This is a genomic window from Methylobacterium sp. Leaf94, from assembly GCF_001426045.1.
GTDB lineage: Bacteria > Pseudomonadota > Alphaproteobacteria > Rhizobiales > Beijerinckiaceae > Methylobacterium.
In genome coordinates this window covers 1-86283 of record NZ_LMRM01000011.1, presented here as the reverse complement: position 1 = coordinate 86283, position 86283 = coordinate 1, and the positions used below count along the sequence as shown (strand labels likewise).

The 86283-nt window shown below is 71.6% G+C and carries 82 protein-coding genes; 43 read left to right on the top strand and 39 right to left on the bottom strand.

Annotation, left to right across the window (positions count from 1 at the left end; all coding sequences use genetic code 11):
- Nucleotides 1-327: 327 nt before the first annotated feature.
- A partial coding sequence (locus ASG63_RS08395) for a M10 family metallopeptidase C-terminal domain-containing protein (RefSeq protein WP_210171799.1) occupies nt 328-1776 on the top strand: 1449 nt, incomplete at its 5' end.
- Nucleotides 1777-3488: 1712 nt separating this feature from the next.
- Here ASG63_RS08395 and ASG63_RS08390 read toward each other — a convergent pair.
- A complete protein-coding gene (locus ASG63_RS08390) occupies nt 3489-5306 on the bottom strand; it encodes an ABC transporter ATP-binding protein (RefSeq protein WP_056214249.1) in 1818 nt (605 codons plus the stop codon).
- A 221-nt stretch (nt 5307-5527) separates the two neighbouring features.
- Between ASG63_RS08390 and ASG63_RS08385 the strand changes: the two genes are divergently transcribed.
- Entirely contained in the window at nt 5528-6280 is a 753-nt protein-coding gene (locus tag ASG63_RS08385) for a WecB/TagA/CpsF family glycosyltransferase (protein ID WP_056214245.1), read from the top strand.
- A 245-nt stretch (nt 6281-6525) separates the two neighbouring features.
- Here ASG63_RS08385 and ASG63_RS25135 read toward each other — a convergent pair whose 3' ends face one another.
- From ASG63_RS25135 to ASG63_RS08375, 3 genes are all read right to left on the bottom strand, one after another.
- Nucleotides 6526-6678 carry a hypothetical protein gene (locus ASG63_RS25135; protein ID WP_156389589.1) on the bottom strand — a complete coding sequence of 51 codons (153 nt, stop codon included), beginning with the start codon at nt 6676-6678 and terminating at the stop codon, nt 6526-6528.
- Nucleotides 6679-6843: 165 nt separating this feature from the next.
- The gene (locus tag ASG63_RS08380) at nt 6844-10005 is read right to left on the bottom strand and encodes an efflux RND transporter permease subunit (RefSeq protein ID WP_056214242.1); all 3162 of its coding nucleotides are present in this window, start codon (nt 10003-10005) and stop codon (nt 6844-6846) included.
- The gene (locus ASG63_RS08375; protein ID WP_056214238.1) at nt 9995-11086 is read right to left on the bottom strand and encodes a hypothetical protein; all 1092 of its coding nucleotides are present in this window, start codon (nt 11084-11086) and stop codon (nt 9995-9997) included. Before ASG63_RS08375 ends, ASG63_RS08380 begins: the two co-directional genes overlap by 11 nt.
- Before the next feature lie 276 nt (nt 11087-11362).
- Between ASG63_RS08375 and ASG63_RS08370 the strand changes: the two genes are divergently transcribed.
- Nucleotides 11363-12292 (top strand): DMT family transporter, encoded by a 930-nt coding sequence (locus ASG63_RS08370; protein WP_056214234.1) that lies wholly within the window; start codon nt 11363-11365, stop codon nt 12290-12292.
- 9 nt (nt 12293-12301) lie between these two features.
- Here the strand turns inward: ASG63_RS08370 and ASG63_RS08365 are convergent, their stop codons facing one another.
- The gene (locus tag ASG63_RS08365; RefSeq protein WP_056214229.1) at nt 12302-12913 is read right to left on the bottom strand and encodes a flavin reductase family protein; all 612 of its coding nucleotides are present in this window, start codon (nt 12911-12913) and stop codon (nt 12302-12304) included.
- A 10-nt stretch (nt 12914-12923) separates the two neighbouring features.
- Complete coding sequence (locus tag ASG63_RS08360) at nt 12924-13487, bottom strand: nitroreductase family protein (protein ID WP_056214224.1); 564 nt, start codon at nt 13485-13487, stop codon at nt 12924-12926.
- A 196-nt stretch (nt 13488-13683) separates the two neighbouring features.
- On the opposite strand from ASG63_RS08360, the gene ASG63_RS08355 reads away from it, so the two are divergent.
- Both ASG63_RS08355 and ASG63_RS08350 read left to right on the top strand, forming a co-directional pair.
- Complete coding sequence (locus ASG63_RS08355; RefSeq protein WP_056214221.1) at nt 13684-14640, top strand: hypothetical protein; 957 nt, start codon at nt 13684-13686, stop codon at nt 14638-14640.
- Nucleotides 14641-14677: 37 nt separating this feature from the next.
- Nucleotides 14678-15100 (top strand): hypothetical protein, encoded by a 423-nt coding sequence (locus tag ASG63_RS08350; protein WP_056214217.1) that lies wholly within the window; start codon nt 14678-14680, stop codon nt 15098-15100.
- A gap of 61 nt (nt 15101-15161) precedes the next feature.
- Here ASG63_RS08350 and thrS read toward each other — a convergent pair whose 3' ends face one another.
- The gene (thrS, locus tag ASG63_RS08345) at nt 15162-17189 is read right to left on the bottom strand and encodes a threonine--tRNA ligase (protein ID WP_056214212.1); all 2028 of its coding nucleotides are present in this window, start codon (nt 17187-17189) and stop codon (nt 15162-15164) included.
- A 373-nt stretch (nt 17190-17562) separates the two neighbouring features.
- Between thrS and ASG63_RS08340 the strand changes: the two genes are divergently transcribed.
- A complete protein-coding gene (locus tag ASG63_RS08340) occupies nt 17563-18954 on the top strand; it encodes a 2-hydroxycarboxylate transporter family protein (protein ID WP_082504147.1) in 1392 nt (463 codons plus the stop codon).
- Here ASG63_RS08340 and yidD read toward each other — a convergent pair.
- Nucleotides 18935-19294: a membrane protein insertion efficiency factor YidD gene (gene yidD / locus ASG63_RS08335; RefSeq protein WP_056214289.1), complete on the bottom strand. Its 360-nt coding sequence runs from the start codon at nt 19292-19294 to the stop codon at nt 18935-18937. The two genes, ASG63_RS08340 and yidD, sit on opposite strands and share 20 nt — an antisense overlap.
- A gap of 4 nt (nt 19295-19298) precedes the next feature.
- Nucleotides 19299-19742, bottom strand: a complete 444-nt coding sequence (locus tag ASG63_RS08330; RefSeq protein ID WP_056214209.1) for an iron-sulfur cluster assembly scaffold protein — start codon at nt 19740-19742, stop codon at nt 19299-19301.
- 288 nt (nt 19743-20030) lie between these two features.
- Between ASG63_RS08330 and folE the strand changes: the two genes are divergently transcribed.
- The 3 genes from folE to ASG63_RS08315 all read left to right on the top strand — a co-directional run bounded on the left by folE (nt 20031) and on the right by ASG63_RS08315 (nt 22440).
- On the top strand, nt 20031-20855 hold the full coding sequence (folE, locus tag ASG63_RS08325) for a GTP cyclohydrolase I FolE (protein WP_056214206.1): 825 nt from the start codon (nt 20031-20033) through the stop codon (nt 20853-20855).
- A 28-nt stretch (nt 20856-20883) separates the two neighbouring features.
- Nucleotides 20884-21300, top strand: a complete 417-nt coding sequence (hisI, locus tag ASG63_RS08320) for a phosphoribosyl-AMP cyclohydrolase (protein WP_056214203.1) — start codon at nt 20884-20886, stop codon at nt 21298-21300.
- A gap of 96 nt (nt 21301-21396) precedes the next feature.
- Nucleotides 21397-22440 (top strand): patatin-like phospholipase family protein, encoded by a 1044-nt coding sequence (locus ASG63_RS08315; protein WP_443189782.1) that lies wholly within the window; start codon nt 21397-21399, stop codon nt 22438-22440.
- Nucleotides 22441-22475: 35 nt separating this feature from the next.
- Here ASG63_RS08315 and ASG63_RS08310 read toward each other — a convergent pair whose 3' ends face one another.
- Together ASG63_RS08310 and ASG63_RS08305 are read right to left on the bottom strand one after the other, a co-directional pair.
- Complete coding sequence (locus ASG63_RS08310; protein ID WP_056214200.1) at nt 22476-22907, bottom strand: CBS domain-containing protein; 432 nt, start codon at nt 22905-22907, stop codon at nt 22476-22478.
- 185 nt (nt 22908-23092) lie between these two features.
- Nucleotides 23093-23908, bottom strand: a complete 816-nt coding sequence (locus ASG63_RS08305) for a rhomboid family intramembrane serine protease (RefSeq protein WP_056214197.1) — start codon at nt 23906-23908, stop codon at nt 23093-23095.
- A 324-nt stretch (nt 23909-24232) separates the two neighbouring features.
- On the opposite strand from ASG63_RS08305, the gene ASG63_RS08300 reads away from it, so the two are divergent.
- On the top strand, nt 24233-24841 hold the full coding sequence (locus ASG63_RS08300) for a PAS domain-containing protein (RefSeq protein WP_056214194.1): 609 nt from the start codon (nt 24233-24235) through the stop codon (nt 24839-24841).
- Between the two features lie 74 nt (nt 24842-24915).
- Nucleotides 24916-25542 carry a PilZ domain-containing protein gene (locus ASG63_RS08295; protein WP_056214190.1) on the top strand — a complete coding sequence of 209 codons (627 nt, stop codon included), beginning with the start codon at nt 24916-24918 and terminating at the stop codon, nt 25540-25542.
- 22 nt (nt 25543-25564) lie between these two features.
- Here the strand turns inward: ASG63_RS08295 and ASG63_RS08290 are convergent, their stop codons facing one another.
- Nucleotides 25565-26866, bottom strand: coding sequence for a deoxyguanosinetriphosphate triphosphohydrolase (locus tag ASG63_RS08290; protein WP_443189781.1), 1302 nt, complete (start codon nt 26864-26866; stop codon nt 25565-25567).
- Nucleotides 26867-27030: 164 nt separating this feature from the next.
- On the opposite strand from ASG63_RS08290, the gene erpA reads away from it, so the two are divergent.
- Both erpA and ASG63_RS08280 read left to right on the top strand, forming a co-directional pair.
- Nucleotides 27031-27357 (top strand): iron-sulfur cluster insertion protein ErpA, encoded by a 327-nt coding sequence (gene erpA, locus ASG63_RS08285; protein WP_056214183.1) that lies wholly within the window; start codon nt 27031-27033, stop codon nt 27355-27357.
- A 136-nt stretch (nt 27358-27493) separates the two neighbouring features.
- On the top strand, nt 27494-29341 hold the full coding sequence (locus tag ASG63_RS08280; protein ID WP_056214179.1) for a hypothetical protein: 1848 nt from the start codon (nt 27494-27496) through the stop codon (nt 29339-29341).
- A gap of 34 nt (nt 29342-29375) precedes the next feature.
- Here the strand turns inward: ASG63_RS08280 and ASG63_RS08275 are convergent, their stop codons facing one another.
- The 4 genes from ASG63_RS08275 to ASG63_RS08260 form a co-directional block, all read right to left on the bottom strand.
- On the bottom strand, nt 29376-30101 hold the full coding sequence (locus ASG63_RS08275; protein WP_338011813.1) for an aspartate/glutamate racemase family protein: 726 nt from the start codon (nt 30099-30101) through the stop codon (nt 29376-29378).
- 142 nt (nt 30102-30243) lie between these two features.
- Nucleotides 30244-31128: a LysR family transcriptional regulator gene (locus tag ASG63_RS08270; protein WP_056214173.1), complete on the bottom strand. Its 885-nt coding sequence runs from the start codon at nt 31126-31128 to the stop codon at nt 30244-30246.
- Between the two features lie 64 nt (nt 31129-31192).
- Complete coding sequence (gene rnd, locus ASG63_RS08265; RefSeq protein WP_056214169.1) at nt 31193-32344, bottom strand: ribonuclease D; 1152 nt, start codon at nt 32342-32344, stop codon at nt 31193-31195.
- A gap of 79 nt (nt 32345-32423) precedes the next feature.
- Nucleotides 32424-32867 carry a hypothetical protein gene (locus tag ASG63_RS08260; protein ID WP_056214165.1) on the bottom strand — a complete coding sequence of 148 codons (444 nt, stop codon included), beginning with the start codon at nt 32865-32867 and terminating at the stop codon, nt 32424-32426.
- 185 nt (nt 32868-33052) lie between these two features.
- Here ASG63_RS08260 and aspS point away from each other — a divergent pair, with 185 nt between their 5' ends.
- The 3 genes from aspS to ASG63_RS08245 all read left to right on the top strand — a co-directional run bounded on the left by aspS (nt 33053) and on the right by ASG63_RS08245 (nt 35769).
- A complete protein-coding gene (aspS, locus tag ASG63_RS08255) occupies nt 33053-34867 on the top strand; it encodes an aspartate--tRNA ligase (RefSeq protein WP_056214281.1) in 1815 nt (604 codons plus the stop codon).
- Nucleotides 34868-34937: 70 nt separating this feature from the next.
- Entirely contained in the window at nt 34938-35246 is a 309-nt protein-coding gene (locus ASG63_RS08250) for a hypothetical protein (RefSeq protein WP_056214162.1), read from the top strand.
- Nucleotides 35247-35415: 169 nt separating this feature from the next.
- Nucleotides 35416-35769: a hypothetical protein gene (locus tag ASG63_RS08245; protein ID WP_056214159.1), complete on the top strand. Its 354-nt coding sequence runs from the start codon at nt 35416-35418 to the stop codon at nt 35767-35769.
- 3 nt (nt 35770-35772) lie between these two features.
- Here the strand turns inward: ASG63_RS08245 and ASG63_RS08240 are convergent, their stop codons facing one another.
- Nucleotides 35773-36027, bottom strand: coding sequence for a DUF3297 family protein (locus ASG63_RS08240; RefSeq protein WP_056214155.1), 255 nt, complete (start codon nt 36025-36027; stop codon nt 35773-35775).
- 390 nt (nt 36028-36417) lie between these two features.
- On the opposite strand from ASG63_RS08240, the gene ASG63_RS08235 reads away from it, so the two are divergent.
- From ASG63_RS08235 to ASG63_RS08220, 4 genes are all read left to right on the top strand, one after another.
- Nucleotides 36418-38751 (top strand): NADP-dependent malic enzyme, encoded by a 2334-nt coding sequence (locus ASG63_RS08235; RefSeq protein WP_056214152.1) that lies wholly within the window; start codon nt 36418-36420, stop codon nt 38749-38751.
- Nucleotides 38752-38919: 168 nt separating this feature from the next.
- Complete coding sequence (gnd, locus tag ASG63_RS08230; protein ID WP_056214148.1) at nt 38920-39894, top strand: phosphogluconate dehydrogenase (NAD(+)-dependent, decarboxylating); 975 nt, start codon at nt 38920-38922, stop codon at nt 39892-39894.
- Between the two features lie 73 nt (nt 39895-39967).
- Complete coding sequence (pgl, locus tag ASG63_RS08225) at nt 39968-40696, top strand: 6-phosphogluconolactonase (RefSeq protein ID WP_056214145.1); 729 nt, start codon at nt 39968-39970, stop codon at nt 40694-40696.
- 146 nt (nt 40697-40842) lie between these two features.
- A complete protein-coding gene (locus ASG63_RS08220) occupies nt 40843-41403 on the top strand; it encodes a hypothetical protein (protein WP_156394122.1) in 561 nt (186 codons plus the stop codon).
- A gap of 81 nt (nt 41404-41484) precedes the next feature.
- Here the strand turns inward: ASG63_RS08220 and ASG63_RS25130 are convergent, their stop codons facing one another.
- The 9 genes from ASG63_RS25130 to ASG63_RS08180 form a co-directional block, all read right to left on the bottom strand.
- Nucleotides 41485-41652, bottom strand: a complete 168-nt coding sequence (locus tag ASG63_RS25130) for a hypothetical protein (protein ID WP_156394121.1) — start codon at nt 41650-41652, stop codon at nt 41485-41487.
- A 187-nt stretch (nt 41653-41839) separates the two neighbouring features.
- Nucleotides 41840-42037 carry a hypothetical protein gene (locus tag ASG63_RS08215; protein ID WP_056214138.1) on the bottom strand — a complete coding sequence of 66 codons (198 nt, stop codon included), beginning with the start codon at nt 42035-42037 and terminating at the stop codon, nt 41840-41842.
- A 206-nt stretch (nt 42038-42243) separates the two neighbouring features.
- Entirely contained in the window at nt 42244-43536 is a 1293-nt protein-coding gene (gene oxlT / locus ASG63_RS08210) for an oxalate/formate MFS antiporter (protein WP_056214277.1), read from the bottom strand.
- A 391-nt stretch (nt 43537-43927) separates the two neighbouring features.
- A complete protein-coding gene (locus ASG63_RS08205) occupies nt 43928-44395 on the bottom strand; it encodes a hypothetical protein (protein WP_056214274.1) in 468 nt (155 codons plus the stop codon).
- Between the two features lie 193 nt (nt 44396-44588).
- Nucleotides 44589-45362 carry a DeoR/GlpR family DNA-binding transcription regulator gene (locus ASG63_RS08200; RefSeq protein WP_056214136.1) on the bottom strand — a complete coding sequence of 258 codons (774 nt, stop codon included), beginning with the start codon at nt 45360-45362 and terminating at the stop codon, nt 44589-44591.
- A gap of 107 nt (nt 45363-45469) precedes the next feature.
- On the bottom strand, nt 45470-46471 hold the full coding sequence (gene pdxA / locus ASG63_RS08195; protein ID WP_056214133.1) for a 4-hydroxythreonine-4-phosphate dehydrogenase PdxA: 1002 nt from the start codon (nt 46469-46471) through the stop codon (nt 45470-45472).
- Nucleotides 46468-47769: a four-carbon acid sugar kinase family protein gene (locus tag ASG63_RS08190; RefSeq protein WP_056214130.1), complete on the bottom strand. Its 1302-nt coding sequence runs from the start codon at nt 47767-47769 to the stop codon at nt 46468-46470. The genes pdxA and ASG63_RS08190 overlap by 4 nt, the downstream gene beginning before the upstream one ends.
- A 1-nt stretch (nt 47770) precedes the next feature.
- A complete protein-coding gene (locus tag ASG63_RS08185; RefSeq protein WP_056214127.1) occupies nt 47771-48787 on the bottom strand; it encodes a 2-keto-3-deoxygluconate permease in 1017 nt (338 codons plus the stop codon).
- Between the two features lie 226 nt (nt 48788-49013).
- Nucleotides 49014-49757, bottom strand: coding sequence for a sulfite exporter TauE/SafE family protein (locus tag ASG63_RS08180; RefSeq protein ID WP_056214123.1), 744 nt, complete (start codon nt 49755-49757; stop codon nt 49014-49016).
- Between the two features lie 278 nt (nt 49758-50035).
- Between ASG63_RS08180 and ASG63_RS08175 the strand changes: the two genes are divergently transcribed.
- The 8 genes from ASG63_RS08175 (at nt 50036) to sorB (ending at nt 57704) form a co-directional block, all read left to right on the top strand.
- On the top strand, nt 50036-50353 hold the full coding sequence (locus ASG63_RS08175; RefSeq protein WP_056214120.1) for a UxaA family hydrolase: 318 nt from the start codon (nt 50036-50038) through the stop codon (nt 50351-50353).
- A gap of 7 nt (nt 50354-50360) precedes the next feature.
- Nucleotides 50361-51641 carry a UxaA family hydrolase gene (locus ASG63_RS08170; protein ID WP_082504143.1) on the top strand — a complete coding sequence of 427 codons (1281 nt, stop codon included), beginning with the start codon at nt 50361-50363 and terminating at the stop codon, nt 51639-51641.
- Between the two features lie 181 nt (nt 51642-51822).
- On the top strand, nt 51823-53190 hold the full coding sequence (locus ASG63_RS08165) for a cation:dicarboxylate symporter family transporter (protein ID WP_056214268.1): 1368 nt from the start codon (nt 51823-51825) through the stop codon (nt 53188-53190).
- Between the two features lie 89 nt (nt 53191-53279).
- A complete protein-coding gene (locus ASG63_RS08160; protein WP_200927255.1) occupies nt 53280-54221 on the top strand; it encodes an NAD(P)-dependent oxidoreductase in 942 nt (313 codons plus the stop codon).
- A gap of 6 nt (nt 54222-54227) precedes the next feature.
- Nucleotides 54228-55217, top strand: coding sequence for an Ldh family oxidoreductase (locus ASG63_RS08155; protein WP_056214116.1), 990 nt, complete (start codon nt 54228-54230; stop codon nt 55215-55217).
- A gap of 161 nt (nt 55218-55378) precedes the next feature.
- A complete protein-coding gene (locus tag ASG63_RS08150) occupies nt 55379-56107 on the top strand; it encodes a GntR family transcriptional regulator (RefSeq protein ID WP_056214262.1) in 729 nt (242 codons plus the stop codon).
- Nucleotides 56108-56145: 38 nt separating this feature from the next.
- The gene (sorA, locus tag ASG63_RS08145; RefSeq protein WP_056214113.1) at nt 56146-57360 is read left to right on the top strand and encodes a SorA family sulfite dehydrogenase catalytic subunit; all 1215 of its coding nucleotides are present in this window, start codon (nt 56146-56148) and stop codon (nt 57358-57360) included.
- Nucleotides 57361-57371: 11 nt separating this feature from the next.
- Nucleotides 57372-57704: a SorB family sulfite dehydrogenase c-type cytochrome subunit gene (sorB, locus tag ASG63_RS08140; RefSeq protein WP_056214110.1), complete on the top strand. Its 333-nt coding sequence runs from the start codon at nt 57372-57374 to the stop codon at nt 57702-57704.
- Nucleotides 57705-57749: 45 nt separating this feature from the next.
- Here sorB and ASG63_RS08135 read toward each other — a convergent pair whose 3' ends face one another.
- Complete coding sequence (locus ASG63_RS08135; RefSeq protein ID WP_056214107.1) at nt 57750-57992, bottom strand: hypothetical protein; 243 nt, start codon at nt 57990-57992, stop codon at nt 57750-57752.
- Nucleotides 57993-58126: 134 nt separating this feature from the next.
- On the opposite strand from ASG63_RS08135, the gene ASG63_RS08130 reads away from it, so the two are divergent.
- Nucleotides 58127-59212, top strand: a complete 1086-nt coding sequence (locus ASG63_RS08130; RefSeq protein WP_082559233.1) for a YeiH family protein — start codon at nt 58127-58129, stop codon at nt 59210-59212.
- Between the two features lie 79 nt (nt 59213-59291).
- On the opposite strand, the gene ASG63_RS08125 is transcribed toward ASG63_RS08130, so the two are convergent.
- Both ASG63_RS08125 and ASG63_RS08120 read right to left on the bottom strand, forming a co-directional pair.
- Nucleotides 59292-60410 carry a 2'-deoxycytidine 5'-triphosphate deaminase gene (locus ASG63_RS08125; RefSeq protein WP_056214103.1) on the bottom strand — a complete coding sequence of 373 codons (1119 nt, stop codon included), beginning with the start codon at nt 60408-60410 and terminating at the stop codon, nt 59292-59294.
- Nucleotides 60411-60509: 99 nt separating this feature from the next.
- Nucleotides 60510-60929, bottom strand: a complete 420-nt coding sequence (locus tag ASG63_RS08120; RefSeq protein WP_056214098.1) for a hypothetical protein — start codon at nt 60927-60929, stop codon at nt 60510-60512.
- 144 nt (nt 60930-61073) lie between these two features.
- Here ASG63_RS08120 and apaG point away from each other — a divergent pair, with 144 nt between their 5' ends.
- The 3 genes from apaG to speG are packed head-to-tail and all read left to right on the top strand — an operon-like array spanning nt 61074 to nt 63224.
- Nucleotides 61074-61466: a Co2+/Mg2+ efflux protein ApaG gene (apaG, locus tag ASG63_RS08115; protein WP_055950877.1), complete on the top strand. Its 393-nt coding sequence runs from the start codon at nt 61074-61076 to the stop codon at nt 61464-61466.
- Between the two features lie 4 nt (nt 61467-61470).
- Nucleotides 61471-62643, top strand: coding sequence for an acetylornithine deacetylase (gene argE / locus ASG63_RS08110; protein WP_056214095.1), 1173 nt, complete (start codon nt 61471-61473; stop codon nt 62641-62643).
- Nucleotides 62640-63224 carry a spermidine N1-acetyltransferase gene (speG, locus tag ASG63_RS08105; protein WP_056214091.1) on the top strand — a complete coding sequence of 195 codons (585 nt, stop codon included), beginning with the start codon at nt 62640-62642 and terminating at the stop codon, nt 63222-63224. Before argE ends, speG begins: the two co-directional genes overlap by 4 nt.
- Nucleotides 63225-63285: 61 nt before the next feature.
- Here the strand turns inward: speG and ASG63_RS08100 are convergent, their stop codons facing one another.
- The 4 genes from ASG63_RS08100 to ASG63_RS08085 form a co-directional block, all read right to left on the bottom strand.
- Nucleotides 63286-64482 (bottom strand): hypothetical protein, encoded by a 1197-nt coding sequence (locus ASG63_RS08100; RefSeq protein WP_056214088.1) that lies wholly within the window; start codon nt 64480-64482, stop codon nt 63286-63288.
- Between the two features lie 173 nt (nt 64483-64655).
- The gene (locus ASG63_RS08095; protein ID WP_056214084.1) at nt 64656-65675 is read right to left on the bottom strand and encodes an Hsp33 family molecular chaperone; all 1020 of its coding nucleotides are present in this window, start codon (nt 65673-65675) and stop codon (nt 64656-64658) included.
- A 272-nt stretch (nt 65676-65947) separates the two neighbouring features.
- The gene (gene argF, locus ASG63_RS08090; RefSeq protein ID WP_056214080.1) at nt 65948-66901 is read right to left on the bottom strand and encodes an ornithine carbamoyltransferase; all 954 of its coding nucleotides are present in this window, start codon (nt 66899-66901) and stop codon (nt 65948-65950) included.
- A gap of 96 nt (nt 66902-66997) precedes the next feature.
- Nucleotides 66998-68191, bottom strand: coding sequence for an aspartate aminotransferase family protein (locus tag ASG63_RS08085; RefSeq protein ID WP_056214077.1), 1194 nt, complete (start codon nt 68189-68191; stop codon nt 66998-67000).
- A 284-nt stretch (nt 68192-68475) separates the two neighbouring features.
- On the opposite strand from ASG63_RS08085, the gene ASG63_RS08080 reads away from it, so the two are divergent.
- The 6 genes from ASG63_RS08080 (at nt 68476) to ASG63_RS08055 (ending at nt 73978) form a co-directional block, all read left to right on the top strand.
- Nucleotides 68476-68949, top strand: a complete 474-nt coding sequence (locus ASG63_RS08080; RefSeq protein WP_056214073.1) for a RidA family protein — start codon at nt 68476-68478, stop codon at nt 68947-68949.
- Entirely contained in the window at nt 68946-69710 is a 765-nt protein-coding gene (locus tag ASG63_RS08075) for a glycerophosphodiester phosphodiesterase family protein (RefSeq protein WP_056214071.1), read from the top strand. Before ASG63_RS08080 ends, ASG63_RS08075 begins: the two co-directional genes overlap by 4 nt.
- Before the next feature lie 81 nt (nt 69711-69791).
- Entirely contained in the window at nt 69792-71096 is a 1305-nt protein-coding gene (locus tag ASG63_RS08070) for a GNAT family N-acetyltransferase (protein WP_156394120.1), read from the top strand.
- Between the two features lie 61 nt (nt 71097-71157).
- On the top strand, nt 71158-72318 hold the full coding sequence (locus tag ASG63_RS08065; protein ID WP_056214068.1) for a M20 aminoacylase family protein: 1161 nt from the start codon (nt 71158-71160) through the stop codon (nt 72316-72318).
- Nucleotides 72319-72404: 86 nt separating this feature from the next.
- Nucleotides 72405-72905, top strand: coding sequence for a glutathione peroxidase (locus tag ASG63_RS08060; RefSeq protein WP_056214253.1), 501 nt, complete (start codon nt 72405-72407; stop codon nt 72903-72905).
- Between the two features lie 380 nt (nt 72906-73285).
- Nucleotides 73286-73978 (top strand): sigma-70 family RNA polymerase sigma factor, encoded by a 693-nt coding sequence (locus ASG63_RS08055; RefSeq protein ID WP_056214064.1) that lies wholly within the window; start codon nt 73286-73288, stop codon nt 73976-73978.
- Between the two features lie 37 nt (nt 73979-74015).
- Here ASG63_RS08055 and ASG63_RS26400 read toward each other — a convergent pair whose 3' ends face one another.
- Nucleotides 74016-74516 carry a hypothetical protein gene (locus tag ASG63_RS26400; protein ID WP_244472578.1) on the bottom strand — a complete coding sequence of 167 codons (501 nt, stop codon included), beginning with the start codon at nt 74514-74516 and terminating at the stop codon, nt 74016-74018.
- A 348-nt stretch (nt 74517-74864) separates the two neighbouring features.
- On the opposite strand from ASG63_RS26400, the gene ASG63_RS08045 reads away from it, so the two are divergent.
- The 3 genes from ASG63_RS08045 (at nt 74865) to ASG63_RS08035 (ending at nt 77462) form a co-directional block, all read left to right on the top strand.
- Nucleotides 74865-75092, top strand: coding sequence for a hypothetical protein (locus ASG63_RS08045; protein ID WP_056214060.1), 228 nt, complete (start codon nt 74865-74867; stop codon nt 75090-75092).
- Nucleotides 75093-75410: 318 nt separating this feature from the next.
- The gene (locus ASG63_RS08040; RefSeq protein WP_056214055.1) at nt 75411-76454 is read left to right on the top strand and encodes a hypothetical protein; all 1044 of its coding nucleotides are present in this window, start codon (nt 75411-75413) and stop codon (nt 76452-76454) included.
- Between the two features lie 126 nt (nt 76455-76580).
- Nucleotides 76581-77462: an alginate O-acetyltransferase AlgX-related protein gene (locus ASG63_RS08035; RefSeq protein ID WP_082501493.1), complete on the top strand. Its 882-nt coding sequence runs from the start codon at nt 76581-76583 to the stop codon at nt 77460-77462.
- A 74-nt stretch (nt 77463-77536) separates the two neighbouring features.
- On the opposite strand, the gene ASG63_RS08030 is transcribed toward ASG63_RS08035, so the two are convergent.
- Both ASG63_RS08030 and ASG63_RS08025 read right to left on the bottom strand, forming a co-directional pair.
- Entirely contained in the window at nt 77537-78520 is a 984-nt protein-coding gene (locus ASG63_RS08030; RefSeq protein WP_056214052.1) for a cation diffusion facilitator family transporter, read from the bottom strand.
- A 250-nt stretch (nt 78521-78770) separates the two neighbouring features.
- The gene (locus tag ASG63_RS08025) at nt 78771-79517 is read right to left on the bottom strand and encodes a glutaredoxin family protein (RefSeq protein ID WP_056214049.1); all 747 of its coding nucleotides are present in this window, start codon (nt 79515-79517) and stop codon (nt 78771-78773) included.
- A gap of 380 nt (nt 79518-79897) precedes the next feature.
- On the opposite strand from ASG63_RS08025, the gene ASG63_RS08020 reads away from it, so the two are divergent.
- Complete coding sequence (locus ASG63_RS08020; protein ID WP_056214046.1) at nt 79898-80335, top strand: HIT family protein; 438 nt, start codon at nt 79898-79900, stop codon at nt 80333-80335.
- Nucleotide 80336: 1 nt separating this feature from the next.
- Here the strand turns inward: ASG63_RS08020 and ASG63_RS08015 are convergent, their stop codons facing one another.
- The 3 genes from ASG63_RS08015 to ASG63_RS08005 all read right to left on the bottom strand — a co-directional run bounded on the left by ASG63_RS08015 (nt 80337) and on the right by ASG63_RS08005 (nt 83261).
- Complete coding sequence (locus ASG63_RS08015; RefSeq protein ID WP_056214043.1) at nt 80337-80750, bottom strand: PilZ domain-containing protein; 414 nt, start codon at nt 80748-80750, stop codon at nt 80337-80339.
- Between the two features lie 135 nt (nt 80751-80885).
- Nucleotides 80886-81113 (bottom strand): hypothetical protein, encoded by a 228-nt coding sequence (locus tag ASG63_RS08010; protein ID WP_056214039.1) that lies wholly within the window; start codon nt 81111-81113, stop codon nt 80886-80888.
- A 66-nt stretch (nt 81114-81179) separates the two neighbouring features.
- The gene (locus ASG63_RS08005; protein WP_056214036.1) at nt 81180-83261 is read right to left on the bottom strand and encodes an NAD(+) synthase; all 2082 of its coding nucleotides are present in this window, start codon (nt 83259-83261) and stop codon (nt 81180-81182) included.
- Between the two features lie 282 nt (nt 83262-83543).
- Here ASG63_RS08005 and ASG63_RS08000 point away from each other — a divergent pair.
- The coding region (locus ASG63_RS08000; protein ID WP_056214032.1) for a DNA translocase FtsK at nt 83544-86283 on the top strand (2740 nt) is incomplete at its 3' end.

The window sequence follows — 86283 nt, the reverse complement described above, 5'->3', positions numbered from 1 at the left end:
AAGAACCTGACCGTCGATCACTCGACGTTCGACGGTCTGAAGCTCGACAAAATCGGCTACGTCGACTTCATCATCTCGCGCGGTGAGAACACGACCCTCACGCACAACGCCTTCCTGGATGCACCATCCGACGGCGTGTCGATCCAAAGCGGCACCATCAGCGCGAACTACTTTGCGGGAGGCGCTTACGCCACGGGTGCACACGCCGACGCAATCTGGATCGGAAAGACCACCGGGCCGGTCGTGATCTCCGAGAACACCATCGACTGGCGCGCACGCGCGGACGCACCCACCGAGACCAACGAAGCGGTGCGCATCACGGGTGANAAGACCACCGGGCCGGTCGTGATCTCCGAGAACACCATCGACTGGCGCGCACGCGCGGACGCACCCACCGAGACCAACGAAGCGGTGCGCATCACGGGTGAGAACGGCAGCGTCTCCGACGTGACCGTCAAGAACAACATCCTCCTCGGCGGCAGCATGACCGTCCTGGTCTCCGATGGGGCGACCCAGACCCATACCGGTAGTCAAGTCGGCACGGTGACAGGCGTGCAGGTCGTCGGGAACGTCATCGACTACGGCAAGTACGGCGACCTGGAGCAGACGACCCGTTACGCCGACAACATGCATGCCAGCGGGCGGCCCGTCGCTCCGGGTCAGGAAGCCATCGGCGCGCTGCCTAACCTATCGGCCCTCAACAAGATTGCCGCTCTCTCCGCGAATGCGGCGATCTACGGGACGTCCAAGGGTGACTACCTCCTTGGTGGCAGCGGCTCCAACTTCATCAAGGGGGGGAGTGGAGACGATGTGATCGTTGGCGGCGGCGGGCGCGACTACATCACTGGAGGTGCCGGCAAGGACATCTTCGTCTACGGGTCGCTGGCCGGTGATGGCATCGACCTGATTTCGGACTTCAAGCAAGGCGCAGATCGGATCGACCTGGCGGCCATCACGGGCGCACCACAAGATCTTTCTGGCTGGCAGTGGCTGGGCTCGGAGAGCTTCACGGGTCACGACTGGCAGTTGCGTTACGAGACCAGCAGAGGCCTGACCACGATCCAGATCGACGCCGATGGAGACCTCAAGGCCGATTTTCAGCTCGAGCTGACTGGAAAGCTGGCCATGAGCACAGGCGACTTCATCCTCGCGGAACACGGCCCCACTGTCCCGGCGCTGCCGGTGCCCGCGCCCGGCGCGCCGCCCCTGCCGCCCCTGACCTCGGCCCCGATCGAGGTGCCTCAGCCGATTCCGACCAAGCCGGCCGCACCCGCAGCGCCCGCGTACCCCGCCGATCCGAGCCTCGTGCTCCAGGCACCAGCCTCAGGTGGCAACATCACCGGCAAAGCCACCGCTGAGCTGATCTTGGGCAGCAGCAAGGGCGATGGACTCAGGGGGGGCGCCGGCGACGACGTGCTGGTGGGCCGGGAAGGCAAGGACATCCTCTACGGGGGGGGCGGTCACGATACGTTCCGCTTCGAGAAACTCAGCGACAGCACGGCCGCAACTGCAGGGCGAGACTACATTGGAGACTTCGTTCAGGGCGAGGACAAGATCGATCTGCACCTGATCGACGCCAACACGCTCACGAACGCGCACGAGGCTTTCACCTGGATCGGGGCAGGCGCTTTCACGAAGCATGCAGGGGAGTTGCGGTTCTCCGCGAACAGCACGGGTGGTCAGGTGCAGGCTGACGTCAACGGTGACGGAAAGGTCGACTTCGCCATCGACATGGTGACGAAAGCTGTCCTCCATGCCTCTGATTTTCTCTTGTGAGCCGTTCAGGGATTCGGGAGCGCGCCAGATGATCGGTGATCATCTGGCGCCGGGCGGCGGGGGCAAACGAATACGTCTTCCGTGATCCGACCTATTCGCGTGCGCGCAACTGCAAAGGCACTGCCTCAGCACCCGGAGCAGATCGGCTTGGCCGCGGCTTCACCGCCCTTCACGAGACGGTTCATGTTAGCTTCTCGGTCATAACGTTCGCCCGGAGACCGAACGTCGCCTGCCCCCAAGGCAGGGATGCTTGCGGTACGGATGGGCTCGGGTCCACCCGACAGGGACCGCTCGGTGCGCGTGCCCACGCGCAGGTTTTTCTGGTCGGCTTTCGTGCCCACGGAGTGCTGGAGCACCGTGATCGGATCCGTCCCGCGGCCTTGCTGGCGCGACCACCGCGCGGTCACGGTGCCGGGGATCACGACATCGGCAACCTCGCTTGCCCTCTCGCCACGGGGGAGAGAGGCATATCGCCCTGGTCCCTGCACCCCGTGGGCGCACCCACCCATCAGCAATGAAACCGAACAGAGTAGGATCATTGGTTTCAGAGCCATACCCGTCCTTTTGGTCCCGATGACAGCGCGCGGTTCCGATCCCTAGCTTGGCGTTAACGGTTCGAATGGTCTCCGGTTTCCTTGGCCGCGTTGGGCATCTGACATTCGTCTGCTTTCCGGCGTCCTGCGAGTATCCATGGCACGGCACTGTCGTCGCGCTCCCGATCCGGACCACCGGCGAGCCGGTCATGTCGAGGGCCTTTCTGCGCAGGGAACCGGCACTCCGAGGTTTACGAGGTGACCAGGCGTCGGCTTAAGTCGGTGTTCCGGGTGATCCACCGGGAGGCTGAGCCGTGCGGGCACCGGAAGCGATCGATGTCGTGGCGATTTGGGCGATCACCCGGGGCAGGAATGATTGCGCCATGATCCGCGATGGATCAGGCCGCGCGCTCTTCTTCAAGCGTAACACCGGCAGCGCTTACCGCGCGCTGGTCACGTCCGCCGAGCGGCGACGGCGGGAGGTGGCCCACATCGTGGCGTCGCACCTGATGGCCGAAACCTTTGGCCTGCCGATCGCACCGTTCCGGGACGTCGTTCTGAGGCTGGATCGGAACCGCCGTGTCGAGGGCATCGCCTGCGCGTACCTCACGGGCTTACGTCCCTTCCACGAAGCGATGCACCGACCGATCACGAATCGGGAGGATGCCCTTCTGCAGATCGTGGTCTTAGCCTGGTTGGGCGACACCGATCGGATCGAGACGCCTGACAACGAATGTGTCGATGAGCAGGGTCGCTACATCGCCCTCGACTTCGATTTCTGCTTCAACGATGGCGTCAGCATCCTGGGGCTGCCAAAAGCGAGTCGTCGTGGCCTGGAGGCGTTTGCGACACCCGCGGCGGTGGCCCGAATCGTTGACCGGATCGCCGCCTTGTCGGACGAGACGATCGCCAGGATGGTCGATGATGTCGGGCGGGCATGGGTTCACGATTGGACGCCGGCCCTGGCCCGCGACTTCACTGCCGTGTTGGTCCGCAACCGGGACGCCCTGCGACAGACGCAGGCATTCGAGATCTTCCAAGCCGCGCATGGATCCGTCCGGCAACGATGGAGTCTCTTCGCAACGCGCCACATCTTCAGGCTGAACATCCCCGTCAAGCTTTTGGCCCTGATTCAACGTCAGGGACCTGGGGCGACGATCTGGACGCTGCTCCGCTTCCTCACGGGACGCCAAGCGGTTGCTCGGCCGTATTTATCTCTACTCGCAGCAGAGATCGATAGAATTCCGACTCGTGCAGCAGGTCGTTGTGGCGTCCCGTCGCCACGATCCGACCGCCATTGAGAACGACGACCCGATCCGCCGCCAGAAGGGTGCTCAGACGGTGGGCGATCACCAGTGTCGTCGGTCTCTGGCGTGGTCCGAAGATCGTCCGATGGACGACGGCTTCTGTCCATGCGTCGAGCGCGCTGGTCGCTTCGTCGAGAATCAGGATCGGGGTCTCCCTGACGAGAGCACGCGCGATACCGACGCGTTGCCGCTGCCCGGCGGACAGTCGAACCCCTCGTTCGCCGAGATGCGTATCGGGCCCTTCGGCGAGATCGTTCGCGAAGAGGTGAACCCCAGCGGACGCAGCCGCCGTCGCAACCTGAGCGTCGCTCGCATCGGATCGACCATGCCGTATGTTTTCGGCCAGGGTTGTCGAGAAGATGAACGGATTTTGCGGAACCACGGCGAACCAGGATCGGACCGTGGCGGGATCGAGTTCGGCGATGTCTTGGCCGCCGACCAGGACGCGACCGCGATCCGGCGCGTCGAAGCGCAAGAGGAGGCGTATCAGCGTCGATTTCCCGGCTCCGGACCGCCCCGCGATCGCCACCGTCTCACCGGGCGCCACGTCGAAGGACACCGCGTCGAGGACCGATCGGTCCGGGCGGGCGGGGTAGCGGAACGTCACGGCCTCGAAGGCAATTCCCATGGGCGCGCGACTTGGCACAGGCGGGGCGAAGACACCGCGTGGTCCGCCTGGCGTGGAATCGGTTCTCAGGTGGGGCATGATGCGCTTGAGCGCCGCTGCGGCCTCGATCGTCCCACTCCACAAATTGCCGAGTGTCGCGCAGGAGGCCGCGGCCAGCAGAAGAAAGAACAGGAAGGACGAGAAGGTCCCGGTTGTCATCCGCCCCGCCGCGACCGCGTGGCCTCCCGCCATCAGGACGGCGCCGAGCGTCGCGGCGCCGAGCAGGACAGAGAGGGCCAGGAGCGCGCCGCGCGCCTGCGAAAGGCGAAGTGCCAGCGCCCGCGCTTCGCCGATCCGCTGGGAGAACCGGGCGACCTCCTCCTCCTCCCGGCCGAACATCTTGATCGTGCCGATGGCATCGAACACCTCGCTCGAGTATCCCGCTAGGATGCCGATGCGTCCGCTGACGCGCGATGACAGGTGTCTCTGCTTCGCCGACATCCCCAGGAAGGCCGCGACCGGCAGGGGAAGGATCAGGAGCGACAGGGCCGTCAGGCGCCAATCGGTCCACGCCATCAGGAGGCCCGCCCCCGTCACCACGATCCCGTTGCGGATCAGGGGTGAGAGGGATGAGCGGACCACGAGTTGCAACGTCGAGATGTCCGCGATCAACATCGCGTTGAGCGTGCCTGGCGCATTCGTCTCGAAGAAGCGCAGGTCCTGACCGAGAACGGCCCGGAACAGAGCGATACGCAGTCGCGCGCCGAATTCCTCGCCCAGGTTCGTGGCCGCGTAGATGCGCAGACCCGACGCCGAAGCCAGGACGGCGGAGACAGCCACATACGTGAACAGCGAGGTCCCGGACGCCTTTGAGGCCTCGTCGAGGAGCGCATCGGTCCAGATCCGTATGCCTCGCCCGATCGCGAAGAGGCACAGCGACGACAAGACGACCGACGCTGCCAGCAGCCAGATCTGCCCACGCGGCAGCGGTAAGACATGCAGGTCAGTCAGAAGACGAAGGTCGCTCCGGAGCGCGTCGAACGTGCCGGGCCGCGCTCGGACTTCACCCGCCCAGTCCCGCATTCACGATCCCGCTCAAGCCTGCTCGATCAGGCTGTTGAAAATTGTCGCCAGGATGCCGCTTGATCCACAATTTGTGAAGAGAGCGCCCGCAGTTTCAATCCAGGCTCGGCCCTGTTGACAATTGCTCCCTGTGAAGGATGTCTCCAGCAGATAGCAATGGGCCGCTCAAAACTTCCAAGCTATGTGTTCGGATTTGAGCTTGCTTCGAGTCGGAGGAAATAATGCTGCCCCCGAACCGATATCTCCGATTCGATTTTATCGAAGTCGGTCCGCTGACGATTCTGCGCTGCAGTGAGAAAATTTTCGTCGAGAAGCTAAAAGCGATCGTCGAGGGGGGTGAGGGGCGTGTCATTACCTACTCCCATCTTCATACCTTGGCCCTCGCTCTCAAGCACACGCGCATCGCTCTCTCTATCAGGGCCTGCGACCTGTGTTACTGCGACGGGATCGGCGTGTCGATCATATCGCTTCTCGTGAATGGCGTATGGATTCCCAAGGTCACGGCCAATAGTTTCATTCACGAGTTTGCACGAACGCTCGGGGTCCTGAGCAAGAAAATGGCGTTGATCGGCGGGGCGGGCGACACTCTACAAGCCGTCTCGAATTACTTCGCGACGGAAGGTGCCACCATCGTCTGCGCTCATCATGGATACCTCAATGACGCGTCACGGGAGACGCTCCGGACCTCGCTAATCGACACCAAGCCCGATGTGGTCATCATTGGGATGGAACAGGGGTCTCAAGAAGAGCTCGCGCTCTTGCTCAGGAAGGACCTTCCATCGGCCACCTTCCTGTGCGTGGGCGCCCTGTTCGAGTTTCTCTCGGGTCGGATCTGGCTGTGTCCGCCCCTCGTCAGGCAGGCAGGTCTCGAATGGGTCGTGCGGCTCGTCCGGGATCCCGGGCGCCTGTGGCGCCGGTATCTTCTGGAGGGCCCCGCGCTCCTGTTTCGCGCGACCATTCTGCGGCGGTTGTGACAGGAGTCACGTCTATCGCCAGACGTGGAGGGCGGGTGTGTTTGCGGGCGATGCCAAGCCATCGCAGGGCGTCGACGAGGACGGTCGGGCAGGAGCCGCGCGTCTCGTCCGGGTGGATGTCAGCACGGCGGTGACTGATGGCCCGTGGTCCTAAACCCGCGCCGCTCCCCTTGGGCGAGGACGATTGATCCCGCCTTCGACAAGGTCCGGGCAGACCGCAGGCGACGACGGGGACGGTCCCGGCCTCAGCGCCCCCAGATCTTCAGGACGTATTCAGCCGCGATACCGTCCGGGTTGATGGTGAGGATGCGGGCGGTGTCGACGCCCTCGAAACCGTCTTCCGTCTCGTAGGTCGTCTGGAGGCCCGGCACCTTCTTGGCGTTGCACGAGGCGGGCAAGCGGCGTCGGGCGCATGGCGGAGTCCTGCGGTCGAGACCCGAGGGCCTGTCCTGTCTCGGACGTTTGTCTTTTCGGGATCACCGGTTTCCGCTGATCCCTGACAAACTCTAGGCCGGAAGGCGGGCGCCGCACAGCTCAGGGATGCCGCGGCCGGCGCGGAGACGTCAGGCGACCGGTTCGAGCGCCCTGCCCTGCGGCGTGCCGAAGCGCGCGAAGCGCAGGGCCAGGGTCGGCAGGATCAGGAGGTTGAGCACCGTCGAGGTGGCGAGGCCGCCCAGGATCACGATGGCCATCGGGCCCTCGATCTCGCGGCCGGGCTCGCCGGCGCCCAGCGCCAGCGGCAGCAGGCCGAGGCCGGTGACCAGGGAGGTCATCAGGATCGGCACCATCCGGTCGGCGGCCCCGCGAACCGCCGTGTCCCGGTCCCAGGCCTGCCCCTCCTCCACCACGAGGTGCTCGTAATGGGCGATCATCATGATGGTGTTGCGCAAGCTGATCCCGAACAGGGTGACGAAGCCGACGATCGAGCCCAGCGACAGCACGGCCCCGGTGGCGAAGACCGCCAGCACGCCGCCCACGAAGGCGAAGGGCAGGTTGACCAGCACCAGCAGCAGGTTGCGCAGGCTTCCCGTCACGATGGCCAGCAGGAGGACGATGCCGAGGCCGGCCAGCCCCGAATAGACCAGGAGGTCGCGCCGGGCCCGCGCCTGCGCCTCGGCCGAGCCGGCGAAGCCCACATAGGTGCCGGGGGGCAGGGCGACCGCGCGGGCGATCTTGCGCTTGGCATCGGCCACGAAGCCGGCGACGTCGCGCCCCGTCACGTTGGCGGTGACCGCCTGGACCCGCTGCGCGCCCTCGTGCTGGACCTGGTAGCGGCCGGAGGTCTCGTAGATGTCCGCCACCTGGGCGAGGCGCACCACCCGGCCGCCGGAGCCGCGCAAGGGCAGGTCGCTCAGGGCCGAGAGCCGGCCCCGCGTGGCGGGATCGAGGATGACGAGGACGTTGAACACGGCGTTGCCCGCATAGGTCTGGCCGACGATGTCGCCCTGGTAGGCGGTGCGCACCACCTCCATCACCTCGATGGCCGAGAGGCCCCAGTGGCGCAGGTCGTTGGGCCGCAAGCCCACATTGACCTGGGGCAGGCCCGCCGGGGAACTCTGCTGGATGTCGACGGCGCCCCGCACCTCGGCGAGCTCGCGGGCGATGTCCCGGGCGGCCGTCTCGATGGCGCCGAGATCCGTGCCGAAGACGTTGATCACCACCGGGGCGGTGAAGCCCGACACGGTCTCCTCGATGCGCTCGGTGAGGAAGGTCTTGAGGGAGAAGGCGGCCCCGGGGAAGCCCGCCATCACGGCCCGGATCCGGGCCTCCGCCGCCCCCTGCCCCGCCCCGTCGAGGCCGGGTTCGAGGTCGATGTGGATCTCGCTGTAATGGGTGCCGGCGGTGTCCTGGCCGGCCTCGGCCCGGCCGATCTGCGACGCCACCGCCCGGATGCCGGGAATCGCCTTCAGCTCGGCGGTGATGCGGGTGCCGAGCCGCAGGGATTCCTGCAGGGCGGTGCCGGGCGCCGCCGCCATGTGCAGGATCAGGTGGCCCTCCTTGAGGTCGGGCAGGAAGGTCGAGCCGAAGAACGGCAGCATCGCGGCCCCCAGGAGGGTGACGAGGAGGCCGCAGGCCATGAGGACGCGCGGGGCGCGGTCGATCCGGGTGAGCAGGCGGGCGTAGGCGCCGCGCGCGACCCGCATCACCGGCGGGTCCAGGGTCGAGGCCTCGCGCCGGTTCGTCAGCAGCCCCATCGCCAGGGCCGGGGTCACCGTGAGGGCGACGGCGAGCGAGGCCACCACGGCGAGGATGTAGGCGAGGCTCAAGGGGCCGAACAGCCGGCCGGCGATGCCCGACAGGGCGAGGACGGGGAGGAAGACCAGCAGCACCGCGATGGTGGCGTAGGCGACCGCCGTGCGCACCTCCAGGATGGCGTCGAGGACCACCCGCCCCTCGGGGCGCGGGCCGCCGAGGCGGCGGTTCTCGCGCAGGCGCCGGACCACGTTCTCGACGCCGATCACCGCGTCGTCCACCACCTCGCCGATGGCGATGGCGAGCCCGCCCAGGGTCATGGTGTTGAGGCTCTCGCCCAGCGCCTGCAGCGCCACCACGGCGGCGATGAGCGAGAGCGGGATCGCCAGCGCCGAGATCACGGCGGTGCGCCAGTCGTACAGGAAGACGAACAGCACCACGACCACCAGGATGCCGCCGAGCCCGAGGGCCTGCAGCACGTTGCCGTTGGCGATGGCGATGAAGTTGGCCGGCCGGAACAGGTCGGCGTGCAGGGTCACGCCCTCGCGCGCCAGGGCCGGGCGCAGGTCCTCCAGGGCCGCCTCGACCCGCGCGGTGACCGCGCGCGTGTTGGCGCCGTACTGGGCGCCGACCATGAGGAGCACCCCGGGCCGGCCGTCCACCAGGGCGGCGCCGATCGCCGGCTCGCCGGTGGCGACCACGGTGGCGACGTCCGCCAGGGTCACGCTGGCCCCGCCCTCGTTGATCAGCACGGTCCGAGAGACCGCCTCGGGGCTCAGCGACTGTCCGTCGGTCTGGAGGGCGATGCGCTGGTTGGGCGTGTCCACGAAGCCGGCGCCGCGCACGCCGGTGGCTTTCCGCGCGGCGGCGAGCACCTCGTTGACGCCGATGTTGAAGCGCACGAGGTCGTTCGGGCGGATCTGCACCTGCAGCGAGCGCACCGCGCCGCCATAGACCGAGACCTGGGCGATCCCCGGCACGGCGAGGAGGCGCAGGCGCACGGTCCAGTTCGCCAGGGTGCGCAGGTCCATGTCCGAGCGGCTCTGCGTGGTCAGGCCGACGAGCAGCACCGTGCTGGTGGCGGAGGTGAGCGCCGTCATCGCCGGCGGCAGCACCCCTTGCGGCAGGCGGCCGGCCAGCGCCGTCAGCCGCTCGGTGACGAGCTGGCGCACCCGGTAGATGTCGCTGCCGGCCCCGAAGGTGACGGTGATCACCGACAGGCCCTGGATCGAACTCGAGCGCAGGGAGACCACCCCCGGCAGGCCGTTGACCGCGACCTCCACGGGTTGGGTCACCAGCACCTCGACCTGTTCCGGGTTGAGGCCGGGGGCCTCGGTCTGGATCACCACGGCGGGGGGCGCGAATTCCGGGAAGACGTCGTACTGGGCATCGGCCAGCACGACGAAGCCGTAGGCGGCGAGCGCCAGGCTGAGCGCCAGGACGACGCCGCGGAAGCGCACCGCGAAGGCGACCAGGGCCGCCTGGGGGCCGCGGGGGCCTCCCGGTCCGGAGCCCGGCGCCTCAATCGTCATCGACGCCGCCCGAGACTTGGAGCTGACTCTTCATCTCCTCGGAGAGGAGCGCCTGCGCCCCCGAGAGCACGATCTCGGTGCCGCCGGGCAGGTCCTCCACCACGTAGGCGTCGGCCGACATCGGCGGGTCGGCCTTCAGCCGGTGGCGGGCGAAGGCGTCGGGCCCCACCGCCCGGTAGATCCAGGCGGCCCCCTGCCAGTGCACCACCGCGTCCTCGGGCACGCTGAGGCCGGTGACGCTGCGGTCGGAGGCCAGGAAGGCCAGCATGCTCATGCCGGGCAGGAAGCCGCTGTCGCCCGGCACGGTGTAGAAGAAGCTCAGGCCCTGGATGCGCGGATCCGTGCGGGTGGCGGGCGAGACGTAGGCCAGGGCGACCCGCGCGCTCTGGGGCGGCACCTCGGCGAAGGCCGCCGCCGGCGGGCCCTTCAGGCCCTCCCCCGGCGGCAGGGTGACCTGCACCAGGAAGTCGGTGCGCTCGATCAGCCGGGTGACGGTGGCCGCGCGCGCGACGATGGCCCGGCCGATCACCGGCCCCCATTCCTGCTGGGCGGTGGCCGAGAGGGTGCGCACCTGGGATTCCGCCGCCGCCAGGGCGGCCTGGTCGGTCTGGGCGGTGCCCCCGGCGGTCTCGACCTGCACGGTGGTGGCGTAGGGGCCGAGGGTCCTGGCCCGCTGCAGGGCGCTGCGCGAGACCTCGGCGCGGGCCTGGGCCGTCTGGAGCGCGGCCTGGGCGCTGGCATAGGCGTTGGTCAGGTCGGTGACCCGGGCGAGGTCGAGGACGCTGCCATAGGCCTGCAACTCCTCCCGGTGCTCGGCCAGGGGCCGGGCCTCGGTCGTGATGCCGATGCGGGCGCGCTCGGCGGCCGAGAGGCGCACCACGGTGCGGCCCTCCTCCACGGCGGTGCGCTGGGCCGGCAGGTGCGCGGGCTTCGCCGGCCCGGGGCGGGCCTGGAGGGCCTCGACGTGCTCGCGCAGCTCGCCCAGGAGGAGGGCGCCCTGGGGCGAGACGGCGAGGCCGCCGAGGCCGGCCGCCAGCACGCCGACCAGCAGGAGGGCGAGGAGGAGCGATCGCCACGTCACCGACTGTCTCGCCCTCCCCCTGGTCCGCGGCCGTGTCGCCGCTGTGTTCCGCCCGGCATAACCGTGTTCACCCGCAGAGGGAATCGGTGCGCCGAGCGATACCGGGGGATGGGCATGCTGCCGGTTCTCCGCAGGGCCGCGGGGATTCGGGCCGAGGCGGCCGCGGACGGATTTCGATGGCGGTGTTGCGCCGGACGGCCTGTCCCCGCGGCCCCCGGCGGGCTATCCCCCGGTCGCCGGCCGCGAGCCCGGCCCGAGCCCAGGGAGATCCGCCCCATGCGCGTCCCGGAGACGCCCGCCGGACGCGCGGCCGAGCCGGCGACCACGGCCTACCCGCTCCTCGTGTTCACGATGCTGCTCTGGGGCGGCAACGTGGTGGCGAGCAAGTGGGCGGCGGGCGAGGTCTCGCCCCAGGTGCTCACCTGCCTGCGCTGGGCCTTCGCCTGCCTCGCCCTGGCGCTGCCGGCCCGGGCCGGCCTCAACGCGGAGTGGGACCGGCTCACGCGCCACTGGCGCTACGTGCTGCTGATGGGAGCGTGCGGCTACACCCTCTACGCCAGCCTGTTCTACGCCGCCGGCCTGTTCACCAGCGGCATCAACATCGCCCTGTTCCAGGGGTCGATCCCGGTCCTCGTCATCCTGATCAACTATCTCGTCCACCGGGTGGCGGTGACGGGGGCGCAGCTCCTCGGCGTCGCCGTGACGCTGGCGGGCGCCATGGTGGCGGCGACCCACGGCGACTGGCGGGTGCTGGCGACCTTCGCCTTCAACCGGGGCGACGTGCTGATGCTGGTCGCCTGCGGGCTCTATGCCGGCTACACCGTGGCGCTCTCCCGCAGGCCCCGGGTCTCGGGCCTGAGCTTCTTCACCGCCGTGGCGCTCTCCGCCTTCGTGACCTCGCTGCCGCCGCTCGCCGCCGAATGGGCCCTGGGCCACACGATCTGGCCGACCGGCAAGGGCTGGGCCATCGTGCTGTTCGTGGCGCTCGGGCCCTCGCTCATCGCGCAGCTCGCCTTCCTGCGCGGCGTCGAGCTGATCGGCCCGAACCGGGCCGGCCTCTTCGTCAACCTCGTGCCGATCTTCGGGGCCGGCCTCGCCATCCTGCTGGTGGGCGAGCCTGTCCGCTGGCACGACGCCCTGGCGCTGGCCCTCGTCATCGGCGGCATCGCCATCGCGGAGCGCCTGGGCCGGCGGCGGGTGGCCTAACCGAGTGGCCTACCCGCCCCCGCCGGCCGGCCGGCGCAGCTCGAACCGGGTCTCCGGTTCGGCGGTGAAGTAGTCGAAGTAGCCGCCGCGCAGGATCGGCCGCATGGCGCCGGTGTCGACGAGGCCGTCGCGGATGAAGCGGTCGTCGATGTAGATCGAGACCACCTGCCCGATCACCAGGAAATGCGAGGCGTCGCTGCCGTCGAGCGGCGTCAGCGGCACGGTCTGCAGCCACTTGCACTCCAGGGCGGCCGGCGATTCGGCGACCCGGGGCGGGCGCACCTTTCGCGAGGGCGCCGGGGTCAGGCCCGCGAAGGCGAACTCGCTCTCGCCGCGGGGCAGGGGCGCCGAGGTGGCGTTCACCGCTTCGCGCAGGTCGTAGGTGGCGAGGTTGCAGACGAACTCGCCGCCCTCCTCCGCGAAGGTCATCGCGTCCTTGCGCCCGGCCGAGGAGAACATGACCATGTCGGGGCCGGCCGCCACGGCGTTGAAGTAGGAATAGGGCGCGAGGTTCACCGCGCCGTCGCGGTTCATCGCGCTGATCCAGCCGATCGGGCGCGGGGCCACCAGGGCCTTCAGCGGGTTGTGCGGCAGGCCCTTGGTCTCGGCGTCGTAATGCATGGGGTGCCCCTCAGAGCCGGGTGACGATGTCGGCGAGCGCCGGGCGGGGCCGGTCGGGCGGCACCTCCTGGGCGTGCCCGATATGGATGAAGCCCGCGAGGCGCTCGCCGGGCACGAGGCCGAGGACGTCGAGGATGCGGGAATCGTAGGCGAACCACTCGGTGAGCCACGCCGTGGCGTAGCCCGCGGCGTTGGCCGCCACCACGAGGTTCATCGCCACCGCGCCGGCCGAGAGCACCTGCTCCCATTCGGGGATCTTGATGTGCGGGCCGGCCCGCGACACCACCGCCACCACCAGGGGGGCGAGGGCGAGGCGGTGGCGCTCGAGGTCGAGGCGCGCGGCATCGGCCTCCGGGTGGTCGGCGGCATAGGCCGCCGCGATGGCGTCGCCGATGCGGGTGCGGGCCTCGCCTGCGATCACCAGGAAGCGCCAGGGCGCCAGCTTGCCGTGGTCCGGCACGCGCGACGCGATGGTAAGGAGCGCGTCGAGCTCGGCCGCGTCCGGGCCCGGTCCCGCGAGGCGGAGGGGCGGGACCGAGCGGCGGGTGCGCAGGAGATCGAGGGTGGCGTTCATGGCATCCCTGGAGCAGGATCGGGCGAGAGGGGCGGGGCCGCAGACGACCGGCCCTCGGAGGCGGGATGGCCTTGCCGCCGCCATGGTCCGGTTCCAGAGGGCGGGCACCGGGCGCGGCGGCCGTCCGTGACATGGCGCGCCGGCGGCGGATTGGCAACGCCGGCGGGACGCCCCGGTCGGGATTGGGAGGTGCGGGATGGCGCGGGCAGGGTACGGATCGGTCTGGCTGGGCTGCGCCCTCCTCCTCGGCGGTCACCCCGGCACCGCCGCGGCGCAGGACGGCAACGCCTTCCACAACCGGATCGGGCCCAACCTCCCCTCCCCGTCCATGCCCTCCCCGTCCATGCCCTCCCCGTCGATGTCGGACCCCTCGGCGCCGCCGCTGCCCAGCGCGGCGAGCGCGGCCCTGACCCTCACGGCGGTGTTCGCGGGCGGCGACAAGCCCCTGCGCTCCGGCCTCGCCTGGCGCATCTACGAGGACCGCACCGACGGCACGAAGCCCGGCATCGTCGCCCGCTCCGAGGCGGCCGAGCCGAGCTTCACCCTGCCGCCGGGCGCTTACGTCGCCACCGTGACCTACGGCTTCGCCAGCGCCGCGCGCCGGGTCGTCATGGCGGGCCAGCCGGCCGCCGAGCAGCTCAAGGTCAGCGCCGGGGCGCTCAAGCTCTCGGGCGCCATCGGCGACGTGAAGCTCGGCGCCGACCAGCTCGCCTTCTCGGTCTTCGTGCCGATCGGGACGAACTCCGAGGGGCGCCTCGTGCGCAGCGGCGTCAAGGCGGGCGAGCTCCTGCGCCTGCCCGAGGGCACCTACCACGTGGTCTCGACCTATGGCGGCTCGAACGCGATCCAGCGCGCCGACCTCAAGGTGGAGAACGGCAAGGTCACGGACGCCACCCTCAACCACCGCGCCGCCACCCTGACCCTGAAGCTGGTGGCGGCCGAAGGCGCCGAGGCCTTCGCCGGCACCGCCTTCAGCGTGCTGACGCCGGGCGGCGATACCATCCGCGAGGCCATCGGCGCCTTCCCGCAGGTGACCCTGGCGGAGGGGGACTACGTCCTGATCGCCCGCCACGACGGGCAGGTCTACACCCGCGAATTCAAGGTCGAGAGCGGCCTGAACCGCGACGTCGAGGTGATCGCCAAGGCGGGCTGAGCCGAGGCGTCCCGACAGGCGGAGAGAGACGACACGCATGAGGCGACTTGCGATCGGTGCCCTCGTCCTGCTCCTGGCGCCGCTTCTCCTGGTGCCGCGTCCCGCGCGGGCGCAGGGGGCGGATCCCGCGCGGGCGCTCGTGGCGGACGGCTCCGACCGGGAGATCGGTCCGGAACGCGCGGACCGGGTGATCGCCCTCCTGGGACAGGGACTGAGAACGCCCGCCACCGCCCGTTACGGCCAGCTCCGTGCCGGGCGCGCGGGGGCTTTCTGCGGCGTCGTCGACACCACCAACCGCATGGGCAATCCCGTGGGGCCCCGCCGCTTCGTCGCCGACCTCGCGGCGGGCATCGCCGGCCTCGTCCCGGACGGGCCCGAACTGCGCAACCCGGCGACGCCGCAGGATTACGCCGCCCTGCAGCGCATCCTGGCCCTCTACGCCGCCAATTGCGCCCCCTGATCCGGGCATCCCCCGGGCACCGCCCGGAGGACGCAACCGCCCGGAGGCCGAACCCGCCGCCCTACGGCGTCGGGGCCTCGCCGTGCTGGCCGTCGAGAGCGACGTCGGCGCTCGGCACGGTCTCGGCCACCGCCTCCGCCCGGATGCGATCCGGCGCGGTCGCCTCCGCCACCAGGGCGGCCAGGGTCTCGTCGAGGCCGCCCGTGCGGGTGTGCTGGCTGCCCAGGCGCCGGACCGAGACGGTGCGCTCCTCGCCCTCCTTGCGGCCGACGACGAGCATCACCGGCACCTTCGCCAGCGAGTGCTCGCGGACCTTGTAGTTGATCTTCTCGTTGCGCAGGTCGGCCTCGACGCGCAGGCCGAGGCGGGTCGCGGCGGCGACCACCGCGCGGGCGTAGGGGTCGGCATCGCCCGTGATGGTGGCGACCACCACCTGCACCGGCGCGAGCCAGAGCGGGAAATGCCCGGCGAAGTGCTCGATCAGGATCCCGGTGAAGCGCTCCAGGGAGCCGCAGATGGCGCGGTGGACCATGACCGGGGGCTTCTTGCCGCTCTCGGCATCGACGTAGAAGGCGCCGAAGCGCTCCGGCAGGTTGAAGTCCACCTGGGTCGTGCCGCACTGCCAGTCGCGCCCGATGGCGTCGCGGAGCACGTACTCGAACTTCGGCCCGTAGAAGGCGCCCTCCCCCGGGTTGATCGCGGTCCTGATCCGGCCCCCCGACTGTTCCTCGATCTGGGTGAGCACCCGGGTCATGACGTCCTCGGCATGGTCCCAGAGGGCGTCCGAGCCCACCCGCTTCTCGGGGCGGGTCGAGAGCTTCACCACGATCTCGCCGAAGCCGAAATCGGCGTAGGTGGAGAGGATCAGGTCGTTGATCTTCAGGCACTCGTCGGCGAGCTGGTCCTCGGTGCAGAAGATGTGCGCGTCGTCCTGGGTGAAGCCCCGCACCCGCATCAGGCCGTGCATGGCGCCCGAGGGCTCGTAGCGGTGGACCACGCCGAACTCGGCCATGCGCAGGGGCAGGTCGCGGTAGGATTTCAGGCCGTGCTTGAAGATCATCACGTGGCCGGGGCAGTTCATGGGCTTCAACGCGAACCAGCGCTTGTCCTCGGCCTCGTCGCCGGCGGATTGGGCCGCGAACATGTTCTCGCGGTACCAGCCCCAGTGGCCGGAGGTCTCCCACAGGGCCTTGTCGAGGATCTGGGGGGCGTTGACCTCCTGGTAGTCGCCGCGCAGGCGCCGGCGCATGTAGGCGATCAGCTCCTGGAACACGGTCCAGCCCTTGGCGTGCCAGAACACGACGCCCGGCCCCTCCTCCTGGAAGTGGAACAGGTCCATCTCGCGCCCCAGGCGCCGGTGGTCGCGGCGCTCAGCCTCCTCCAGGCGGTGCAGGTAGGCGTCGAGGTCCTCCTTGGTCGCCCAGGCGGTGCCGTAGATGCGGGTCAGCATCGGGTTTTTGGAATCGCCCCGCCAGTAGGCGCCCGCCACCTTCATCAGCTTGAAGGCGGTGCCGACCTTGCCCGTCGAGGTCATGTGCGGGCCGCGGCAGAGGTCGAACCAGTCGCCCTGGCGGTAGACCTTGAGGTCCTCGCCGGGCGGGATCGCGTCCACGAGCTCGACCTTGTAGGCCTCGCCCTTCCCGGCGAAGAGCGCCCGGATGTCGTCGCGCTTCCAGACCTCCTTGGTGAAGGGGGCGTCGCGCGCGATGAGTTCGCGCATCTTCGCCTCGATCTTCGGGAAGTCCTCCGGGGTGAAGGGCTCGTCCCGGGCGAAGTCGTAGTAGAACCCGTTCTCGATCACCGGGCCGATGGTGACCTGCGTGCCCGGCCACAGGGCCTGCACCGCCTCCGCCAGCACGTGGGCGCAGTCGTGCCGGATCAGCTCCAGGCTGCGCGGGTCGGTGCGGTCGAGGAACTCGATGCGGGCATCCTGCGCGATCGTGTCGTCGAGGTCGCGCACGGTGCCGTCGAGGGCCATGGCGACGGTGCGCTTGGCCAGGGACTTGGCGATGCCCTCGACGACGGCACGGCCGGTGATCGCGGCGTCGTAGCTGCGGGTGTTGCCGTCGGGGAAGGTCAGGATCGGCATGGCCGGGGGCTCCTTGGAGGCTCACTCCTGCGTACGCGGCAGGTAAGCGGGGGGCGGGTCGGGGTCGGCGCGGCCCCAATGCGGCGCCGCGCCGGGCCGTTTAGACCCATTCGCATCGGGAAGGAACGCGGATTCCGCGCATCCGGTCCCGGGCCCCCGGCGGCCGCTCCCGCCCCGGGTTGCTGACAATCGCCAGGGATCCTCAATCACCATCGCGGCCCGTGCCGGCCGATCAATTGACAAAGCCGGTCCAACCCGACTGATGCTCGCCGATGGCCTTCCGTGCCGCACGGTCGAGACCAGAAAAAAATCCAAGAAAACACGGACGAGCCGGCCCCGCGGGGCAAACGGGCTTTCGCCGGGAGAGACGTTCATGCCGAGCCCCGTACCGACGGCGCACCCCGAAGGCGTCGCGATCACCACGACGGCCCACCTGCCCGGGGTCCAGACCGGGACACGCTTCTGGCCTCAGGGCTGGTGGCGCCTCGTCGACCTGCAGATCGGCATCATCCCGCTGCCGGTCTACCTGATCCTGGTGGCGCTGCTCTGGGTGCTGACCGCGGAGGGCGAGATCAAGGCCGACGCGCCGACGATGATCGCCGTCCTGGTGCTCGGCGGCTTCACCTGCGCGGAGATCGGCAAGCGCCTGCCGGTCCTGCGCCAGATCGGGGCGGGGGCGATCTTCGCCACCTTCATCCCCTCGGCGCTGGTCTACTACGCGCTGATCCCGGGCCCGATCATCAAGGCGATCACGGACTTCACCAAGTTCACCAACTTCCTCTACCTCTACATCGCGGCGATCATCGTCGGCAGCATCCTGGGCATGGACCGGGCTGTGCTGATCAAGGGCTTCCTCAAGATCTTCGTCCCCCTCGGCCTCGGCTCCCTGGCGGCGGGCTGCGTCGGCACCCTGGTGGGCACCCTGCTGGGGCTCGGGGCGCACCACACCTTCTTCTTCATCGTCGTGCCGATCATGGCCGGCGGCGTCGGCGAGGGCGCGATTCCGCTCTCCATCGGCTACGGCAACATCCTCGGGATCCCGCAGGGCGACGTCTTCGCCCAGGTGCTGCCGCCCGTGATGCTGGGCAGCCTCACGGCGATCATCCTGGCCGGCACCCTCAACTGGGTGGGCAGGCGCAAACCGCACCTCACCGGCGAGGGCCGCCTGCAGCCCCACACCGAGAACGACATGGAGGCGGGCACGCCCGTGGAGACCGGCCCGATCGACGCCGCCACGGTGGCGGCGGCCGGCCTCACGGCGGTGACGCTCTACCTCCTCGGCGTGATGTGCCACCACCTCACCGGCCTGCCCGCCCCCGTGGCGATGCTGTTCCTGGCGGTGCTGGCCAAGCTCGCCAGCGCGGTCTCGCCCCGGCTCCAGGCCGGCGGCTTCATCGTCTACAAGTTCGTGCAGGTCGGCATGACCTACCCGCTGCTCTTCGCCATCGGCGTCTCGCTCACCCCCTGGGACAAGCTGGTGGCGGCCTTCACGCTGCCGAACCTGATCACCATCGTGGCCACCGTCGTCACCCTGATGGCGACGGGCTACGGCGTCGGGCGCCGGCTCGGCATGTACCCGATCGAGACCGCCATCGTGAACGCCTGCCACAGCGGCCAGGGCGGCACCGGCGACGTGGCGATCCTCACCGCCGCCAACCGGATGGCGCTGATGCCCTTCGCCCAGATCGCCACCCGCATCGGCGGCGCCCTCACGGTGACGGGGACGCTGGTGTTCCTGAAGTGGATCACGGCGGCGCCGGTCTAGGGGCGGCCCCCTCCCCCACCGCCGCGCAGGTGCAGGGCTCGCAGGCGAAGGGCGAGGGAGGCGCGTTCACGCCGCGCCAGCGGCCGTAGCGCCAGGGGGTGAACCAGGCGGCGCGCGCCGGCAGGGCCTCCGGCACCAGGTCGATGCCGTGGGTGCCGAGGGGGCCGCAGCGGCAGATGCGGGCGAACCCGATCCAGCCGCCCGCCCAGAGCCCGTGCCGCTGGATCGCCCCGTCGGTGTAGTGGGAGCACGAGGGCCAGTGCCGGCACTGGCGGCCGACCAGGCTCGATAGGGTGAGCTGATAGGTGCGGATCGCCCCGTGGGCGATGCGGCGGAGCAGCATGCTAGGCGGCCGCCACCGCCCCGGCCTCGATCCGGTCGAGGGCGTCCACCACCGCGTCGAAGGTCAGGAGCGTCGAGGCGTGCCGGGCCTTGAAGTCGCGCACCGGCTCGAGGACGGCGAGATCCGCCCAGGCGCCCGTGGGCGCCGGGCCGCCCTCCTTGAGCATCCGCCGCATGGCGGCGCGGACCGCGCGCAGCTCCCCGGCGCTGGTGCCGACCACGTGGCGGGCCATCAGCGAGGACGAGGCCTGGCCGAGGGCGCAGGCCTTCACCTCGTGGGCGAAGTCGGTGACCGTGCCGTCCCGCACCGCGAGGTCCACCGTGACGGTGGAGCCGCAGAGCTTCGAATGCGCGGTGGCACTGGCGTCCGGGGCCGCCAGGCGTCCCAGGCGCGGGATGTCGGCGGCCAGTTCGAGGATGCGACGGTTGTAGATGTCGTCGAGCATGGAATTCCGATCCTCTGGCTGTTCCGCCGGGTTCACTTGCGGTCCCGCCGGGTCCATTTGCCGTTCCGCCGGGACGGCCGGGCGCACAGCCGGCTTCCGATCCCGGAGATCTGATCCGCGCAGCCTGCATTGCGCGACGGCGCGATAACGACGATATAGGCCCCCACGCACCGTTTCGCGAGGAGGCGGCTCGTCGACCCGGGTCGCGCCCACGGCCGGGGTTGCGCCACCGCAGACGGCACCGTCCGGGCATCGGCCGTCCTCACCCGACGGCCCCATGGTTCGACGATGTACGCAAAGCCTGACAGCCACCCGATGACGACCCGGATCGCCCGGGCGGAAGATGCCATGGATGCCGCGCTCAAGTCCCTCTCCTACCGCCTGACCGAGACGGAGGAATCCGGGATGGAACCGACCCGCCAGAACGGCGCCCTCAGCGCCATGCGCAACGACAACGCGCGGGGCGAAGCGCCCGCGCCCGCGCCCGAGATCGCTCCCCTGCCCGCCTCCGCCCAGCGGGTGCCCGAGGCCATCGCCACGGGCCGTCCGAGCCGCGAGGAGGCCGAGGCCGCCGTGCGTACCCTCCTGCGCTGGGCCGGCGACGACCCGAACCGCGAGGGCCTGCGCGACACCCCCGCCCGGGTGGTGAAGGCCTACGGCCAGATCTTCGGCGGCTACGGCCAGGACGCCGACGCGCTGCTCGAGCGGGTCTTCGAGGAGGTCGAGGGCTACTCGGACATCGTGCTGGTGCGCGACATCCCGTTCTACTCCCATTGCGAGCACCACATGGTGCCCTTCATGGGGCTGGCGCACATCGCCTACTACCCGACCAAGGGCGTGGTCGGCCTGTCGAAGCTCGCCCGCGTGGTCGACACCTTCGCCCGCCGCCTGCAGACCCAGGAGACCATGACGGCCCAGATCGCCGACGTGATCGAGAGCATCCTCAAGCCCCGCGGCATCGCCGTGATGGTGGAGGCCGAGCACCTCTGCATGGCGATGCGCGGCGTCCAGAAGGCCGGCGTCTCCACCATCACCACCCAGTTCCGGGGCGCCTTCCGCAACGACGCCAACGAGCAGGTCCGCTTCCTCACCCTCGTGCGCAACAAGTCCTGAGCCGGCCCGCGATGACGTCTGTCTCCCGATGACCCGCGCCTTCCCGGAACCGGGCAGCCGGGCCGAGGTCGAGGAGGGGGCCGCCTTCACCCCCCGCTTCGACGCACACGGCCTCGTCTCCTGCATCGCCGTCGACGCCGCCGACGGGCAGGTGCTCATGCTCGCCCACATGAACGCCGAATCCCTGGCCCTCACCCTGAAGACCGGCGAGGCCTGGTACTGGTCCCGCTCCCGCGGCGCGCTCTGGCATAAGGGCGCCACCAGCGGTCAGGTCCAGCGCGTGGTCGAGATGCGGGTCGATTGCGACCAGGACGCGGTGCTGATCCGCGTCGCGGTCGGTGGCGACGGCGGCTGCTGCCACACCGGCCGGCGCGCCTGCTTCTACCGCCGCGTCGATCACGATCCGGCGACCGGCCAGGCGATTCTGCGGCCCGCCGATGCCTGATCCCGGCGCGCGGCGTGCCCGTCCGGAGCGGCGCCCGCCCCGTCGCGGTCGCCGCGTCCCGCGTTTCTTCGCCCCCTCTCCCGCATCCCGGTGTCGCTGATGTGGGACGGCCTGTCCCCGGTGCGTCCCGCCGCGGAGGTCCGCCAGGGCGCCTCCCCGCACGCGCGCTTCCCCGCCGGGGCCGTCGAGCCCGTGGCGGCGCCCCCCGCCCCCGGCCCCCGCATCGGCCTCGCCCTCGGTGGCGGCTCGGCCCGGGGCTGGTCGCAGATCGGGGTGATCGAAGTGCTGGAGGAGGCCGGACTCCACCCGGCCGTGGTGGCGGGCTGCTCCATCGGCGCGGTGGTGGGCGGCTGCTACGCGGCGGGCCAGCTCGGGCTGCTCAAGGCCTTCGCCCTGTCGCTGACCCGGCGCAGCGTGATGGGGCTCCTCGACCTGCGGCTCCGCTCCGGCCTGATCGCGGGCGACCGCCTGAAGCGGCGCCTGGAGCACGACCTCGCCGACCGCCGGATCGAGGGCCTGCCGATCCGCTTCGCCAGCGTCGCCACCGACCTCGACAGCGGCGAGGAGGTCTGGCTCACCCGGGGCAGCCTCGTGGAGGCCCTGCGCGCCTCCTACGCCCTGCCGGGCATCTTCCCGCCGGTGCGCTGCGGCGGCCGGCTCCTCCTCGACGGGACCCTGGTGAACCCGGTGCCGGTGACGATCGCCCGGGCCCTGGGGGCCGACCTCGTGATCTGCGTCAACCTCAACGGCGACCCGCGCCCCGGCGTGCGGGAGGCGGCGCCCGCGCGGGTCACGGCCGAGGCGGTGGCGCCCGCCCCCCGCCGGCCCCGGCGCTGGAGCCTGCGCCGGCCGGGTCTGCGCCGTACCGCGTCCGATCGCGCGTCCGGGCCGGCCGACGGCCTCGCCACCCCCGGCATGGCGCGGGTGATGCTCGACGCCTTCAACATCACGCAGGACCGGATCTCGCGGGCGCGCCTGGCCGGCGACCCGCCCGACATCGCCATCGTGCCCCGCCTGGCCGGGATGGGCCTGTTCGAGTTCCACCGGGCGGCCGAGGGGATCGCCATCGGCCGCGAGGCGGCGCGCGCCGCCCTGCCGCAGATCCGCGGCCTCGTGGCGGCGGCCGCCGCCCGGACCTGACTCAGGCCCGATCCTGCCTCACGCCCGCACCTGACTCAGGCCATGGTGATGTAGTCGCGCATGGCCCGGTGCTCGGCCTCGACGGCCTCGATCCGGCGCTTGACCACGTCGCCGATGGAGATGAGGCCGGCCAGCCGGTCGTCCTCGATGACGGGCACGTGGCGGAAGCGGCCCTCGGTCATGAGGTGCATGACCTCCTCGATGCTGCTGGCGCGGGTGCAGGTGGTGACCTCGGCGGTCATGTGCTCGGAGACCCGGGCGTCGAGGGCGTTGGCGCCCTTGGCGGCGAGCGCCCGCATGATGTCGCGCTCGGAGAGGATGCCGCGCACCGCCCCGTCCGCATCGCTGACGACGACGGCGCCGATGCGCTTCTCGGCCAGGAGGTGGATGGCCTCGTCGAGGGTGCGCTGGGGCTCCACCGTGACGACGGAGCGGCCCTTCTCGGCGAGGATGCGAGCAACGGTCATGGACGTGTCCTTTCCCTCAAGTCACCCCTGGGACGGGGCGGCCGGGCTTGGCCAGAACGGCAGGGTGCCCGGCTCGGTCTGCGGCGATTGTGTGGCGCGCGACCGCATATAGCAAGATCCCGCAGGATCCCGTCGCCGAGGACGCAGGATAATTCACGGTCCGGGGCGGCGGCGCGGGCCCGTCGTCAGCGCCGGGCCCGGTCGAGGAGCGGCAGCAGGAAGAAGCCCGCGACGAAGCCGCCCAGATGGGCGTCCCAGGCCACCGAGGTCGCCTCGGCGCCCAGCGGCAGGGCGATGACGCCGAACAGGAAGTTCGTCACGAGCCAGATCACCAGGAACACCACCGCGGTGCGGTTACGCATCAGCTCCGGGATGGTCTGGAGCGGGGGCGCGGACGGGCGCTGCCAGGGGGGCGCGCCGGCATAGACGGGGGGCGGCTGGAACACGAAGCGGGCCGCGGCCGCCATCAGGGCCGAGACGCCGGCCGAGGCCCCGATCAGGGGGGCGGTGCTCAGGGGGTCGAGGAGGACGTGGAGGATGCCGCCCGCCACCGCGCCCACGAGGGCAATCAGGCCGTAGCGCCAGGCGCCGTAGCGGCGGGCCACCGGCGAGCCGAAGGCGGCGAGCCAGACGGTGTTGAAGATGACGTGCATCCACGAGCCGTGCAGCAGCGCGTAGGTCGCGAAGGTCCAGGGCATCGCGGCGGGGTCGGCCACCACGTAGCGGGCGAAGGCCTGCCGGGCTTCGACCACGTCGGGGTCGCCCGCCAGGGCCGTGGCGGCCCGCAGGAGCTCCTCCGCCCGGGCCGGATCGACGGCCACACTCCAGCGCCCCGGGATCAGCGCGAGGTCGATCAGGGCGGCGATGTCCCAGGTGTCCGGCAGCACGAATTCGCGCAGGGCGTGGATGCCCACGAGCACGCCGATCGACGCGGTGACCACGCCCGGCATGTTGAAGATCGGAACGCGGTTCTGCGGCGGCAGGTCGGGGCTGGCATCCATGCGGCCACCATGTCGGGGCGGCAGGCGGGGCCGCAAGCCCCGCCATGCGGGAAACAAGCCCCGCCATGCGGGAAACAAGCTCCGCGATGCGGGAACGGGCCCCGCCGCGCGGGAAAATCCGCCGGCACGGGGCGCGTGCAAACTTGGCGGTGGACAACTCCGTCAATCCGTTAACCTTGATGAAGGGTTAAGGGGGCGCCGCGAGGGTGGTCGGCATAAGCTCTGCGCCGAGCCTGGCACAGACCTCGGGAGCGGCCCAGAACCGTCCCGAAAGCGCCCGATCCGAGAAGGTCCGTCGCCGGACCGTGCCATTGTGGGACTCCCATGAAGCATCCGACCAGCCGCCTGCTCCACGCCTACTGGGACCGGTTGCGGAATGGCCGCGCCGCGCCGGAACGCAGCGAGATCGAGCCCGGCGAGATCCGGAACCTGCTCGCCGACAGCCTGATCCTCGAGGTCGACATGGCGCGCGGGGCGGCCTCGGTCCGCCTGGCCGGGACCCATGTCTGCGCCCTGTTCGGGCGTGAGCTGAAGGGACGGGACTTCGCCGGCCTCTGGGGACGGCCCGACGCCGATCCGTGGCTGCTGGTCGAGGCCGTGGCCGTCGACACCGTCGGGGCCGTGGCGGGCCTGCAGGGCCTGACGGAGCGCGACGAGACCATCGACCTCGAGCTCCTGCTGCTGCCCCTGCGCCACCACGGCGAGACGCAGACCCGCATCCTCGGGGCCCTCAGCCCGACCTGCGTGCCGCACTGGCTCGGCCTGCGTCCCCTGACGCGGATGCGCACGACCTCCCTGCGCATCCTCGGCCACGAGACCGCCCCGGCCTCCCGCGATGCCCGGGCCACCCTGCAGAACCTGCCCGAGCCCGCCAACGACAGCGCGCCGCTCCGCCGCGGCCACCTCCTGGTCCATCCCGGCGGCCGCGCCTGACGGGCAAACCTTTCGTAACCAGCGGGTGTTAGCCTGACGGGCAGTGAAGCCTCGAAACGAGTCGCCCTGTCCCCATGATCGAGGTCGCCACCCGTCCGCCCGCGAGGCTGCCCCGTGACGTCCGCATCTCGGACCTGCGCCGGCACCACCGCGTCAAGGTCTCGATGCTGGGGCGCTACATGCTGGCGGACCGGCGGGAATATCCGTGCCAGACCGTCGACATGTCGCCGGGGGGCGTGCGCCTGAACTGCGCCGTCCCGGGCGAGGTCGGCGAGCGGGTGGTACTCTATCTCGAGCATGTCGGCCGGATCGAGGGCACCATCGCGCGCCTGATTCCCGGCGGCTTCGCCGTCCGCCTCAGCGCGACCCCGCGCAAGCGCGACAAGATCGCCTCGCAGCTGACCTGGCTCGCCAACCGCGAGAGCTTGGGCCTGCCGGAGGGCCGCACGCACGAGCGCCTGACGCCCCTGGTCACGGGCGTCGTCTTGCGCCTGGAGAGCGGGCGCGAGGTGCCGGCCCGGATCATCGACATCTCCATGTCGGGCGTGGCGCTGAGCACCACCAGCACTCCGGCCATCGGCATGAGCCTGATGGTCGGGCGCACCCCCGGCCGGGTGGTGCGCCACTTCGAGGGCGGCATCGGCGTGCACTTCATGCTGCCGATCTCCCCCGACCTGTTCCACGAGGGGCTGACGCTCTAGGGGCGCCCGGCCGCCCGGCCGCCTACGGGTCGGTGAGGGGCAGGCTGCGGTCGCCCGGGCTCCAGTGCAGGTCCGGCGTCGTCGCGAACAGGCGTCGGTGGGCCAGCACCGCGTAGGTGTCGGTCATGCCCGCGATGTAGTCGGCGACCCGGCGGGCGACGCGTCCCGGCTCCGCCCCGTCCAGCCCCGCCGACCATTCCGCCGGCATCGCCCCGGGCTCCGCCGTGAACCGGTCGAACAGGTCGGACACGATGGTGTTGGCCTTGGCCCGCACCGCGAGCACGCCGGGATGGCGGTACATCCGGGCGAACAGGAAGGCCTTGATCGCCGCATCCGCCTCCGCGATCGCCGCCGAGAAGGCGACGACCGGGGCCTGCGCCGCCCGGATGTCGGCCACGGTGCGCGGGTTCAGGGCCGCGAGGCGCCGGGTGCTCTCGGTGATGACGTCCTCCACGAAGCGGGTGATGACGCGCCGCGCCAGCTCGTGGATCCTTCGCGAGGGCTCGAGGCTCGGGTACAGGCCCTCGATCTCGTCGAGCAGGCTCCGCAGGAACGGCACCGCGGCGAGGTCGGCGAGGTCGAACAGGCCGGCGCGCAGGCCGTCGTCGAGGTCGTGGCTGTCGTAGGCGATGTCGTCGGCCAGCGCCGCGGCCTGCGCCTCGGGCCCGGCGAAGCGGTTCAGTTCCAGGTCGTTGAGGGCGTTGTATTCGAGGATCGCGGCCGGGATGCCGCGGCCCGTCCAGCGCCGGGTGGGGCGCCCGTCCGGCTCCAGCAGCGGGCCGTTGTGCTTGACGAGGCCCTCCAGGGTCTCCCAGGCGAGGTTGAGGCCGTCGAAGCCGGCATAGCGCCGCTCCAGCCGGGTGACGATGCGCAGGGCCTGGGCGTTGTGGTCGAAACCGCCCTGGTCCGCCAGGCAGGCATCGAGGGTGTCCTCTCCCGTGTGCCCGAAGCAGGTGTGGCCGAGGTCGTGGCTCAGCGCCAGGGCCTCGGCGAGGTCCTCGTCGAGGCCCAGCGCCCGGGCGAGGGCCCGGGCGATCTGGCTCACCTCCAGGGTGTGGGTCAGCCGCGTCCGGTAATGGTCGCCCTCGTGATGGACGAAGACCTGGGTCTTGTGCTTGAGGCGCCGGAAGGCGGAGGAATGGATGATGCGGTCGCGGTCCCGCTGGAAGTCGCTGCGCGTGGGCGAGATCGCCTCCGGGATCAGGCGCCCGCGGGTGGCCGCCGGATCGGTGGCGTAGGGCGCCCGCCAGCGCTCGCCGCGCCGCCGCGCCGCGCCGGGGCCTGTCTCGTCCGCCTGCATCACGTGTCGCCGCCCCACATTCATCGACCGATCCTGGTCCGCCCGCCTCGGCCCGGTCCCCCGACGCGTTGCAGCATTAGGGTCCCAGGCATATCTTGTGTTCCCTAGCAGTTGTTCCAACGCCGCCACGGTCCACGATCGGCCGGGACGGCCGGCGGATCTCGAGAGCACCCCGCGAGAATACCCCGATGGCCGACATCACCCTGACGCCCCGCGCCGCCAAGCGCATCAACGAGATCATGGGCGCCGAGCCGCCCGGCGCCTCCCTGCGGATCAGCGTGAACGGCGGCGGCTGCTCGGGCTTCTCCTACGCCTTCGACATCGAGCAGGCGCGGGCCGCCGACGACGTCGCGATCGAGCGCGACGGCGCCACCGTCCTGGTCGACCCGATGTCGCTGGAATACATGAGCGGTTCGACCATCGATTTCGTGAACGACCTGATCGGGCAATCCTTCAAGATCGAGAACCCCCAGGCCACCGCCTCCTGTGGCTGCGGAACCTCGTTCTCGCTGTGAATGCGGCGCGGCCCCCGCGGGGGCCCGCCCCCGCGATTGCCTCCCGCGTGAAACTGCGGCACGGATGGGCCCTCTCCCCGACGCCTCCGGGCCTTTCCCCTGAAAGCGCCTCTTCGCCAGCGATCCGGATAAGCCCATGACCTGCTCGAAAGGCCGCCCCCTCCTCGCGTGGGCGACCGGTGCCTCGGCCTGCGTCCTCGTCCTCCTCGGCGCGGGGAGCGCCGTGCAGCCCGGCGCGGCGCGGGCCCAGGAGGCCGCCTCGGCGGTCCAGGACGTCACCCTGCAGGACGTCACCCTGACCTTCGGCGACACGGTGCTGAAGGCCCCGCGCCTCACCGCCAGCGGCACCCGCCTCTCGAAGGACGAACTCACCGCCCTGCTCAAGCCCGGCCCCGGCGAATCCTGGGCCGCCCGCCTCGTGCGCCTCGACGCCGCGAGCCTGGCGATGCCCGAATTGCGGGTGGAGCGTACCGGCACCGCCGGGGCGACGCCGGTGGTCACCTATCGCGACGTGGTGGCCCGCGACGTCCGCGCCGGGCGCGCCGCCGAGCTCACCGCCGCCGGGGCCTCGATCCTCCTGGAGGGCGGCCCCCAGAAGGGCACCGGCACCTACGGCCGGATGCGGGCGACCGATCTCGACCTGACCGTCCTCGCCCGCCTCTACGGCGAGCCGGGCGACGGCAAGAGCGCCCTGCAGCGGATCTACGCCACCTTCGCGGTCGACGACGTCGCCTACGTGGATGCCCGGGGCACCGCCGTGAAGATCGCCCGGATCGAGGGGCGCGACCTCAGCGGCCGCCAGATCCCGGCGACCTGGACGGGGGCGCTCCAGGCCTTCACGGCCGTCGACTACGAGCGGCTCGCGCCGCCCGAGCGCGCGCGGCTGATGAGCCTCGGGGCCGACCTCGCCGAAGCGGTCTCCGTCGGTTCCCTGGAGGCCACCGGCCTCAGCATCCAGGAGGCCAAGCCCCGGGACGCCTTCAGCCTCGGCATCGCCCGCCTCGGGCTGACCGGCGCCGGCCTCCTCCTGGAGGATATCCGCTTCGCGGGCATCGACGGGGCCAAGGCGCGCCTCGCCCGGCTCTCCCTCGACGGCTTCTCCCTCGGCCCGACGGTCGCGGCCCTGCGCAAGCTCGCCACCCTGACCACGCCGCCCTCGGACGGCGAGCTGCGCCTGCTGACGCCGGCCCTCGGCACCCTGGCCCTGAAGGATCTCAGCCTTGACCTGCCGCCCGAGGCGAAGGCGCCCCGCGACCCTGCCGACAGGGCCTTGGCCGATAAGGCCTTGGCCGACCGGGCGCCGCCCGCCCCGACCCATGTGGGCCTGCGCGACGGCTCGATGAACTTCGCGCCCCCGCGGGACGGGGTGCCGACGGCCGGGCGCCTGAGCCTGTCGGGCCTCACCCTGCCGGCCTCCGCGGTGGCGGGGGTGCCGGGCCTCGGCTCCCTCGGCCTCTACGGCTACAGCGACCTCGACCTCGCCCTGGTGGCCGACACCTCCTGGGACGAGGCCGCCCGCGAGCTCAAGCTCGGCGAGGTCTCGGTCTCCGGCAAGGACATGGGCAGCCTGCGCCTCAACGGCATGATCGGCGGCATCGGCCCGGAGGTCTTCAACCCGGACATGGCGGTGTCGAGCTTCGCCATGCTGTCGGCCACCGCCAAGGCCCTCGACCTGACCATCGAGAACACCGGCCTGTTCGACCGCTTCATCGCCGCGCAGTCGAAGGTGCTCAGCCTGAAGCCCGAGGAGCTGAAGCAGGAATACGTCACTGCGAGCGTGTTCGGCGTGCCCGCGATCCTCGGCAACTCGGCGGGCGCCAAGGCGATCGGCGCCGCGATGGGCCAGTTCGTGACCAAGCCCGGCACCCTCTCGGTCAGCTTGCGGCCGAAGAACGCCGCCGGCATCGGCATGCTGGAGTTCAGCGCCGCCTCGACCCCGGCCGCCCTGTTCGATCGCCTCGAGGTCAACGCCAAGGCAAACTGAGACAGACGACGGAGGGTCGAGCCGGCCTGACCGATCACGCCGCCCGGCGGGCCGGCGCGGCCGCCGCCACGCAGGCCCGCGCCAGGGCGTCGGTGGCGTCGAGCAGGACCGCGCTCGCCGGACCGGCCGGATCGGCCAGGGCGAGGGGGATCTCGGTGCAGGCCATCACCACCTGCCGGCACCCCTCCGCCACCAGCCCCGCGGCCGCGGCCTCCAGCAGGGGCCGGGCCTGCGCCCCCTGCCCCGCCTTGACGAGGCGGACCGCCCGCATCACCGCCGCCTGGTCCGCGGGCACGCGGCAGGTGAAGCCGTGGCGGCCGAGGTGCCGGGGATAGAGCCCGGACCGGAGGGTGCCGTCGGTGGCGAGCAGCCCCACCGGGCCGCCCGCGAGGCCCCGGCGGGCGAGCCCCGCCGCCACCGCATCGACGATGTGCAGGATCGGGACGGGGGTCAGCGCCTGGAGCGCGCCGTGCCAGTGATGGGCGGTGTTGCAGGGGATCGCGAGGCGGGTGGCGCCGGCGGCCTCGAGGCGGCGCAGGGCCAGGGTCATCGCCGGCAGCGGGTCGGGCCCCTCCCCCAGGATGGCCCGGGTCCGGTCGGGAATGTCGGCGGCCTGGGCCACCATCACGGCGAGATGGTCCTGGTCGCGGGCGGCCGGCGTCGCCTCCACGAGCTTCCGCAGGAAATCCACCGTCGCCATCGGCCCCATGCCGCCCAGGACGCCCAGCAATGGCACGCCCGGCCCTTCGCTCCCCGCCATCGTCCCGATCCCCGTCGCGCGTCCCGCGGACGGGATGCGCGAAGACCGGCGCGGGGGCCAATGCCGTGTCGGAACGGCCCATGCGGGTTCGGACTAACCCGCCCCGAACGTCACGCGGGTTCGGACGAACCTGTCCCGAGCGTCAGGCGGGTTCGGACGCCGCCGCCCAGATCGCCGCCACGGCGGCGCGTGCCCGGGGGCCGTGGGCCGGGGCGCCGTTGCGGTAGAGGCGGATCTCCAGGGGCACCGCCGGCCCGGCGGCGACGAGGCGGCCCTCGGCGAGTTCCCGGATGACGAGGCTGCGCGGCACGAAGGCGAGGCCGTGTCCCTCGAGGGCCATGCATTTCAGGGCCTCGGCCATGGGGTTGGCGTGGACCACCGGCCCCGGCGGCAGGCCGAGCTCGGCCTGCGCGAGCGCGCTGACGCGGCCGAGGAAGGAATCCCGTCCGTAGTCGAGGCGCGGCACCGGCCGGCCCTCCGCCCCGGCGGCGAGGTCCGGGCTCCGCACCGGAACAAGCGCGTCGGCGCCGACGACCCGGTGGGGGTAGAGCGCCGGGTCGAGGGGGATCGGCACGCCCGGATGGTGGAAGGTCAGGAGGAAGTCCGCGCCGCCCTCCACCAGGGCCTGGAGGCAGTCGTGGAAGTCGTCCGGCAGGAGCCGCGTCGCCACCGGTCCGGTGCGCGCGGCGAGGGTCCGGAACCAGGCGGGAAAGAACGTCAGGGCCAGGGTGTGCAGCCCGGCGATCCGCACCAGGGGCTCGGGGGAGTCGAGGCCGGCGCGCAGGTCCGCCCGGGCGCCGAGGAGCACCCGCACGCTCTCCTCGGCGGTGTCGCGGAAGCGGCGGCCCTCCGGGGTCAGGGTGGTGGGGTAGGTGCTGCGGTCGACCAGGGCCACCCCGAGCCAGAGTTCGAGGGCCCGGATGCGCCGGCTGAAGGCCGACTGGGTGACGTGGCGGGCTTCCGCCGAGCGGGAGAAGCTGCGGGTCTGGGCGAGGCTGAGGAAATCCTCCAGCCACTTCAGCTCCACGACGGCCGCCCGACCGGGCCTCCGCCGCGGCGCGTCGCGCCCGAAAGACTCGCGCCGGACGGACTCACGCCAGGTCGCGCACCACCACCCGGCCGCGCTCGGCCGAGAGGGCGAGGCGGCCGCTCTTCAGGGCCAGGGCCTTCTCGCCGAACAGCGCCCGGCGCCAGCCGTGCAGCACGGCCACGTCGGCCGCGTCGTCCTCCGCGATGGCCTCGAGGTCGTCCACCGTGGCGATGATCTTCGGGGCGACGCCCTCGGTCTCGCATACGGCCTTCAGCAGGACCTTGAGCAGCTCGACCAGCGCCCCGTTGCCGCCCCGGCTGCGGGTGCGCTCGGGCGGGGCGATGTCCGAGAGGTCGCGTGCGAAGCCCCGCTCCACCGCCGCCAGGATGTCGGTGCCGGTGCGCGAACGCTCGAAGCCGGCGGGAATGGATCGCAGGCGCCCCAGCGCCTCGACGCTGCGGGGCGCCGAGGTCGCCACGTCGATCACCGCCTCGTCCTTGAGGATGCGCCCGCGCGGCACGTTGCGGCTCTGGGCCTCGCGCTCGCGCCAGGCGGCGACCTCCATCAGCACGGCGATCTCGCGGGGCTTGCGCATCCGCCCCGACAGGCGGCGCCAGGCGGAGGCCGGATCGGCCCGGTAGGTCTCCGGCGAGGTAAGCACGCTCATCTCCTCGTCGAGCCACTCGCCGCGATCGGTGGACAGGAGCTGGCCCGCCAGCACCTCGTAGACCTTCACCAGGTGCGTCACGTCGGAGAGGGCGTAGCTGAGCTGGGCGTCCGAGAGCGGCCGGCGCGACCAGTCGGTGAAGCGCGAGGACTTGTCGATCTTGGCCTTGGCCACGTCGTTGACCAGCTGCTCGTAGGAGACCGAGTCGCCGTAGCCGCAGACCATGGCGGCGACCTGGGTGTCGAAGAACGGCTGCGGCAGCAGGCCCCCGAGGAGCCAGATGATCTCCAGGTCCTGGCGGGCGGAGTGGAACACCTTCACCACGCCCTCGTCGGCCATCAGGGCGAAGAACGGCGCCAGGTCGATGTCGGGGGAGAGGGGGTCGACGAGCACGCCCGTGCCGTCGGGCGCCGCCATCTGGATGAGGCAGAGCTTCGGATAGTAGGTCGTCTCGCGCATGAACTCCGTGTCGACGGTCACGAAGGGATGGGCGGACAGGCGGGTGCAGGCCTCGGCCAGGTCCGCAGTGGTGGCGATCAGATCCATGAATCGGCTATACCGAAGGTTCTCGCCCCAGGCGAGGGACGCCGGACCCGGTCACCAGAATTCGAAGCCGCGAATACCCCTAGGCGGCGACCTCGCGCGGCCCGGCGCGCGTCTTCACCGGGCGGCGCCGGGCCGCCAGCGCCCGGATCTGGGCCGCGCGCTCCCGGCGCTGTGCCTCGGCCCGGGCCAGGAGCCAGTCGAGAATGCCGGCCTCGAGCCGCGTGGTGCTCGCCGGATCGATGAGCCGGCGGATGCGGTCGGCGCGAAATCCCCGGTAGCCGCCCCGCCCCCGGTCGATGCCGCCCAAGAGCGTCCGGCCCGGCCCGAGCTTCAGCTCGCGCGCCTCGACCCGCCGGGTGCTCCAAGCCCCGCGCGAATCCTCGTAGACGATCTCGAAGGTGCCCTCGAGGGGCAGGACGCGCCACCGGCCCTCCTGCCGCTCGCCCGTCGCGGGTGCGGCGGTCGCGGCCTCGCGAGTCGCTCCCGCCTGACGCAGAATGTCGAAAAAAGCGTTTGAATTCATAGGCCTGATATGGGAATCGCCGGGCGATTCCGGAAGGGTTCCGGGCCTGGATCCGCCGGGTTTCGGCGGCCTTCGGGCCTCACCCGCGCATCGCCGTCGCCTTGACTTCACCTCCCCCGCGTGAATGGTGCGCCGCTCAATCCCCAAAGCCCGTGATCCGTCAGCCCGTTATGCAGCAGCCCGTCATGCACCGTTACCGGACCCATACCTGCGGGGCGCTCCGGCCGTCCGACGTCGGCGAGAGCGTCCGCCTCTCCGGCTGGTGCCACCGCATCCGCGACCATGGCGGCGTGCTGTTCATCGACCTGCGCGACCATTACGGCCTGACCCAGTGCGTGGTGGATTCGGATTCGAAGGCCTTCCAGGCCGCCAACGCGGCGCGCTCGGAATGGGTCATCCGCATCGACGGCCGGGTCCGCACCCGCCCCGCCGGCACCGAGAACCCGGACCTGCCCACCGGCACGCTGGAGGTCTACATCGACGACCTCGAGGTGCTCGGCCCCGCGGGCGAATTGCCGATGCCGGTCTTCGGCGACCTCGACTACCCGGAGGAGACGCGGCTCAAGTACCGCTTCCTCGACCTGCGGCGCGAGAAGCTGCACGCCAACATCATGAAGCGCGGGGCGATCATCGACAGCCTGCGCCGGCGCATGCGCGAGGGCGGCTTCTTCGAGTTCCAGACGCCGATCCTCACCGCCTCCTCGCCGGAGGGCGCGCGCGACTACCTCGTCCCGTCCCGCGTCCACCCGGGCAAGTTCTACGCGCTGCCGCAGGCCCCGCAGCAGTTCAAGCAGCTGACGATGATCGCGGGCTTCGACCGCTACTTCCAGATCGCGCCCTGCTTCCGCGACGAGGATGCCCGCGCCGACCGCTCGCCGGGCGAGTTCTACCAGCTCGACATCGAGATGAGCTTCGTCACGCAGGAGGACGTGTTCCAGGCGGTGGAGCCGGTGCTGCGCTCGGTCTTCGAGGAATTCGCCGAGGGCAAGCGCGTCACCGGTACCTTCCCGCGCATCCCCTATGCCGAGGCGATGCTGAAATACGGCGTCGACAAGCCGGACCTGCGCAACCCGCTGATCATCGCCGACGTGACGGCCGCGTTCGCCCGCGAGGACGTGGCGTTCAAGGCCTTCAAGGGCGTGATCGCCTCCGGCGGCGTGGTCCGGGCCATCCCGGCCACGGGGGCGGCGACCCAGCCGCGCTCGTTCTTCGACAAGCTCAACGACTTCGCCCGCGCCGAGGGCGCGCCGGGCCTCGGCTACATCATCTTCGAGGACGACAACGGCACGCTCACCGGCAAGGGCCCGATCGCCAAGTTCATCCCCGCCGAAGTCCAGGCCCTGATCGCGGAGAAGACCGGGACCAAGGCCGGGGACGCGGTGTTCTTCTCGGCCGGCACCGAGGCCAAGGCGGCGGCGCTCGCCGGCAAGGCCCGCATCCGCATCGGCGACGAGCTCGGCCTGTCCGACAAGGACCAGTACGCGTTCTGCTGGATCACCGACTTCCCGATGTACGAGTGGAACGAGGACGAGAAGCGGATCGACTTCTCGCACAACCCGTTCTCGATGCCGAACTTCGACCGGGAGGCGTTCCTGGCCCTCGACCCGGCGGATGCCGAGACGATCCTGAACATCAAGGCGTTCCAGTACGACATCGTCTGCAACGGCACCGAGCTGTCCTCGGGCGCGATCCGCAACCATCGCCCCGACGTGATGGAGAAGGCCTTCGGCATCGCCGGCTACGGCGTCGAGGTGCTGGAGGAGAAGTTCGGCGGCATGCTCAACGCCCTGAAGCTCGGCGCCCCCCCGCACGGCGGCATCGCGCCGGGCATCGACCGCATCGTCATGCTGCTCTGCGGCGAACAGAACCTGCGCGAGGTCGTGCTGTTCCCCATGAACCAGCGCGCCGAGGACCTGATGATGGGCGCCCCGGCCGAGGCCACGCCGAAGCAGCTGCGCGAGCTCCACATCCGCCTCAACCTGCCCGAGAAGGGCGCCTGAGGAGGCCGTCCTCGGGCCGTCCCCGCAGGGGGAGCGGCCCGAGACCGTGGGCTCACGGGACGTCGCGCGCATGACCGTCCTCCGGCCCGCCGAGGCCCTGGCCCGCGCCGTCGCGATTCTCGCGGCGCAGGGCTTCGCGGTGGTGGCGCGCAACACCCGGGGCGACAGCGTCTATCTCAAGCCCGCGGCCTGTGCCTTCGCCCTACGGGTCTCGAACCACGCCCGCACACCGAAGCAGCGCAAGAACCACCCCGACGCCATCACCAGCCTCGTCCTGCGCGACCCGACCTCCGAGGCGGCTCTGGCGGAGGCGGTCGCCGTGGCGGTGCGGAATTTCAACGGCGAGCGGGCGAAGCGGGAGCGGGCGGGTCCGGCCTGATCGGGACGCCCGAGGCGCGATTCCCGACTTCCCCAAGCGCGAAAGAGTGCAACTTGAGGATGTATAGTCCCTGCAGCGGCGAGATCGGACGAGCGGACCGCTGACGGTGCGATACGACGACCTGATTCAGATCGGATCTGACTGTCTCCGGCTTCGTCCGGTTCGCCACGTGGCCCTGCGCGTCCTGATCGACCGCGGTTCCCACGAGGACTTCCGTACCCCGCACGGGAGGATGGTGCGGACCTTCCTGCCGGGGGCCGATCTTCTGACGAGCCTCCTGGATGCGGCGGGGGCGCTCTGCGAAACCCTGGAGCCGGAGCTTCGCGAAGACCGGTCCCCCGACATTGACGGGTTCCGGCGCCGCCGCCGGATGGTCCTGAGCGTCGCCGAACCGCTGCGCGCCGGCGACCGGGCCGCGCTTGCGAAAATCCTGCACGGCTGGGAGGCGGACAACAGCCGCGGCACCAGGATCGCGCCCTACGGGGCGCCGACGCCGTTCCCCCTGGAGGCGGCGTCGGCCTGAGCCTCAGGCTTCGGCCGGCGCGTCATCGCGAAAGTAGGGCTCCACGGGGCCCTTGAGCTTCACCGTCATCGGGTTGCCGGCCCGGTCCAGGGTCTTGCCGGCCGAGAGGCGGACCCAGCCTTCGCTGACGCAGTATTCCTCGACATTGGTCTTCTCGACGCCCTTGAAGCGGATGCCGATGCCGCGCTCGAGCATCTTCTCGTCGTAGTACGGGCTGTTGGGATTCACAGCGAGGCGGTCGGGGGGCGTGTCGGACATCGTCGCGGGCCTTGGATCGTTTCACGTCGTGCGGTGGGGACGGCGAGCGCTAGCGGGTACGGGATTCGGCGCGAGGCCGCAACGCCGGGCCGTCCGGAGCGCGCGTCGCGGGGGCGGCCAGGAACGCAATCCCCGTCGCGATGGAACAAAATCCGCCGATCGTCAGCGTCGGGCCGCGGTCCGGACGCGACAGGAATGCCCCGCCGTAGGAGTTTGTGCCGAAGGGAAAACCGGCCCGAAGGGCGGGCGGGCACGGTCGATTCGGGGTCTCCGCGCGCGGGTTGCGCCCATCCGGCAGCCGGTGCAACAGGAGCCCCCAGCGAAGATCCCGCCGATGATGGGAGACGCGCTCCGACGCCGGGGCAGCGCGCAATCCTCAGGAGGACGACCATGGGCGACAATATGTCCGACGATCTCAAGTCGGGAGCGCTCGTCTATCACCGACTGCCGCGGCCCGGGAAACTGGAGATCCAGGCGACCAAGCCGCTGGGCAACCAGCGCGACCTGGCGCTGGCCTACTCGCCCGGCGTCGCCGCCGCCTGCATGGCGATCCACGAGGATCCGCAGGAGGCCGCCACCCTTACCATCCGGCAGAACCTCGTCGCGGTGCTCACCAACGGCACGGCCGTGCTCGGCCTCGGCGACATCGGGCCGCTCGCCTCGAAGCCCGTGATGGAGGGCAAGGCCGTCCTGTTCAAGAAGTTCGCCGGCATCGACGTGTTCGACATCGAGGTCGCCCAGCACGACGTGGCCAAGCTCGTCGACGTGGTCTGCGCCCTGGAGCCGACCTTCGGCGGCATCAACCTCGAGGACATCAAGGCGCCGGAGTGCTTCGAGGTCGAGGAGCAGTGCCGGGCCCGGATGAACATCCCGGTCTTCCACGACGACCAGCACGGCACCGCGATCATCGTGGCGGCCGCCGTCCTCAACGGCCTGGAGCTCGCCGGCAAGCAGCTCTCCGACGTCCGCATCGTCACCTCGGGCGCGGGTGCGGCGGCGCTCGCCTGCCTCAACCTGCTGGTGTCGCTGGGCGCCCGCGTCGAGAACATCACCGTCACCGACATCAAGGGCGTGGTCTACAAGGGCCGGCCCGAGCTGATGGACCGCTGGAAGGACGTCTACGCCCAGGAGACGCAGGCCCGGACCCTGGCCGAGGTGATCCCCGGCGCCGACGTGTTCATCGGCCTCTCGGCCGGCGGCGTCCTGAAGCCCGAATACCTGGAAACGATGGCCGACAAGCCGCTGATCATGGCGCTGGCCAACCCCTACCCCGAGATCATGCCGGACCTGGCGCAGGAGAAGCGCCCCGACGCGATGATCTGCACCGGGCGCTCGGACTTCCCCAACCAGGTCAACAACGTCCTGTGCTTCCCCTACATCTTCCGGGGCGCCCTCGACGTCGGCGCCACCTCGATCAACGAGGAGATGAAGCAGGCCGCCGTGAAGGCGATCGCCGCGCTCGCCCGCGAGACGCCCTCCGACGTGGTCGCCCGCGCCTATGGCGGCGAGGCCCGGCCCTTCGGCCCGCGCTCGCTGATCCCGAGCCCGTTCGACCCCCGCCTGATCCTGCGCATCGCCCCGGCCGTGGCCCAGGCCGCGATGGATTCGGGCGTCGCCGGGCGGCCGCTCGAGAACATCCAGGCCTATACCGACAGCCTCGACCGCTTCGTCCACCGCTCGGGCTTCATCATGAAGCCGATCTTCTCCAAGGCGAAGGAGAACCCCAAGCGGGTCATCTACACCGAGGGCGAGGACGAGCGCGTGCTGCGCGCCGCCCAGGCGATCTGCGAGGACAAGGTCGCGCGGCCGATCCTCGTCGGCCGGCCCCGGGTGATCGAGACCCGGATCAAGCGCTTCGGCCTCTCCCTGAAGCAGGGCGTCGATTTCGACCTGATCGATCCCGAGGACGATCCGCGCTACCGCGACTACGTCGCCACCTACCTGGAGGCCGCCGGCCGGCGCGGCATCACGCCCGACGCCGCCCGCACCCTGGTGCGCACCAACAACACGGTGATCGGCGCCATCGCGGTGCGCCGCGGCGAGGCGGACGCGCTGATCTGCGGCCTCGAGGGCCGCTTCGAGACCCGCCTGCGGGTGATCCGCGACGTGATCGGCCTCGCGCCCGGCGTGCTCGATTTCGCCGCCATGAGCCTGATCGTCACCAAGGAGGGCGCCTACTTCCTCGCCGACACCCATGTGCGGCCGGATCCCAGCGCGGAGGAGATCGCCGACGTCGCCGTGGCCTGCGCCGAGCATGTCAGCCGCTTCGGCCTGACCCCGAAGATCGCGCTCCTCAGCCACTCGGATTTCGGCCAGTCGGATTCGCGTTCGGCGGTGAAGATGCGCACCGCCCTGGGCCTGATCCGCGAGCGCCGCTCCGACCTCGAGGTCGACGGGGAGATGCAGGCCGATTCCGCCCTGTCGGAGCTGATTCGCGACCGGGTGATGCCGGCCTCGCGCCTGAAGGGCGCGGCCAACGTGCTGATCCTGCCGAACCTGGATGCGGCCAACATCGCCTTCCAGTTCGCCAAGGTGCTGGCCGACGCCCTGCCCGTCGGGCCCCTGCTCATCGGCCCGGCCAAGCCCGCCCACATCCTGTCGCCCTCGGTGACCGCCCGCGGCATCGTCAACGTCACGGCCGCCGCCGTGGTCGAGGCGCAGGCGGCCGAGGTCGGCGCCAGCCCGGTGCTGGCCGAACCCGGCGTCGGGCCGACCTCCGCCTGAGGGCGGCGACGGCGTCCGGCAAGGGCGAGACCCGCGCGCCGGACGCAGGGGCGGCGGCCGGTCCGCCGCCTCGCCCTGGCAGGCCAAATGCGCTAGCCCTTCGCACGAGGGAGCGTGCGACGGCCGGGCGCGAATCCGGCGCGCCGTCGCGGGCACGGGAGACACGGGATGCAACTCGGCATGATCGGCCTCGGCCGGATGGGCGGCAACATCGTCCGCCGGCTCCTGCGGGACGGGCACCAGGCGGTGGTCTTCGACCAGAACCCGGAGGCGGTCGCCGCCCTGGTGGCGGAGGGCGCCACGGGGGCGGACAGCCTCGAGGACTTCGTCGCCAGGCTCTCCGTGCCCCGGGCCGCCTGGGTGATGCTCCCGGCGGGCGCCATCACCGAGGCCACGGTGACGAGTCTCGGGGGCCTGATGGCCCCGGACGACGTCATCATCGACGGCGGCAATTCCTTCTACAAGGACGACATCCGCCGCGCCGCCACGCTGAAGGGCGCTGGCATCCACTACGTCGACGTCGGCACCTCCGGCGGCGTCTGGGGCCTAGAGCGCGGCTACTGCATGATGATCGGCGGCGACACGGCCGCCCTGGAGCGCCTCGACCCGATCTTCCGGACCCTGGCGCCCGGCCTCGGCACCATCCCGAAGACCCCGGGGCGCGAGGGCCGCGATCCCCGCGCGGAGGCCGGCTACATCCATGCGGGTCCGAGCGGGGCCGGCCACTTCGTCAAGATGGTCCACAACGGCATCGAGTACGGCCTGATGCAGGCCTATGCCGAGGGCTTCGACATCCTCCGGCACGCCGATTCCGAGGACCTGCCCGAGGCCCAGCGCTTCCGGCTGAACATTGGCGACATCGCCGAGGTCTGGCGCCGCGGCAGCGTCGTCTCGTCCTGGCTCCTCGACCTCACCGCCGGGGCCCTGGCCCGGGACGAGCACCTGGAGGACTTCTCCGGCTTCGTCGCCGATTCCGGCGAGGGCCGCTGGACCCTGAACGCCGCCATCGAGGAATCCGTGCCGGCCAACGTGCTCTCGGCCGCCCTCTACGCGCGCTTCCGCTCCCGCGAGGAGGCGAGCTACGCCGACAAGCTGCTCTCGGCCATGCGCAAGGGTTTCGGCGGCCACCAGGAGCCGAAATAACCCCGCGGCGGTCGCCCGCGCGTCCGGGGGGCCGCCCCCGGACCCGTCCCGTCCCCATCGAGGTTCCGCGCCGATGATCCCCCTGCCCGAGGCCGCCGAGATCCTGCCCGATGCCGACGCGGTGGCGGAGGCCGCCGCCGCCCGCCTCGTGGCCCTGTGCGGCTCGGCGCCGCGTCCGACCATCGCGGTCTGCCTCTCCGGCGGCTCCACGCCCAAGCGCCTCTACGCCCGGCTGAGCGGCCCGGACTACCGGGCGCAACTGCCCTGGGAGCGCCTGCACTGGTTCTTCGGCGACGACCGGATGGTGCCGTGGACGGATGCGGCGAGCAATGTCCGCATGGCGCGCGAGGCCTTCGGCGACGCGCCGATCCCGGAGGGCCACCTGCACGGGATGGACACGGGCGGAACCCCGGAGTCCGGGGCGCGCGCCTATGCCGAGACCCTGCGGGCGTTCTACGGCGCCGCCGTCCTCGATCCCGCCCGGCCCCTGTTCGACCTCGTCCTCCTCGGCCTCGGCGAGGACGGGCACACGGCCTCGCTGTTTCCGGCCAAGCCGGCCCTTGCCGAGCGGCAGGCCTGGACGGCGCCGGTGCCGGAGGCGGGGCTCGCCCCCTTCGTGCCGCGCATCACCCTCACCTTTCCGGCCCTCGCCTCGGCCCGGGAGACCCTGGTCCTCGTGACGGGGGCCGGGAAGCAGGAACCCCTGCGCCGACTCGCCCGCGGCGAGGACCTGCCCGTCCGGCACCTGCGCAGTGTTGGCCGCCTGGTCTGGCTGGTCGACCAGGAGGCGGCAGGCGCCTGATCTGCGCGACATCAGAGATGCGTCGGTCCCGGCCGACGCTTCACTGACAAAAGATGTTGATTTGTCGGTATCGGTAGGCGAACACTTTCGAATTGCCGGACTGGCCCGGTTTCGCAACGCTGTGTCATGAGCGGGGAGTCTTGGGCGTGGAGTCTTCCGCAGGCCTGTCCCGCCGCCCCGCCCGTCCCCGGCGGTGGCGCCGCACCGCCCGGCACCGCATCGGACCGCTGCGCTCGATCTCCGAGGCCGCGCCGCATCCGATCCTGCGCGGCATGCGCTCCGGCGCCATCGCGGGCCTCGCCCTGGTGGCCGGCCTCGGCCTGCCCATCCTGCTGGTTCTCACCGTGAAGGCGCCCTCCCCGGCCCTGGACGAGGCGCCCGCCGCCGCCCGGGTCTGGGCCGCCGAGCCGGTCGCCCGGGCCGTGGCCGAGCCCGCGCCCCCTCTCGCGCCCGCCAGGCGGCCGGCCGCGACGGCGGGAGCCGGGGTCGACGCCGGGTCGAGCCGCGACGCGCGCGGCCCGGGCCCCGCCGCCCCGCCGCCGACCTCGGGGCGCGGGGACGGGGCGCGCTCGGCCCTCAGCCTCGACCGGATCCCGGTGCTCGACGACCCGAGCGGGGCCCTCACGATCGAGGATCCGACGGCGCCGGAAGCCAGGCCGGTGCGGCCGGCCCGCGCCGCCGCGGCCAAGCCTCCCAGAACGCCCTGACGCCGTCCGCCCAGGCCGGCGCATGACAAGACCCGCCGCGACGGGCGTCGGGCGGGTCGAAACGTCGGGAGCGAGCCTCGCTCAGGCCGCGCGCCGGGCCGTCGACAGGGCGTTGTCGTTGAGCGCGACGAACATGCCGGCGGAGCCCGTGTCGGCGGCTGCCGGTCCGGTGGCCTCCTCGTCCACCAGCAGGGCCAGCATCGGGCCGATGGCGACGGCGGCCAGGCCGAGAACGATCAGAGAGAGCATCGAAGTATCCCGGTTGCGGTGCGACGGAGGATTGTCGCACCGCACAACGGGATTTGGTATGCCACATACCGCAAGGCGGTCATGCAACCGGGGCCGGCCTCGACGGCCGGCAAGCGACGGTGGGGCCGCGAAGGTCGGAACGATCGCTCGGACGAGGCCGGTCGCTTCCGCGGCCCCGATCCCGCGATCATCGGTGCAGCGGCTCGGGGACGATCGGCGGCAGCGGCAGCAGGTAGTAGCCGCCGACCAGCAGGATGGCCGACAGGACGAGGCCGAGGGAGGAGACGTACAGCACGGCGAACACGTCGCGATTGAAGTCCGCCGTCTGCAGCACGACGATCGCGAAGGGAATGCTCACCAGGGCGAGGAGGACGGAGAGGACCATCGCGGAACCTTTGCTCGGAACCTTTGCTCGAAACCTTGCCCGGAATGTTGCCCGGTGGGGGCCCGCCCGACACCGCTCGGGATCGCCCGGGGGCGGACGGCTTCGAGCCGGGCTCCGGGCCCGGCTCGAGAGGGGGACGTCGCGTCGGGCCGGGCGCGGCGGGACGCCCGGGGATGCCCCGGCCCGGGGGCCGGGGCGCGGGCGGGTCAGGCGTGCGCCAGGGCGCCGGCCGGCTGGGCCACGCCTTGCGCGGCGTGGTGGCGCTTCAGCATCGGCCGCAGCACGGCGATGGCGAGGAAGGCCGCGACGAGGTCCATCACCGCCACGGTGTAGAGCACCGTCGCCCACGTCCCGGTCGCCTGCATCAGCAGGTTGCCCACCGGCACGAACAGCGCGGCGAAGCCCTTGGCGCAATAGAGCACGCCGTAGATCTTGCCGATGTGCTTGGAGCCGAAGGTGTCGGCGGCGGTGGCGCTGAACAGGGAGTAGACCTCGCCCCAGGCCAGGAACACGATGCCCGAGAGGATGACGAAGGCCCACGGGTTGGTGCCGAAGTAGCCCAGCGCGACGATGCCGATCCCCTCCATGGTGAAGGCGATGAACATCGTCTTCTCGCGCCCGATCCGGTCGGAGACGTAGCCGAAGAGCGGACGCGAGATGCCGTTCATGATCCGGTCGAGCATCAGCGCGAAGGGCAGCGCGGCCATGGCGAAGAAGTACAGGTTGACCTGGAATTCCTTGACGCCGAGATCCTGCGCGATGACGCCGAGCTGGGCCACCGCCATCAGGCCGCCCGTGACCGTGCAGGTGAACATCAGCAGCATCACCCAGAACACCGGCGTGCGCAGGGCCTCGCGCAGGGTGTAGTCGCGCCGGGTCTGCAGCACCTTGGTGGAGAAGGTGACCTCGCCCTTGGACGGTGCGCGCAGGCCGATGGCCGCCAGCATGATGATGCCGCCCTGGATCAGCCCGAAGATGAAGAAGGCCTGGGCGTAGCTGCCCTGCGAAATCATGTTGGCGATCGGGATGATCGTCAGGGCCGAGCCCGCGCCGTAGCCGCCCGCCGTCAGGCCGACCGCGAGGCCGCGCTTGTCCGGGAACCACTTCAGGGCGTTGTTGATGCAGGTGGCGTAGACGCAGCCGACGCCGATGCCGCCCGCCACCGAGCCGGCATAGAAGCCGGTGAGCGAGGTGGCGTAGGAGTTGATGACCCAGGCCAGGCCCGTCATCAGGCCGCCGAACATCACCACGCGGCTCGGGCCGTACTTGTCGATGAAGTAGCCCTCGATCGGGGTCAGCCAGGTCTGGACCACGACGAAGATCGTGAACGCGACCTGGATCGCCGCGCGATCCCAGCCGAAGGTCTTCTGGATCTCGGGGACGAAGAGTGTCCAGGCATATTGTATATTGGCAGCGGCGACCATGCAGGCCACGCCGAGAATCAGTTGCAACCATCGATTGACGGATGGTTTCGTTGCGGGGGGCGCGGCAGCAGTCATCGCCATGAGCTCGTTTCCTCGTTCTGCTTGGGACGGGATTCGTTGTGTTGAAGATCCCGATTGGAATGCTCGATTGCGGCCCGCACGCCTGAGGCGAATCCTATGGTTCATTTGTCGGGCAGCACACCTGCATTATTTGGTATGCCACGGATCGGTGCAAGCAGAATAATTCTACGACGGGGCGGGATTTTTCGGGATTAAACGGGCCGCTGGGCGCGTTTATCGCCTCTGACCGAGGTTGTGCGGAATCCGTTCCTGATTAGGACGCGGCTGGCCGCCGGATCATCGCTGGCGGCGGGGCACAATGCTGTCCTGTGCCTGTCGTGACGGCGGCTTTTCCCGGGAAAGCCTTCGGAAGAGGCTGGAGGCCGCGCGGTCCGGCCGCGGATCCCTAGCGGGGCAGGCGCAGGAGCCGCGGCCGCCAGATGCCTAGGACGACGTTCGCCGTGGCCACCGCCAGCAACACCCAGAGCGTCCCGCGCTCCGGCCCGAGGCTGGCCGCCAGGGTGGCGGGATCGACCCGTCCCGCCAGCGCCAGGGCGCTCTGCTCCGCCTCCTGGCGCATCGGCCCCTGCACGTAGACGAGCACGCCCTCGAACATCAGCACCCCGGTGGCGAGCTTCAGCCAGGCCCAGCCCGCGTTGAGGAAGCCGCGGTTCAGGGTCATGGCCAGCAGCCCGGAGACCAGGGTCAGCGCCAGGCTCGGCAGGACGATCCAGGTGGCGACCGCCCCCATGGCGGCCCGTGCCGCGGCGTAGCCGTCGAGGGCGCTCGGCGGCGGCGCCGCGCCGAGCATGACGACGAGGGCCGCCATCGCGCCCAGAAGGCCGGTCGACCCCATCGTGTGGAGGAACTTCATCAGGCGTCGCGTCACGCGTCCGGCCCCCGGCTCAGGATCGACCGATCCTAGCCCGGACGGACGGCGCGGCGGTAGCCGGCGCGCGCCTACTACCCAATCCGGCGGATCCCTTCGGGATGGCGGATGTGGGCTTCGCGCACGCGCCGCGCCGGCTTGCCGATCCGGGCACCGCTTCGATCGAGCGGAGCCCGGATCAGCCGTCCCGGTCGGGCGCCACGTGGATCCGGGCGCCGGCCTCGGCCAGGCGCCGCAGCTCCTCGCGCGGCTCCGGCGAATCCGTCACCAGGGTCCAGTCGCGCGGAAGCGGCGCCCAGGCGGTCTGCTCGGCTCGGCCGAGCTTGCCCGCATTGGCCAGCACGATCACCTCGCGCGCCTGGCGCATCATGAGGGACTTGAGGGCGACCTGGTCGAGGCTCGCCTCGCACAGGCCGCGCCCGGCCACGACGCCGTCGGCGCTGACGATCGCCCGGTCCGCCGTCATCAGGCGCAGGGCCTCGATGGCGAGGGGGCCGACGGTGCTCATGCTGGTGGCCCGGAGCGCCCCCCCGAGGACGACGAGGTCGAGGTCCGGCGCCTCGGCCAGGAAGGGCAGCAGCGCGAGGTTGTTGGTGATGATCCGCAGCCGCCGCTTGGCCAGGAGCTGGCCGAAGGCCGCCACCGTCGAGCCGGCGTCGAGGATCAGCGTGTCCCCGTCCGCCACGAGGTCGAGGGCGGCGCGGGCGATCGCCCGCTTCTCCGCGCCGTTCACGGCGAGCCGCTCGGTCAGGGTGGTCTCGGGCGGGTGGCGCGTCAGGATCGCCCCGCCATAGGTCCGGCGCACGGCCCGGGTGGCGGAGAGGTGCTGGAGGTCGCGGCGGACCGTGGAGGCGGAGACCTTCAGGCGGGCCGCCACGTCGTCGACGTCGATCTCGCCGACGCTCAGCGCCTCCAGCAGCAACGCCCGACGCTCCTGGCTGCGCATCGACATGGGTTCGTGGCTCTCCCGGCTTCGATCCCTCGTCATGGCCGAGGTCGCGGCCGCTGGCCAGGGCGTTTCGCCCGGATCGGCGGCGACGCGACAGGACCCACGCGGTCTCAGGCGGCGATCGATTTCGGCGCGAGGTCGACGGCCTGGCGCAGGGCCTCGATCAGGCTGCGCTCGTCCGCGATCCCCGTGCCGGCGATGTCGAAGGCCGTGCCGTGGTCCACGGAGGTGCGGATCACCGGCAGGCCCACGGTGATGTTCACCCCCGCCTCGAGTCCCAGGACCTTGATCGGGCCGTGGCCCTGATCGTGGTACATGGCCACCACCATGTCGTAGTCGCCGCGCCCGGCGAGGAAGAACAGCGTGTCGGCGGGCAGCGGTCCGCGCACGTCCCAACCCTTCGCCCGGCAGGCCGCGATGGCCGGGGCGATCTTCTCCGCCTCCTCGCCCCGCCCGAACAGGCCGTTCTCGCCCGCATGGGGATTGATGGCGCAGACGCCGATCTTCGGATCGGCGAGGCCCGCCTTCACCAGGACGGCGTGGCCGCGGGCGATGACGCGCTCGACGAGGCCGGGCTCGATCTTCGCGATGGCGTCGATGAGGCCGATATGGGTGGTGACGTGGATCACCCGCAGCTTGGGTGAGACCAGCATCATCGAGACCTCCGGCGTGCCGGTGAGGTGGGCGAGGAGCTCGGTGTGGCCGGGGAACCTGTGGCCGGCGGCGTGGAGCGCCTCCTTGGACAGGGGCGCCGTGCAGATGCCCTGGGCCTGCCCGGCCTGGACCACCGCCACGGCCTTCTCGATGTAGCGGTAGGCCGCCTCGCCGGCGACCGGCGAGACCTGCCCGAACGGCAGGTCGGCGGGCACGACCTTGAGGTCGAGGCACTGCACAGCGCCGCCGTCGAAATCCGCCTCCCCGGCCGCCGACAGGGCATCGACCGTCAGGCCGGAGCCAACGATCCGGCCGGCCTGCCGCAGGCGCTCGGCGTCGCCGATGACCAGGGGCCGGCACGTCGCCTGGACGTCGGCATGCCCCAGAGCCTTCATGATGATCTCCGGCCCGATGCCGGCGGGGTCGCCCATGGTGATCGCGAGCGTGGGGCGGGTCATGAGAAGCGTCCTTCGAGTCGGGCGGCGCGCAGGCGCTCGCGAATGCGGATGAGGGAGTCGGCGTCGCCGAAGGCGCCGGCCTTGGTGGCGACCGGCACGGCGAGGCGCCCCAGGGTCAGGCCGAGGGAGACCCCCGGCTCGATCTCGTCGACGAGGCGGATGCCGTCGACGCCGAAGCGCGCCAGCAGCGCCGCGGCGGTCTCGCCGCCGGTGGCCGCCACGGCACCGATCCGGCAGGCCACCGGGTCGAGGGCTTCGGCGAGGCCCCGGGCCAGGCGCGGTCCGAGGGCCATGTCGGGCTCGCCCGCGGTGGTGATCTCCACCAGGGCGTCGCCCCCGGCCTCGAGGATGGCGGCGACGCGGTCGGCGAAGGCGGCCCGGGCCGGGCCGTCGGCGAGCAGCGTCCCCGGGTCCACGGGCAGGTGGGTGACGCCGTCCCGTCCGGCAAGCCGGCGGGCGGCCGCGCGGCTGGCGGCGGCCAGCGAGCCGACCACGATCAGGCTGCCGAAGCGGCTCGGCGCGTGGGACGGGGGCTGCATCGCCGGTGCCGCCGGGAGGGCGGCGAGCGCATGGGCGAGGCCCGCGCTGCCGATGAAGAATGGGGCCGGCGCCAGGGACAGGCCCGCCGCTGCGATCCGGTCGAGGTCGGCCTCGGTCTCGGCATCGCAGACCGCGACGGCCGGCCCCGTCGCGGCGATTCGGGCCAGCTCCGCGGCCAAGTCGGCGACCAAGTCGGCGACCAAGTCGCCGCCGCGGCCGGTCCCGCGCACGGTAGCGAGCGACACCGTCTCGCTGCGGATCCCCGCGCCGGCGAGGATGGCCCGGAGGTCGGCGCTCGCGTAGGTGTGGTCGCGCCGCCAGACCTCCGCCGCCTCCAGGGGGCGGCCGTCGACCCGGACCCGGCCCTCCAGGGTGGTCCGGCCGGTGGCCGGGAAGGCCGGGGCGCAGATCCCGAAGGCGGACCCGGTCCGGGCCGCCAGGACCGCCAGGGTGGCGGCGGTCTCGGCGGCGGGCTGGCCCCGGAGGGTCGAATCGATCTTCTTGAACAGGACCCGGTCCGGCGCGAACCAGCGCGCCAGCAGGGCGGCGTGCCGCGCCGCCGCCGCGTCCCCGGACAGGCCGCGGCTGTCGGCGTCGTAGGCCAGCACCGCGAGGTCCCGGTCGGCGATGCCCGCGGCCTCCCCCCAGGTCACCGCCGCGTCGAGGCCGCGCCGCCCGAAGGCGATGGCGCAGTCGGCCGCCCCCGTCAGGTCGTCGGCGAGGATGAGCCAGCGGCGGGCCGAATCGGCGGCGGTCATGTCAGCGGCCGGCGACGGGCTGCGCGGGGGCCGCGACCTCCGGGCTCCCGGTCTCGGCCTCGGCCTCGCCGCCGCCGAAGCGCCGGGACGCCCAGGCGGTGGCGATCGGCACCAGGATCGCCGTCACGACGACGCAGGCCGCCACCAGGATCGTCGCCGGTCCGGCGGCTTCGGCATAGGCCGGGTTGGCCGAGGCGACGATCGCCGGCACGGCGGCGGCGTTGCCCGCCGTCGAGGCCGCCGCGATCCCGGCGACGCCGGTCCCCCCCGTGAGTCGGTCGGCGAAGAACAGCGGGATGCCGGTGACCACCACCACGGCGACGCCCATGGCGAGGCCGAGCAGGCCGGCCTGCCAGACCTTGGTTAGGTCGAGGCCGGCCCCCAGGGCGAAGGCGAAGAACGGGATCATCACGGGGATCGCCCGGCTGAGGAAGGCGCGCATCTCCCGGTCGAGGTTGCCGATGATCATGCCGACGAGGAGCGGCAGGATCGCGCCCACCAGGGTCTGCCAGGGAAAGGCCGAGAGTCCGGCGACGCCGAGGGTCACCATGGTGAGGAACGGCCCGCTCTCCAGGGACATCACCGTGTAGGCTCCGACGTCGCGGGGGCGGCCGTACTGGCCCATCAGGGCCATGTAGAGGCCCCCGTTGGTGTCGTTCATGGCGGCGACCACCGCCAGGGTGGAGAGGCCCGCGAACATGCCGGCCGCGACGGGCGCCTCGCCGAGGACCTGCCCGAAGACCAGCCCCAGCAGGATGGCGATGCCGACCTTCACGACCAGCAGGGTGCCGCCCTTCTTCATGATGTAGGGCGTCGCGCGGAAGTCGATGCTGGCGCCCATGCAGACGTAGAAGACGGCCAGGATCGTCAGGGCGCCGGAGAAGAGCGCGCCCGTGAACGAGCCGAACAGCTTCGGGGTGCCGGGAAAGAAGGTGGCGATCAGGGCGCCGGCCAGGAGCGGCACCACCATCATGCCGCCGGGCACCGCCTCGATGGCCCGCTTGATCGGAATCTGCATGCGCGTCTCCTCCGTGCGCGTTTCGCGCAATTTTTTCGCTTTTGACGATTTTTTTCGTCGCACGCGACCGGAGATCGACCGCAACGATTCGCTCATTCTGCGCATAACGCGCATGAGGTCAACAATTTTGCGTGATACGCGCAATCTTGAGCGTGCCCCCTGGGGGCGCATCCCGTCGAGGCCGAATCGCTTCGCGGCCCGCCATCTGCGCCGTCGGGGGCGCGCCTCAGGACAGCAGGCCGGGGAGCGCCAGGGCGGTGGTGGTGACGCCGATGGCGGCGAGCAGCGCCAGGACGAGGGCGCGGAACCGGCGCTGGTCGATCTGCGCGAACAGCGACAGCCCGGCCAGCACGCTGACGAGGACGATGGGGAGGCCGAGGGCGAGGTCGCCCAGGAGCTCGGGCGGGAACGGGTTGAGCACGGCCAGGATCGCCAGGGACCAGACCTGCAGGACCAGGGTGAAGCTCTGGTAGACCGCCCGCTGCATGCGCGGGTCCCAGCCGCGCACCAGGCTCCAGGCGGTGGGAAGCGCGCCCGACAGCCCGGCGATGCCGCCGAGGATGCCGCCGAGGAAGCCCACGGCGCCGTCGCTCCAGGCATTGCCGAACGACACCCGGAAGTCGCTGCGCAGCAGCGCCACGCCGGCGCTGTAGAGGATCAGGAAGACCCCGATCAGCACCTTGATCAGAGCGGGATTGAGATCGTTCAGGAGGTAGATGCCGATCGGCGCCCCGAGGAGGCCGGGGCCGATCATCGCCAGGGCCGTCGCCCGCGGCGGCAGGGTCCGCAGCCGCATCACCGACAGGGCCTGCGAGAGGATGCTGCAGGTCAGCACCAGGGCCGTCGCCTCGACGGGCGCCCGGATCGACAGCAGGGTGCCGGAGGCCACCAGGGCGAAGGCGAAGCCCGTCAGGCCGGAGATGAGGCCGGCGCAGCTCAGGCACAGGACGATCTGGAGGGTCTCGCTCACGCTGCGTCTCGGTCTGCCGGGAAATCGTCGGGGTGCGTGACGGCCGGACCGCACGACGCGAGTAATTATGTCTTATATAAGATTACCGCGGGATCAAGCTGGTGCCTGCCTGGACGGCGCGCTCCGGAGGCTGAGGCGATACGCTGGAGTTCGTTCCCCCCGCCCGGATCCCCGGTCGAGACAGATTCGCCTCGCGGATTGACGCCAGAAAATCTCATGTCTTATATAAGACTCAGTCGCCGCAAAGAGCCGACGGCTTCACCCAGGAGGATCTCGGAATGAACAGCCACGCCGGATCGGGCGAGGGGCGGACGAAGCCTCACCTTCTCGCCCACAGCCCGCTGGACAACGTCGCCGTCGCGGTCATCGAGGGCCTGCGTGCCGACACCGATGCGTTCGGCGTCATCACCGAGGACGATTCGACCTTCGCGGTGCATGTCCGCCACGACATCCCGATCGGCCACAAGGTGGCGCTCACCGACCTGAAGGCCGGCGATACGGCCATCAAGTACGGCCAGGACATCGGCAAGATCGTCCAGGACGTCGCCAAGGGCGAACACGTCCATGTCCAGAACCTCAAGACGAAGCGCTGGTGAGGTCGCGATGCCCGGAGAGACCATCATGAACGCCCCCGAGACCACCTCCCCCTTCGTCGGCGGAGCCCCCGACCAGTTCGCCACCGGCGCCCTCGGCGCCGCCCGCCCCTCGGCGGACATCGCGGCCGCCACCTTCATGGGCTGGCGCCGCGAGAACGGCCGCGTCGGCGTGCGCAACCACGTCGTCCTCCTGCCCCTGGACGATCTCTCGAACGCCTCCTGCGAGGCGGTCGCCAACCTCGTCAAGGGCACGATGGCCCTGCCCCACGCCTATGGCCGCCTGCAGTTCGGCGAGGATCTCGAGCTCCATTTCCGCACCCTGATCGGCATCGGCTCCAACCCGAACGTCGCCGCCGTGGTGGTGATCGGCATCGAGGACCAGTGGACCAACCGGATCGTCGAGGGCATCGCCAAGACCGGCAAGCCCGTGGTCGGCTTCGGCATCGAGGGGCACGGCGACATCGCCACCATCGCCAAGGCGAGCTACCAGGCCAAGCGCTTCGTGCAGTGGGCGACCGAGCTGCCCCGCGAGGAATGCCCGATCTCGGACCTCTGGATCTCGACGAAGTGCGGCGAGTCCGACACCACCACCGGCCTGTCCTCCTGCCCCACCGTGGGCAACCTCTACGACAAGCTGATCCCGCAGGGGATCTACGGCGTGTTCGGCGAGACCTCGGAGATCACCGGCGCCGAGCACCTCTGCCGCGAGCGCGCCGCCACGCCGGAGATCGGCGACAAGTGGTTCTCCATGTGGAAGTCCTACCAGGACGACGTCATCGAGGCCCATAAGACGGACGACCTCTCGGACTCCCAGCCGACCAAGGGCAACATCCTCGGCGGCCTGAGCACCATCGAGGAGAAGGCGCTCGGCAACCTCGAGAAGATCGGCCACGACTGCCGCTACATCGACGCGCTGCAGCCGGCCGAGTCCCCCGCCCGGGGACCGGGCCTGTACTACATGGACACCTCCTCGGCGGCGGCCGAGTGCGTGACCCTGATGGCGGCGGCGGGCTACGTGGTCCACACCTTCCCCACCGGCCAGGGCAACGTCATCGGCAACCCGATCGTCCCGGTGATCAAGATCACCGGCAACCCACGCACGGTGCGCACCATGGGCGAGCACATCGACGTCGACGTCTCGGGCGTGCTCACCCGGGAGATGACCATCCCGCAGGCCGGCGACGCCCTGATCGACATGGTGGTGCGGACCGCGAACGGACGGCTCACGGCCGCCGAATCCCTCGGCCACCGCGAGTTCGTGATGACGAAGCTGTACCGGAGCGCCTGACCGGCGGCCTCTCCCGCCGCGTTCCGGCCCGGAACGCGGCGTCCCGCCCCGACGCCATCGGGGTTTTCGCGAAGGCGGAGTTTTTCGCGAAGGCGGAGTTTTTCGCGAAGGGATGAAGACCGCACAGCGGCGCATCCCGTTCGAAGCGCGCGTGGGAGGAATGCCGATGCGGTTCGCGCCAATGAAATTCTTGCGATCGATCTACGGCCAGGTCCTGATCGGCATCGCCCTCGGCATCGTCGTGGGCGTGCTGGCCCCCGGCTTCGCCGTCGGCCTGAAGATCCTCGGCGACATGTTCATCAACCTGATCAAGATGGTCGTCGGGCCGGTGATCTTCTGCACGGTGGTGGTCGGCATCGCCCATGTGGGCGACATGAAGAGCGTCGGCCGCATGGGCCTGAAGACCCTCGTGTACTTCGAGGTCTCGACCACCGTGGCCCTCGGCGCCGGCCTCCTCTTCGTCAACCTGCTGCGGCCGGGTGACGGCATCAACGCCACGGTGGAGAGCCTGGACGCCCAGAGCGTCGCCACGATCGCCGGCAAGGCCCACGCCCAGAGCGTGATGGAGATCATCGCCAACATCATCCCGCACAGCGCTGTCGACGCCTTCGCCAAGGGCGACCTGCTGCAGGTGATGTTCTTCTCCGTGCTGGTGGGGATGGGCCTCGCCGCCATGGGGCCGAAGGGGCAGTTCCCCCTCCGGGTCATCCACGCCTTCGGCGAGATCCTGATGAAGGTCGTGGGCATCATCATGCGCTTCGCCCCCATCGGGGCGTTCGGGGCCATGGCCTTCACCATCGGCAAGTTCGGCCTCGGCATCCTGGCCCAGTACGGGATGCTGATCCTGTCCCTCTACCTGACCTTCTTCGTGTTCATCGTGCTGTTCCTCGGCGGCGTGATGCGGTTCTACGTGGGCCTGAGCCTGTGGAAGCTGTTCCTCTACGTCCGCGAGGAGATGTTCATCCTGCTCGGCACGACCAGCACGGAATCGGTCCTGCCGCGCCTGATGGCCAAGCTCGGCGGACTCTCCGTCGAGAAGGGCGTCACCGGCCTGGTGATGCCGGCGGGCCTGTCCTTCAACATGGACGGCTCGTGCATCTACCTCACCATGGCGATCGGCTTCATCGCCCAGGCGCTCAACATCCCGCTCACCTGGGAGCAGGAGCTCGGGATCCTCGCCATCGCGCTGGTGACCTCGAAGGGGGTGGCCGGGGTCGCCGGGGCCATCCTGTTCGTGCTCGCCGCCACCCTGCAGGCGTCCCAGCTCCTCCCCGTCGCCGGCATCGCGCTGATCATCGGCGTCGACCGCATCCTCAACGAGCTGCGCTGCATCACCAACGCCATCGGCAACATGGTGGCGACCCTGGTGATCGCCCGCTGGGAGGGCAAGATCGACCTCGCCCATGCCCGCGCCGTCCTCGACGGACGCATCCAGCCCGACCTCGACAGCCTGGACGAGCCGGACGAGGCGATGGCGGAGGCGCCCGCCCCCACCGGCCCGAGCCCGGCCCGCCACCGGGCGATGCCCGCCGCGATCCCCGCCACCTGACGGGCCACGTCCCCGCAAACCGGAGGCCCAGCGCCGTGACACCATCCACCCTGACGCCCTCAGAGACGACGACATCCCGAACCGGCCGCGTGCCGAAGGTCGTGATCGCCGAGTTCATGGACGAGGCCGCCATCGCGGCCGAGCTCGGCGGGTTCGCGACCCTGTACGACCCGGCCCTGGTCGACCGGCCGGAGGACCTGCGGGCGGCGCTGGCCGATGCGGACGCCCTCGTGGTCCGCAACCGCACCCAGGTGAGCGCGGCCCTCCTGGCCGCCGCCCCCGACCTGAAGGTGGTCGGGCGCCTCGGCGTCGGCCTCGACAACATCGACCTCGCGGCCTGCCGGGCCCGCGGCGTCGCCGTCTATCCCGCCACCGGCGCCAACGACGTCGCGGTGGCCGAGTACGTGATCGGCACCGCCATGCTCCTCCTGCGCGGCGCCTACGGGGCCAGCGCCGCGGTGGCGGCCGGGACCTGGCCGCGCAATGCCCTGATGGGCCGGGAGATCTCGGGCAAGCGCCTCGGCCTCGTCGGCTTCGGCGCCATCGCCCGCGAGACCGCCCGCCGTGCCCTCGCCCTCGGGATGGAGGTCTCGGCCCACGACCCCTTCCTGCCGGCCGACGACCCGGCCTGGCGGCCGGATTGCGGTTTGGTGGCGCGCGCCGATCTCGCCGGGCTCATCGCCGAAAGCGACGTCCTGTCCCTGCACGTGCCGCTGACGCCCGAGACCCGGGGGATGATCGATGCGGACGCCCTCGCCCGGATGCCCGCCGGGGCGGTGCTCATCAATGCCGCCCGGGGCGAGGTGGTCGACGGCGCGGCCGTGGCGGCGGCTTTGCGGGCCGGGCATCTCGGCGGGGCCGCCCTCGACGTCTTCCCGCAGGAACCCCTCGCGGCCGCCGCGGGCGCCCTCTTCCGCGACGTGCCCAACCTCATCCTGACGCCGCACATCGCCGGGGTGACCCGGGAATCGAACGTGCGCGTGTCCCGCGTCACGGCCCAGGCCGTGCGCCGCCACCTCTCCGAGGACTGAAACGCCATGACCACCCTGAGCCTCGCCGCCGCCCACGCCCTCGTCAGCGAGGCCCTGGTCCGCTGCGGAACCCGCGCGCCCGCTGCCCGCAGCGTCGCCCGCGCCCTCGTGGGCGCCGAGGCCGACGGGCTGAAGGGCCACGGGCTCTCGCGGGTGGCCGCCTATGCGGCCCAGGTCCGGGCCGGCAAGGTGGTGGGCGACGCCGCGGTCGCGGTGAGCCGGCCCCGGCCCGGGCTCCTCGCCGTCGATGCCGCCCACGGCTTCGCCTACCCGGCCCTCGACGCGGTGGTGGAGCAACTTCCGGCCGTGGTCCGTGCGCAGGGCGTCGCGGCGGCCGGCATCCGGCGCTCGCACCATTGCGGCGCGGCCGGCCGTCCCGTCGAGGCCCTGGCCGAGGCCGGGCTCGTGGCGATCCTGCTGGCCAACACCCCCGCCGCCATGGCGCCCTGGGGCGGATCCCGGGCGGTGTTCGGGACGAACCCCCTCGCCTTCGCCTGCCCCCTGCCCGGCCGCGCGCCGATCGTGGTCGACCTGTCCCTCTCGAAGGTGGCCCGCGGCGCGATCATGGCCGCCCGCCAGCGCGGCGAGGCCATCCCCGAGGGCTGGGCCCTCGATGCCGCGGGCGCGCCGACCACCGACCCGGCCGCGGCCCTGAAGGGCACCATGGTGCCGCTCGGCGACGCCAAGGGCACGGCGCTGGCCCTGATGGTGGAACTCCTCGCGGCCGGCCTGACCGGCGGGCGCTTCGCCGGCGAGGCGAGCTCGTTCCTCGACGCCGAGGGCGATCCGCCGGGCACCGGGCAGCTCGTCATCGCCCTCGCGGCGGATGCCTTCGGCCCCGGGGCGCTGGCCCGGTTCGCGGAGCTCGCCGGCTCCATCGAGGCGCAGGACGGGGCCCGCCTGCCCGGGGCCCGCCGCCTCGCCCTCCGGGCCCGGGCCGAGGCCGAGGGGCTCGCCGTCCCGGACGCCCTCGTGGCCGAGATCGAGGCGCTCTGACGATGAAGGCCGCCCTCCCGAGCGGGACCCGCCCCCGGCCGCCGGCCCTGCGGATCGACCGATTGCCCGGAGCGGGGCTCGGCCTTAACGAGGGACGGGACACCGTGCTGGGAAACCTCTCCTTTCCTCCGCCCACGCCCGGGGAGCAGCGGCGCACCGACATGGAACGCACAGGTGGGAATGCGGTGGGTTTCCGGCCGCTCTATCGGCAGGTCTACGACACGCTCCTGCGCCGCCTCGCCGACGCCGTCTGGCAGCCGGGCCAGATCCTGCCCAGCGAGGGCGTGCTGGCGGCCGAGCTCGGCGTCAGCCAGGGCACGGTCCGCAAGGCCCTCGACGCCCTCACCGCCGACAGCCTGCTGGTGCGCCGCCAGGGGCGCGGCACCTTCGTGGCCGAGCACGACGACAAGCAGAGCGTCTTCCGCTTCTTCAAGCTGCGCCCCGACGGGGCGGTGGCCGGCACCCCCACCAGCCGCGTCGTGGCGATCGCGGAGGCCGCGGCCACCATCGACGAGCGCGACCGGCTCGCCCTCCTGCGCAACGCGCGCGTGGTGCGGCTGGAGCGGGTGCGCGCCCTCGACGGACGGATCTGCCTCGTCGAGACGATCGCCGTGCCGTCGAGCCTGTTCCCCGGCTTGGCCGCGATGGAGCTCCCGAACACGCTCTACAGCCTCTACGCGACCCGGTTCGGCATCACGATCGCCACCGCGCACGAGCGCCTGAAGGCGATCGCCCTGGCCCCCGACAAGGCGCCCCTGCTGGGGGTGCCGGCGGGGATTCCGGTGCTCGAGGTCGACCGGGTCGCCGTCGATCTCGAGGACCGGCCGGTGGAGTGGCGCCTGTCGACCTGCCTCACCGAGGACATCCACTACGCCTCCGTCCTGCGCTGACCGCGCGGGACGCCTTCAGCCGGACGGGAGAGACCGGGATGACCGAGACCGATCGCAGAACGCTCCTCCGGCAGGCCGGGGCCGGCCTGCTCGCGGCGTCCGGCGCCGCCCTGGCGCCCTGGGCGGCCCGGGCCGGCGAGGTCGTCACCCTGCCCTTCGGCAACGGCGAGCGCCCCCTGGTGGCCTATCCGGGCAAGCGCCCGCTCCTGCAGATGACGGCGCGGCCGCCGCAGCTCGAGACGCCCTTCGCGGTGTTCGACGAAGGGGTGATCACGCCGAACGACGCCTTCTTCGTTCGCTACCACCTCGCCGACATTCCGACCGCGATCGATCCCGAGGCCTTCCGCCTGACGGTGTCGGGGCATGTGGACGGATCGGTCGGGCTGTCGCTGGCCGCCCTGAAGGCGATGCCGTCCGTCGAGATCGTCGCGGTCAACCAGTGCTCGGGCAATTCGCGTGGCTTCGTCGCGCCGCGGGTCGCCGGCGGGCAGCTCGCCAACGGCGCCATGGGCAACGCCCGCTGGACCGGCGTGCCCCTGAAGGCCGTGCTCGACCGGGCGGGCGTGAAGGCCGGGGCGGTGCAGGTCGTCTTCGAGGGCCTCGACGGACCGGTCCTGCCCGAGACCCCGGACTTCGCCAAGGCGCTCGCCATCGATCATGCCCGCGACGGCGAGGTGATGCTGGCCTGGGCCATGAACGGCGAGGACCTGCCCTGGCTCAACGGCTATCCCCTGCGCCTCGTGGTGCCGGGCTTCTACGGCACCTACTGGGTCAAGCACCTCAACGCGATCACGGTGACGGACAAGCCTTACGAGGGATTCTGGATGCGCGCGGCCTACCGCATCCCGGACAATGCCTGCGCCTGCGTCGAGCCCGGCCAGACCCCCAAGGCCACCGTGCCGATCAACCGCTTCGCCATCCGCTCCTTCGTCACCAACCTCGCCGACGGGGCCGCGATCCCGGCCGGGCGGACGGCGTTGCGCGGCATCGCCTTCGACGGCGGTTCGGGCATCCGGGCGGTGGCGGTCTCCACCGATGACGGGCGAAGCTGGACGGAGGCGAACCTCGGCCCCGATCTGGGGCGCTATGCGTTCCGGCCCTGGACCCTGTCGGTCGACCTCCCCGCGGGGGCGCATGCCCTCCGGGTCCGGGCGACGGGCCAGGACGGCGCCACCCAGCCGATGGAACCGCGCTGGAACCCGCCGGGCTACATGCGCAACGTCGTCGAGACCGTCCGGGTGCAGGCCGCATGAGGAGAGACAGGATGACCGTGCGTTCCCGCGCGGCGGCGCTGGCCGCCACCGGCCTCCTGGCCGGACTTTGGGCCGGCCTGCCGGCCGCCGCCGCGCCCCGGACCTACGACCTGCCGGAGCCGACCGCGCAGCTGCGCTCGGCCCCCGGCCACGAGGCCGGCCGCGCGTCAGCCGAGGCCCATTGCCAGAGCTGCCACGGGGTGGACTACATCGCGATGCAGCCGCCGGGCCAGGGCGCGGCCTTCTGGACCAGCGAGGTGACGAAGATGCGCAAGGTCTATCGCGCCCCGGTCGACGAGGCGGACGGCAAGGCCATCGCGGACTACCTCGCGGCGGCGTACTAGGCGTCGGACCGAATGACGGACGCCGCAACGGGCGGCGCCGGACCCTTACAGGATGGCGGTGATGAAGGCGGCAACCTGCGCATGAGCGTTCGCGACCATCTGCGCCACCGGCTCGTCGGCCAGGTAGACGCGGCTCGCCGTCAGAGTTGCGGCGACCAGCCAGAAGCCGATCACGGCGACGCTGCGCGCCCGACGGTCGCCCGCGGTGGGGGCGCCCTGGCACGCGATCTCGACGGGCTCGCCGAAGGGATCGTAGGCCATCGCTGCGTTGTCGGACCGGTTGCTCATGGGGGTGAATGTCGCGCTTCGACCCTGCCCAATCAATGGATGGGTTTTGCGAAGATTTTCGCCACGGGAGAGCATTGTTCTCGCGGCCGTGCCCGGGGCAGAATTTCCTTCCGATTGCCTCGCGGAAAGGCAGCATGAGCACCAAGAGCATCACGACGGCCCCCGCCGGAGCGGGCAAGCCGGAGGCCGCCGGTGGCCGGATCGCCTCCCTGGTGCCCGGCCTCTGCGTCTGCCTCGCCGTCACGGCGGCGGCCCTGGCCGTCCAGGCCCTGGAGGAGCGCGCCACGGGCCACCCCTACGTCGAGGCCCTGGTCATCGCGATCCTGCTGGGGATCGCGCTGCGCACCCTGTGGAGCCCGGGCGAGCGCTTCCGGGCCGGCATCGCCTTCTCGGCCAAGCAGGTGCTCGAACTGGCCGTCACCCTGCTCGGCGCCTCGATCAGCCTCGGGGCCATCGTCGCCTCCGGCACGAGCCTCCTCCTGGGCATCGTCGCCACGGTGGTGCTGGCGATCGTGGCCAGCTACGCCATCTGCCGGGTGCTCGGCCTGCCGTCCCGCATGGCGATCCTGGTGGCCTGCGGCAACGCGATCTGCGGCAACTCCGCCATTGCCGCGGTGGCGCCGGTGATCGGGGCCGACAGCAAGGACGTGGTGGCCGCCATCGCCTTCACGGCGGTGCTCGGCGTGTTGATGGTGCTGGGCCTGCCCCTGTTCATCCCCCTCGCCGGCCTGTCCGAGCACCAGTACGGCACCCTGGCGGGCCTCACCGTCTATGCGGTGCCGCAGGTGCTCGCCGCCACGGTGCCGGTGGGCATCCTGGCGACCCAGGTCGGCACCCTGGTCAAGCTCGTGCGCGTCCTGATGCTCGGGCCGGTGGTTGTGGCCTTCTCGTTCATCGCGCCGCACTTGCCGGCGGAGGGCGCGTCGGCCAAGGGCCGGCCCGGGCGCCTCGGCTTCTTCAAGATCGTGCCCTGGTTCATCCTGGGCTTCCTGGCGCTCGCGACCCTGCGCTCGGCCGGGCTCGTCCCGGACGCGGCCTCCCAGCCGGTGACGCGGCTGGCGGGCCTCCTCACCGTGGTGTCGATGGCGGCGCTCGGCCTCGGCGTCGACGTGCGGGTGCTGGCGCGGGTGGGCGGCCGGGTCACCCTGGCGGTGACCGGCTCCCTCGTCGTCCTCCTGGTCGTCAGCCTGTCCCTGATCTGGGCCCTCGGGATCGCCTGAGCGGGTCCCCGGCGGCGGCCCGAATCCGGCCGCCGCTCGTCCGTCAGGCGGAACGGCGCTCTCGGAGGAAGGGCCTGTCTCAGACGAAGTGCTTGGAGAGCTTCAGCCCCTGGGCCTGGTAGTTCGAGCCCGCGCCCGCGCCGTACAGGGTGGCGGGGCGCTCGGCCATGCGCTCGTAGACGAGGCGGCCGACGATCTGGCCGTCCTCGAGCAGGAACGGCACGTCGCGCGAGCGCACCTCGAGGACGGCGCGGGCCCCCGCCCCGCCCGCGGCGGCGAAGCCGAAGCCCGGATCGAAGAAGCCGGCGTAGTGGACCCGGAACTCGCCCACCAGGGGGTCGAACGGCACCATCTCGGCGGCGAAGTCGGGCGGCACCTGCACGGCCTCCTTGGAGGCCAGGATGTAGAACTGGCCGGGATCGAGGATCAGGGCCCGGGACGGGTCGGCGTGCAGGGGCTCCCAGAAATCCGCCGCCCGGTGCGTGCCCGGGGCGTCGACGTCGACGAGGCCGGTATGGCGCCGGGCGCGGTAGCCGATGAGGCCGGAGAAGCCCGCGAGGTCGATGGAGACGCCGATGCCGCCCTGGAAGGTCGGGGTCGGGGCGTCGACCAGGGGCGAGGCCGCGTGCAGGGCCGCGAGCTCGGCGTCGCTGAGGCGGGGCTCGCCGCGCCGGAACCGGATCTGCGACAGGCGCGAGCCGGTGCGGACCTTCACCGGGAAGGTGCGGGGCGAGATCTCCGCATAGAGCGGCCCGTGATAGCCGGCCTCGACCTGGTCGAAGGCGGCGCCCCGGTCGGTGATGACGCGGGTGAAGACGTCGATGCGGCCGGTGGAGCTCTTCGGGTTGGCGCTGGCGGCGAGGTCGCCCGGCAGGGCGAGATGCTCCTGCAGCTCGGCGATGTACACGCAGCCCGTTTCCAGCACGGCCCCGTGGCGCAGGTCCATCTCGTGCAGGGCAAAGGCCTCGATGCAGGCGGAGACCGTGCGGGTGCCGGGCAGGAAGCTGGTGCGCACGCGGAACACCCGGGCGCCGAGGCGCAGGTCGAGGCTCGCGGGCTGGATCTGGTCGGGCGCGTAGGGCGTGTCGGGCCGGATCGCGCCCGCGCGCGTCAGCGCTGCGATCCCGGCCGCGGCCAGAATCCCGTGCTGGCGGCTGTCCGCCCCGTCCTGCATCGCGGCCCGAATCCCGTCTTGCATCCGCTCGCACCACCCGCTCGTCGATCGGGCACCACCCCGGCGGCCGGGGCGGGAACGCCGCATTCTGCACGAAATGCGGCCGGATCGCCTAAGGTCCGGTTAAGCCTCCGGGTCTTGCGCGATCCGCAGGACGATCCAGGCGAGGACGAGGCGCGCGATGGCGCCCATGGCGATCAGACCCGCGAGCGCGCTGGCGAGGATCGGGAAGCCGGCGGGCCAGGCCGCCAGGGCGACGGCGAACAGGACCGTGCCGAGGCCGGCGGCCGGTCCGAAGGCCAGCACCAGGGAGGGCAGGCCGGCGATCCGGGGCGGCCCGCCTCCGCGGCGGGCCAGCCAGGCCCCCGCCCCCTGCGCCAGCCCGTCGAGGGCCAGCGCCACGGCCAGCGCCAGGGCGGCCCAGCCGTTGCGCTCGGGCGCGGCCCAGGCGAAGGCGGCGGTCAGGCCCGCGAGGGCGACGCTGGCGAGGAGGGCCCGGCCGGCGGACCGGACGGACGGGCGCGAAACGGTCTCCTCGACCACGGGGCACGGACCTCGTTCTTGCGCGGGCACCCCCGCATTCGCCACGATTGACGCGGTTTTGCGAGGGCCGTACCACGACGCCCTGTGCTTGTCGCGAACGCAGCGCGCTCGGGGTTCAGGTCCGGCCAGGGAGGCATGACGGGGATGTACAAGGCCCAGACGCGCGGGATCAGCGTGACCGTGATGCCTCGCTTCGTCGAGGAAGAATCGTCGCCGGCCGAGAGCCGCTACTTCTTCGCCTACACGGTCGAGATCGTGAACAACGGCCCCGAGCAGGTGCAGCTGCGCTCCCGCCACTGGCGCATCGTCGACGGGCGCGGCGAGACCCAGGAGGTCCGCGGCGCCGGGGTGGTCGGCAAGCAGCCGGTGCTCGAGCCGGGCGAATCGTTCAGCTACACCAGCGGCTGCCCGCTCACCACGCCGGACGGCCTGATGGCCGGCAGCTACACCATGGCGACCCATGGGGGCGAGAGCTTCGAGGCGGAGATCCCGGCCTTCTCGCTCGATTCGCCCCATGTCCGCCGCAGCGTGCACTAGGGCGATGTCCACCGAAGGCCCGCGCCCGGAGACCCTCGACTGGCTGGCGCGGCTCGTGGCCTTCGACACCGAGAGTTCGAAATCGAACCTCGCGCTCATCGACTGCGTGGCGGCCGCCCTCGACGACCTCGGCGTGCCCTTCGTCCGCGTGCCCAACGCGGCCGGCGACAAGGCGGCCCTGTTCGCCACCATCGGCCCGATGGTCGACGGCGGCATCGTGCTCTCGGGCCATACCGACGTGGTGCCGGTGACGGGGCAGGCCTGGAGCGCCGACCCCTTTACCCTGCGGGTGGCGGACGGGCGTGCCTACGGGCGCGGCGCCGTCGACATGAAGGGCTTCTGCGCCCTGGTGCTCGCGGCGATCCCGCGCTTCCAGGCCGCCGGCCTCGAGCGTCCGATCCACATCCTCCTGTCCTACGACGAGGAGACCACCTGCCTGGGTGTGGCCGACACGATCGCGCGGTTCGGGGCCGACCTGCCGCGCCCGGGCGCGGTGATCGTCGGCGAGCCCACCGACCTCGAAGTGGCCGACGCGCACAAGAGCATCGTCACCTATCTCACCACCGTGCACGGGCACGAGGCCCACTCGGCCAAGCCGATGCTCGGGGCCAACGCCGTGATGGCGGCGGCCGACCTCGTCTCGGAGCTGAACCGGATCGCCGACGCGATGATCGCCCGGGGCGACGCCTCGGGCCGCTTCGACCCGCCCGCCACCACCGTGCATGTGGGCACCATCGCGGGTGGCACGGCCCGCAACATCCTGCCCAAGGTCTGCACCTTCCACTGGGAGTTCCGCGGCCTGCCCGACCTCGACATGGGCGAGATCCCGGCCCTGTTCGAGGCCAAGGTGCGCACCGTGCTGCGCGACCGGCTCAACCGCTACGGCGATTACGGGCGGATCGAGACGCTGGAGGAGGTGGCGGTGCCGGGCCTCGCGCCGGAGCCCGGCTCGGCGGCCGAGCGGCTGGCCCTCCGGGTGGCGGAGCGCAACCACACGATCTCGGTGCCCTACGCCACGGAGGCCGGGCGCTTCCAGGTCGCCGGCATCCCCACCGTGGTCTGCGGCCCCGGCTCCATCGACCAGGCGCACCAGCCGGACGAGTACATCACGCTCGCGGCGCTCAAGGCCGGCGAGGCCTTCATGGACCGCCTCGCGGCGGCGTGCGTGACGCCATGACCGCCTTCACGCCCCGCACCATCGCGGCGGACGGGCCGGTGAAGCTGCGCCCGCTGGAGCGCGAGGACCTGATGTTCGTGCATCAGCTCAACAACAACGACAGCATCATGCGCTACTGGTTCGAGGAGGCCTACGAGTCCTTCGCCGAACTGGCGCAGCTCTACGAGCGCAACATCCACAACCAGACCGAGCGGCGCTTCATCATCGCCAATGCGGACGGCGCCCCCGCCGGCCTCGTCGAGCTCGTGGAGATCAACCACCTGCACCGGCGCTGCGAATTCCAGATCGCGATCCACCCGGCCTTCCAGGGCCAGGGCTACGCCCCGCGGGCCACGCGCATCGCCATGGACTACGCCTTCAGCGTCCTCAACATCCACAAGCTCTACCTGCACGTGGACAAGGACAATGCCCGCGCGGTGCGGATCTACGAGCGCTGCGGCTTCGAGCCCGAGGGCATCCTGAAGGACGAGTTCTTCGTCAACGGCAAGTACCGCGACGCGGTGCGGATGTGCCTGTTCCAGCCCGCCTACCTCGCCCGCCGGGGCGGCGGCGACATCGCCGATCCCGTCCTGAAGGCCTGAGCGCCGGGCCCCCGCGAGGAGGTCCGGCGCCGCGTTCAGGTCCTGCGATCGGCCTTCGCGATCAGTTGCGGCCCGCGCCGCCCTGCCCGCCGCTGCGCTCGCCGCCACCCATGCTGCCGGCCTTGCCGCCCTGCGCGCCGGCATTCGGGCCGCGCTCGGCCCCGCCGGTCCGGTTGCCGGTGTTCATGGTGCCGCGCTCGGCGCCGCCCGAGCGGTCGGCCGCGTTGCGGATGCCCGAGCCCTCGGTCCCGCGGTCGCGGTTCGTGTCGCGCTCGGCCGAGGCACCGTTGCGGTCCCCCTGCTGGCGGGTGTCGGCGTTGCGGATGCCATCCCGCGACGTGGTCTCGGTCGAGCGGACGTTGCGCTTGTCGCGCCGCGCGTCGGTGCGGGACGAGACGGCCTTGCCGCGGAAGCCCCGCTCCTCGAAGCGGGCGCCGACGGTGCCGCCCCGGCGTTCGGTCACCGTCAGGCGGCGATACTCGGGCGAGCCGTAGACCACGCGCTGGCCGCGCACCACGACATAGCGGGTGCCGGGACGGCGGGTGGTCGTCTCCTCGACGCGGACGAGGCGGCGGTACTGGGGCGAGCCGTAGAGGACGCGCTGACCGCGGATGGTGACGTAGCGCCGGCGCGCGCGCTCGACCACGCGGTCGCCGCCGCGATGCTCGATGGTGACGAGGCGGCGATATTCCGGCGAGCCGTAGACCACGCGCTGGCCGCCGATGAAGACGAAGCGGCCCGAGCGGCGTCCGCCCTCGAAGCGTTCGCTGCGCGACTCGCTGCGGGTGTTGACCGAGACGCGGTCGCGCTGCTCGCGGCCGCCGACCCGGTCCTCCCGGGACGAGGTCCGGGTCGCCCGGTCGCCGCGCGCGCCGTCGCGGTCGCCCCGGTCCGCGCTGCGGGCCTGCGAATCCTTGTTCTGCGAATCTCGGGCCTGAGAATCTCGGGCCTGGGAATCCCGGCCCTGGGCCTCGCGGGCCGCCGTGTCGCCGCGCCCGCCGCTCTCCATGCGGCTGCCCTCGCGGCGTCCGCCCGCCTCGGCCCGTCCGCCCATCTCGCTGCGGGCGCCGCCCGAAGCGCCCTCGGCGCCGCCCTGGCTGCGGGCGGCGGCCCCACCACGGCCGCCGGCCTCGCTGCCGCCGGCGGTGCCGGCCTGGCCCGCGCCCTGGGCGTAGGCTGACGTCGTCATCAGCAGTGCCGTCAGACCGACGACGATATTCTTGCTGACCAGATTTTTGCCGACCACGAATGTCTTCATCGACGTTCCTCCTGAGCTCTTGTCGAGCACTCTTGAGAAACCCCAAACGTCGAAACCTGAGAAACGGTTCAAATGCGAGGCCCGGCTGTCGGCGCGAGCATTTGCAGCGTCTTGTCCTCGTCAAAGGTCAAGCTTGGCGATGCTGCCGCGACACCTGTCGCGGCAGCCCCGGATCAGGGGCCCGACTGGGCTGCGACTTCGGCTTCCACCGCCGCCGGATCGAGGTCGTAGCGCCGTGAGCAGAACTCGCAGGTGATGCCGATGCGCCCGTCATCGGCGATCATGTCCCGGCGCTCCTGAGGCGAGAACGAGGTGATCATGCCCATCACCCGCTCGGGCGAGCAGCGGCACTGCTCGTGCACCGCCTGCGCCTCGAACACCCGCACGCCGCGCTCGTGGAACAGGCGGTAGAGCAGGCGCTCGGCCGAGACCTCCGGGTCGACGAGCTCGTGGTCCTCGATGGTGGACACGAGGCTGCGCGCCTCGACCCAGGCGTCGTCCTCGGGCACGCCGTTCGCGTCGAGGTGGACGTGGCCCTCGGGGATGTCGCCCGGGGGCAGGTCGGCGAGCCGGGCCCGGTCGATGGATTGCGGCAGGAACTGCACCAGGAGGCCACCGGCCCGGTAGGTCCGGGCGCCGCCGGCATATTGCTCGGCCACCGCGAGGCGGACCTGGGTCGGGATCTGCTCGGACTGGCGGAAGTACTGGTGCGCCGCCTCCTCGAGGCTCTGGCCCTCCAGGGCGACGACGCCCTGGTAGCGGCTGCTGGTGGGACCCTGGTCGATGGTCATGGCCAGGTGCCCCTGCCCGATCAGGTCCGGGTCCTGGAGCGGGCCGTCCCCGAGGGCGTCCACCCGCGCGGTGTCGAAGCGCGCCGTGGCGCGCAGGCGGTCGGGCGCCTCGAAGTCGACCACGATCATCTCCACCGGGCCGTCGGTCTTGGTCTGGAGTTGGAAGCGGCCCTCGAACTTCAGGGACGAGCCGAGGAGCACGGTGAGCGCCGCCGCCTCGCCGAGGAGGCGGGCCACCGCATCGGGATAGCCGTGCCGGCGCAGGATGGTGTCGACGGACGGGCCGAGGCGGACCACGCGGCCGCGCACGTCGAGGGCCTCGACGGCGAAGGGCAGCACCACGTCGTCATCGCCCTCGATGAGGAGCGGCGGGACGGATCCCGTGGTCGTTCCAGCAGGCATTCCAGAAGTCATGGCAGCTCCGATCGGGCTCGACGAACGCGAGGGCTGGGCCACGGACCGCGCGACCCCTCGGGGGCGGGGTCGTGAGATCGCCGAACGGTCTCGGCGGCGTACCGGTCGGAACGGCCGCGCGCGTCGCGCGGCCGCGCCCAACCCTCAGGGAAGAATGGTCCCCATATAGGGATCCGGGCGCGGCGGCGCGACGGGGCGGGGATGCGGCCCGTGCACGGGTGGTCCCGCACCAAGCCACCCCCCGGGGGCGTTCCCGGCCGTCAGAGGCCGTGGGCCTGCAGGCACCAGGCGAGGATGCCCTTCTGGGCATGCAGGCGGTTCTCGGCCTCGTCGAAGATCACCGATTGCGGGCCGTCGATCACTTCGGCGGTGACCTCCTCGCCGCGATGGGCCGGCAGGCAGTGCATGAAGATCGCGTCCTGGGCCGCGGCGGCCATCAGGCGGGCATCGACCCGGTAGGGCACCAGCAGGTTGTGCCGGTGCTGGTCGTCCTCGTCGCCCATGGAGACCCAGCAATCGGTGACCACCGCGTCCGCTCCGTCCACCGCTTCGTAGGCGTCGGTGGTGACGTTGACGGTGGCGCCCTGCGCCTTCGCCCAGTCGAGGAGCGGCTGGGGCGTCGACAGCTCCGGCGGGGCCGCGATGTTGAGGGTGAAGTCGAAGCGCGCGGCGGCGTGCACCCAGGAGGCGAGCACGTTGTTGGCGTCCCCCGACCAGGCCACGGTGCGGCCCCGGATCGGCCCGCGATGCTCCTCGAAGGTCAGGAGGTCGGCCATGATCTGGCACGGGTGCGAGACCTTGGTCAGGGCGTTGATCACCGGCACGGTGGCGTACTCGGCCAGCTCCAGCATCAGGCCGTGGTCCAGGATGCGGATCATGATCGCGTCGACGTAGCGCGAGAGCACCCGGGCGGTGTCGCCCACGGTCTCGCCGCGGCCGAGCTGCATCTCGCTCCCCGTCAGCATCAGGGTCTCGCCGCCGAGCTCGCGCATGCCGACGTCGAACGACACCCGGGTCCGGGTCGAGGGCCGGTCGAACACCATCGCCAGGGTCTTGCCGATGAGGGGGCGGTCCTCGGCCAGCGTGCCCTTGCGGCGGCGCGCCTTGATGCGGGCGGCGGCGTCCAGCACCGTGCGCAGCTGCTCGGCCGAGAAGTCCTTGAGGTCGAGGAAGTGGCGGGTTCCGTGGCCGGTCCCGTTCAGTGTCGTGGTCATCGGTCCGTTCTTCGTGTGCGTGGTCCCGGTCAGGGCAGTTTCGGTCGGGGCGGGGCGGCGTCGCGGCCGTCCGGTGACGCGCCCGGTTCCTGGCGGTTACTCGGCGGCGCCGCGCAGGCGCGTCCCGAGCCGGCCGGCCGCCGTGTCGAGGCGGGTGACCGCCTCCGCCACGTCGGCCTCGGTGATGATGAGCGGCGGCAGCAGGCGCACCACGTTGTCGCCCGCAGGGATCACCAGCAGGTGCGCGTCGCGGGCGGCGGCGGCGAATTCGGTGTTCGGCACGTGGAGCTTGAGGCCGAGCATCAGGCCCTCGCCGCGGATGTCCGCGATGACGGCCGGGTGCCGGTCCTGCAGGGCGGCGAGGCGCTGCTTCAGGATCAGGCCCATGCGCTGGACATGGTCGAGGAAGCCGTCCGCCAGCACCACGTCGAGGACGGCGTTGCCCACCGCCATGGCCAGCGGGTTGCCGCCGAAGGTGGTGCCGTGGCTGCCCGCCGTCATGCCGCGCGCGGCGTTCGCCGTGGCGAGGCAGACGCCGAGGGGGAAGCCGCCGCCGATGCCCTTGGCCGCGCTCATGATGTCGGGGGCCGCCCCCGCCCACTCGTGCGCGAACAGCTTGCCCGTGCGCCCGACCCCGGTCTGGACCTCGTCCATGATGAGCAGGATGCCGTGCGCGTCGCAGAGTTCGCGCAGGCCGCGCAGGCATTGCGGTGGCACTGGGCGCACGCCGCCCTCCCCCTGGATCGGCTCGATCAGGATCGCGGCCGTCTCCGGGCCGATGGCGGCCCGCAGGGCCTCGTGGTCGCCGAAGGGCACTTGGTCGAAGCCGTCGACCTTCGGGCCGAAGCCCTCGATGTACTTCTGCTGGCCGCCGGCCGCGATGGTGGCCAGGGTCCGGCCGTGGAAGGCGCCCTCGACGGTGAGGATCCGGAAGCGCTCCGGGTGGCCGTCGGCGGCGTGGTACTTGCGCGCCATCTTGATGGCGGCCTCGTTGGCTTCCGCCCCCGAATTGGCGAAGAAGGCCACGTCCGCGAAGGTGGCGTCCACGAGGCGCCGGCCCAGCCGCTCGCCCTCCGGGATCTCGAACAGGTTCGAGGTGTGCCAGAGCTTCTGCGCCTGCGCGGTCAGGGCCTGGACGAGGTGCGGATGGGCGTGGCCCAGGGCGTTCACCGCGATGCCGGCGCCGAAATCGAGGTATCGCTCGCCGCTGCGCGCCTCGAGCCATGCGCCCTCGCCGCGTTCGAAGGCGATGGGAGCCCGGGCATAGGTCGGCAGAAGGGCGGATGTCACGATCCCGTCTTCCCGTGTGTCTCGCGGGCACGCGAGACACGCGACCGCACCAAATGAAAGTGCCGCCTCGGATGGGGCGGCACGCGCGCGATTACTAGAGAAATGGCCAATTCTGTCAACGACAGACCGGGTTCACAGCCCTGACATGCCTACCCATAAGGCTGTTGCGCGCGCGCTGTGCGGCCCGCCTCGGGTCATGCCTTGCACCCTGCGCCCGGAAGTGCTCAGAGCCGCGTCACGCCGGCCGGACGACCCGCGGCCGCCCAGTAGAGGAACGACGCAGCATGAGCACCGTCACGGAACGCCTGGAGGCCCTCGGCCTGACCCTGCCCAAGGCCGCGGCCCCCGTCGCGAACTACGTGCCCTTCGTGCGCAGCGGCAACCTCGTGGTGATCTCCGGACAGATCTGCTTCGGGGCCGACGGCCGAATCGCCGGCGCCCACACGGGCAAGCTCGGGGCCGAGGTCTCGGCCGAGGACGGCATCGCCGCCGCCCGGCTCTGCGCCCTCAACGTGCTGGCCCAGCTCCAGGCGGCGGTGGGCGACCTCGACCGCGGCGTCGTGCAGTGCATCCGCCTCGGCGGCTTCATCAACGCGGTGCCGACCTTCGCGGGACTCGCCGGCATCATGAACGGTGCCTCCGACCTCATGGTGGAGATCCTGGGCGACCGCGGCCGCCACGCCCGCTCCACCGTCGGCGTCGCCGAGCTGCCCCTCGACGCGGCCGTCGAGGTCGAGGCGATGTTCGAGGTCAAATGAGCCTGCCCACGCCCCCGAACGCCCCCGACTGGCTCACCGCCCGGCCCATCGCCCATCGCGGCCTGCACGACCGGGCGGGCGGCGTGCCCGAGAACACCCTCGCGGCCGCCGAGGCGGCGATCCGGGGCGGCTACGCCATCGAGTGCGACGTCCAGCTCAGCGCCGACGGCGAGGCGATGGTGTTCCACGACGAGACCCTGGGCCGCCTGACCGCGGCCGGGGAGGCGGTGGGCGCGCGCTCCGCCGCGGATCTCGGCGCCCTGACGGTGGCGGGCAGCGCCGAGCGCATCCCGACCCTGCCGGCCTTCCTGGCCCGGATCGGCGGGCGCACGCCCCTCGTGATCGAGGTGAAGTCGCGCTACACCGGCGACCTGCGGCTCGCCGAGCGCGTGGCCGCCCTCGCGACCGCCTATGACGGCCCCGTGGCGCTGAAATCCTTCGATCCGCAGATCGTCACCGCCCTGCGGACGCTCGCGCCCGGGCTCCCGCGCGGCATCGTCGCCGAGACGCGCCAGGACGACCCGGCCTACGCCACCCTGCCCCCGAGCCTGCGGCGCGCCCTCCCGGGCCTGCTGCATTTCGACGAGACCCGGCCGGACTTCCTGTCCTGGCGGGTGGACGACCTGCCCTGCGCGCCCACCGTCCTGTGCCGGCTCCTGGGGCAACGCCCGGTGATGACCTGGACCGTGCGCAATCCGGACCAGCGCCGGCACGCCGCGATCCACGCCGACCAGATGGTGTTCGAGGGGTTCTGCCCGTAGGGCGCCGCTCGCCCCCTGCGACGGCGCGCGGCCCCGCGCCGCCCTTGGCCCGCCGGGCTCCGGGGACTAGATTGCCCCGCGATGGACATTCCCGGCGAAACACAGCGTTCCGGCGAAGGCCCCGGCGCCCCGGCCGAGACCGTGACGGAACTGCAGGTGCGCGCGGTGCCGGGCCTGGCCGGGATCGCGGCGGCCGAGTGGGATGCCTGCGCCACCTCGGCCGAGACCCTCTCGGGCGGCGACGAGACCCACAATCCCTTCCTCTCGCACGCCTTCCTGTCGTCGCTGGAGGATTCGGGCTGCGTCTCGCGCAAGACCGGCTGGCTCCCCCTCCACGTGGCGGTGGAGCGCGAGGGCCGCCTCGTCGGGGTGGCGCCCTGCTACCTGAAATCCCACAGCCAGGGCGAGTACGTCTTCGACCACGGCTGGGCCGACGCCTACGAGCGGGCGGGCGGCAGCTACTACCCGAAGCTCCAGGTCAGCGTGCCCTTCACCCCCGTCACCGGCCCGCGCTTCCTCATCGCGCCGGGGCAGGACGTGAACGAGGCGGCCTCCGCGATCGTGGCGGGCCTGCGCGCCCTGCGGGCCGAGACCAAGGCCTCCTCGATCCACGTCACCTTCATGCAGGCGCGCGAGTGGGACCAGGCCGGGGCGCTGGGCTTCCTCCAGCGCGTCGACCAGCAGTTCCACTGGGAGAATGCCGGGTACGGGACCTTCGCGGATTTCCTCGGGGCGCTGGCGTCACGCAAGCGCAAGGCGATCCGGCGCGAGCGCCGCGACTCCCTGGCGCCCGGCCTCACCATCGAGCACGTCACCGGCGCCGACCTGACCCCCGCCCACTGGGACGCGTTCTACGAATTCTACGCCGATACCGGCGCGCGCAAGTGGGGCCGGCCCTACCTGAACCGCAGGTTCTTCGGGCTCCTCGGCGAGCGCATGCCCGAGCGGGTGCTGCTGGTGATGGCCAAGCGCGCGGGGCGCTACGTCGCCGGCGCCATCAACCTCATCGGGGATGTGGCCCTCTACGGCCGCAACTGGGGCTGCGTCGAGGACCACCCGTTCCTGCATTTCGAGGTCTGCTACTATCAGGCCATCGACTTCGCCATCGCCCAGGGCTTGAAGCGCGTCGAGGCGGGCGCGCAGGGTGAGCACAAGCTCGCCCGCGGCTACCGCCCGGTCCTCATGCACTCGGCCCACGACATCGCCGACCCGGCCCTGCGCCGGGCAGTGGCCGATTACCTGAGGCGCGAGCGCGAACACGTGCTGGAAGCCGCCGAAGTCCTGGACACGCTGACGCCCTTCCGGCGCGAAGCCTTGCCGGAAGCGTCCGAAGAACCGGCATCCGACTTGCCTGGGGCCGAGCCGGAGGCGAATCCTTCCGGTTGAGGACGCCCCTCCGACCCAGCACAGCCCGCCCCCCAGAGGCGCGAGAGCCCAAGGACGATCCGTGAGCCCCATCGACCGCATCAAGACCTTCGCCAACGACCTCGTGGCCCTCCGCCGCGACTTCCACGCCCATCCCGAGCTCGGCTTCGAGGAGGTCCGCACCTCCGGCATCGTCGCCGCCGAGCTGGCGCGCTACGGCGTGACCGTCCATCGCGGCATCGGCGGCACCGGAGTGGTGGGCGTGCTGGAGGGCCGCACCGGCTCCGGCCGGCGGGTCGGCCTGCGCGCCGACATGGACGCCCTGCCGATCGAGGAGGAGACCAACCTGCCCTACCGCTCGACGGTGCCGGGCAAGATGCACGCCTGCGGCCATGACGGCCACACCACGATGCTGCTGGGCGCCGCGCGCTACCTCGCCGAGACCCGGGATTTCGACGGCACCGCCCTGTTCGTGTTCCAGCCGGCCGAGGAAGGCCAGGGCGGCGCCCGCGCGATGATCGCCGACGGCCTGTTCGAGAAATTCCCCTGCGACGAGATCTACGCGATCCACAACCAGCCCAACGGCCCGCACGGCAAGATCAAGCTGCGCCCCGGCCCGGCCATGGCGGCGGCGGACTTCTTCGACATCCGCATCACCGGGCGCGGCGCCCACGCGGCCCAGCCGCAGCAGGGCATCGACCCCATCGTGGTGGGCGCCACCCTGGTCCAGGCCCTGCAGTCGATCGTCTCGCGCAACGCCGACCCGCTCAAGAGCGCGGTCCTGTCGGTGACGCAGTTCCACGCGGGCGCCGCCTACAACGTCATCCCGGAGGGCGCGCACATCACCGGTACGGTGCGGACCTTCGACGCGGACCTGCGCACCCTCGTCACCACCCGCATCCGGGCCATCGCCGCGGGCCTCGCGACCGCCTACGGGGCGACGATCGACGTCGACATCCGCGACGTGTTCTCGGTGCTGATGAACAGCCCGGAGCACGCGGCCGCCGCCGCCGACATCGCCCGCGAGCTGTTCGGCCCCGAGGGCGTCGACGACCAGTCGAAGCCGCGCATGGGCAGCGAGGACTTCGCCGACATGGTCGCGCGGGTGCCCGGCGCCTATGCGTGGATCGGCTCGAATCCCGGTCCCGGCCTGCACAATGCGAGCTTCGACTTCGACGACAGCATCATTCCCCTCGGCTCGGCCTTCCTCGCCCGCCTCGTCGAGCGGCGCACCGCCGCCTGACACGGGCGGTCATGGGGCATTGCGGATCGGGGTGGCGGGGCCTTAGGAAAGGCGCCCGCCTCCCGCACGCCGCACGGTCGATGTCCATGAACGAATTGCACGACCTGAGTCCGAGGGCGGCCGACGGGTCGCCCTACCCCCTGGCCCAGCACCGGGGGCAGGTGATCCTGATCGTCAACACCGCCTCGAAATGCGGGTTCACGCCGCAATATGCCGGGCTGGAGGCCCTGGCGCAGAAGCACCGGGCGGACGGCCTCGTGGTGCTGGGCTTTCCCTGCAACCAGTTCGGCGCCCAGGAGCCGGGGGATGCGGCCGAGATCGCCCGCTTCTGCAGCCTGACCTACGACGTCAGCTTCCCGGTCCTCGCCAAGGTCGCGGTGAACGGCCCCGCGGCCGACCCGGTCTTCGCGCATCTGACGCAGGCGAAGCCCGGCCTCCTCGGCAGCCGCGCCATCAAGTGGAACTTCACCAAGTTCCTCGTCGGGCGCGACGGTCGGGTGATCGCCCGCTACGCGCCCTCCACGAAGCCGGAGGCCCTGGAGGCCGCCATCGCGGCCGCCCTGGCGGAGCCCGCGCCCGCCTCCTGAGAGGCGACCCGCCCCGGCGGAGGGCGCGCGACGGGGCGATCGGACCGGCCGCGTCGGGCCCCGCGCCGTCCCGCCGGCCGGAACGCGCCGGCCCCGCCGCCACGATCCCCAGCCGGATGGGCGCGATCGGCGGCCAGGGTTAGGAAAGTCCTGGCCAAATCCCACAGGCGCCGGAACCGCTTGACCCGACAGGGGTCGCGCCGGTCCGACCGGCCGACCGGCGGCTCTCCGGGCCCCGATGCCGGCCCGTCCGGCCCGCGCCCGCAACGATCCGGTAAAGAATTCGTTAGCCGGCGTTCAGCCTTGTCATGCCAGAAGCTCCCGACGGACTTGCCGGATCGTCCCGGCTGCGGTGCGATTCGGAGAGGTGGGGACACGACATGGCTGCAGGCGCGGGGCGATCGGCATCGGCAAACGGGGAGGCGGGCGCTGCGGCTCCGGGCCGGGCCATGCCGGAGGCGGTGCGGCTGCATCTCGGATCCGAGCTGAAGGCCTTCTACGCCGCGGTTCTCGCCGAGGCGCCGCCGACGGCCCTGCTCGACCTGATCGTCCGTCTGGAGGTCCACCCGCCCGCGGCCGCGGACTTCCGCGCCGCGCTGCTCGACGCCCTGCCCGGCCTGCGCGCCTTCGCGCTGTCGCTCGCCGTCGCGCCGAATGCGGCCGACGACCTCGTGCAGGAGACGCTGCTGAAGGCCTGGGCCAACCGGCACCGCTTCGAGCCCGGCAGCAACCTGAAGGCCTGGCTCTGCACCATCCTGCGCAACCAGTTCTACACCGAGTGCCGCAAGCGCAAGCGCGAGGTCGAGGATGCGGACGGTGCCTTCGCCGCGAAGGTCGTGGCGCCGGCCGCGCAGGAGGCGAGCAGCGATCTGCGCCGGGTCTGGCAGCATCTCGGCAAGCTGCCGCCCGCCCAGCGGGAGGCGCTGGTGCTCGTCGCGGCGCAGGGGATGACCTACGAGGCCGCCGCCGCGCTGATCGGCTGCCAGGTCGGGACCATGAAGAGCCGCGTCAGCCGGGCCCGGGCCTTCCTCGTCGGGTCCCTCGGGATTGAGGCGCGTGAGGCGGCGTCCTGAACCGGCATCCCGGGGGCACCGGCGCGGGCGGCGCCCCTTACTCGGGGGCCGCCTCGTCGGCCTCGCCGTCATCGTCTCCCAACCGGTAGGGCTCCCGCACGAGGGGCGCGCGCCCCTCGGGCTGGACCCGGGCGGGGGCGAGGGTGGGCCGGGCCGGGTCGAAGGGCATCATCGCGGCCCCCGAGGCGACCACGCCGGCCAGCGCCCGCAACGGGGCGGGCTGCCGGGAATCCTGGGCGACGCCCTCGGCCTCCGCCTGGAGGCGCAGGTTGCACGCCCGCGCGGGCAGGCCCTCATCCGGCGTGCAGGCATCGTGCCGGGCGCAGGCCGCGTCGAGGGCGTCGATGGGTGCGAGCGGGGCGTTGTTGCCCGGCCCGCAGTAATTGCCGTGCAGCAGCGTCTTGGTGGGGACGGGCGGCTTGGTGGGGGGCGACGCCCCGGAGCCTGCGTCGGCCTGTGCGCGGGCGGGTGCCGAAAGGCAGGCCACCACCAGGGCCGAAGCCACGAATCCGGACGCCGTCCATCGGGACATCGTCATGCGCTCACCTCCGTTCGCCCGCACGGCCCGGGCCCTGCCCCGCAGGCCGGAAGCGGCGCGGAAAAGCGTAATGCCGGGGTCTCGGCGACGGTTCCGGCCGCCTTCGCCCGCCCGGGCGGCCCCGGCCCGTCCGTCTCGGCGCGGGGCGCCGCGCCCCGAGTTCACATGGTCGAGAGTCCGCGAACCGGGGGCGCGGCCGGAGGTTCGAACCTTGCATCACCGTCTGCATCGCCGTGGATCGGTCTGCGGTGATCGATCTGCGTGGATCGGTCTTGCCGTCTCCGCCGTTGCTCGGGCCGTTGCGCGGATCCGGTCGATGTCACCGTTCCCGTTCGCAGGGACTGATCCATGATGAACGCCCAGACCTACCGCGTGACCCTGGAGACCCGCGACGGGCGCCGCGTCCTGACCGCGATGGCCGAGCGGGAGGCGGCCCTGATGGCGGAATCCGTCCTGCGTCGCTACGCGGGCCAGACCCTCACCGTCGGCTTCAGCGTCGCCTGCACCGACCCGGAGGCGCGCCGCCGCATCGCCTATTACCTGACCGACGTCGCCCTCGAACTCGAGCTCGCCTGAGCGGGGCGCCCGCCGCCCGGATGGTCCGTGAGACCCGATGGCGCTGGACGAAAGAATTCCGGGTATGCGAGAACGCGGCCCCCGATGCCGAGGCGGGTCGGGGTGGCCGTCCGGCGACGGGTCCGGTCGATCGTCCGTGCTGGCCGCGGGACCCGGGGCCCGGGCCCCTCGATCGATCGGACGGGCCTGCCCAGGCATCCGGCTCGGCGCGACGGTCCGCTGCGAAGGGTTCGGAAGGTCGCGGTGTCTTCCTTTGTACAGGCATGTGTCAGGCCTGCCGGCCGGGCGATCCGAGCGGGTGTTCCTTAGGACCCAACGATGAGATTTTTCGTCAACAAGGATGTGAGTGGAGGGATTCACTTCTGGCTGGCGCCCGACAATCCGCGTGCGATCAGCAGGGTTTTCGTCTCCGTCGACGGGCGCCGGACCGCGGAACTGTCGGCCTGGATCACCGACGACAATATCCGCGCGAATGGCTGGCACTCGACCGGTCAATGTGTCTACATGATCACCGAGAAGGAATTGCCGGAGCTCGCTTCCGCGAACCGGATCGAGATCTTCGATGCCGATACGAACATCCTGATCTACCGGTCCATTCGGGAGAAGGTTTTCCTGCCGGCCAAGCTGATCAGTATCACCACGACCGTTCAGAAGAATACCTTCGTCGAACAGAACCTGTTCGATCTCTTCCAGTATAGCTACTTCAACGTCGACCGGCTTTCGGAAGAGGTCGTGCAGAGCATCATGCAGGGCCCCTGGCTGACGTCGTCGCTCATCACGGGGGCCGTGATTTTTCCCCGCTACGAGGTGTTCTTCCAGGACGACCATTGCGTGAGCGGCGTCCTCATCCAGGACCCCTTCGAGGAAATGGCCGCCCGCATGCGGTGGCTTCAGTCGAAGAAGGCGATCACGGACGACCCCGCGCAGAACTGGCGCCTGGGCGGGATGCTGGAATCCGTCCGCTTCGCGGCGAAGTACGATCTGTCGAACAGCCGAAACATCAAGCGCTTCCTGCGGATGCTGCCCGAGCCGTGCTACCGCTTCCTCTACAACCCGCTCTGCCGGCAATTCGGAACCCGCTCGCCGAGCGACCCGTTCGCGCCCGGCAACTCCATCGTCGCCATGGAGATCATCTCGCGGATCAAGGTCGTGGGGCACAGCGACTACACGAGCGAATATTATACCGCGCTCCTCGACCGCCTGGGGGTCGCTCCCATCGCGATGTCGCATCCGAAGCCTTCGGAGGACGTCCTCTCGCTCGCGGCCCTGTTGAGATCGGTCGACGCCGCGCGGGACATGGTCGCGTTCGACACGGTGATTTCCGATGCCGTTCGGCATGCCGTCGGAAAGAGCTGGCAATGATCGACGCCGGGGTCGCCGTTCGACGCCAGGCGCGGCGTGCCGGTCGAGGGCGGTCCGCGGGTCTCCCGGCCGTCCGGCTTCCCACCCATCCTGTGCCCGCGACGTTCTGAAAGCCCGACCCGAGCCATGTCCGAGGACGATGTTCATCGAGGTGTCGACGGATGGCTCTTTCTCGTCGGCGGAACCAACAGGGTCCTCGCCCAGACCCGAAAAAATCCCCACATCGACATCCAGCTCCAAGCTTGGCGGGATGTCTTCGCGCGTCGCTATCGTGCCTGCAAAAAAGCAGGGTGCGAGTATTTCACGATGATCGCGCCGGAAAAGATCTACATCTACGACAATAAGCTCGGAGATCTGTCGATCGATCCGCGATCGTCTCTCTGCAACCGCCTGCACCGGGGGCTGCTGTTCCATCCGATCCTGCGCCGATCCTATATCGAGCTGTCTCCGCACCTGCGCGCGCATCGCTCGGACGGCGATCTGTATCAGAGGACGGATACGCATTGGACGCTGGCGGGCTGCCAGATCGCCTATCGGCAGATCTGCCGGGCCTGTCGGGCGAGGGCGGTCGACGACTTCCACCTCAGGGAGCGCCGCCAGGAGCGGTCCGCCGGTGATCTCGGATCGAAGTTCGAGCCCGCGATCTCGGAAGATCGGACCTTCTACAGCCTGCAATCGGAGGCCACGCGGGTTTACGCGAACGCGAAGGCGTTGCTGTACGAGTCGCGGCAGACCGCCTCGCACCGGGGAATCCATCACGTCTATCGCAATTCCAGTGCGCGCGCGGATCCCCGGACGTTGATGCTGGTCGGCGATTCCTATGCGGACTTTCCCGCCGCGAGCCTGGTCGTCATGTTGGCCGAGACCTTCCGGGAGGTGCACTTCATCTGGTCGCCGGCGGTGGATTGGGCCTATTTCGCCCGCGTGAAGCCGGACATCCTGATCGGCCAGATCGCGGAGCGGTTTCTGCGCCAGGTGACGGCGGACACCTACGCGGTCGAGCCGTAGGCGCGCCACGGCTCCGGGCCCGAAGGCGCCGGTCCATCGCCGGGCGCGGCCGAGAAGGCCGCTGACGTCCCCCGTCAGGCGTTGGCCGAGGCCGGGGCGGCGCCGAGGGCGTCCGGGGCCGGGGTCGCCCGGGCCTGGACCTCGATGAACACCCGCGTCACGTCGGGGCTGCGCGCCTTGAGCCGGGCCTCGACCCGGGAGACCATGGCCTCGATCGCACCGGCGCTGAGGGCGTCGTCCATGTCGAGGCTGACGTTCACGAGGACGTCGGACGGGCCGAGATGCTGGGTCAGCACGGTGTTGACGTGGTGGACGCCCGGCTCGTCGCGCACCACGGCGCGGATCGCCGCCACGAGCTCCGGGTCGGCGGCCTCGCCGATGAGGAGGCCGTGGGTCTCGATCATCAGGAAGGCCGCCATCCCGATCAGGATCAGGCCGATGCCGATGGAGGACCAGCCGTCGAGGGCGGGCATGTCGAGAACCCGGGCCAGGATTACGCCGGCCAGCGCCACCACGAGGCCCATCAGAGCGGCGACGTCCTCGGCCAGCACGGTGAACAGGGCCGGGTCCTTGCTCCGGCGGATGGCGGCGAGCGGCGGCCGCTGGCCCTTCTCCGCCCAGAACGCCTTCAGGGCCACGAAGCAGGAATAGCCCTCGGCCATCACCGAGAAGCCCAGGATCGCCACGTTCACCCAGAAGCCCGAGACGGGGTAGCCCCAGACCACGGCGTCCACCGAGGGCTCGGGGTGCTGGAGCTTGTGGATGCCCTCGTAGACCGCGAAGGCGCCGCCGCCGAGGAAGATGAACAGCGCGACGATGAAGGCGTAGAAGTACACCTCGCGGCCGTAGCCGAACGGGTGCTTCGCCGTGGCCGGACGCTGCGACCGCTTCAGGCCGATGAGGAGCAGGATCTGGTTGGTGGTGTCGACCACCGAGTGGACGCCCTCGGCCAGCATCGCCGAGCTGCCGGTGAGGAAGGCGCCGACGAACTTGGCCGCCGCGATGGCGAGGTTGGCCCCGGCCGCGGTGTAGATGGCGCTGGTGCTCTCGTGGGCCATGCGATGGCGATGCTCTCGGGGGGGATCGGTCGGACCTGCGGCGACGCGGGCCCGACCCGCCGGCAGGGCGCGGCGTTCGGACAAGCGTTGCCGCTGGGGCGAAGCGCATCCAACGCACGGGAGCCTCGGAAGGTTCTCCGTCCCCGACGGTTCCGCGCGGAATGATCCCTGGCCCGGCTCCGCGCATCGGGCCCTTCCTGGGGCAAGCCGCCGACGCCTCACCCCACCGAGGGATCGGGGGGCCGGAGGATCAGGACGCCATCACCAGCATCCAGAGGGCCATCCCGACCATCATCAGGTTCTCGGTCAGCGAGACGAAGCCGAGCGGCACGTTGCTCGATCCGCCGACGCAGGCGCATTTCAGTTCGCGCTTGTCGATGTAGACCGCCTTGAACACCGAGACCGCCCCCACCGTGCCGATGAACAGCGCCACCGGGATCGAGAGCCAGGACAGTGCCCCGGCCAGCATCAGGAGCCCGGCCAGCGCCTCGCAGAACGGATAGGCGTAGGCGTAGCGCACCCAGCGCTTGGCCAGGAGGTCGTAGCCCAGGAACATCGACGAGAAGCGCTCGATGTCCTGCAGCTTCAGGATCGCCAGCACGCACATGCTGAGGGCGATGAACCATTCCGCCGCCCGCACGGTGAAGGGGGAGCCGAAGGCCGCGTGGCTGGCGGCCGACGCCATCAGCGCGGTCATGGCGAAGACCGCGATCACGGGCGTGTAGGTCGTGGCCTGGGGGTCCGGAACGGACCGGCCGAGGTGCCGGCGCAGGTCGTCGTAACCGCCGACGCGCTGGCCGGCGATGAAGGTCTGCGGCGTGGTCTTCACGTCGTGCTCGGCCTTGAAGCGGTCGATCTCCTCCCGCGTCGTCAGCCAGCGGTCCTCGACCGCGAAGCCCTCGCGCTCGAGCAGGTCCTTGGCCTTCAGGCCGTAGGGGCAGGTGTGCTCCGGCATCACCATGCGGAACAGGGTGGCCGTCCGGGCGGGACTCGACATCTGGGGCTCCTCGACGGGTGACCCGGCCCGGGAGGCGGTTCGAAACTCCGCCGGGTCGGCCGCGCGGCGGGATGCACCGGCGGCCGGTGCGTAGATGGGGCTTCCCATGGTGGGAAGGTCAAGGGGGGTGCGAACGATTCGTTGCAGCGGAGGCGTAAGAAAGATCCTGGGTTGCAAAGGGGCGGCCCTTCGGCAGGCGTCCGACGCGACGTCCGTGCGGCGAGATCGGGGGGCGAAGCGCCGTGAGCGCCGAAACGGCGCGGTCCCACGGCGCGACCGCCCAGGTCTGGGACGAAGGAGGCCGGGATGAGGTGGACGGGGTTGGTCGGCCTGTGCATCGTGCGCGCCGACCCCGTCGAACCTTCACCGGAGCCGGCCGCATGACCGTCACGCCCGCCTATGATCCCGACAACGTCTTCGCGAAGATCCTGCGTGGGGAGATTCCCGCCGAGCGGGTCTACGAGGATGCCGACACCCTCGCGTTCATGGACGTGATGCCCCAGGGGGACGGCCACACCCTGGTGATTCCCAAGGCCCCGGCGCGGGGCCTCCTCGACGCCGACCCGGAGGCCCTCGCGGCCCTGGCGCGGACGGTGCAGCGCGTCGCCCGGGCGGTCAAGGCGGCCTTCGCGGCCGAGGGGCTCACGGTGTTCCAGTACAACGAGCCGGCCGGCGGGCAGACGGTGTTCCACCTGCACGTCCACATCGTGCCGCGCTTCGAGGGCGTGCCGCTTCAGCGCCACACGGGCGGCATGGCGGACCGGGCGGTCCTGGCGGAGCACGCCGCCCGCATCCGGGCGGCCCTCGCGGCCGGCTGAGTCAGGCGGCGCCGCTCACCGGCGGGCTGGCGAGGAGCCGGCGCAGGGCGGCGTTCTCGGCCTCGAGTTCGCTGATCCGGCGCACCAGGGCGAGCATCGCGGCGGCCTCGTCCGCCGGGGGCGGAGCCGCGGCGGGCACGGACACGGGCACGGGCGCCGGCGCGGCCTCGTCCACGAAGGTGATGCCGATGCCGTCCGCCCGGCGCCAGCACAGGGTGGCGCGGTAGGTCCGGTCCTTCTGCGGAATGTAGAGGTCGAAGCTCTCGGGCAGCGTCGAGGTCTCGGTCAGGGCGAGCCGGGCGCCGGAGGCGGACAGGTCCCGGACCAGGCAGTCCATGGTCGAGGCACCCTTGTTGAAGATGATCCGGCCCTTGAGGAAGGTCCTCAGGCGCGACTCCCTGCGATGCTCCGACATGCCGTGCTGCTCCACCCTGGGGCGGTCTCCGACTCCGCGTCCCATGCGGGGCACCCTGGCACGGCGCCCCTTAAGGAATGATCGCCGCGATGCGCGCGCGCGGCGGCGGACCGGATGCCGCGTTCTCCCTTCGGGTCAGTGGAAGCGGCTGTCCATGGTCTGGAACAGGTAGAAGCCGTTGAAGCGCACGGCGGTCTCGGCCGCGCGGTCGTCGAAATCGGCCGGGGCGTCGCCCACCGCCGCGAGCTTGCCGCCGAAGGCCCAGCGGCCGTTCCCGAGGAAGGGCGGCACGGCGCGGCTCTCCGGCACGGCGCAGCACAGGCCCTCGATGCTCCTGAGGCAGAAAACGTTGTAATTCTGCATCGGTCAATCTCCGATTCGCCCACCCAAGCTACGCCCTAAGCGGGCAATCGGACAGCACTGTGTCGATCAGGTCTCCGGAACGTTACGGGCCAGGTCTTCGAGCCAGGGCCGGGCGCTTCCATCGGAGGGCGCGCGCCAGTCGCCGCGCGGCGACAGGGAGCCCCCGGCCGAGACCTTGGGTCCGTTGGGCAGGGCGGAGCGCTTGAACTGGCTGAAGCCGAAGAAGCGCTGCAGGAAGACCGCGAGCCAGCGCCGGATCTCTCCCAGGTCGTAGGCGCCGCGCTCGGAGTCCGGGAAGTCCGGCGGCCAGGACCCGGTGCCCGCGTCGCCCCAGGCGTGCAGCGCCAGGAAGGCGATCTTCGCGGGCGGGAAGCCGTAGCGCAGGGTGTAGAACAGGTTGAAATCCTGCAGCGCGTAGGGGCCGATCACCCCTTGCGTGCTCTGCGGCGTCGCGCCCGCGTCCACCGGGACCAGCTCGGGCGAGATCTCGGTGGCGAGGATCGCCCGCAGGGTGACGCCGACCTCCGGCCCGACCTGGCCCGAGGCGATGACCCAGCGGATCAGGTGCTGGATCAGGGTCTTGGGCACCCCGGCATTGACGCCGTAATGGCTCATCTGGTCGCCGACGCCGTAGGTGCACCAGCCGAGCGCCAGTTCCGACAGGTCGCCGGTGCCGATCACGAGGGCGCCGTTCTGGTTGGCGAGGCGAAACAGGTAGTCGGTGCGCAGGCCCGCCTGCACGTTCTCGAAGGTGACGTCGTAGACCGGCTCGCCGCGTCCGAACGGGTGGTCCATTCCGGTGAGCATCACGGTGGCGGCCTCGCGGATGTCGATCTCGCGGGCGGTGGTGCCGAGCGCCCGCATCAGGGCGTGGGCGTTGGTCTTGGTGCCCTCCGAGGTGGCGAAGCCCGGCAGGGTGTAGGCCAGGATGTTTGTTCGCGGGAGGCCGAGCCGATCCATGGCCTTGGCCGCGACGATGAGGGCGTGGGTCGAATCGAGGCCGCCCGAGACGCCGATGACGACCTTCTTCGTCCCCGTCGCCTCCAGGCGCCGGGCGAGGCCCGCCACCTGGATGTTGTAGGCCTCGTAGCAATCCTGGGCGAGGCGGGCCGGATCGGCGGGCACGAAGGGGAAGCGCTCGACCGTGCGCCGCAGGCCGAGGTCGCCGGCTGGCGGATCGAGCCGGAAGGCCACCCGGCGATAGGTCGGCCCGCGGGGCGCGGCACGGCCCGAATCGTCGAAGCTGCCCATCTGGAGCCGCTCCTGGGCGAGGCGGCCGAGATCGATGTCGGCCAGGGTCATCACGGGCTCGGACGCGAAGCGCGGCCCCTCGGCGAGGCGCTCCCCGTTCTCGTCGATGCTGGTCTGCCCGTCCCAGGAGAGGTCGGTGGTGGATTCGCCGGTGCCGGCGGCGGCGTAGACGTAGGCGCAGAGGCAGCGCATCGAGGCGGCCTGCGTCAGCAGCGCGCGGGAGTCCGCCCGGCCCACCGTGATCGGGCTGCCCGACAGGTTGGTGAGCACGGTGGCGCCGGCCAAGGCCGCGTCGATGCCGGGGGAGGCGGGCACCCAGAGGTCCTCGCAGACCTCGACGCCGAGCACCAGGTTGGGCACGTCCGCGGCGGCGAACAACAGGTCGGTGCCGAAGGGCGCCTCCAGGCCGGCGACCCGGATGCTCTCGCCCGCGATCCCGGCGCCGGAGGCGAAGTGGCGCTTCTCGTAGAACTCCCGGTAGGTCGGCAGGAAGCTCTTCGGGATCACCCCGAGGAGCCGGCCGCGGTGGATGGCCAGGGCGCAGTTGTAGAGCCGGTGGCCCCAGCGCAGGGGCGCGCCGACGACGAGGACGGGCTGGAGCGCGGCCGAATCCGCCACGAGGCGCGCCACTGCCGCCTCCACCGCCTCGAGCACCGTGACCTGCAGGAACAGGTCCTCGATGGCGTAGGCCGAGACGCAGAGCTCCGGGAACACCGCCACGGCGACCCCGGCCTCGTCGCACGACCGGGCGAGGGCGAGGATGCCTTCAGCGTTGCGGGCCGGGTCGGCCGGGTGGCTGCGGGTGGTGCAGGCGGCGACCCGGGCGAAGCCGTGCCGGTAGAGGGAGCGGAAGCCGGGATCGGCCGGGGCGGACGTGGTCGCCGAGGGACTGGGCAAGGGGCGGGGCTCCGGACTGATCGCGCCGCACCTTAACCCCTGCCGCCATCCGCCTCCAGCGCAAGGGTTCGGCGGCGTGCCAAGGGGCCCAGCGAGGGGCCCGGCGAGGGGCCGGGCGAGGGGGCTCCGGGTTCGACGGGCGCGGTTCGGTGGTCCCGGTTCAGGCGATCGGGCCTCGGTCGCGCGGTCAAATCAAGCGTCTGTTAACGACGATGCCCCTAACTCAGCGCTGAACCGCGCCGCTCCCGGCGGCGGACCCGTTTTGAGTACATCCGGCCAATCATGCGCGCATCGGGACGGCTCCCCTACTCCCATCGTGATCCTTCGCGCCCCGTTCGCGGCGGCGACCGCCTCGGCCTGTCGATCGGCGCCCTGGCGCACCGGTTGATGAACCTGCGGGCGACCCTCTCCCGCCGCCTCGCCGGCCCGCCGCAGCGGCCGGACTACACGGTGGCGGCCACCCGCCCGACCCCGAGCTGGATGACGAGCCCGCAGGCCCTGGTCGGCCGCAACGAGGTCGGCCTCGCCTTCCGGCCCGCCCCCGCGATCCAGGCCTGGCCGGCCCAGGTCTTCGACGACCGCGCCACCCTCGACATGATCCCGCGCCGCGCCGCCCCCGCGGTCGGGTTCGACGACGGCCAGATGGAGGCCGACACGCCCGCGCCCCGCGTCCTGATCCGGACCCCGCGCCGCCCGGCCGCGATCATGCCCGAGGCGGGCGAGGCCCCGGCCCCTGCCGCGGCGGCCCCGGCCGGACCGGCCGTGCGCTACACCCGCACCCCCGATCCCGTCCTGCACGAGCGCCGCCAGCGGGCGCTGGACGCCGAGCGCGCCGCCCGCGCCCAGGCCCATGCGGAGGCCGAGGCGGAGGCCCTGCGCCTCCAGGCCGAGCAGGACGCGCTCCGGCTCGAGGCCGAGGCGCGGGAGCAGGCCGCCCGCGCGGCGCAGGCGGAGGCCGAGGCCCTGGCCGCCCAGGTGCCCGAGCCCCTGTGGCGCCAGCCCTTCGTCGCCCCCCCCGGCGTGCGCTTCTTCCGCAGCCCCGACCGGCGCCAGGTCCGTCCCGACCCGGAGGCTCCCGCCGCGCTCGCGCCGGAGCCCACGCCGGTCGAGGCCGTCCCTGTCGAAACGTCTCTCGCCGAAACGTCTCTCGCCGAGACCGCCCTCGCAGACACCGCGCCCGTCGAGATGGCCGTGATCCCCGACGATCGCGACTGGTCGGACGTGCCGGACTGGTCCGAGGTCCAGGCCTGGTTCGACGGCCGCGACGGCGCCGCCCTCGACGCCTGGTCGGCGATCCAGGCCGAGCCCGGCCCGCTGCCGGCGTTTGAGATCGCCGCCTCCGAGATCGTCCCCTCCGAGATCGCCACCGCCGAAAGCCCCGCCTCCGAGCGCGGGGCCTTCGACGGCGCTGCAGCACGGGTCGAGCCCGCGGCCTCCGCCCCGGCCGACGCGACCGCCGAGACGGCGCCGGCCCGGGCGGGCTACCGCCTGGAACACCTCGTGCGGTTCGAACCCTTCGGCCCGCCGCGCCCGGTCGAGGGCCAGGACAACGCGGTTCCGGGGGCGGCGCCGGTCCGTCCCACCCCGCTCCACGCCATGGCGGCCCGCGCGGCGATCCGCGCCGGCCGTCCGGCCGCCCCCGTCGGCGCCGCGGCCCTGGTGGCTGCCCCGATGGTCGCGGCTCCGATTCCGGCCCCCTCCCCTGCCCTGCCGGGGGCGATGCCGTTCATGCCGGTCGCGCCCTTCGAGCCGGCGCCTGTCGCCCCTGCCCCTGTCGTCCCTGCCCTTGTCGCGGCGGCGCCCCCGGCGGCCGAGCCCGCCTTCGTGCCGACCCCGATCCCGGCGCGCCCGGTGCTGCTGCGCAATCCCAAGGGCCTGTCCGCCCCCGAGCCCGAGATCGAGGCTCCGACGCCCGTCGCGTCGACCGATTCGGTCGCGTCGACCGACGCGGTCGAGGGGTCCGTTCCGGTCGAGGCCGAGGCGCCCGCCCCCGCGGCGGAGGCCGTCGCGGCGCCGGAGGTCCCGGCCGTCCACATGCCGCGCGCGATCCTGCCCGAGCGCCCGCTCCTCATCCCGGCCGGCCGGCACGTGCCGATGTCCTTCGTGGAGAACGCCGACTACGAGCACCCCGCCCTCGACCTCCTGGCCGAGCCGCCCCTGAACGAGACGGAGGAGGTCGATGCCGACGTGCTGGAGCAGAACGCCCTCAACCTCCAGCAGACGGTGCAGGATTTCGGCGTGCGCGGCGACATCCTGGCCGTGCGCCCCGGCCCGGTGGTCACCCTCTACGAGCTGGAGCCGGCGCCCGGCACCAAGTCGAGCCGCGTGATCTCGCTCTCGGACGACATCGCCCGCTCGATGTCGGCGGTCTCCGCCCGCGTCGCCGTGGTCCCCGGCCGCAACGTCATCGGCATCGAGCTGCCCAACGACACCCGCGAGACCGTGTACCTGCGCGAACTCCTCGCCTCGGCGGATTTCGGCATGAGCAAGCACAAGCTCGCCCTGTGCCTGGGCAAGAACATCGGCGGCGAGCCGATCATCGCGGATCTGGCCAAGATGCCCCACCTGCTGGTGGCCGGCACCACGGGCTCGGGCAAGTCCGTGGCCATCAACACCATGATCCTGTCGCTCCTCTACCGGATGAAGCCGGAGGAGTGCCGGCTGATCATGGTCGACCCGAAGATGCTGGAGCTCTCCGTCTACGACGGCATCCCGCACCTGCTCTCCCCCGTCGTCATCGACCCGAAGAAGGCGGTGATCGCCCTGAAATGGGCCGTGCGCGAGATGGAGGAGCGCTACAAGAAGATGTCCAAGATCGCCGTGCGCAACATCGACGGCTACAACGCCCGCATGGCGGAGGCCCGGGCCAAGGGCGAGACCATCACCCGCGAGGTCCATACCGGCTTCAACCGCGAGACCGGCCAGGCCGTCTACGAGACGGAGGAGATGGACCTTTCGGCGCTGCCCTACATCGTGATCGTGGTCGACGAGATGGCCGACCTGATGATGGTGGCGGGCAAGG

Excerpts from the sequence above, each read along its gene's own strand:
- ASG63_RS08390 (WP_056214249.1), bottom strand. The coding sequence starts at position 5,306 with ATGCGGGACTGGGCGGGTGAAGTCCGAGCGCGGCCCGGCACGTTCGAC.
- ASG63_RS08385 (WP_056214245.1), top strand. The coding sequence starts at position 5,528 with ATGCTGCCCCCGAACCGATATCTCCGATTCGATTTTATCGAAGTCGGT.
- ASG63_RS08380 (WP_056214242.1), bottom strand. The coding sequence starts at position 10,005 with ATGACGATTGAGGCGCCGGGCTCCGGACCGGGAGGCCCCCGCGGCCCC.
- ASG63_RS08370 (WP_056214234.1), top strand. The coding sequence starts at position 11,363 with ATGCGCGTCCCGGAGACGCCCGCCGGACGCGCGGCCGAGCCGGCGACC.
- ASG63_RS08365 (WP_056214229.1), bottom strand. The coding sequence starts at position 12,913 with ATGCATTACGACGCCGAGACCAAGGGCCTGCCGCACAACCCGCTGAAG.
- ASG63_RS08360 (WP_056214224.1), bottom strand. The coding sequence starts at position 13,487 with ATGAACGCCACCCTCGATCTCCTGCGCACCCGCCGCTCGGTCCCGCCC.
- ASG63_RS08355 (WP_056214221.1), top strand. The coding sequence starts at position 13,684 with ATGGCGCGGGCAGGGTACGGATCGGTCTGGCTGGGCTGCGCCCTCCTC.
- ASG63_RS08350 (WP_056214217.1), top strand. The coding sequence starts at position 14,678 with ATGAGGCGACTTGCGATCGGTGCCCTCGTCCTGCTCCTGGCGCCGCTT.
- thrS (WP_056214212.1), bottom strand. The coding sequence starts at position 17,189 with ATGCCGATCCTGACCTTCCCCGACGGCAACACCCGCAGCTACGACGCC.
- ASG63_RS08340 (WP_082504147.1), top strand. The coding sequence starts at position 17,563 with ATGCCGAGCCCCGTACCGACGGCGCACCCCGAAGGCGTCGCGATCACC.
- ASG63_RS08330 (WP_056214209.1), bottom strand. The coding sequence starts at position 19,742 with ATGCTCGACGACATCTACAACCGTCGCATCCTCGAACTGGCCGCCGAC.
- folE (WP_056214206.1), top strand. The coding sequence starts at position 20,031 with ATGTACGCAAAGCCTGACAGCCACCCGATGACGACCCGGATCGCCCGG.
- hisI (WP_056214203.1), top strand. The coding sequence starts at position 20,884 with ATGACCCGCGCCTTCCCGGAACCGGGCAGCCGGGCCGAGGTCGAGGAG.
- ASG63_RS08310 (WP_056214200.1), bottom strand. The coding sequence starts at position 22,907 with ATGACCGTTGCTCGCATCCTCGCCGAGAAGGGCCGCTCCGTCGTCACG.
- ASG63_RS08305 (WP_056214197.1), bottom strand. The coding sequence starts at position 23,908 with ATGGATGCCAGCCCCGACCTGCCGCCGCAGAACCGCGTTCCGATCTTC.
- ASG63_RS08300 (WP_056214194.1), top strand. The coding sequence starts at position 24,233 with ATGAAGCATCCGACCAGCCGCCTGCTCCACGCCTACTGGGACCGGTTG.
- ASG63_RS08295 (WP_056214190.1), top strand. The coding sequence starts at position 24,916 with ATGATCGAGGTCGCCACCCGTCCGCCCGCGAGGCTGCCCCGTGACGTC.
- ASG63_RS08290 (WP_443189781.1), bottom strand. The coding sequence starts at position 26,866 with ATGAATGTGGGGCGGCGACACGTGATGCAGGCGGACGAGACAGGCCCC.
- erpA (WP_056214183.1), top strand. The coding sequence starts at position 27,031 with ATGGCCGACATCACCCTGACGCCCCGCGCCGCCAAGCGCATCAACGAG.
- ASG63_RS08280 (WP_056214179.1), top strand. The coding sequence starts at position 27,494 with ATGACCTGCTCGAAAGGCCGCCCCCTCCTCGCGTGGGCGACCGGTGCC.
- ASG63_RS08275 (WP_338011813.1), bottom strand. The coding sequence starts at position 30,101 with ATGGCGGGGAGCGAAGGGCCGGGCGTGCCATTGCTGGGCGTCCTGGGC.
- rnd (WP_056214169.1), bottom strand. The coding sequence starts at position 32,344 with ATGGATCTGATCGCCACCACTGCGGACCTGGCCGAGGCCTGCACCCGC.
- ASG63_RS08260 (WP_056214165.1), bottom strand. The coding sequence starts at position 32,867 with ATGAATTCAAACGCTTTTTTCGACATTCTGCGTCAGGCGGGAGCGACT.
- aspS (WP_056214281.1), top strand. The coding sequence starts at position 33,053 with ATGCACCGTTACCGGACCCATACCTGCGGGGCGCTCCGGCCGTCCGAC.
- ASG63_RS08250 (WP_056214162.1), top strand. The coding sequence starts at position 34,938 with ATGACCGTCCTCCGGCCCGCCGAGGCCCTGGCCCGCGCCGTCGCGATT.
- ASG63_RS08240 (WP_056214155.1), bottom strand. The coding sequence starts at position 36,027 with ATGTCCGACACGCCCCCCGACCGCCTCGCTGTGAATCCCAACAGCCCG.
- ASG63_RS08235 (WP_056214152.1), top strand. The coding sequence starts at position 36,418 with ATGGGCGACAATATGTCCGACGATCTCAAGTCGGGAGCGCTCGTCTAT.
- gnd (WP_056214148.1), top strand. The coding sequence starts at position 38,920 with ATGCAACTCGGCATGATCGGCCTCGGCCGGATGGGCGGCAACATCGTC.
- pgl (WP_056214145.1), top strand. The coding sequence starts at position 39,968 with ATGATCCCCCTGCCCGAGGCCGCCGAGATCCTGCCCGATGCCGACGCG.
- ASG63_RS25130 (WP_156394121.1), bottom strand. The coding sequence starts at position 41,652 with ATGCTCTCTCTGATCGTTCTCGGCCTGGCCGCCGTCGCCATCGGCCCG.
- ASG63_RS08215 (WP_056214138.1), bottom strand. The coding sequence starts at position 42,037 with ATGGTCCTCTCCGTCCTCCTCGCCCTGGTGAGCATTCCCTTCGCGATC.
- oxlT (WP_056214277.1), bottom strand. The coding sequence starts at position 43,536 with ATGACTGCTGCCGCGCCCCCCGCAACGAAACCATCCGTCAATCGATGG.
- ASG63_RS08205 (WP_056214274.1), bottom strand. The coding sequence starts at position 44,395 with ATGAAGTTCCTCCACACGATGGGGTCGACCGGCCTTCTGGGCGCGATG.
- ASG63_RS08200 (WP_056214136.1), bottom strand. The coding sequence starts at position 45,362 with ATGTCGATGCGCAGCCAGGAGCGTCGGGCGTTGCTGCTGGAGGCGCTG.
- pdxA (WP_056214133.1), bottom strand. The coding sequence starts at position 46,471 with ATGACCCGCCCCACGCTCGCGATCACCATGGGCGACCCCGCCGGCATC.
- ASG63_RS08190 (WP_056214130.1), bottom strand. The coding sequence starts at position 47,769 with ATGACCGCCGCCGATTCGGCCCGCCGCTGGCTCATCCTCGCCGACGAC.
- ASG63_RS08185 (WP_056214127.1), bottom strand. The coding sequence starts at position 48,787 with ATGCAGATTCCGATCAAGCGGGCCATCGAGGCGGTGCCCGGCGGCATG.
- ASG63_RS08175 (WP_056214120.1), top strand. The coding sequence starts at position 50,036 with ATGAACAGCCACGCCGGATCGGGCGAGGGGCGGACGAAGCCTCACCTT.
- ASG63_RS08170 (WP_082504143.1), top strand. The coding sequence starts at position 50,361 with ATGCCCGGAGAGACCATCATGAACGCCCCCGAGACCACCTCCCCCTTC.
- ASG63_RS08165 (WP_056214268.1), top strand. The coding sequence starts at position 51,823 with ATGAAATTCTTGCGATCGATCTACGGCCAGGTCCTGATCGGCATCGCC.
- ASG63_RS08155 (WP_056214116.1), top strand. The coding sequence starts at position 54,228 with ATGACCACCCTGAGCCTCGCCGCCGCCCACGCCCTCGTCAGCGAGGCC.
- ASG63_RS08150 (WP_056214262.1), top strand. The coding sequence starts at position 55,379 with ATGGAACGCACAGGTGGGAATGCGGTGGGTTTCCGGCCGCTCTATCGG.
- sorA (WP_056214113.1), top strand. The coding sequence starts at position 56,146 with ATGACCGAGACCGATCGCAGAACGCTCCTCCGGCAGGCCGGGGCCGGC.
- sorB (WP_056214110.1), top strand. The coding sequence starts at position 57,372 with ATGACCGTGCGTTCCCGCGCGGCGGCGCTGGCCGCCACCGGCCTCCTG.
- ASG63_RS08135 (WP_056214107.1), bottom strand. The coding sequence starts at position 57,992 with ATGAGCAACCGGTCCGACAACGCAGCGATGGCCTACGATCCCTTCGGC.
- ASG63_RS08130 (WP_082559233.1), top strand. The coding sequence starts at position 58,127 with ATGAGCACCAAGAGCATCACGACGGCCCCCGCCGGAGCGGGCAAGCCG.
- ASG63_RS08125 (WP_056214103.1), bottom strand. The coding sequence starts at position 60,410 with ATGCAAGACGGGATTCGGGCCGCGATGCAGGACGGGGCGGACAGCCGC.
- apaG (WP_055950877.1), top strand. The coding sequence starts at position 61,074 with ATGTACAAGGCCCAGACGCGCGGGATCAGCGTGACCGTGATGCCTCGC.
- argE (WP_056214095.1), top strand. The coding sequence starts at position 61,471 with ATGTCCACCGAAGGCCCGCGCCCGGAGACCCTCGACTGGCTGGCGCGG.
- speG (WP_056214091.1), top strand. The coding sequence starts at position 62,640 with ATGACCGCCTTCACGCCCCGCACCATCGCGGCGGACGGGCCGGTGAAG.
- ASG63_RS08100 (WP_056214088.1), bottom strand. The coding sequence starts at position 64,482 with ATGAAGACATTCGTGGTCGGCAAAAATCTGGTCAGCAAGAATATCGTC.
- ASG63_RS08095 (WP_056214084.1), bottom strand. The coding sequence starts at position 65,675 with ATGCCTGCTGGAACGACCACGGGATCCGTCCCGCCGCTCCTCATCGAG.
- argF (WP_056214080.1), bottom strand. The coding sequence starts at position 66,901 with ATGACCACGACACTGAACGGGACCGGCCACGGAACCCGCCACTTCCTC.
- ASG63_RS08080 (WP_056214073.1), top strand. The coding sequence starts at position 68,476 with ATGAGCACCGTCACGGAACGCCTGGAGGCCCTCGGCCTGACCCTGCCC.
- ASG63_RS08075 (WP_056214071.1), top strand. The coding sequence starts at position 68,946 with ATGAGCCTGCCCACGCCCCCGAACGCCCCCGACTGGCTCACCGCCCGG.
- ASG63_RS08070 (WP_156394120.1), top strand. The coding sequence starts at position 69,792 with ATGGACATTCCCGGCGAAACACAGCGTTCCGGCGAAGGCCCCGGCGCC.
- ASG63_RS08060 (WP_056214253.1), top strand. The coding sequence starts at position 72,405 with ATGAACGAATTGCACGACCTGAGTCCGAGGGCGGCCGACGGGTCGCCC.
- ASG63_RS08055 (WP_056214064.1), top strand. The coding sequence starts at position 73,286 with ATGGCTGCAGGCGCGGGGCGATCGGCATCGGCAAACGGGGAGGCGGGC.
- ASG63_RS26400 (WP_244472578.1), bottom strand. The coding sequence starts at position 74,516 with ATGACGATGTCCCGATGGACGGCGTCCGGATTCGTGGCTTCGGCCCTG.
- ASG63_RS08045 (WP_056214060.1), top strand. The coding sequence starts at position 74,865 with ATGATGAACGCCCAGACCTACCGCGTGACCCTGGAGACCCGCGACGGG.
- ASG63_RS08040 (WP_056214055.1), top strand. The coding sequence starts at position 75,411 with ATGAGATTTTTCGTCAACAAGGATGTGAGTGGAGGGATTCACTTCTGG.
- ASG63_RS08035 (WP_082501493.1), top strand. The coding sequence starts at position 76,581 with ATGTCCGAGGACGATGTTCATCGAGGTGTCGACGGATGGCTCTTTCTC.
- ASG63_RS08030 (WP_056214052.1), bottom strand. The coding sequence starts at position 78,520 with ATGGCCCACGAGAGCACCAGCGCCATCTACACCGCGGCCGGGGCCAAC.
- ASG63_RS08025 (WP_056214049.1), bottom strand. The coding sequence starts at position 79,517 with ATGTCGAGTCCCGCCCGGACGGCCACCCTGTTCCGCATGGTGATGCCG.
- ASG63_RS08020 (WP_056214046.1), top strand. The coding sequence starts at position 79,898 with ATGACCGTCACGCCCGCCTATGATCCCGACAACGTCTTCGCGAAGATC.
- ASG63_RS08015 (WP_056214043.1), bottom strand. The coding sequence starts at position 80,750 with ATGTCGGAGCATCGCAGGGAGTCGCGCCTGAGGACCTTCCTCAAGGGC.
- ASG63_RS08010 (WP_056214039.1), bottom strand. The coding sequence starts at position 81,113 with ATGCAGAATTACAACGTTTTCTGCCTCAGGAGCATCGAGGGCCTGTGC.